Below are 115343 nucleotides of genomic sequence, written 5' to 3' on the forward strand. Positions count from 1 at the left end.
CTATTTTGCAGTGCTATTTTATGAGGGTAGCTGCGGAAAAAGTATATGTCATATCAAATAAACGTTTTAGGATATTCCTACTAAGAGAGTTTCTAAAATTATTTGTGATAACGAAACAGGATTCCTATGTATTTTTTTAAAATAGTACTTCTGCCGGGTTAATTTTTTACAGTTTACATGGATGAAAAGCCTTTAATATAGTGGTCTCCCATTCCGTCATCTTTAGTTAATGATCTTATTGTCCATTTCCTTTTATATTTTTTTACACTAGCGTAAATGGTTTTCTAAGATTAAATTTACAACCTTAGTTAAAATCATTTGATTCACTGGTCTTTAGTCATAAGAAATTGATTAAATAGCGAAAATTTATGTAAATTGCTCTAAAAAAAGCATACCTGCATTAGGTATACTTTTTATCGATCCTCTAATCATGTACTACTTGTATTTATTCATTTTTTTCGACTTTATGGCCGCCAAACTCATTCCGTAAAGCAGCTACAACTTTGCCGTTAAATGTATCATTTTCTTGCGAACGATAACGCATTAATAGAGCCAGTGCCATTACTGGTGTCGAGGCTTGGAGGTCTAAAGCCGTTTCTAGTGCCCATTTTCCTTCACCGGACGAATGCATAACTCCCTTAATTCCTTCCAAACGAGCATCTTTAGCAAAAGCTTGTTCCGTTAATTCCATTAACCAGGAGCGCACAACCGATCCATTATTCCAGACTCTCGCTACTTGTTCATAATCAAAATTAAACTCACTTTTTTCGAGAATCTCAAAACCTTCTCCAATCGCTGCCATCATTCCATACTCAATTCCGTTGTGAACCATTTTTAAATAATGTCCGCTCCCCGAATCACCTGCATATAAATACCCATTTGGTACAGAAGTGGCTGCAAATAATGGCTCAATCACTTTCCATGCCTTTTGATCGCCACCAATCATATAACAAGCCCCATTTCTTGCTCCTTCCATTCCCCCGGAAGTACCGACATCCATAAAATAGATTCCAGCTTCTTTTAATACCCTGCTTCGTCGCATTGATTCCTTATAATTCGAATTTCCCCCATCTATTAAAATATCTCCAGGACTTAATAGCGGAAAAAGCTCTTCTATAACGTTATCAACAACAGTATGTGGTACCATCAGCCATATGACTCTGGGTTGCTCCAGTTTATTCACGATTTCTTTCATATTAAGGCTGCCAATGGCTCCATATTTTTGAATGCTCTCAACCGAAGCTGAATTTACATCATAAGCATGCACCATAATTTGGTGGTCTATTAAATTTTCAGCCAAATTCATCCCCATCTTGCCAAGACCAATCAAACCTACTTTCATCAGGTCTCCTCCTTATTAATATCTTTACTAGTTACATACCGTTATTTCCAACAAATAAACATTTCAACCCATTCCATCTTGTCAAATATTCTAATACTAAACTTTCGAAGCCTAAAATGTGCAGTGAATTTTCCAATTCTTTGCCTAATCAACAAAAATTAGTTAAAATTCTATATAGATAAAGAACGGAGGAGAGAAATAAGATGGCAATTTGCAAAGAATGCTTTGATGGGAATATAGTTGATGAACAACATGAGCAATATGAAAATCTAGATCGTGAGTTAGTTCGCCTTATTGAAGTAAGCCGTTTTTCCTATGACGAAGCCTTTAAAAGGGCAACCAGATTATACCCTGCCATAAAGAAATGTCCTGAGTGCAATGGCAATGGAAAAATATAATAGCTTAATAATCAAATTTTGTAGTAGTCCTTGAACAAACCATCCATCAATCAATCGTGTATATAAAAATGAGGTATTTTTATGGTTAAATTAAAAGATTCTCAGCAGGAAAAACAAGATATAAAGGTATATATCGGTGATCATTATCATTCATTTTTAAATGAGAATCATAGAATTAAAAGATGGAATTTTTTCGGTTTAGTCTTTGGGATGTTCTGGCTTGCGTATCGAAAGAGATATCTGATTGTCGGTATTTTCATCCTGATTGATATTTTGGTATCTATCCTATTCCGCAACCACTTGTTTTATTGGTTAGTTTTTGCTGCATTAATGCACCTTTATATAGGCAGAAGCGGTAATCTTTTATATTTAGCCGGTACGAAAAAACATGTACAACAGATAAGACATAAACATTCTCATCTCAATGAAAAAGAGATGAAACGCTTACTAATAAAAAAAGGGCGAACCAGCTGGTGTCTTATTCTACCATTACTTATCTATTTTGTTCTTATTCATACCTATCTGTTTATCGATGATATTAAAATTATAGTAGCCACCTATTTTTAAATGTTATTTAACAAAAAAATTAGAGTGATTATCAAAATCACTCTAACACTATTGACCTATATTGTTTTCAATTTAAATCAGATGATTCCTATCTTTCAGCAAGTATGCACATGTTTTCCTTCTGGCTATCATAATTAGACACCAAAATTACTTCAAGCGGAAATTCAATAATGAATATCCTTACATAGGTTTATTATTCTTCGTTCTTCTTTTGTTCTTCTTCAGATTAGATAGGAGCGGATTTTCGTCCAAGGGTTCCTCTAATAATGGTTCCTCTTGTTTGTTGTCTAAAAGATTTTCTTCAATAACATCCTCTTTTTCAGCCTCAGGTTGATCATTATATTCCTCATCTACCTCATACCAGTCTTCAGGAATTTCGTAATAAACTCCTGGTTCATCAGTTGTAACTCCGCCTTCAAAATATCCTTCGTCAATCTCTTCTTCTTCCTCAAAATGATAATCTCCAGTATCCGTATAAAACAAGCCTGTTATATCACCCTCCGATAATGGATTGGAAACCCAACCACTGATTAACGAATAAACATCTTTAAGGGGAATGCTAAACCCAATGTATTCATCCTCAATTGATCTCGCTGAATTGATTCCAATTACTTTGCCTGATTTTACAGAGACCAATGGACCGCCACTGCTTCCAGGAGATATCCGAGCAGTCATCTGATAAATATTTTCATAAATACGCTCCCCAATATAAAAACTCCGATTAATCGCTGCAATTGTTCCCAAAGTTGCTGTATTAGTCTTTCCGAGCGGACTCCCCAATGCTATTACTTCCTCACCTCTCGAAGCATACTCGTCGGTTGCTATCCCCAAGGATTGATGATTCGCCAATTCAGGTATCCTGATAATTGCGACATCATGGATATTTGAATACCCAATGACTTTTCCTGTAAAGGATTGACTTGTATAATCTATTGCTGTTATATCAACAGAGCCCTCTACTACATGAGCATTAGTAAGGATATCTCCTTGATTGTTAATGATAAATCCAGTACCTTGATTATCCTCAGTGAAAATAGTATAAACTTTTGCAAGTGATTCCGTTATAATCTCAGAAACTTCTTTTTTGGTATCTACTTTTATATCAGTTACCGGTTTAGGAGTTGTTTTAATTTCCTCTGCTTGATTCTTTTTTCCATTCTCTTTATGTACCAATTTTATTTCTTTTATGCTTCCATATTCGACCCGCTTATGATTATCCGTTTGATTTGCAGCTAATAAATAGATGCTTGCTGAAAGAATAGCGATGATACTAAAAGAAACCAAGACAATTTTTGATCTATTTCTTTTTGGTCCATTCTTCAATTCACCACAATGCAAACAGTACTTACCTCGGGTTTTTATTTCATTCTGACAATAGCGACATTTCATTCCTTACACCTGCTTCTTCATTGACAGCTAAATGACCTTCATCTCTTATTCATTATTTCGTCATTCAAGCCATAAAAATGAAGTATGGTCATAAAATTTTCTATAATTCAACATAGAACAGCCTCAAAAAAGCTAAACTGAAAAAGAAAAGCGATATTCACGGCGTTTCCTATAGCTAATCTCTTATGTTTTGAACGTATATGTTCTATACACGTTACCAGAAACATCGATCCTATCGAAATATGCAAGTACGGATAAAGCCAGACACTATCTTTCACGATAATAAAATAAGCAATTACAATTACAAATGAAGAACTGATAAACTTAAAAACTTTCATATATCCACCCTTTATCTTTTATCCACTAAAATGATTTATTATATATCCATATTTACTATATCAAAATGAATGAACAGCATAAATAAAACAAACAAGGATTGTCAATAAACTGCTTCAGATCAGTTTATTGACAATCCTTTCATTTACCTGCGGGACACTTTAAATATTAGAATTTCTTAATTTTCTATGCTGGAAATTTTTAAACACGATTCCATGGGTAGGTGAGAACAAAAACACGATGGCAAAAATCAAGCCAGACACTAACAGATTTTCTATGATTATATGAAACTGTTACTAATTAATTAAAATAATTATAAATAAAATAATATCTCAGTTTTGGTCATTAAATAAAATATTCCTCTATGTAAAATTTTGGTCAACAATATTTAAATCTCGCTATGGTGAAAATTCAGATAAAATTATATAATTAAATCTTATAGGACAGCATACACATATGTTTCTTATAAAAACTCATGCTAAGAGTAGAAAAATAAATTAGGAGGGAACTTGTATGAAGGTCATTGTGTATAAAAAAGATATCGATCAATTCCTGGCTGATTTTAAATCTATCTCTTCTTATGATGAAGTTGGTAAGAAGTATTACTTTATCTTTGAAGACCATATTAGAGGTGGCCACTGGACCTTAATGTTTTATGATAAAGAAGGAAAATGGACTGCGCATGGTAAGGGAGAGTTTTATAGCGACATAGATGAATTACAGCTTTCAGGTGATCAATTAAAACTTTTCATTTACAAAAACAGAAAATATATTAATAATGTGATTCGACAATTAAAAGTAGCTATTTAATTCTTAGGATCACAGACAATATAAAGAAGCCAGTGTCTAAAACAGAACACTGGCTTCTTTATTAGTTCTCTAGCACCTTAATAAATTCACGCATGTAATCCGGTAAATCCGGTGGGCGTCGACTTGAAACAATATGTCCGTCTACGATAACTGCCTCATCATACCAGGAAGCCCCTGCATTTACCATATCATCTCGTATTCCAGGTGTACTTGTTACCTTTCTTCCCTTTAAAATATCAGCTGATATCAATACCCAGCCTGCATGGCAGATTTGTCCGATTGGTTTTTGCTGTTCATCCATTTTTTGAATAAACGCTAATATTTCTGGAAATCTGCGAAGTTTATCAGGAGCCCAGCCCCCAGGAACTAAAACTGCATCATAATCATCCGGATTTACCTCTGCAAAGCTATACTCACTTTCTGCAGGTACACCATACTTGCCAATATACTTGACTTTTTCCTGTTCACCTGCCAGATGGACTATGGCTCCTTCTTCACGCAGTCGATGAATTGGATACCACAATTCAAGGTCCTCAAATTCATGATGTACAAAACTTAAAATTTTCTTATCCTTTAACCTCATACTGTCACTCCCTATCTATCATTTCTTATGTACCTATTCCCTATTCTTTTAAAACTATTCTTCAAAAGAATATCAATCATTTATGTTTTTACTAAATCTTTTGTATCAATCCACTGCTTAGCGTTTCAAAATAAAACGGAATATTCATATTTTAGACTACACAGACAGCCTGTTTATTTATAAAATTATATTAAAATAACAAAAGGGGGATTCATATGAGAAAGTTAAACACAAGAAAAATAGTCCTTTTATTTGTTTTGGCAGGTATGTTTAGTCTAGGATTAATTACTCAATATTACTTTCAGCATTCTAAAGCTTCCGCAGAGCTGGAACAATTAAATAAAGAGATTAATCTTGCCAAAGAAAACAATAAACAATTGGAAATGGAAATTGTAAATTTACACAAAGAAATCGAAAAATATGCCGAAGAGGAATCATCCAGTACCGATAGTGTTGATTCAAATACAATCTCCACAGATGATAAAACAAACACAGCTGAAACAACGAACGCGGTTGAGGATGATGCAACTAAGATTGCGTCCGATGAAGAAAATGAAGAACAACAGGGCACTTCTGATCTCCAAACCGCTCATGATCAGGCAATCAATCTCGTAAAGGGTCATATTGGTTATACCAATGAATCAAATGTTCATTTTGAAGTGCAAGGGAAGATATCAGGCACTGAGGACTTATCTATACATGTTTATGAAGTAGTAGTTGATGAGGGAGAAAGCCAGCATACCGCAACCTGGGGATGGTATGGAGTAAACGTTACAGCAGGTAAAGTTTACGAAATAAATGGTTAAGCCACAGCGATAAGCAACTCTCCACTATGGATAACGTTCTTGCTTATACAGCAAGAAGTATAAAAGAGATTATTGACACATTTTGGATGAATTCTAATTTAGCACGATAAATAGTTATATAAAATGTGCTATAAAGAGACATTTTACACCTTTTCACTCGCTCATTTGTAACTTTTGTCCTATAATATATATATACAATACGTTTCGTAAAAGGTGGGAGCAACCATGAAATCCTCTTTTGGAAGCAGGTTAAAAGAGTTGCGTAAAGAGAAGCGTTTGTCACAAGAAGAACTAGGAGCTATTATAGGGGTCGCACAATCAACCATGGGATCTTACGAACGGGAAACACGCGAACCAAGTATTGACGGAATATTGGAACTTGCCCATTATTTTGATGTATCTGTCGATTATTTATTGGGTAATTCTAATGAACGAAAAATACCTGAATTAACACATTTACAAGGATCCTATGACTTGCATAAATTCATGCATGAAAATGAGATTGTGCTATATGGCAGAACCTTAACAGAGGATGAAAAACAGCGTCTGTTAGATATCTCATTAGGCCTCTTCTATCGTTAATCATTTACCGGATACAGGCAGCTTGAAAGCTGCCTGTATTTAACTAGTTTCGTATAAATAGTACACTACTGTACCTTTCAGTACCTCAATTTCTTTTTGATTAATAGCAGACACGATAAAATGTAACTCATTTTCCAATTTTGTTTCAAGCTTTGCCTTTAATCTTATTGAATCGTTCAAAAAGACCATGTCGCGAAAACGAATTGTATAATCTTTTATAAATCCCTCCTCATAATAAGGGGTAAACAGTTTTGACAGATTTCCCATTGTCCACATTCCATGTGCTATAATACCCGGAAGCCCTAATCTTTTCGCTTGCTCCTCATCCTTATGGATAGGATTATGATCCCCTGAAGCATTAGCATACGCAACCAGTACTTCTCTAGAAACAGGTTCCAATCTAATTTCTTCCAATTCATCACCAACCTGCATATCAAGCAAACATGTCATGCTTTCAACTCCTTTTGCACAACTTCATTTATAATAATTACAATGGTAGAAGTAAATATCGCGTTTCCTTCTTTATCCTCACCATTGTTTTCAATCCGAAGAATACCCATCTTTCCGTTACTTCCGATTCTCTCTTTATAATCTTTAACTTTTGCAAAACAATAGACTTCTTCATCTACTAATAAAGGTCTCTCATAATGATAGATTTGCTCTCCATGGATTAATCCTTTAGATGGCAAATCCAGACCTTCTAACTCTCCATAATTGAATACTCTTGGGTATGTTGGTGGAGCGATATTATCCCCGTATCTGGATTTCTTGCCATATTCCTGATCAACAAATATAGGATGCTCATCTCCAATTGCTTTGGCAAATTGTATAACACGTTCTCTATCCACTCTATTTAAAACTCGATTGGAGCTCTTGCCTACCGCTTGAGCAAACATTCATTTCACCTCACTTAATTTTTAGGTCCCCCTGCCACATATAAAACCTGGCCATTTACAAACGATGACTTTTCATCTGCAAAAAATGAAACAGCGTTCGCAATATCTTCGGGTTTACCACTGCGTCCAACAGGAATGATTGAAACGCTTGCTTCAATTAACTGTTCAAATGATATCCCGATTCGAGCTGCTGTCTCCTTTGTCATATCCGTTTCGATGAATCCAGGAGCCACTGAGTTGGCCGTAATACCAAACCCACCCAGTTCAACAGCCAATGTTTTAGTAAACCCCTGTAAACCGGCTTTTGCTGCAGAATAATTCACTTGCCCTCTGTTCCCAAGCGCCGAGGTAGAAGAGATATTAATAATGCGCCCATACTTTTGCTTAACCATATATTTTTGCACGGCTCTAGTCATATTAAAGGAGCCCTTCAAGTGAACATCCATTACCAATTGCCAATCTGAATCTGTCATTTTAAAAATAAGGTTATCCCGGATAACTCCTGCATTATTAACCAGAATATCAATAGCACCATAGTGTTCATATACTTCCTTTACAGCTTGTTCCACTTCCTCTGATGAAGTAACATCTGCTACAAGAGTCAAACAATCTAATTCTTTCTGTTTAAAGTGTTCCGCAGTTGCTTGCAGAGCTTCTTGATTTACATCAAAAAGGGCAACCTTAGCTCCTTGTACCGCTAAATTTTCTGCGATTCCTTTCCCTATCCCTCTGCTTCCCCCGGTAATAATGGCCACTCTATTTTCAAATCTCCCAGTCATTCTACGTCCACATCCCTTTCAAATAAGATAAACGTTAACTAATTCTACAAAAATCTTAAAATTCCTTTTATTGGAAGTGAATTCAACTAAATTCTCCAATTTTCACATGACCTTTTATAAGATTACGGGCGATGATCATTCGCTGGATTTCATCAGTTCCGTCATAAATTCTCCAAAGTCTTGCTTCACGGTACCATCGCTCAATCGGTAATTCTCTCGTATAACCCATACCACCATGAATTTGTAAAACGCGATCGACCACCCTATTTCCCATATTGGCTCCATACAATTTTGCAATCGACGCTACATGCCGGTTATCTTCTCCATGATCAAGAGTAAATGCAGCATTTAATGTAAGCCACCTTGCTGCTTCAATCTCAACCGCAGAATCAGCTATCTGCCATTGAATGGCTTGTCGCTCGACGATTGGTTTACCGAATGTGATACGTTCCTTTGCATAATCAATTGCCATCTGCAATAACCGCTCAGCTGCACCAACAGCACGTGCTCCAACAATCCACCTTGCAAAGCCGATCCACTCAAGTCCCAAATTATATCCTTTATGCAATTCACCTAAAATATTTTCCTCAGGAACTCGAACATTATCAAATACTAATCCGGCTGGACCTCCTTCCCCCATCGTTTGGATAAACTCAGAACGCCATCCCATATCACGATCTACAATAAAACAAGTTACTCCTTCGCGACCTCTTGATTCGATATGCCGCTGTTTATCTGTAATTGCCATAGCCATAACAAAATCAGCATCATTTCCTCCCGTAATAAAGGTTTTCTCTCCATTAAGAACCCATTCTGATCCATCCTTAACAGCTGTCATTTTTATATTTTGCGTATCTGATCCTGCACCTGGTTCTGTCATAGCAAAACAGGACTTCTTGTCACCGTTTATTGTAGGGATCAAGTATTTTTTCTTTTGTTCTTCATTTGCATAGTACAGAATATTATCTGCTGAACCGCCAAAGGTGAATGGGACAAATGTTTTGGCTACCTCAATAGCTACAATAGCCATCATCATTTGACCTAAGTCAGCGCCCCCATATTCTGTAGGTGTGTTAATGCCCCAAAATCCAGCTTCCTTTGCTTTTAATTGTAATTCCTTAAGCTTACCGGGAGGGAGGCTTGGTTTCCCTTCTCGTTCATTTCGCAACACTTCATTTTCTAATGGCATTAATTCCTTTTCTACAAATCTACGAATTGTTTTTTGAACCATTTTTTGCTCATCAGTCAAACGTAAATACATACTAATCCTCCTTTTCACTTAAATACTAACCAGTCGGTATGTTTTATTTGCAGATGCTCCATAGAAGCACCTGATTATATTCACTGGATTTATAGAGTCGAGTGTCCTTTCTTAAATCATGCCAACTTCACTTTCAGACGTTCTATAGATCTCTTCAATTTTCTTCCCTCTCGCCCGTGATAGAATATCCATCCTTATTTGAAGCTGCTTTATGGCAAAGTTAACAACCTCTTCAGGGCTTGTCCCAAATGCATCTAAATCTGCATCTGTTAACCCCTCTTCTACAATTGTTAGAGCCAGCGGGGTTAACTCCGCCATCCGTTTCATGACAACACCCTCATATATATGAGGATGTTCACAAATCAAACGCTGAAGCAAGTACGTACCATAACCGATATGGCGAGATTCATCCCTCTTCAAATTGCCAATTCCCTCAAGTAATCCTGGCATTAAATTTGATTTCTCCAGTGATTGATAAAACGAAAAATACCCCGTTTCAGCAAGTACCCCTTCCACAAACATGTTATATACCGTTGAGGCGTCTGCTATCGCCTCAGGTGATTGATCTGTAAGCAGGCGATCCATTGTATTTGGTAATATTACATGGAAAACTTGCTTATACGTATCTGTTAATAAGGGATTTAACTCCCCCTTTTCTCCAATTGCGTCCAGGACGGCTCTAAAGAATTCAGTATGCTTTGCTTCTTCAAACAGGAAGGTAGTCAGGAACATTTCCTCTTCAATCCGTCCATCCTTCGCAATCGCCATCATGAGCGGTAATAAATCGAGTGTGACAGCTTCTTCTCCTGCCTGAAATTGTGAAAGAAGACGAAGAATGCTGTGCCTTTGTCCCGGTGTAGCCTGCTTCCAATCAACAGCATCCTTTGTAAAATCAATATCTGCTGGATTCCATGTTCCCACCCTTTTTGCTTTTTGATACAAACGATAAGGAAAAGAATCTACTAAGAGGCCTCTTGAAGTTGCCGTAATGGTTTCTCTCATATTCATAAAACTCCCTTCATTTTAAAAATTATTTATAGTCTCGTTCTACTATTCTCTCGGATGCGGCAGTTCGGAGATGAGTCTTTAAAATTTTCCCAACACCATTCCGCGGCAATGACTCAAAGAATAATATTTTTCTTGGCGTTTTATTTTTTGCAAGATGTTCCTGGCAATATGCAATCAATTCCTCTTCCTGAACATCTATTTTTGATTCCCTAACAATGCATGCCACCAATTCTTCACCCATACTGGCATCTGGTATTCCTATGACAGCCACTTCAGATACCGCATAATGCTGACTTAATATCTCCTCTACATCACGTGGATAAATATTGAACCCTCCACGGATGACTAAATCTTTTTTTCGGTCGATAATATATAAATAGCCATCTTCGTCGATACGTCCTAAATCCCCTGTATGCAACCAACCGTCTATTAATACGTTGTTTGTTTCACTTTCATTTTGAAAATAACCAGGTGTTACATTATCACCCCTCACTACCACTTCTCCAATCTCTCCGATCGGAAGCTCTAGAGCAGATCTATCCACAATTTTAATTTGTACCCCCGGTATAGGAGGTCCAACAGATCCGGGTTTAACCGGCTGATCCTTTTTATGAGCCGTGACAATAGGTGCTGCCTCAGATAATCCATAACCTTCATAAACCTTCGCCCCAAACTTCTGTTCAAATGCTCTCAGCAATGCAGTGGGTAATGGGGCAGAACCTGAACTTATAGATTCCAAGCTTCGAAGATCGTATTGATTGTAATCGGGGTATGAGACCAAGGCATGAATCATGGCAGGGACACTCGCAAACGATTTAATTCTGTGCTTTTCTATTGCTGCTAATGTTTCTGCAGGGTCAAACCTGGAGAAGATAACGATTGAACTTCCCACTATGTAACATGTATTGGATATGGTTAACCCATAAACGTGAGCAAGCGGAAGAATTCCGAGCGTTGTACCTCTCTCTGTATTAGCATGTTTAGCAGAGTTAACAGCATTTGAATAGAGGTTTAAATGTGTCAGCATAACTCCCTTTGGGTTACCTGTAGTACCTGAGGTATAGAGAATAACAGCAGTATCTTTTGAATCGATATCTTCATAGAATCGCTCATCCAAATCCTCATTGGAATCCATAAATTCATATATATTAATCGCATTACTGACATTATTTTCATCTGTAATTATTATGGTGGGTTTTATGTTTAATAAATCAATTGCTTGTTGGATAGAGTCGAGTATGATGTTAGAGGTGATAATCAGTTTGGCTCCGCAATTTGCGGCAATATAGGCAATTTCCTTCGGATGGAGTGAAAACATAACAGGCACAATGATAGCACCGGCTCTTGTTATCCCTTGATACGCAATTAATACTTCGGGCATATTTGGCATTATGACAAGTATTCTGTCTCCTGGCTGAATTCCTCTATTTCTAAATCCATTGGCCAATCGGTTGGCATATCTCCTTGTCTCCACATTTGTAAATTGCTTGTTTCCGTAGAATAAAAAAGAGTACTCATCAAATGTTTCGATATTCGAATCAAGCAATTGTGATAGCTTCACTTTTTTCTCCTCCAATTCGCGGAATTTTTCACAAAAAATAAATTCCCCTTCTCCAGGTTTGAAGCTTCCTAAAAGAACCTACCATATACCGCTAACGGGTTTATCAAACTAAACATTGCTAAAGCATGCAGTGTTATTCCTTATGTTGATTTAAAACGTTACGACTCTCTCAGATATTTATAAATTTAACAATGGAAATTTGGACGTACCAGATAACCCTACTCATGCATATTAGATAAAAGTAAGCTTATCCGGTCTATTTTATTCCTCATTTAAGCTTCCAGATTAAATACAAATGATTAAACAAAGTCTATTAACCACCTCCTTTATTGTAAGCGTTTTCAAATAAAGCTTTATAAATTCGTTCATTCTGTGCAAAGCTATCTTCTCCATTCATTGAGATTGGATAACTTTCAGATTATGCTTCTTAAATATGTTCTTTACATGACGCTAAAATTCCTACCTAACATTTTAAAATATTCAGAAAAATTATTATATCAATTTATTTGGGAAAAAAATTATGTTTTTGTTGGGGAAATAGCCAGCTTCTTATAAAGATTGATGAACCAAGTGCATGGTTGAAAGTAGAATGAACAGATAAAGGCACTCAGCATAAATGATCTAAACAAAGAAAGCTAGATTAGCAGCTAACTTTTAGGTGCAGTTCATAAACCGAGTGCTTTTATCTATAAATATGTTTCAAATTATTAAATCTATTTTGTTTAGTTTAAGTACTAGTTTTATAGACTGATACAGGTTATATGGACGACGATCTAACTACTTTATAATTATTATGGCGAACGACAGTCCTCGGTGTTTCATAACAAAAATGCTCTGCTACTTCTTCATCTATTTCAACAATACATGATAGCTCACGCACAATTGATACTTTTCCTAAAATAGAAAGACCACGTCGCTCAAATTCAACGATATCTCCTACTTTACCTTTATCTTCTATAGAAACCTCGTTTAGTAGCATATTATCCACTTCTTTTCCTCCTCATCAGACTAATATATGATGTTTTATGCATAATTTAGTAATTAATTCGATAAATCAGTGTAATTTGTGACCATTTACATAGAATTTAACACAAAAAGTATTAAGAATCAATTGAGTTTTCAAAAAAAAGAGTCTATTTTATCATTTTACTCACCAAAATAAATACTATTCTGATTTTTTACCTATTATGATTATTTACGGTGTATTCCTAAATTGTAGAAGCATGTAGTCCGCCTCTCTATTTCACTCGGTAACCTAACAAAAAAGAATCCAGTCTAATGCTGAATTCTTTTTAATCCATCTTATAAGAAACCTTTTTCGAAAATTACGATATCTTCTATTAAACAGCCTTCATGATTTCAAAAAAGAATCATTAAGTGAGACTGAATTTTTCTATTCTATCTTTTAGCTTTAATGCGTTATTATAGCGTTTCATTAGTATGGAAGCTTTACAATTAATGTTTATAGTTGTTTGATTGGAAAGATGTACGTCACACTCTCTACTATCAATCGGGTCGCATCCTCTATAGTGATCTAGTGCTATCCAGGCACATTTTTCATCACGACAGGAATGAGTGGGAAACATATAAATACTGTGCTGGCCGCTAATCTGCAGAGGCAAAATATACCTTCCTCCCAGATATGATTTTGAACTGTTTTTTGCACCTGATAATCAGCTCCGTATCCAATGATACTTTCTTTTAAAATAGTAAGCGGAGATTTTTCCACCATATAAAAAGTATCCTGAAAGTATAGCTGAGTATACAAATAACCTTCCACAAAAACGGGTAATAAAATTTTTGTATCTATCCCAATATACGGTCTATTTTCTACTTTCATATAGCCACCCTTTTCGAATATATTTGCTTTCTATTCAATAATGGGTATACTACTAATATGTTGGTATACCCAGCAACAGATTATTGGGCCCGGTCCCCCAGACTGCAGGCCCAATTTCTGATATCCTCATAATCTCCTTTCCTGGAAATTGATAGGATTTTTATCCTATCCTTAAATAATTATATGTCAACCGACATTCTTCTCCAAATCTTTCCTGCACCAATTTTCGTAAGCTTCTTTCCCTCAAAATCTATCGTTTATTTACATCCGCAAAATTTTATATTATAATAATATATTTTGAATCTTGTATTATAGCAAAATTATAAAAAATACACAGTTTTTACTGTATAATTTTTATGTTTCTCTGAGGAAAACCTCTAAATTCAGAGCAAATTTGCCTTTAAAATTTAATTTTGAATTTTTCACAATAAATTCAAATAAATGCTTTTACACCTATCATGAAAATAAAAAAAAGGATGACTCTACTACTGTCATCCTCCCCTCTTAATCTATCATCCTGTATTACGAAGACCTGCTGCTATACCATTAATCGTATGTAATACCTGAACAACTAATTGGGTATCCACTTCCTTTAAACTTCTTAGTTCTTTAATTAAATGAACTTGAATGAAATTCAATGGGTCTACATAAGGATTTCTAAGACGAACTGAATCTTTAATATTCGGAGTTTGATCCAGTAACTCTTCATCTCCAGTTATCTCAAGTAAAACCGCTTTAGTTTTGTTGTACTCTTCAACTATATCCTCAAATATCCGATCTCCAATTAAAGGATCTTCAACCAGATCAGCATATTCTTTCGCTGTTTTAAGATCTGCTTTCATTAATGCCATTTGCAAATTATCAATTGTAGATCGAAAGAATGGCCAATCCTGATACATTTCCTTCAATGTCTCTATATTGCCTTTTTCTTTATATGCGTATGTTGCAAGGCCAGTGCCGGAAGCATACCAAGCAGGAAATAACTGTCTGCTTTGTGTCCAGGCAAATACCCAGGGAATAGCTCGTAAATTTTCAAATTTATCACTGTTTTTACGCGCCATTGGTCTGGAACCAATATTCAGTTCACCAATTTCTTTTAGAGGTGTGGCTTGATTAAAGTAAGTTAAAAAACCTTCATCCTTAAATACAAGTGACTGATATTTTTCATAAGAGACATCAGAAATACTTTCCATGGCGCGAACCCAGCTATCATCTCTTAGATGGCCCTGTTCTGAAGATTTCGAAACATTAGCGGCTGTTTCCAGCAGCGTTGACGTTGCTTGCTCTAATGAACGATATGCGATGTCTTCTATTAAATAACGAGAAGATAATACTTCTCCTTGCTCTGTTATTTTCACCCCGTCTCCCAGTGTTTCGAGCGGCTGAGAAAGAAGGCTTCTGCTCAAAGGCCCGCCACCACGGCCAAGAGAACCACCACGTCCGTGAAAGAATTTCGTTGAAATATCATATTCCTTTGCCAGCTCATGCAGTTCTATTTGTGCTTTATAAAGCTTCCAATTGGCGGTCAGAGTCCCGCCATCCTTACTGCCATCCGAATACCCCAGCATAATTTCTTGCTGGTTTCTCAGCTTTCTGAGATGCTCTCGATAAACTGGCAGGTCAAACAATGTTTCTAATATAGCAGGTCCATTTGACAAATCTTCTATTGTTTCTAGTAATGGAGCTACATTCAAATCACTTTCAACTGTACCATCTGCATGAAGTTTATATAATCCCGCTTCTTTGGCCAATAATAAAACCTCCAGCAAATCACTTGCCGAACGTGTCATACTAACGATATAGACCCTAATAGATGCTTTTCCAAATTCTTTATGGGCCTTTTTGATTAATTTGAATACCTTAATAATTTCCTGCGTTTCCTTTGTATATTCTTCATTGTCTAGCAATAGCGGCCTTGGATCCATCAGTAATTTTTCCAGTAGTTTTTCTTTTTCCGGCTCAGATAAATCCGTATAACAGTCTGTTATCTTAATTTTTCTCAGGATTTCATCGATGGCACCTGCATGCTCATCACTATGATTGCGAATGTCTAACGTGCCAAGATGGAAGCCAAACAGCTGTACCTGTCTAATTAATTTATGTAAAAGCTTCAACTGTTGCCCTTTTGGATGATGTGTATCTATACTTTGCTTAATCATTAATAAATCCTCAAGCAATTCTTCTGATGATTGGTAACCCCGTTCATCATTAGCCACCATGCGGACACGTTCAACCATAATAGCTAATTTACGACGATACGCTTCATTTTTGACAGGCCATTTTTTATCATCGCTTATATATTCAGATTCTCCCAATTCTATCGATCTCATTATTTCATCGCCAACTCTAATTTGGACTGTTGAATGAGATAAACGCTTCATTAATTCAATCAAAGCCTTTTCATATTTTCTAAGAACCAATGCTCTATGTCTATTTAGAGTTTCCCATGTAACAGCTGGGGTTACATACGGATTGCCATCCCGATCCCCGCCAATCCAGGAACCGAAATGCAGAAAGTTTGGCACACTCCAGGTTTCACTGCTGTAATGGACAGTCAATTTGTCTTCAACTTCCTGATGTATTTCTGGTATGACATCAAAGAATATCTTGTCAAAATAATACAATCCATTTCTAACCTCATCAATGACTGTTGGTTTCCTGTCTCTTAATTCATCAGAATGCCATAAAGTGGTAATCTCATTATAGAGGTCTTCTTTAATATCCTTATATTCATTCTCGGTTAACATAGGATTATTAAGCGTTTTAAGGAGAAGTAATAATCTCTTTTGAATTTCCAAAATAGACCGTTTAGCCGCCTCTGTAGGATGAGCAGTAATAATCAATTCAAGGGATATTCGTTCAAGAACGTGCTGTATAATTTCACCGCTAATATTTTTATCCTTCATTGATTGGATGGCTTTTTCAATTGAACCGGGCTGCTCATCAGAATTGTTTAGTTGATATTCGCGTTTCCGTCGAATTCGATGATTTTGTTCTGCTGCATTTATTAAGTGAAAATAAACGGAAAACGCCTTGATAACTTGCATTCTCGTCTCTGGGCTAAGCATTTCTATTTCCTTTTTTAATGTATGGTACGTCTCATCTTCCACATGTAAACGAAGAGATTTACACATTGTACGGATTTTTTCAACGGTATTAAAAAGCTCTTGTCCACCCTGATAGATGAGAACCTCGCCCAGTATATTGCCTAGCAATTTTACTTCCTTGCGCAACGGCTGATTCGTATCCTGTTTTGTGACCACTCAAAATCCCTCCCACTTCTCTACCCAATAAATACTGCAAATATTTTGAGTATTTCTATTAATTATATATAACTATCTAAATAAATGACATTATTTTACTCAATTTTATTGTAATATTGATAACCAGGTATGAAGTGACATATCTCTTTCGCTTTTTGAAAAGGATTATTCCATTGTTTTAAGTTACCCAGGAAGACACACACCTGTAAGCATGTATATTGTCAAGCCCTATTTGAAAATGTATACTTTGAACATACAACCAGATAGACCAGGGAGGCTTGAAAAATGAGAGTTGATATATGGTTCGATTTTGCTTGCCCTTTCTGTTATATAGGAAAACGGCGTTTAGAAGCAGCCATAGCTGAATTCATATACAAAGATCAGATAGAAGTCCATTTTCACAGCTATCAACTGCAGCCTGATGCTCCAAAGAATTCAAATTCAAATATTCACGAGCTAATCGCTGCTAAATATGGAACTACAGTTGACCATGCCAAAAAAATGAATGAACATATATCTGAACAGGCCCGTGATGAAGGGATTATAATTCGTTTTGATTCTGTAATTCCTACAAATACGACAGATGCTCACCGTCTTACCCATTATGCTAAAAGTTATGGGAAAAGCGAGGAGATGACTGAACGAATACTTAAAGCTTATTTTTCTGAATCACTGCATATCGGAGACCACGAAACCCTCCTGAAGCTTGCTAAAGAAATAGGACTTCCCGGACACGAGGTACTCGATGTACTTAAAACGGGGAAATATAAGCAACAAGTAGATGAGGATAGACAAACAAGCGTACAAATAGGAATCGAGGGAGTCCCTTTATTCGTATTCAATAATAAATATGCCATCTCCGGGGCCCAAAGCACTGAAACACTTAAAGAAGTGCTTCAGGATGTATGGGAAGATGAATATGATATGGCATTAATGACTGCTTCAAACAAACAACACGCAAATGAATTTTGTACAGATGATGGATGCTTCGATTAAAATCGAATAAAACGCGAGAAGGCAATAGATCCTAATAGCCCCTCGCGTTTTTTAATTTTGAACAGATACTTTCCCTCAACTAAAAAGCCCCTTGTCCTATGCATAAGAACAAGGGGCTGATTGACTTGTTAATTAGCGATTCTTCTAAGCTTTGTTTTCAGTTCATGCGCAGGCACAGGCTCTGAATATAAATAACCTTGAACTTCGTCACATCGAACACTTTTAAGAAATGCCATCTGTTTATCCGTCTCCACACCTTCAGCAATTACTTTCAGATTTAGAGAGTGAGACATCGAAATAATAGCAGCGATGATTTTACTATTACTTTCATAATCATCAATAAAGCTTTTATCAATCTTTAAAGTATCAACAGCCAATTGATTTAAATAACTTAACGAACTATATCCGGTACCGAAATCATCAATGCTGACTTGTATCCCCATTTGGCGAAGCTGTTGCAGTAAATGATTATTCTCCTTTTTATCATGCATCATGATGGTTTCTGTCACTTCAATACCAATTTCTTTCCCGGTTAGTCCATATTCTTTTAAAGCTTCTACAAAAAATTCAACAAAATCCTCCTGTGAAAAATGAATAACAGATATATTAATCGAAATAGGTTGAATAAATATTCCTTCCCTTTTCCATACCTTGATTTGCTGGAATACTTGGCGGATAATTAATCTTTCAAGTGGTACAATCAATTTGGCTTCTTCAGCAATCTTTATGAAAACAGCCGGCGATATGAACCCAAAGGTTGGATGCTCCCATCTTGCAAGAGCCTCTGAACCAATAATCTCTCCTTTATATGTATCATACTTCGGTTGATAAAAAACGGTTATTTGACCTATTTCTATCGCTCTCCTCAAATCATTCTCTAATCCCACTTTTGTCAATGTATCCTCTATCATTCCTTGCTTATAAAATGAATAATATTGATTGCTTTTCAGTTTAACAGCGTTGAGAGCAAGATCAGCATATTTTAAAAGTTCCTCAAACTCTTCTGTATTAGTTGGATAGGTTGCAATTCCAATATTCAGGCTCATATGGAATTCCGCATGATCTACAAGCAGCGGATGTTTGAATATTTTCACTATTTTTCCCGCAATTTTTTCCGTGTCATACCAGGCAGGTGATAAAACACCAAATTCATCACCACTTATTCTTGAAACGGTGCAATCTTTTGGCAGGTTATCTACTAATAATTCTCCAATTTGCTTAAGGATTTCATCACCATAGGTATGTCCAAACGTATCATTAATTCGTCTAAATCGATCAAAGTTGATGTATAGGAAAGAAAAATTAATTTGTTCTTTCATTAACCTTAGAGCCTCTTTTTTTAGCAGACGCCTGTTAGGTAGTTTTGTTAATTCATCATGATATGCCAAAAAATGAATCATTTTCGAATTTGATTTTTCATCTGTAGTATCTCTAATAATCCCATATATGCCTATTATTCTATCGTTCACAATCGTCCGAATAGCCGTAATAATGATATCTCGCTCTTCCCCATCCTTTGTCAGCATTTTTGCTTCAATCTCACTTGTAACTCCTTCCTTGATTTGGTTATAGTAAAATTGCATATTCGCTTTATCATTACTTTTACCTAGAAGGTCCCAAAAAGTTGTCGTTTTTAATTCTTTTTTACTGTAGCCTGTCAATATGCTGGCCTGATCATTTACCTCTTTGATATTTCCTTTTAAATCAATCCAGAACACACTGTTCGGGTTGTATTTAAAAAGTGATTTGTATGATTCTGAGTTCTTTCGCATTAATCTTTCTCCAAAAAAATCAGGAAACAGCATCAATCCCAAATTAGCTAAGATCGTAAATGCAAAGGGTATCAAAATGGCATAAGGCTCAGTCGGATTTGAATACATTCTTTCAAAATCAATAAAGGAGGCCAATACAATAAAAGGGATACTGCCAAGGGAAATCCCCCCCATTATCGATCCCCAAAATGCCCACCTATATGTCATTTTATTTGAATCTTCATTCACGATTTGAATGAGGAAACGAGTTAAAGAGAATGATGTACTAATAGTTAACGGAACTGCCATTAAGATAAAAATGGGCTTAGCAGCAACGTATTCATTCAAAACCGTATAAAAACCAATATAATTACTTCCTAAAACACTTACACTCAATACCACACTGGCTAGTAAATATCGTTTAGATTCATATTGCCGAGTTTGAGAAAAGGAGAGAACATACCAGGATGCTCCAAAACTAAATAAAAAATGAATCACTAAACTTTTCAATCCGGAACCAAAAGATACTTCAAGTTGAAAGGAGTTCTCCAAATACACTAATGACATCGTAAACATGATTGCAAGTACAGTTGCATATTTATATATATTCGATAATCTTTGTCTATCTCTTTTTAATATACTGCTAAACTTGAAGACCAGTATGCAGCACACCATACAGATTAGCAATCTTATCAAAATATCACTAAAATTAAAAATATAATAATGACTAAACAAAGATAGCTCACCTCTTTTCATTTCTAGTAGCCTAATCAATAATTTAGTGAATATTAAATAGAATCCCACTCTATTTATCGACCATTCTCGGGTGAAGTTCAATCGACTAATTCATTTTTATCTAATTAATTCATTATCGAATATAAATATGCCATCAATTCTGAGCGGTTATTTACTTTAAACTTTCTGTATAGCTGACTTACATAATTCTTCACTGTACCATTAGATAAAAATAAATATTGGGCTATTTGTTCATTTGTCTGCCCTTCTGATAACAGTTTAATAATGTCGTGTTCCCGATCGTTCAGGTTAATTCCCTGTTGCTCCAGTTTAATTGGTATTGGAGAGGATGGTTCATTTTGTAAATACATAATTAAATTCTTTTGAATAATAGAAGGTAGTACGATATGCCCATTCACGCATTGCCTAATTGAATAAAGAAGATGCTTCGTTTCTACATTTTTTAAAATATACCCGGTTGTTCCCTTCTTGATACTATCGATGATTTTATCTTCATTAGTGTCCGCCGCAAGCATGATTACTTGACTGGATGGATATGCATTTTTAATGATTTCTAAGGCTTCATTGCCTCCATTTGGAGGAAGATTGCTATCAAGAAGTATTACATCCGGTTTTTGCTCAGACATCATTTTTATTAGGCTATCTGTATCTGCAGCACAACCTGTCATTTCAAAGTCATGTTCATTCTTCAGTATCATAAATAATCCATCACGAATAATAGACTGACTCTCTCCTATAAGAATATTTATTTTACTCACACATTCCACATCACTTCTTACCCTTCGTTACTGGACTATTGAAAACTTTTATACATTTTAACAATTTGTATTTTTCGGCAAAACAAGTCTATAGACCTAGTATAATAACAAGATTTGTCGAAGTATATACTTTTTTCCTAGTTATGCCTAGAATTATAAAATTAAACAAAAACCTCATTTCCCTATAAAGGAAATGAGGCTCTTATGAATACCAGAAAAAAATAGTGTTGATTAGTTATTAATGGATGGATTTACGTTGAGGTATGTATCTATGAAGAATATGGATTCCTCCAGAGTGTCTATTTTCTGATGATCTCATATACTCAGCATATAAAACTTGGGCACGTTCTGAATAATATTTCCGATAATCTTCATGCAATTCCGCATTAATATAATTCATAATTTTTATGTACTGTCTCTTTATCCTTTTTGCATCTTTAGATAATTGAATCATCTTCTCAAATTCCATTAGATAACCTTGAACCAAAAGTACATTACCGGCTACATTTAATAAAACATCAAGTTTTTGATCTGGATTATCCATATAGGGTACCTTTGTACTTATTCTACTTCTATTGTTATGTAAACTCTTATCGTGTGAATGAATCAACAAATCTTTCATCCTCTCTGCTTTAGAGTTTTTCCAACTTTATGATACCAAATATCCCGACTTATTTGTATTTTCAGTATAAGTCGTTACCTATGGATATGAAAAGATGCCCAAAGTCATTTTAATATTTAAACAGAGTAAGCACTTTTGCTTATTTATCTGACTAAAAATCATGAAATTTCTCATAGTTCTATAAGAAAATCAGTGTGCAACTGTATGATTGTTGTCTAGCCTAAAAACAAAGAAAAGAATTAGATTTTTAGTTAATCTAATTCTTCATCGCGCTTACTATAATCTTTTTACTATTCTACTATACAGTCGGTTCTTTTTTTATTTGGTTTAAATAGATAGGTTCATGCTGCATATCTTTATTCATAGCTAGTGGAATGGAGCGGAAAGCGAGTGGCTGCAGCCCATTGGAAGGGACTTTTTCTTCCAGCATAACTCTTTAATAAGCAACAAAGTCTAGTAAGATTAATTTAGATATCGTTCGTGTCCAGGATTGTTTATAAGTTATGTCACAGCCTCTTTAACATTTACTATTTATCTATCTTACCTTGTGATTATATATTTGTTTTTGTTTCTGTTTGTTTGCCGGGATACATGATGCAATAAAGATAATTACACCCAACCCATATGCAATGTAAGCAACGCCCTCTGAAGTTTCCTGATTACGTATTCCAATCGCAATGTATGCCCAAACAAAGACAACGGGATATAAATAATCCGATTCCTTCAATTTAAAGATAATCGCCAGTCCTGTACCAACCACAAGCATAATAGCTGTCCATATCTCATCCGATAAACCAAAGCCGTCCCAACCATATTCCTTCAACACATAAGCTACATTAACGATTGTAGCAACACTGATCCATCCAAGATTGATTGAAAATGGTGTAATGTCAAAAAAGCCAGGATTACTATTTTTCATTCGCCTATACAAGATTATCAAACTGATTAAATAAGTAAACATAACAGCTAGACTAGCTATGAAATATTCATAATGCCATGTCAGGATCCACGTACAATTTAATAGCCCGCTTAACATAAAAATAGTGCTTGTATTAGTATAAACCGGCAATTCTCGACGCTCTCTAGGATACTGTCGAATAATCCATATACCTATTAACAGATAAATTAAAGACCAGATTGAAAATGAGTAACCTGCAGGGGTGATTAAAACCTCTATTCGATTTGATATTTCCCCTGTGGTCTGACCGTTGATTGGCAATATGTTAGCCAAAGCATTAATAACCACAATTAAAATGAAGATAAGTGTATTTAATTGCCGTCTAATCATAAACAACCCCTTCTAAGAATAGGATAGTCAATATATTCCTCTATTTACAGATCTTTAACCATTTATAACCATAGTCAGCTTCTCACCAGAACATGGAGAAAGGTTCAATAATCCCAATCCTATACTGTTTAAACAATAAGTAACGGAAAGAAATCTGCCACATATTGTCTAATTTGCTTCACCATGACATCCATTTTATTGGCTGATTTATACTGACCTTCTCTTTAACATATTTTCTTTACTATACTAACCTGACAATGACCTATTCATTTTTGACTAGGTAAACCTACATTATAATTAGGAAATGCAGCCTTTTAACTAAGATTGCTTTTTTATATTTAGGGGTATGATGATTAATGAAGCTTTTTTCACCCATCAAACGTTATACAGTGTAAGAAAGGAGTGCAATAATATTGAAAAGAGGATCAATCATATTACTTGCTGGGGTAGTGGTTATTGGCATTATCATCGCCATGTTTGCTTCGAGCTATAATGGCTTTGTGAACGCAGAAGAGAATGTCGATCAAGCTTATTCCCAAATCGAAAATCAATTACAAAGAAGGATGGACTTAATTCCTAATTTAGTTAATACCGTTAAAGGGTATGCCGAGCATGAAGAAACCGTTATAAATGATGTCTCAACTGCGCGCGCAAATCTTGCCGGTGCCAATACACCACAGGAACAAGCAACGGCCAATGATGAACTTACAGGTGCATTAAATCGACTATTAGTTGTTGTTGAAAACTATCCTGATTTGAAGGCCAATCAAAGTTTCCAGCAATTAATGGATGAACTGGCCGGTACTGAAAATCGGATTGCTGTAGCAAGACAGGATTATAATACGGAGGTATCCACTTATAATAAAAAAGTGAAGCAATTTCCCGGTGCCTTGATTGCCGGATTATTTAATTTTGACAGCAGGGAATATTTTAAAGCTGCTGATGGTGCAGAGCAGGCACCGACAGTAGATTTTAATGGAACTGAATGATGTTTAAAAGAATTCTCCACTCAATGGCAATTCTCTTATTCTTATTGGTCAGCCTGATTGGAAGTCCAGTATCGGCAGCCGTTCCCAAACCACAAGGGGATATTTATGTTCAGGATTTTGCCAATCTGTTGAATGACAGTGAGAAACAAGAATTGATTCAGTTAGGTCGTACATTGGAAGCTCAAACAAAAGCTCAAATTGCTGTGCTAACCGTGAATTCTTTAGAAGACCAGACACCTGAAGAATTCGCCCTGGATGCCTTCCGCGCATATGAGCTTGGAGATAAAGAACTTAATAATGGAGTCCTTTTACTAATAGCGACTAAGGATAGAAAAGCTCGTATAGAAGTTGGATACGGCCTTGAAGGGGCATTGCCTGATGGGAAGGTTGGCAGAATACTGGATACATATACCATTCCATATATGCAATCTAACCAACCTAATGAAGCGGTCATCAATACGTATAAGGAATTATTTAACGTCATCTCACAGGAATATCAACTGAATGAATCAACCGATTCAAAAGCTTATGTCTCTGAAGTAACTAATGAAGGCGGCATGGCGACCTGGAAAAAGCTATTAATAGGAGCTGCACTTGTTATTTTTATTATCATTGATATGACTTTCTTTGGTGGTACATTCACTTATATGCTTCTTCACATTCTATCTGCATTTTCAAGGAACGGTGGAGGACGCGGTGGTGGAAATCGCGGCGGCGGCGGTTCATCTGGCGGCGGCGGGGCATCGAGAGGTTGGTAATCCAAAAAACAAGGCTGGGACAAAAGGTTTCAAAGCAACTAAACAAGCCGAACTATTATTACATGCATTGTTAGCATGTATAATAATTCGGCTTTTTCTATTTAGATATTCAAAACGTCATTTTGCTTTAAATAAAGTAAATTCAGTTACGTTCGAGCCTTATATTTAATTATAATTTTATTATACTCTGTGTTTTGATCGATTGGTAACAAGCTTCAATAACCTTCATATTTTGCACGGTATCCATTGGAGTATAAGCTGGTGTTTGATCGTTAAGTATACATTCTGCAAAATGATCCACTTGCACCATATATTGATCACACATAATCACTTCTTTTCGGGTCTCTCCACCGCTTTTAACCAATAATTCCCCTTGATGCCCAACAAGATCCGGTCGATAAGCATTTCTGCATATTATCTCACCTGCAGTACCAACCACACGGTATTCATTCCGATTGCTCATTTCAAAACTACAATCAAACATCGCTTGCACACCATTATCCATCATCATATGTGCTGTAGTGGTTAAGTCAACACCATAAGGATTATTCAGATCTGCAAAACCCATTATTTCTATTGGTTCAGATCCTAAAATATTCCTGATGGCATGAATATTATAACAACCAACGTCATATAGGGCCCCTCCCCCTTTTTCAGAAGATAAACGGATATTATCCTCATCATCTCTCAATAAAAATGAATGACTGGCATACATATACTTTACTTCGCCAATTTCCCCCGTTTTAATAATATCTTTTACACGTTTATGCTGGGCATGAAATTGGTACATGAACGCTTCCATCATTTTCACACCATAACGCTCACACGTATTCATCATTTCAATCGATTCTGCCTCTGATATAGATGCGGGCTTCTCAACCAACACATGTTTACCGGCTTTTGCCGCTTCCATTGTCCATTTTGCATGCAAATGGTTTGGTAATGGAATATAAACTGCCTGTATTTCAGAATCTGCTAACAATTCTTCGTATGAATCATATGTCCTCGGAATCCCCAAGCTTGAAGCCACATCCTTAGCCTTTTGACTTTGGCTGGCAATGGCTGTAGCCTCTCCATGGACAGAACGTTTAATGGCAGGAATCACTTGAGTTTGCCCAATATCTGCTGTACTTAAAATACCCCATTTTATTTTTGACATTCTTATTCTCCTTTCCAAAGTCCTAAAAAAAACGGATCATTACAATGAATGATCCGTTTCTTAGAAGTTACTTCTATTATAGATAATAATGTACATATTTGGCAATTTTCATCAATATTTTATCTTTCATTTTCAGGTTGTCAAAATAATCTAATTTAATTTCCTTTGAATCCCCGAGATCTACATCTAATTGTTTTTGAACCGTTTGACTAAATGGCGATGATTTCATGAATAAAGTCATTTCATCATTCAACCTAAATGAACGTGAATCAATGTTGACTGTCCCAATCATTAATCTTTGATAATCTACCAGAACAACTTTCCCATGGAAGATTCCTTTATCATATTGGTATACCTTCATTCCATTTTCGAGTGCTTCCCTGACAAAAGGATACGCAGCCTGGGTTAACATTAATCCATCTGAATGTTTCGGCCACATAATGATAACCTCCACATCCCGTTTTCTTGCCCGTGTCAGAGCATCCATGAAATCACGATTATCTGGAATAAAATATGGGGTTGCAATGATAATTTGTTTTTTGGCAGCATCGAATTCTTGAACGAAATCCTCAACCAATCCAAATCCACTTGAATATACCTTCAAATAATGATTGGTTTCTCCTTTTTCCAAGTCAACCTTATGTATGGGTGGTGAGTCACCTGTATTTACCTTCCAATCCTTGCAAAATTGCTGTTCAAAATCCTGAACTCCCTCACCTGTCATGCGGATCTGATAATCATGCCATGTATCTTTGGTATATTTTTGTGCTACATTCAGTCCGCCTGTGTAGCCGATTTTTCCATCTATTACAGCTATTCGGCGATGGTTCCGATGCTGAATGGTGTACCAAATATGAGGAAAATGGGGATCATTGCTATAGGTTATATGAACCCCTGCTTTTTTCATTTCATCAAACCAATCATTCTTACCCTTTAAAGATCCTGCTCGGTCAACCGAATAATAAACATCTACCCCTTCATCCGCCTTTTTCTTCAATAAATTAAAAAATTTCTTGCTTGCTTCACCACTGCCAATTGAAAAATAATGAATATACACATATTCCTTAGCCTCTAATATATCTTTTGAAAACTGGGGATAAAACGTTTTCCAATCCGTGTATAATCCAAAATTACTGTTGCGAATTGGATAGGTATGGGGTTGGCTATTTGCTTCCGCCGCTTCTCTTCCAGCTTTAATATCATAATGAACCCATACTAATAACAAACCTATAAAGGTACTAAACAGTAAAAGACCGTTTATGAAATATATAATTATTTTTTTCAGCATCCTGAATGTCCTTTGATTGGAAAATAAATTATATCTTCCTTTTTGCTTAGTATGTGTTAAAAGAATCCATTTTATTAATGAGTAAATGAATGAAGCCAACTATCAAAAAAGCCACACATCACACCTTTTAATAAAGGAGTAATGTGCGGCTTTCTTAAATTAGCAGCTATGGCTGTGAGAATTATTTTTTACTTTTGAACCAGTTTCTCCACGTAACAAATCTCCATCAGTTGCTTTAATGATTTCATCTGTCACTGTATTAGAGATGACATTAGCTACCATCTGCAGAAGATCATTAACTTCGATCTGCGATTGTTTAAATTCTTGAACAATCGGAATTTCATCCAATTCACGTTCTACCTTCGCTAATTTTTCCTCTGTCTTTTTATAGGCTTCTGTCTTTCCATAATGTTGGAAGTTGACCGACTGCTTTTGTAACCCCTTGATTACTGACATTAACTCAGCTACATTTTTATTTTCATTGATTTGCGCTTCCGCTCGTTTAAAGAAATCAACTTCATTAGTCGTTGAGATCATTTTAGCCAAGTCTTTTGCTTTGTCAATAATTTGTTCTTTCGTGTAGTTCCCCATTTTTAAACTCCCACCTCTACCTCATTTGTTTCTTCCACATACTCACCATCAAGTGACCATGTTTTAGCATTTGTAATTTTCACTTTTACAATTTTACCGATAACAGATTTTGGAGCTCTAAAGTTAACTAATTTATTTTTAGTTGTATATCCTGCCAGTACATCCGGATTGTTTTTACTTTCCCCTTCAACTAAAACATCAAGAATCTGGCCTTTATAGAGTTGATTTTTTTTGTTGGCTGTTTCATTTACCAGTGCATTCAGGCGTTGAAGGCGCTCTTTTTTGACTTCCATCGGAACATTATCCTTCATTTTTGCCGCTGGTGTACCTTCACGCGGAGAATAAATAAATGTATAAGCAAGATCATATCCAACTTCTTTATAAAGAGATATCGTTTCTTCAAACTGTTCATCCGTTTCATTCGGATAGCCGACTATAATATCAGTTGTCAGTGTCACGTTAGGAATCGCTTCCTTGATTTTACGAACCAATTCCAAGTATTGTTCACGTGTATATTTCCGAGCCATGATTTTTAAGACATCATTATTACCAGATTGAACAGGCAAATGAATATGGTCCATCATATTTCCGCCTTTAGCCAGAACTTCAATCAAATGATCATCAAAATCACGGGGATGGCTTGTCGTGAAACGCACACGCGGGATATCGATCTTACGGATTTCTTCCATTAAATCGCCTAAACGATAGTCAATGTCTTCAAAGTCCTTACCGTATGCATTTACGTTTTGCCCAAGCAATGTGATTTCCTGATATCCTTGAGCAGCCAAATTGCGAACCTCCTGAATAATATCTTCAGGTCTGCGGCTCCGTTCCTTTCCGCGTGTAAATGGAACAATACAGTACGTACAGAACTTATCACAGCCATACATAATATTAACCCAAGCCTTGATGTTTCCTTTTCTTACTTTTGGAAGGTTCTCAATAATATCCCCTTCCTTGGACCAAACTTCAATAACCATTTCTTTGGACATATATGCTTCCATCAATATTTCCGGTAAACGATGGATATTATGTGTACCAAATATCATATCTACAAAGGCATGCTTTTGTAAAATTTTATTAACAACAGATTCTTCCTGTGACATACATCCACATACACCAAGCAATAAATCCGGCTTATTTTTTCTCAATGCTTTTAAATGGCCAAGTTCACCGAACACTTTATTTTCAGCATTTTCTCGAATAGCACATGTATTCAATAGAATAACATTGGCATCGTCTACACTGTCAGTTGGCTCATATCCAAGAGCTAAAAAGATACCGGACATAACTTCAGTATCATGCTCATTCATTTGGCAACCGTACGTACGGATATAAAACTTGCGTCCTTCACCCATACCACGGAATTGTTCATTAATATTAAAATCCTTATGATAATTAATCGCTTCTTTTCCGCGTTTCTTAGCATCTTTTAAGGATGGTGGCATGTAAACCGTTTCAAAATACTTGCTATAATCTTTTTCTTGCTTTTTGTCATTTTTAACAGCGGTCGTTGTATCCAAGCGTTGCTGCTCGTTCATATAAATCCCCTTCCATCTATCCACACTTATTAATTAAATCTATATATTATTAAATAGACACCCACTCATAAACACAATTATAAAAGCATTAAACTCAAAAACAACAACTACAAACTGTATTGTAATCATTTTTAAAACTATCGTTGTCACATTCATTTAGTATAATGGTTTTGGGCAAATTTCTCAATATGAAGTGTAAAATAGCCTGTTTTGGGATAAACAAGCAATAAAAATACATACCAGGCATATTAGCAACTTTTCTAATTATTTTATATAGAATTTTGCCGCTTAAAGATTTTTCTCTATCTAAACAATCCCTATACCATCATAATGTCTACAAAAAAATGCTTGTCTGCGTTATATCAAATTATCCTTTGATATAATGCAGACAAACATCCCTCAGTTCTAAACATGTTATTTTGCAAAACCAATATCACTTATAGGCCAAACGCGGAGTTTCACTTCACCAATAATTCGATCCATCGGCACAAAACCAAATATCCTGCTATCTTTACTGTACAAGCGATTATCTCCAAGAACAAACATTTGTCCCTTTGGAACTTTTTGTTTACCTGTCAAATTCTTTAATGTAAAGTCTTCAGTCAGCCGTTCCCTCTTTTGCAAATCCTTCTTAAATTCCTCCAAATAAGGTTCATCACTGGCTTTTCCATTAATATACAGAACATCATCCTTCATTTCAACTGTATCTCCAGGAAGACCAATTACACGTTTTACATAACTATCAGGTGAATCTGTTGCATGAAATACGACCTCATCAAAACGGTTAATCGTTGTCATTTTACTTAAGATAATCCGATTTCCATCCTCGAGACTGGGAAGCATAGATTCTCCCCTAACCGTAGTTGGCGTAAAAACAAACTGACGCATTAAAGTCACAATAATAATCGCCAGTACGACAGATTTAAACACTGACATAGCTTCTTTTCCTATATTTATTTTATCATTCATAAACCGTACTCCTTTAACCTAATTCATGTACACCCGCTCTGTTCTCTTCTTCATTTATTCCCTTACAAAGGGGCATACAAACGTGTTGGATGAATAAGAAGTACTAAGTCACTACACTAACAAGCCTCTATGTTCTATCATTCTTAATAAATTTCCTACACCACACTAATACAGTTGGAGAATACCCATAATATTAAATAGCGTAACAGGACGTAGAAAGAATTAGTCCGCCTAATGAGGGGTATCTAATGGTTCAATAAGGCGTATTCCTCTGCCTTTTCTTCATTTTATTCACCAAATCTACTTTCAGAGATACTGGCCCTCTATAAAGCCACTCAACTAAGTAATTAAACATTAGAAAAGCGGACCCTTTAGAGTAATAATCGCAATTTTCAAATGAATAGTTTTAGGATATAGTTATACTATTAATAAAAAGGAGTTGTGAATATGACCGCGCTTATTGCAGTAGATGTTTTGTTTAACAAGCAAATAATCTAAGGGAGTGTATCTCCGACTGCACCCCTTACTAAAGGGAGAAAAATATGAAACAATTTTTTGATAACTATTTAACAGGTCAAACAGTTTTATTGAAACAAATGGAACCACATCATTTTGAACGCTTTGCTGAAATTGAGAATGAAAATCGTACACTATTACTTGCAAATGATGATATTCCATTTCCATTAACAACTGAAGATCACACAAATTTTTTCAAAACGATTAGTGGAAAAAAAGAAGAGTTTATGTTTGGTATTTTTAAGAAAGAATCAAATGAACTTATTGGATCATGCGGTGTATTCGCCATTAACTGGAAGAACAGCACGTGTTTTGTTGGGATATCCATTGGCAACGAGTGGCACAATAAAGGCTTTGGCACAGATGCCATGAATACATTAACTTCTTTTGTTTTTAATTACATCCATATCCATAAAATCAAACTTCAGGTGTTCAGTTTTAATGCCAATGCAATCCGCTCTTACGAAAAATGCTATTTTCGTAAGGAAGGTATATTACGCAATGAAATTTTTAGATTCGGTTCATTCCATGATGTACATGTATATGGTTTACTGAGGGAAGATTGGAACAAACAACAAGCGAACTAATTAAAAAAGCATTAATTCAGGAAGAGCCTGAATTAATGCTTTTCTGTATTACTATTAACTTGTTAACTTGAGTTATCAATAATTTACTCTACAAAATAGGAATATTCATTTAAATAACTATTTTTAAAGACCTATCTTTATTTAATAATCCCCAGCTCTTTACCTGCCTTTTCAAATGCATTCAAGGCGTTGGCAAGCTCCTCTTTGGAGTGTTCTGCTGTTACAATGGTCCTGACACGTGCATGCCCCTTTGCAACAGTTGGGAATGCAATCCCTTGAGCAAATACTCCATATTCCATTAATTTAGTAGACAGCTGATTTGTCAAAGCCTCATCTCCAACGATAATGGGAGTGATCGGCGTTTCGCTTTTTCCAGTATTGAAACCCATAAATTCCAATCCATCTTTGAAAAACTTCGTATTCTCCCACAAACGCTCAATTAATTCCGGCTCTTCCAATAATACATCAATTGCTTCTATATTAGCCATCGTCACTGCTGGCGGGTGTGATGTACTGAATAAGAAAGGTCTGCCTTTATGAATTAAATAATCAATCAATGTTCGGCTGCTTGCCACATATCCCCCAAGCACCCCTATAGCCTTGCTTAACGTACCTACTTGAATATGAACACGTCCATCCAAACCGAAGTGATTGACGGTTCCACGCCCATTTTGACCAAGTACTCCTGAGGCATGTGCATCGTCCACCATAATAAGTGCATCATATTTTTCCGCTAACTCTACTATCTCGGGCAGCGGTGCGATATTGCCATCCATAGAAAAGACACCATCTGTTACAACTAAACGTTTACGATAGGATTGAGTCTCTTTCAGGACGTCCTCCAAGCTATTCATATCAACATGCTTATAAACACGGCGTGTAGCTTTTGTTAGTCTTATTCCATCGATTATGGAAGCGTGGTTTAATTCATCCGATATGACCACATCTTTCGGCGTAAGAATCGCCGATAAAACTCCTTGATTTGTTGTAAATCCAGATTGAAATACTAAAGCTGCTTCCGTATGTTTAAATTTCGCCAATTTCTCTTCTAACTCCATATGCATATCCAGGGTACCGGCTATCGTACGTACCGAACCTGTTCCCACTCCATATTCTTCAATCGCATCAAGCGCTGCATCCTTTAAACGAGGATGTGAAGTCAATCCAAGATAATTGTTAGATGATAATTGAATCAAATTTTCTCCATTAATCTTAACTTTTGTACCTTGTTCTGATTCCAGAGGAATTAATGGATGGAACAAACCTGTTCCTTTCATTTCGTCTAATTCTGTTTGCAAGTATTCAAACCCCTTCAAATCGCTTCCTCCTCATCCAATTGTTTCCCTTATAATTCCTTCTATTCCCTATATTTTTGCATTATATCCCTCATTCTACACACTTTTACGGGAGTAATACTACTTTTCCACACTCACCTTTAATCATAAGGTCAAAGCCTTTTTCATATTCTTCTAAAGGGAAGTGATGGGTGATTAATGGTTTAACATCAACCTGACCTGATTCGAGCAATCGGGAAACCTGCTGCCACGTTTTGAACATTTGTCTCCCTGTAATTCCTTGAACGGTTACCCCCTTAAAAACGATATCATCAGTAATATTGAGAGGCACAGGCTTAGAAGGTAAGCTTAAAATAGAAAACCTGCCTCCATTCGTAATCATTTTAAATCCTTGATCAATGGCTACAGGATGACCACTCATTTCACAAACAATATCAACCCCATTCCCATCCGTTAAATCATAAACTGCCTGAACAGGATCTGTCTTCGATGAGTTAATCATCACAGTAGCGCCCAATTTACCCGCCAGTTCTAAACGGTAATCATTAAGATCCAACGCAATGACTTGTGAAGCCCCCGCTGCTTTTGCCACTCCAGCTGCCATAATACCAATTGGGCCGCAACCGATAATAGCGACGGTTTTCCCGACCACTTCACCTGACAATACGGTGTGGACCGCATTCCCCATCGGCTCTTGTATAGAAGCCACATCTATAGGCATATCTACAGGATTTTTCCACAGATTAGAGGCCGGTAAGGCTACGTATTCAGCAAAACACCCCTGTGTATCAACCCCAATTATCTTTGTGTTTTTACATATATGATATTGTCCCGTCATACATTGAGGACAGATTCCACAAACCAGATGTGTCTCAGCGGAAACATAATCGCCTATCTGGAAATCCTTCACTTTATTTCCCACTTCAACAATCTCTCCTGAAAATTCATGCCCAAATGCATAAGGAGGATTAACCCTATTTTGAGACCATTCATCCCAAGTATATATATGGACATCCGTTCCGCATATGGACGTCGCCTTTACTTTAATCAACACTTCATCTTCTTTGATAGAAGGAATATCAATCAATTGAAGTTCTGCTCCATAACCCCTTTTATGCTTTACAACCGCTTTCATTTTTCCATCCACCGTATACACACTCCTGTCTAAAAAACCTGGTTAATACCAAAATTTTAAATTTTTAACTTAATTATGTAAATAGGCTATTCCTCGTATGGCGGACAGTTGATTATAAGAAGAATATTTTTTTAAAAAAATATACTAAAGTGTATATTTCTTTAGACTAAGACTACCTACATTGTCATCTAAGAATGAATCCCCATGTATAAGTCGTTATCAATGGTGTCTGCAAATCATAATAAAAACCCCAGATTTATCAAGGGTTTCATTCTTCATCAGATTTCACCATAAAACACTTACCTCACATTACATAAATAAATAATACCGACCGATTACTTGGCCGGTATTTATTCAACTACATAAATTCTGCTGTCAATTTATCAAAATGTTCCTGAGTCAATTTCAAATCAGCAGAAGATAAAGGTTTTTCAGCATAACCCTGAATTAATTCCTGATAGGAAGGCTGAGCAGTATTTTGATAAATTAAGCCGGTAACTAAACCTTTATGCTCCATTAACGTCTGCATCGCTGCTTCTTTATTGGATGGATCGTAACCTTCGATTGATGAAAGCTTTGTTAAATTGCTCTTGAACCAATCATACGTATTCACTTTATTATAGGTCACGCATGGACTGAAAACATTGATTAAAGAAAAACCTTTATGGCGAATACCGGCTTCAATCAGTGCTGTCAAATCTTTTAAGTCGCTGGAAAAGCTTTGCGCCACAAAGGTCGCGCCAACTGACAAGGCCATTTCCATAGGAGATATCGCCTGTTCAATCGAACCTCCAGGCGTAGATTTCGTCTTAAAACCGGCTGCAGAGCGCGGTGATGTCTGCCCCTTCGTTAAACCGTATATTTGATTATCCATAACAATATAGGTAATATCAATATTTCTCCTAATCGCATGTACCGTGTGACCCATGCCAATTGCAAAACCATCACCATCTCCACCAGAGGCAAGCACGGTTAAATCACGATTCGCCATTTTGACACCCTGCGCGATTGGTAAAGAGCGGCCGTGTATACTGTGAAACCCATAGGATTGGATATAACCGGAAATACGGCCAGAACAGCCAATACCGGAAATCACAGCAAGTTGATCCGGTTCCAGACCTACATTAGCTGCTGCCCTCTGGATAGCGGCCTGAACAGAGAAGTCACCACACCCGGGACACCAGTTTGGCTTAACATTATTTCTAAAGTCCTTAAATGTAGCCATTTAAACCAACTCCCTGCATTTTGTAGTCACTTCATACGGCAAAAATGGATTGCCGTCATATTTTAAAAACTTCGTAATCTTCTCGGCATGGCCAATATTCATTTTTAGAATGTTGGCAAGTTGTCCTGTTGCATTATTCTCGATAACAACTACCTTTTTCGCATCCTGGACATAAGGCAGTATCTCATGAGCCGGGAATGGATGAAGAAGCCTTACATGTACATGGTTGACTTTAATCCCGTCATCAGCCAGGTTCTTCATCGTCTCTTCAATAACACCTCTAGTAGAATTAAATCCAACCAATAACAAATCAGGATTCTCATGGACTGCATTTATATGGATGGAATCTTTAAAGCGTACAGAATCAATTTTACGCATTCGTTTATCCATTTGAGCTACACGATTAGAAGCAACCTCTGAGGGTTTGCCCGTCTCATCATGTTCAACACCTGTAACATGATGGATTCCATTTTTCATTCCTGGAAGAGGTCTTGGTGATATCCCATCTTCTGTTACAGCATATCGTTTAAAATAACTTTTATCAGCAGGCTCTGGTAAATCCTCGGAAATTAATTTACCTCTCCTAATCTCAACCCTGCTAAAATCTAAAGGCTCAACGGTTTGTTTACCCAAGGATAATTGTAAATCGGAAAGGATAATAACTGGAACCTGATATTCTTCAGCTAAATTAAATGCTTCTACTGTATCGTAGAATGCTTCCTCCACTGTACTTGGTGCAAGAACAATTTTTGGAATTTCTCCATGAGTTCCATAAATCATTGCCATTAAATCGGATTGTTCCTGTTTTGTAGGCATACCTGTCGAAGGGCCTCCACGTTGAGTATCGACAATTACAAGAGGAGTTTCTGTAATCCCTGATAATCCGATTGCCTCCATCATCAGCGATAAACCTGGACCAGCTGAAGCTGTTAAACTGCGTACACCTGCATAATTTGCGCCAATTGCCATTGTACAAGCAGCAATCTCATCTTCTGTCTGTATGACGGTTCCACCAAACTTTGGCAGTTGCTTAATTAAATACTCCATTATCTCAGAGGCAGGCGTAATCGGATAGGCAGCCATAAAGCGAGTTCCACCAGCCAGAGCACCCATGGCAATCGCATCATTACCAATCATGAATAAACGTTTTTTTCCATCAGCTTCTACTAGCTGCAGCACTCTAGCCTTGTTACCCATTTGTTCCATTAAAAAGTCATAGCCAGCTTGAATCGCTTCTAAATTCTTTTCTACGACAGCGGCTCCTTTTCTTCCGAATATTTCATCAACCACTTCTGTAAAAACCTGAATATTTAAACCAAGTACAGCACTGGAAGCGCCGATAGCTACCATGTTCTTCATTAAAGATGTTCCTAGCTGAGAGGCTATTTCTGTAAATGGGACGGAATAAAGTACAGCTTCGGTATCTAAAGGAGCTTTGGGATCAAACTTGGTGTCAGCCAAAATAATACCGTCTTTATGTAATTCTTTATAATTCACATCAATAGTTTCTTGGTCAAATGCCACTAACACATCCAAATCGTCAGCTATTGATCGAACCTGTGTTGTGCTTACTCGAATTTTATTATTTGTATGGCCTCCTTTGATACGGGAAGAAAAATGGCGATAGCCATACAAGTAATATCCCAGACGATTTAATGCAATAGAAAAAATTTCTCCAGTACTTTCTATGCCTTCACCTTGCTGCCCTCCAACTTTCCATGAAAGTTGTTTAATCATTTCCTTTACACCCCTTCGATTCCCTTATATGAAATATTGGTTTTTCATGTCAGCTATAAAACTATTAACAATAATTTTATTATTTACTAGAATATACCATAATGTCTACACTATTAAGCTTAAGATTCTAAAAAAATACTATAAATAAAGAAATGGCCTATTCAGTCCAAACCCTGCTGGCCATATCTTGATGCAAAATTATCAAATAGGAAGTGCTTTACATCCTCTTCCTTATAATATTTCAGCAGCTCGTTAACCAGATTACTATACTGTTCCACTCTCCTGAGAGAATGTACGCTTGTTGTCGTACCATCAAAATCGGATCCAAATCCGACATGGCGGGTACCGCCAAGTGAACATACATGGTCCAGATGCCTTAATATATCAGTCAAGTTTGCCTGATCTGTACCTGTCAAAAACTCAGGAACAAATGTAAGTCCCACAACCGAATTTTTTTGTATTAAAGCTCTAATTTGATCATCTGTTAAATTTCTTGGATGAGGAACTAGCGCTCGGCAATTTGAGTGAGAAGCAATTGGCCGGTTATGTAACTCCATGCAATCCCAAAATGCTCTCTCCGATAAATGAGATACATCACACCAATTGTTCGTACCATTCAACAACTCAACTACCTTTTTCCCAAAGGTAGTTAGACCGGCTGCGCGTTTTTCCAACGCACCATCCGCGACCAGATTAGCCCAGTTCCAAGTCAACCCGACAACAGTAACACCGAGCCTCAGTAATAGCTTCAGCTTCAACATGTCGTCGCCAATACAGTCACAACCCTCCAACATGAGAATCGCACCTGTTTCTCCCTCTTTAAGTCTGCCAATATCCTTATAGTTTTGAATGAATTTTAACTTCCCTTTGCCAATTATTTGGTCATAAAAAATATCCACCATGGCAAGAGCTGCATCAAAGCGGATAGAAGGATGTACTTTTTCCGGTACATAAATAGCGAAAACTTGTACTTGTATATTAGCTGCTTTCAAACCAAGATTTGTTACCTCTAGCTCCTTGCTATGGTAAAAGTCCAATTGCGGATTACAAAATAGCTTCATCAACACATCACAATGTGCATCAAATATTCTCATTAATGCGAATCCCCCATGTTTTGTTAGCTTCGGTTAACAAAAAGGAGCATCCTCCCAATCGGAGAATACACCTACCGATCCTTAATCAGAGTCAGCTCCAGTTTCATTACTGCAGTTTCATTTTACCGTGGTTCTATAATTAGTTTTATGGCGGTACGTTCCTCACCATCAATTAAGATATCTGTAAAAGCAGGAATGCATATAAGGTCCATCCCGCTGGGTGCGACGAATCCCCTTGCAATCGCTACAGCTTTTACTGCTTGGTTTAATGCACCTGCGCCTATTGCTTGGATTTCTGCTGCTCCTCTTTCTCTAAGTACTCCAGCCAGCGCTCCAGCCACAGAGTTGGGATTAGATTTTGCTGAAACCTTTAATATTTCCATTTCTGGTCCTCCTCATCTTATTCCAGGACATGTCCCCTAGTGAGTATGTTTTTTCTGTTAACTATATTCATGATGAACAAAAGATATACCATACAAAAAAGCCAACCCCTTATAGGTTGGCTACTCTCAATCATTCTTAATAAAAAAATGGATGATCTTCATTAATTAAAATTCTCTCGGTTTTTTTCGCTTTGCCCGTTTTAGGATCCAAATCGATTATTAACCCACTAAGTACCGCTCTACCCTCTTTTGGTACTTCAAATCTCACAGGCAGGCTTGTTAAGAATTTCTTAATGACAGCATCGCGTTCCATTCCCAGAATACCATCATAAGGCCCTGTCATTCCCACGTCAGACATGTAAGCAGTTCCTTTAGGCAGAATTCGGTTATCAGCTGTTTGGACATGTGTATGAGTCCCAACTACCGCTGATACTCGTCCATCCAAATACCATCCCATTGCCTGTTTTTCACTGGTTGCTTCAGCATGCATATCAACAAATATAAATGGCGTTCGCTTACTGGCCTCTTCCACCAATTTATCTGCACATAAAAAAGGATCATCAAGCGCAGGCATAAAAGTTCTGCCCTGCAGGTTAATAACAGCCAATTCAAACTGATTCATCTTAACAAATGAAAGTCCCGTACCCGGGGTCCCCTCTGGGAAATTTCCAGGGCGCACCAGATATTTTGCTTCCCCTATGAATTCAAAAATATCACGATTGTCCCAGGAATGATTACCAAGTGTAATGATATTAGCACCGTACTCAAGCAATTCTTTATAAATTTTTTGTGTAATCCCTCTTCCGGCTGCTGCATTTTCTCCATTAATAATGACAAATTGCGGTCTATATTTTTCCTTTAACTTTCCTAAGTATTCTTTCACCATTGCTCTTCCAGGTGATCCGACAATATCCCCAATAAATAATAACCTCATTTTCGCTTTCCTTTCTTTGAAACTAATCCAAGATTATCTTTGGTATAGTTTAACTTTTTTTCTTAAAAAAGTTCCGATCTCCAAAAAAATAAAGCGGTGACGAACACCGCTTTATTTTGCATATTCAACTGCTCTGGTCTCACGAATAACCGTCACTTTAATATGTCCCGGATAATCCAGTTCATCTTCAATACGTTTTCTGATATCTCTGGCTAAACGGTGTGCCTCTAAATCATCAATACTTTCAGGCTTAACAATAATACGAACTTCTCGTCCAGCCTGGATTGCAAATGATTTTTCAACACCTTCATAGGATTCAGAAATATCCTCGAGTTTTTCAAGGCGACGAATATAGTTTTCAAGCGTTTCACTTCTAGCCCCAGGTCTAGCTGCAGATAATGCATCAGCTGCTGCTACTAGGATGGCAATTATAGATTTTGGTTCCGCGTCTCCATGGTGAGAAGCAATACTATTAATGACAACAGGGTGTTCCTTGTACTTCGTAGCAAGTTCCACTCCTATTTCCACATGGCTTCCTTCTACTTCATGATCAATCGCTTTACCAATATCATGCAATAATCCGGCACGCTTTGCCAATGTAATATCCTGACCAAGCTCTGCTGCCATTAAGCCTGATAAATAAGCTACCTCCATGGAATGTTTAAGCACATTCTGACCATAGCTTGTACGGTATCTTAAACGGCCTAGGATCTTTATTAAATCTGGGTGTAAGCCATGAACCCCAACTTCAAATGTTGTTTGCTCACCGATTTCACGGATATGCTCATCGACTTCCCTTCTTGCTTTATCAACCATTTCTTCAATACGAGCCGGATGGATACGCCCATCCTGAACAAGTTTTTCAAGGGCAAGTCTCGCAGTTTCACGTCTAATTGGGTCAAATCCAGATAAAATGACAGCTTCAGGTGTATCATCAATAATTAAATCGATTCCTGTCAACGTTTCAAGTGTTCGAATATTACGTCCTTCTCGACCGATAATTCGACCTTTCATTTCATCATTTGGAAGATTAACAACAGAAACGGTCGTTTCGGCCACATGATCTGCTGCACAACGTTGAATCGCAAGTGACAAGATTTCACGTGCCTTTTTGTCCGCTTCTTCCTTCGCTCGGTTATCGCTCTCTTTCATCATGATTGCAATATCATGTGATAGCTCTTTCTCAACACGATCAAGGATAATGGCTTTTGCTTCTTCTCTAGTCAGGCTAGAAATACGTTCAAGTTCAGAACTTTGAGCTTGAATTATCTCGTCCACTTTGCTTTCCATCTGTTCAATATGCTGTTGTCTTTGGTTCAGAGAATCTTCTTTCTTCTCCAATAAAGCCTCACGTTTATCTTGAGAGTCTGCTTTACGGTCCAGATTCTCTTCTTTTTGTAGAATTCGATTTTCCTGTCTCTGTAATTCAGTTCGTCGATCACGAACTTCCTTTTCAGCATCAGTCCGAAGCTTATGAATCTCATCCTTTGCTTCAAGAAGGGATTCCTTTTTCAAGGCGTCCGCTTCACGCTTTGCATCCTCAATAATTTTTTCAGCTGCGTTCGTTGCGCCGGATATTTTAGATTCAGCTATAGATCTTCTTAACAAATAGCCAACAACTGCACCAACAATTAGGCCAAGCAAAATGGAGATGATAGCGATTGGATCCATCATTACACCTCCTCTTGCTATTAACTTTTTTAATCTCTTTTACTACATTGTTTTCAATTCTGGCATGTACATCATCTAAAAATATACAGCACAATCGCTTTTAGGCATGTCATAAAAAAAGATATTAATACATTTCTATTGTAAAGTTATGAAAATTTGTTGTCAAGAGCAAGTCCCGACGCTCTTTTAATCGTTTTTAGAAAATACAGACATATAAACAAATTTCGTGAACCTATCCACCTAATTCGTAGATTCCAATTAAGCCTTCCACTTTTACCATAGCTGCTTCCTATTAAGTTGTGTAATAGTACAAAATCTAGAGAAATTTTTAAGTATTTCTCATCCTTGCTAATGAAGTTGCTGAATAATTTCTCTCCAGTAACAACACTTACTGATTGGATTCTTAGCTAGACACTAACTAAATCCTGATTCTCTTCAGAAACAGATGAATTTTATATAAAAGCATGCCCTGATGTCCACCTATAGAAAGGGCAAACCCATAACCAGGTTTGCCCATTACAAACTACTTATTCAGGTAAATCAAATTTATCCATTTCCTCTGCTGGTTCAACCACTTTCGCTTCACCGTTTAATCCATACGCTGAGCGGATTTTAATGGAAATTTCATCACGAACATCTGGATTCTCTTTTAAGAAGAGTTTCGCATTCTCTCTTCCCTGTCCTAAGCGATCACCATTATATGAATACCATGAGCCACTCTTTTCAATAATATCTAACTCAGAGCCAATGTCGATGATTTCGCCTTCTTTGGAAATGCCCTCACCATACATAATATCAAGTTCTGCCACTTTGAACGGTGGAGCCACTTTATTTTTAACAACCTTAACTTTGGTCCTGTTCCCTACAATATCATTTCCCTGTTTCAGTTGTTCAGCACGTCTTACTTCAAGGCGAACCGTAGAATAGAACTTAAGGGCACGACCACCTGGAGTTGTTTCTGGGTTACCAAACATAACACCAATCTTCTCACGGATTTGGTTGATAAAGATTGCTATTGTGTTAGATTTATTAATGGATCCAGAAAGTTTACGAAGAGCCTGGGACATTAAACGGGCTTGTAGACCCATATGAGAATCTCCCATTTCACCTTCGATTTCAGCTTTTGGTACTAAAGCAGCCACTGAGTCAACAACAATAATATCAATTGCACCACTTCGTACAAGTGCCTCAGCAATTTCCAATGCCTGTTCACCTGTATCTGGTTGGGAAAGTAATAATTCATCTATATTTACGCCAAGCTTTTGTGCATATGCCGGATCTAAAGCATGTTCTGCATCAATAAAGGCTGCTTGTCCACCCTTCGCCTGTACTTCAGCAATTGCATGTAAAGCTACTGTCGTTTTACCGGAGCTCTCCGGTCCATAAATCTCGATTATTCTACCTCTTGGATATCCACCCACACCGAGGGCTGAATCAAGAGCAAGCGAACCACTTGGAATGGTAGAAACCTTTCTGTCTGCTCTTTCCCCCAGCTTCATTACTGAACCTTTACCAAATTGCTTTTCAATTTGTTTTAGCGCCATATCGAGCGCAGCTTGACGTTCACTCACAGTTTATTTCCTCCCCATATCTATATAAAAACATTACATGTATAATTTAGAACTTATTTATACTATACCTCATCTGTCCCCATTTAACAAGTAAAAAAGCGAACATTTATTCGTATCATTTTAATGGTAATTTTGCTGATAAATTTAAAGAAACTCTCTAGCAAATAGGATGCTTTTAGCAGTAATTAGTGTAAAACTGAAATTATCTCGATTTTATAAACAATAGAAATCCCCAACCATATAAGTTGGGGTTTTCCATTATGCATATAACTCTCTCAGCTTTCTGATAAGAAAATGACAGCCATACTTCATGCTTCTAACCCGATTAACCTCACGCATACCGCCTAAGTCTAATCTCTTTGCGTACGTTTTCTGACCGGAAATGGCTATACCGATAAAAACAGTTCCTACCGGATGGCCTTCCAATTCATCTGGTCCAGCAACACCAGTAAAGCTAATCCCGATATCAGATTGGAGCATGGCTTTAATATTATCAGCCATTTCCATAGCACATTGCTCACTGACAACCCCATATTGGTCTATCGTTGATTGTTCGACCTTCAGTAGCTTTTTCTTTGCTTCATTGGTATAAACAACAATACCACCCTTAAGGATTAAACCTGCTCCCTGTATATCGGTCATTTTTTCCTGAAACATTCCGCCGGTTAAACTTTCTGCTGCCGATATTGTAAGCTCATTTTCTTTTAAAAGATTGATAAGTTCAGTCATGATGGTCGCATCATCATATCCGTAAAAATATTCTCCCACACGTGAAAGAATTTTTTCTTCTGTCTCTTTTAATAGTTTGTCAGCTTCTTCAATAGATTCATGTTTAGCTGTAATCCGAAGAGTTACCTCTCCATCCGAGGCAAGAGGCGCTATTGTCGGGTTACTTTGCTGATCCAGCAAATCTTCTATTTCTGTTTCAAGCTGTGATTCCCCAATACCGAAGAAACGGAGGACTCGTGAATCTATCCGCTCCACCCTGTCCATTAATCTCAACAGATAAGGAACTGCAAAATTTTGGTGCATTGGCTGCATTTCACTTGGAGGTCCAGGCAGTAAAATATGAAGAATATCTCCATGAGACACCGCCATTCCGGGTGCCATCCCATTTTGATTAGGGAATACTTCTGATCCTCCAATAATCAACGCTTGCTTCCGGTTGTTTTCTGTCATCACACGTTTTATTTTCTTGAAGTACTCCTCAATATTTTCCATGGCTTTTTGATCTGATATTAATGTTTTACCGATATGGTCGGCTACAACTTCTTTTGTTATATCATCCTTTGTAGGTCCCAAACCACCAGTGTATATAATAAGATCAGCTCGGGATTCTGCAATTTCGATAGCCTTTTTTAATCGTACAGGATTATCCCCAACTACTGTATGGTAATATACATTAATACCTATCTCTGCCAGGCTTTTTGATATAAACTGAGCATTGGTATTTGCAATCTGTCCAAGTAATAACTCAGAGCCTACCGCTATTAATTCTGCATTCATTCTGTCACCCGCCAATTTAACAAGTTATAGTAAGAATGATACCCTTATTTAGAATTTAAAAACGCGTCTTTATTCTTAGCAAAGTAATCCCAGCCAGACCATATAGTAAAGAATAAAGCTACATAAAGAGCTATATCAGCAAACGGAAAATTAATCCACGCAAATGGTAGATTGTGCAATAGTAACGCAGATATAGCGATGATTTGAGTCCAGGTTTTAATTTTGCCCAATTGATTCGCTGCAACAACTTCCCCTTCACCAGCCAGAACCAGGCGAAGGCCTGTTACCGCAAATTCACGGCTGATAATTAAAATAACAATCCAAGCAGGCGCTAACTCGTATCCTACAAGTATAATTAATGCAGCAGATACAAGAAGTTTATCTGCCAACGGATCAAGAAACTTTCCAAGGGTTGTGACCAGATTATGTTTTCTAGCATAGTATCCATCAATCCAATCAGTTGTAGAAGCAATGATAAAAATAAGAGCTCCAACAAAATGAGAGACAGGCAGCTCCACATCGTTAATCATCCAGGTTCCCCAATCAATAGATGGAAGCATGATAATCATAAACACAGGGATCATGCAAATTCTAGAAATTGTTATCTTGTTCGGTAAATTCACTTGATGTTCCTCACTTTACTTTTAAATTTTATTTATAAAAGGATAGACGAGAGAAGGCCATCCATTGATGACCTTCCAATCTTACTCCTTCGTGTAATCAATCGTTATGTTTTGGACAATCAGTTCACTTTCATACTCCAGTTTTTCATCATTAACATAAATTTCAGTATCTGGAGTTTTCCCTATATTCATGACAATTTGATTATCATCTGAAAGATCAAAATCCTGGCTTTCTCCATTTTGAATCACGCCATTGAAGAGATTTTCTCCCTTGGAATTTTTAACAGATACCCATGTCTCGCCGGTAGATTTTACTGATACCTTAAATTCATCTGTATTACTTAATTCATATATTGTATTTTTTCCATTAGCAGAAGTCACTTTCAACTCAGCAGAACCTGCTTCTTCCGGTTCTTTAGAATCTTCCTCAGCATTCTCTGGATTACTTTCTTTTTCTGTTTCTGTTTCTTCTTTCTCTTTGGTATTTTCTTCTTGGTTTGTGGATTCACCCTGTTCAAGTCTTACAGGATCACCGTTTTGATTAACTGTTCCTGTGTCTTCATTATTACCAATCGCTTTTGCAACAAAGTAATAAATAATAGCCACTACTGCAACAAGGAACACAGCTATCAAAATTTTAGGAAGTACTTCCATCCACTTGGAATGCTGTACTGGCAAAGTTTTTTTCGATTGCACTCTAGATAGTTTTTGAGGAAGCTCCTCCTGCTGAACTGCCGCAGGAATATCCGTTTGATGCTCCGCAAAAAGCCGTTCAGGATCTAATCCAACTGCTTCAGCATATTGTTTAATAAACGCTCTGACATAGAATTTGCCCGGCATCATTTCATAATTGCCTTCTTCTATACCAACAAGATAACGCTTTTGTATTTTGGTTATTTGTTGAAGGTCATCCAGAGTTAATCCTTTAGACTCTCTGGCTTCCTTTAATACTTTACCTAATTCCGTCATATAAACACCTTCTAATCACTAAAAATCAAACGATCCAAATTCGGATCCTCCAAATAAAGAGGACTGTTGGTCTACTGCTTCATATGTGATCTCTTCGTTCGGGTCATTACGTAGTTCAATAATATAATCAAAATCGTTCATTGTATACTCTGAATTTTGTACAAACACGTCAGGATGTTCAACAACTTTAATCGAATCAAGTCTCATGATTTCACATACAAGCTGCCAGTGCCTTTCATTGGCTCTGCGAGTTGAAACAATCCCATCCAGAATAAATAAGTTATCTTCATTGTATTCATCTTCAATTAATTGATTTCGAACAGTTTGTTTTAATAAGGTGGAAGAAACAAATAACCAACGCTTATTCGCACAAACACTTGCAGCAACAATCGATTCTGTTTTACCAACACGAGGCATACCCCTGATTCCAATTAGTTTATGGCCTTCCTGTTTAAAAAGCTCGGCCATAAAATCAACCAGAAGTCCAAGATCTTCTCTTACAAATCGGAATGTTTTTCGATCATCTGCATCTCTTTGTATGTAACGACCATGTCTGACTGCTAACCGATCTCTTAATTTCGGCTCTCTAAGTTTAGTTACTTTTATCGTATCCATTGTTTGCAGAATTGATTCCAGGCGTTCAATTTGACGATTATCCTTCGCCAAAAGAAGCATACCTCTTCTTCCCTCATCCACACCATTGATGGTTACGATATTTATGGAGAGCATTCCTAACAAAGAAGAAATATCCCCTAACAACCCGGGACGGTTAATTTTAATTTCATATTCAAAATACCATTCCTTCTTGTCCATTCCGTTCCCCCTAAGAGAAATATTTGACAAATTCCTTCAATATTTTCCCTATGTCCTATCATATCTGATTTCCAGACGAGTGAAAAGCAAAATACATAGTGTAGCAGTAAATACCTATGTATTCCATCCGCCATTTACACTGATAATCTGTCCGGTTATATAACTGGAGTCTTCTGAGAGGACAAAGGAAACTACTCCAGAGATATCCTTCGGAAGCCCCAGCCGCCCCATTGGGATTTCATCTTCCAAGTCTTTAAGCTCTTCAGAATCGAATCGATCGAGCATAGGTGTAGAAATTACACCAGGCGATACAGCATTTACTCGAATTCCAGAAGGTGCAAGCTCCTTCGCAAGTGCCTTGATAAAAGAATTCTGTCCACCTTTTACCATTGAATAAAGGACTTCACAGGAAGCACCCACTTCTCCCCAAATAGAAGTAATAGCAATGATGCTGCCAGCTTTTTTTTGTATTAACTTAGGAACAAGCCCCTTAGTTAATAAAAAGGGAGAGGTAATATGTAATGAAATCATCTGTTTGGCTCGGTCATCGGTTATATCTGTTATAAGACCAAAATGACTGTCACCGCTATTTAGTATAATCGTATCAATTTGATTAATTTCGTCAATAATTACTTGATGTCCGTCATCTTTACTTAGATCAGCCTGAATTACTTTAACCTGTATTTGATATGGCTTTAACTGATCCAAAAGCGAATTAATTCCGCTAAGATTACGGTTATAATGGAGATATAGATTCCAGCCCTCCTCAGCCAAACGCAATGCAATAGCTTGGCCAATTCCTCCGCTAGCACCCGTAATGAGTGCATATTTTCCATTCATGATAAAAACCCCTTGCCGTAAATAACACTTACAATACTTTTCATTATAAAGCTTGAAGATGAAAAGTAAAACCACCAATTGAAAATAGTCAATAGTTTCTAATAAAAGCTTCTTAAATCCTATTAAATACTTATCGTAAAACAGTGAATCAGTTACAGCTGGATAATTGTCCGTTTTGCTTGCATATAAAGAAATTTCTATATAAAAAGAGCCAAAACCATTCCGGCTTGGCTCTTACCCATTCAGGATGGAAGTATTTGAAATACTGACATTCTATCCTCATCTATTAATTCTTGTACGGCTTTATTCACTTCATCATAAGTCAAAGATTCTAATACAGTCACAACATCAAACAGCTTCATGTTATTAAAAGCATATCGTGTAAATTGATTGGCTATTGATTCAGGTGAATTCAATGACCTGAGGAAGGCACCAATCTTTTTCTTACGAATTGAATTCAGTTTTTCCTCTGTTACAATTTTTCCGTCCCGGGCCGCAAAAAGAATATTTTTTAATTCTTCCTCTAAACGATCCGGCTTATCTGTGTCACTGCCGACCATTCCAAAGCCAAATCCATATTCCTGTGTATAATCGTAGAAGAATGAATGGTCAATTAACCCTTCAGAATATAGTTTTTCATAATACTCGGAGCTTTTTCCAAACGTCATATCCAGAAAGAGGTTGATAGATAGCTCTTGTTTTAATAAATCTATCCCTTGGAGAGTTGGATTATTTGCCTTTAATCCAACCACACACTTAGGCGTTTGGACATGCATATTGGCTGATCGTTTTTTTGTGGCCACATTAGCCGGCTCTGCATCAAATTTCCGTTCGATTTCCCCACGGCTATCGAAGTTTTTCTTAGCCTGATTATCACGAACTTGCTGCATGATTGTTTCAGGATCTAATGGCCCTGTAATAAACAGAAGCATGTTGCTTGGATGATAAAATGCATTATAGCACTGATAGAGCAGTTCTTTTGTTATTCCTGAAATCGACTCAATGGTACCAGCTATATCAATTTTCACAGGATGATTATGATATAGATTTTCAATAATACCGAAATATAATCTCCAATCAGCATTATCATCATACATGGTAATTTCCTGGCCAATAATCCCTTTTTCTTTTTCCACACTTTTATCCGAGAAATATGGTTCCTGGACAAAATCAATCAGTGTTTCTAAATTTTTCTCTACATCCGTTGTACTGGAAAAAAGGTACGCTGTTCGTGTAAAAGATGTAAAAGCATTAGCCGCTGCACCTTGCTTACTGAACTGCTGGAATACATCACCATCTTCTTTTTCGAACAATTTATGTTCCAGGAAGTGGGCAATGCCGTCCGGAACTCTGGAATATTCATCTGCACCAGGCTCTTTAAAATGATTATCGATGGATCCATATTTAGTTGTAAAAGTGGCATAGGTTTTATTAAATCCTTTTTTAGGGAGGATATATACAGACAAACCATTATCCATTTTTTCGAAATATAATTCTTCCTGAAGCTGGTCAAATAGTAGTTTCTCCATTACTCACTCACCTCATCTCCGCTTAAAAAATAGATCGTATCCATTTGAATTTTTTCTCCACAGGCCACTATTTCATCCTTTGTTACCCTATCAATCGAAGACAACCAATCATCAAGTGGCGTATCAACAGCGGCAACCACATTATGATAGAGAACTTCTGTCAGACCACGGGAGGTGTCAATCGTTTCGAGCAATTGATTTTTAATAATTGCTTTTGTTTGTTCCATTTCCTGATCCGAAAATTCGCCCTTTTTCATAGCTTCCATTTGTTCTTTTATAATCGTTACTGCCTGATCATAATTTTTATTATCAATGCCGGACATAACCATTAAAAGACCTTTATGACTTTCAAGGCGTGATGCGGCATAATACGCCAAGCTTGCTTTTTCACGAACATTTATGAAAAGTTTAGAGTGTGAAAACCCACCAAATATCCCATTAAACATTTGGAGAGCAAAATAATCTCGATCGCCATAAGTGATATTTGTACGGTAGCCAATATTCAGCTTACCCTGTTTGATATCCTGCGTTTCTTTCAGTTCTTTCACTTCAACAATATCATGTTTATTATGCAGAACTCGTTCCGGTTTTCTCTCCGTGAACTGAAAGTATTCACTAGACATTTGCGTTACCCTGTCTTCATCCAAATCTCCAATCACATAGAGGTCCAATTCATCTTCGGCAAATGCTTTTTTATAATAATTGTATAAGGATTCAGGAGTGATTTCATCGACTTCGCTTAAAATCCCGTTTGCTTCCAGCCGATAATTTTCTTCCATACACATTTCCTGAGTTAAGCGTAATGAAGAATAACGCATTTTGTCATCATATACAGCCTGAAGCCTTTGTTTTAGAGCACGTTTTTCCTTTGTAACTGTCTCCGAATCAAAAGCATTTCCCTTTACATTAGGATTAATTAAAACATCATGTAAAAGCTTAAATGCTTGTTCCAACAGCGGCTCAGGCTGGGATAAAAATCGTTCATTTACCATTTCCATTTGAAAACTCATAATATGATATTCGCCTTTTTTACTAACATCTGTAAAAAGACTAGCTCCATATAATTGATCTAGATGGGAGCGGAAAGCTGTAGATGTGGGATATGCAGCTGTATTACTTTGCAGGACATTGGGCAACAAAGCTCTATATGTAACGGTTTCTTCCTTTAAAGGTGCTTTCATCTTCCAAACAAGCGTCGTTGTTTTAAATTTCTTAGTTGGTACAAAATGAATAGTAATGCCAGCTTGTTTTAGTTTAATCTCATCAATAACTGCCATATTTTTGACCTCCCTTTACTCAATGTTATGCAGGTTCTTATCCATATTGTTCGTCTCAAGGATTTTTTTTAAACCTTTAGTTTGAATATACAGGTTAAATGGAAGGTAAATCAAGGATCTGACCCTGACCTTCTTTCATTCTCTCTTCTACTTTCAAGCTAAATAAAATTGACACCGATTAGATCAGAAATAAAAAAGACAAGGACTGCTCGTATAATAGAACAGCACTTGTCTTTGTTTAAATCATGAATGAGTTTAGCTTTTAACGTTTTCCTTTGATATACGGCGTACCGGATGCTTTCGGGGCATCTGCACGTCCAATAAATCCTGTTAAAGCCAGAATTGTTAATACATATGGCAAAATTAACATATATACATTCGGAATGTCACTAAAGAATGGAAGCATTGAGCTTACGATACTTAAACATTGCGCAAATCCAAAGAATAATGCTGCGCCCATTGCACCAATTGGATGCCATTTACCGAATATCATAGCTGCAAGTGCCATAAAACCTTGTCCGGATATGGTCGCATGAGTAAAGTCTAGAGCAATAGTCGAAGCATAAATAGCTCCACCCAAAGCTCCCAAGATTCCACTTAAAATAACACCAATATAACGCATTTTATTAACGTTTATTCCCATTGTGTCAGCGGCCATTGGATGTTCACCAACTGAACGAAGGCGTAACCCAAACGGTGTTTTATAAATGGCATACCAGCAAATCACAGCTATCACGATCGCCAGGATCGAGGTTAAATAAACATCTGAGAATAAAATTTTACCCAATACAGGTATATCACTTAAACCAGGTATATCAAAACTGTAAAATGGTTCAGCAATTTTATCAGTTTGTCCTTTTCCGTATACTAATTTCACAAGGAACATACAAGCTCCAAGTGCCAACATATTAATGGCTACCCCACTGACTGTTTGGTCAGCCCTGAATGTGATTGAAGCAACTGCATGCAATAGTGAGAAAATCCCACCAACTACCATAGCTACAACTAATGAAATCCAAGGAGTCCATTCATGAAATGTATCCGCAAATGATAAGTTAAATACAATGCTTGTAAAAGCACCAACTACCATTAAACCTTCTAATCCAATATTTACTACACCAGAACGCTCAGAAAATACACCACCGAGGGCTGTCAGAATAAGTGGAGAGGCGTAAACAAGTGTAGAAGGAACAAGTATCGCTAGTATCTCTAAAAAACTCACTTATTCCACCCCCTTTTTCTTGCTAAACTTTCTCAGCATGAGACGAATAATATAACTGGATGCAACGAAGAATATGATTAAAGCTATGACTACATCAATGATTTCAGTTGGTATTCCAGTTTCCATTGGCATATTCAATGAACCATATTTCAATCCACCGAATAATAAAGCAGCAAGCACAACTCCAATCGCTGTATTGGCACCTAGTAATGCAACTGCGATTCCGTCAAAACCTACTCCTGTATGTGCTCCTTTTACACCAATATACTCGAATGTTCCAAGACCTTCCATAGCACCGGCAAGTCCTGCAAAAGCACCAGAGATCAGCATGGCATATACAATATTGCGATCTACACTGATACCTGCGTATTTAGATGCATGCTGGTTAAAACCAACAGCTTTTAATTCGTAGCCTCTTGTTGTTTTTTCTAATAAAAACCACATAATAATTGCTCCAAGAATTGCTATCGCAAATCCCCAGTGTAATCTGGAGTTAATTGTCATTTCGGCTAAAAAGTCAGAACGTAAAGATGCTGATGGAGCAATCTTTTCTGTTTTGTCCATGTTATCTGTTAAAACGTAAGAGATGATATAATTGACTACATGAAGAGAAATGTAGTTCATCATAATGGTTGTTATAACTTCATGCACCCTGAATTTAGCTTTTAAGAGACCAGGGATGAAAGCCCATAAAGCACCTGCTAAAGCAGCAACAATGACTGCAAGCGGCAAATGGATGATTTTAGGAAGGTCAGTAAATAACGTTCCGATCCATACAGCACCTAACCATCCCATTAAAAACTGGCCCTCAACACCAATATTAAAAAGTCCTGTCCTAAATGCAAAGGCAACGGCTAAACCTGCAAGAATATAAGGGCTAACCTGACGAATTGTCTCACCTATTGCATAGGAATCATAGAATATACCATCCCATAAAGCACCATAACCAGCTATCGGATCATAACCGCTGACCCACATCACAATAGCACCTGCGATTAAACCGAGCAAGACAGCTATAACAGGGATTAATAAGTTCGATAATCTTTTATACATTAGCTTCGTTCCCCGCTTCCTTAACCTTACTTCCTGCCATTAATAATCCGAGCTCCTGTTCTGTCGTTTTCTTAGGATCAACAATAGCCACAATGGAACCTTCATATATAACAGCAATACGGTCACTGACATTTAAAATCTCATCCAGCTCAAAGGAAACAAGCAATACTGCTTTCCCATGATCCCGTTGCTCAATCAAACGTTTGTGAATGAACTCAATGGCTCCTACATCAAGACCGCGTGTTGGCTGAGCAGCAATTAACAAATCAGGATTACGATCTATTTCACGAGCAATGATCGCCTTTTGCTGGTTTCCTCCAGACAAAGCTCTTGCCGGAGTATACTCACTTGGAGTACGAACATCAAACTCTTTAATTAATGTACGAGCTTTATTAAAGATATTTTTATAATTTAAGATTCCCCATTTTGAAAGTGGTTGTTGATAATATGTTTGGAGAACCATATTTTCGCCAATTGAATAGTCCAATACAAGACCATATTTATGTCGATCCTGTGGAATATGCCCAAGTCCTGTTTCTGTGATTTTCCTTGGACTTTTCTTCTGAATTTCAGTCCCGTTTATGGAAATAGTACCGGATTCTGGTTTTTTCAGGCCAGTGATCGCTTCTATCAGCTCAGATTGTCCATTTCCATCGACACCTGCAATCCCCAGTATTTCTCCTGCACGGACGGATAGGTTAAGGCTTCGAATTGCTTCAACACCACGGGAATCCTTTACGACAAGATCTTGTATATTCAATACCTCTCCACTTGGTTTTGCATCCTTCTTCACAGTTGTAAAAACGACTTCGCGCCCTACCATCAAACTCGCTAATTCATTAGGATTCGTTTCACTGACATTTACAGTACCGATTCCTTTTCCTTTACGAATAACAGTACAACGGTCACAGACTTCCATAATCTCTTTCAGTTTGTGAGTAATCAGTATGATGGATTTACCTTCAGTGATCAAATTTTGCATAATCTGTATTAACTCTTTAATTTCCTGTGGTGTTAATACGGCTGTTGGTTCATCAAAAATAAGAATGTCAGCTCCGCGATACAGAGTTTTTAGAATTTCAACCCTTTGCTGCATACCAACAGAGATATCAGAAATCTTGGCATCCGGATCAATTTTCAATCCATATCTTTCTGATAACTGCCTAACTTCCTGGGCAGCCTCTTTTAAATCAATTTTTCCACCTTTGGTGGGCTCCTTACCAAGAATAATGTTTTCTGTTACTGTGAACGTATCAACAAGCATGAAATGCTGATGCACCATTCCTATGCCCAAGTCATTTGCAATATTTGGGCTTGTAATTTTTACTTCTTTACCATTTACACGGATTTCCCCTTGTTCTGGCTGGTAAAGACCGAACAAGACATTCATTAACGTGGATTTTCCTGCACCATTTTCTCCTAACAAAGCATGAATCTCACCTTTTTTTAATTGTAAGGTGATATCATCATTTGCGACGATGCCAGGGAACTCTTTACGGATGTGCAACATCTCAATAACATAGTCCACAGTTTTTTCACTCCTTTTTCCAGAGAAGATTCATAAGTAAGATGACAAAAGAAAAGTTGCCAATCTTGTTTTAGCAACCTTTCCTTTACCATATTGCTTAAAGGTCTGATGTCAGACTGACATAAGCCAAGGTAATCGTAAGGGATAAGGAACACATCCTCATCCCTTACTAGGATGTGCTTATTTTTTTAAGAATGTTTCTAAATCTTCACGAGTAGATGGTACTTTAATTTCTCCACTCTTAATCTTTTCTTTGTATTCTGCAACTTTAGTTTTGATATCATCTGACAAGTTTTCTTGTGAAGGTGCGATATCAACCGCATCATTTTCTAAACCAAATTCAACATTTTCTCCGCCTGGGAATTTGCCTTCCTTAGCAAGATTGGATACTTCCATAACTGCCAAATCAACTCGTTTAATCATAGATGTTAATGTGACATTTTTGTCTGTACCAGGTACATCACCTAATGCTGCTTGGTCAGAGTCAACCCCAATAACCCAGATTTCTTTGCTTGGATCATTTTTAGTTATGTTAACTGCTTCTGTAAATACGCCTTTACCTGTTCCGCCGGCTGCATGGTAGATAATATCAATACCGGATTTATACATTGCTTGTGCTGTAGCTTTACCAATATCAGCTTTATTAAAATCACCTGCATATTTCACCTGAACATCTGCCTCAGGTTTAACTGATTTAACACCTGCTATAAATCCGCTCTCAAATTTTTTAATAAGTTCACTTTCTACTCCACCAATAAATCCAATTTTATTAGATTTAGTTTGCATCGCGGCTACTACACCTACCAGGAAGGATCCTTCATGCTCTTTAAATGTAATACTTGCCACGTTATCAACATCTACAACAGAATCAATTAACGCGAATTGGCTCTTAGGATTTTGCTCAGCAACTTCTGTAATGGAATCAGACAATAAGAAACCTACCCCATAAATAAGGTCAAATTTTTGTCGTACCAGCTGATTTAAGTTAGTAGTGTAATCAGCATCAGATTTGGACTGAAGGTAATCATAGCCGTTTTTGCCTTTTTCAAGATTGTTATCTTTACCAAACTGTTGTATACCTACCCAAGCAGATTGGTTAAAGGATTTGTCATCAACTCCGCCTGTATCTGTTACCATAGCAACTGTGAAATTGTCCTTACCTTCTGTTTCACTGCTGTTGCCTTTCTCTTCTTTGTTTCCACAAGCACCTAAAATTGTGCCCGCAGCCAGAACTAGTGACAATGCTATTCCAAATTTGCGTTTCTTCAAGGTCTTAACCCCCTATATTTTTTTTGGCAGTAGTTCCCTTATTTTGCGCATAAATTATGTTCTTTTGCGCAAAATATGAAAGCGAAATGTATCCGCTTTAAAGAAGTTGGCCGAGTATAGATATGGTTTGTCCTTACTATCATAGTGAGTTTGTTTTAGTAAAAGCAGAGCAGTGTCTAACTTGCAATTTAAAATAGGCGAAATCTTTTCGTGATAGCCATGTGGTTCGATATCAGCCACAGCGTATGTAATTTGTATACCGGCAGTTCTTTCCAAGACATGAAGTAATGATTCCTCTTGATAAAGAGATGGATCCGGTAACACACGAACAGGTATCTTGTCCAAGCAATAAACGACAGGTTCCCCATTAGCAGTTCTGACTCGCTCGATTACTAAAAACTTATCTTCAATTTGACAGTCGAACCTTCGCATATCTTCTTCTGTTGCACCCTCTATGAATGAGTTTAAAAAAATTGTTCCTGGTTTCATGTTTGCTTCGCGAATCATGTCTGTCACACTCTTTAATTGTTCAATTCCAGATGAGAATAAAGGAGTGGAATTCACAAAAGTACCTACCCCATGCCTGCGTATAATCACATTATCCTCTTCCAGTATTCTGAGTGCTTCTCTTAATGTCGCTCTACTCACACCGAGTATTTTGGCCCATTCAGACTCAGATGGCAATTTTTCATGCTCCTTATAGATACCGGTTCTTATGTCCTGTCTAATCTTGTCGATTACTTGCAGATATAATTGCCGGTTGTCGTGTCTGATAGACATACTCTTTTCCCCCAGGAAATTTCCCACTCTCATTCTATTGATGTTATCTACTAACCACTCATAATTTATCATGTATTACCAAAGAAAGAAATAGCTATTCACAAAAATATCATATTTTGGAAGCGTTACCTTATCCGTTTTTTTCCACAAAAATGTTGAAAAAACCACGGTATACCTGAGTTTTATTCATATAAGTCTTTTTTCCTACTAAAAAAGTTTATATATTATAAATATTCTGTTAAAGCATAAACTGACAAAAAATTTAAAAACTACCCAATTTCCACCTAATCGTCAATCTGACCGTTTGTACATGTATCTGACTTTTACTATTTTACTAAAATACCATTCATATTCTTCTTGTCTAATTAAGAAAGACAGGCTTTCATGGTCCATCCAGAAAACTATTAGCCCTTTGCTAAGCTCCTAATACTAATAGGTCCTTTAGAGATAAAGGGATAAGGACCCAAGGCCCTTATCCCTTTATCTTATTTTAAAAATGCATCAAGTTCTTTTTGAGTAGATGGTACTTTTATGTCACCGTTCTTAATTTTCTCTTTATATTCATCAACTGTTTTAAGTATATCGTCAGATAAGTTATCTTTAGTCGGTGCAATATCAACACCGTTATTTCCAAGACCAAACTCTACGTTTTTTCCTCCTGGGAAGGATTCTTCCATCGCTTGTTTTGAAACTTCTTGTACAGCTAAGTCAACACGCTTAACCATGGAAGTGAGCGTTACGTTCATGTCTGTGCCGCTGATTTCACCTTCATCAGCTTGGTCTTTATCTACACCAATTACCCATATATCCTTTTCAGGATTACTTTTCTTAATGTTTTTTGCCTCAGTGAAGACTCCTTTACCACCATTTCCTGCCGCGTGATAAATGACATCAATACCTGATTTATACATAGCTGATGCTGTTGCTTTACCAAGAGACGCATCACTGAAACTTCCTGTATATTTCACTTGTACTTCAGCATTAGGATTTACTGTTTTAACACCAGCAATAAAGCCCTTTTCAAATTTTTGAATTAGCGGGTTCTCTATTCCACCTACAAAGCCAACTTTATTGGATTTTGTTTGCATACCAGCAATAACACCTACGATAAATGAACCTTCTTGCTCCTTGAATGTGATACTTGCAACGTTATCAGCTTCAACCACTGAGTCGATAATAGCAAATTTCCCATCCGGATTTTGATCAGCTGCTTCTTTAATCGCATCCTCCATTGTGAATCCAACACCATATATTAAATTATACTTTTGGCGTACAAGCTGGTTTAAGTTTGTGGTGTAATCAGCATCTGATTCAGATTGCAGGTAGGTATAGCCGTTTTTACCTTCTTTTAATCCATTCTCTTTACCAAAAGCTTGAATACCTTCCCATGCAGATTGATTGAAGGATTTGTCGTCAATACCACCTGTGTCACTAACCATTGCGACAGTGAAATTATTTTTCTCGTTGGCCGTGCCGCCTTCATTGCTCTCCTCTTTGTTTCCACAAGCACCAAGAATGGTACTAGCAGCTAACACAAGAGACAAAGCCAGTCCAAATTTACTCTTTTTCAACATAACAACCTCCAAAATAATTAGTCGGTGCTCCATATAGTATGAGCTTTTCACTATCCTTTTACACATAACATCGTTTTAGATGAATCTGTTAAATGATTATAGAAAATACATACTTAAATGGTGCATTGTGTAGATGGGTACAATTTTTCGCTTTTGTATTATACAAATATGTACAATAAATCTTCTTATCCGGAAAAATTATTTCCTGATAATTATATATATGTTTCTAATTCAATTTTAATTTAACATGAATTTAAGTAAAAATAAATAAATTATCCTAATATAAAATTATTAATAACTTTTTGAAAAAAAACTCACTTATAAACTTTCTTTACAGTTTAAAATTCATTTATTAACATACAAAAAAAACCCAAAAGTTAGTTTTTAATCTAACTTTCGGGTTTGGTACCTATACTGCTCTTTTTATGAATTACTAGCCTGATCGAAGTCCTTAGGAACAAGCACAGTTCTTGGTTTGCTTCCTTCATACGGACCAACGACACCGCGAGCTTCCATCTCATCGATCAAACGTGCAGCCCTTGTATATCCAATCCTGAATCGTCTTTGGAGCATCGAAACAGAGGCGGTTTGCATATCAGCAATTAATTTGACGGCTTCATCATATAAGTCATCTGTTGATTCACTTACTGTTTCCTGAACTTCATCCGGGATCATATTCTCTTGATATTGGGCTCTTTGCTGAGAAATCACGAAGTCAACTACATCTTCCACTTCCTGATCTGATAAAAACGCACCTTGTACCCGTACCGGCTTTGACGCACCTACAGGCAGGAATAACATATCCCCGCGACCGAGAAGTTTTTCTGCCCCGCCCATATCTAATATGGTTCTCGAATCAATTTGGGAGGAGACACTAAAAGCAATCCGTGAAGGGATGTTGGCTTTTATAACTCCTGTAATAACATCTACAGATGGCCGCTGGGTTGCAATAATCAAATGTATGCCTGCAGCCCTTGCCATTTGTGCAAGCCTTGTTATTGCATCCTCCACCTCACTGGACGCAACCATCATAAGGTCTGCCAACTCATCCACAATGACAATAATATATGGCAATAAAGGATTTTTTTCGCCTTCTTCTAAATTTTGTCTCGTCACTAAGTCATTGTACCCCTCAATATTTCGAGTTCCTGAATGAGAAAACAACTCATAACGCCTTTCCATTTCCATAACAACTTTCTTTAATGCCTGAGCTGCTTTTTTTGGATCTGTTACAACTGGAGCCAATAAATGAGGGATTCCATTATAAACATTTAACTCCACCATTTTTGGATCAATCATCATCATTTTAACTTCATGTGGTTTTGCTCTCATGAGTACACTAGTAATGATTCCGTTAATACAGACACTTTTCCCGCTTCCGGTTGCTCCGGCTACGAGTAAGTGAGGCATTTTATTCAGTTCAGCAGAAACTGCTTCACCTGATATATCTCTACCTAAAGCAATTAATAGTTTTGAACCGCTTTTTTCAGAAGGCTGTACCTCGAGAACCTCTCTTAATGACACTACCGCCACATCTGAATTAGGCACTTCTATCCCAATCGCTGATTTACCTGGGATTGGTGCTTCAATACGTATATCCTTGGCAGCGAGCGCCAATGCCAAATCATCTGATAATGACACAATCTTACTAACCTTTACACCTACATCAGGATGCACCTCATATTTCGTAACTGCAGGTCCCAGATGAACTTGAGTGACCCTCGCTTTAACTCCAAAGCTTTTAAAGGTACTCTCTAATTTCTCAGCATTTGTATGTATTAATTCATATTCTCCACTTTGATCTGCTTTTTTTGGTGACTTCAATAGCGATAATTTTGGCAGTTTATAGTCCACATTTTCAACTTCTGTAAAAGTCATATGTGGCACAGATTCAGCAGGAGCTTCAGTACTATCATTTGGTTTACTGATCTGATCATCAGTTTTCTTTTCATCAATTTCCTCATCCAAATAGGCACGATCAGCAAAATTCGAAATAATTCTTTCTTCAAGTGTATCTTCTTTTTCTGGATTATTTCTCTCATCTTCCAGTACTGGAGATGCAGCTTGTACAGATTCACTTTTACTTTTCATCTTTTGATTTTTGTTTTTATTCTTTGTTGTTTTAGGCTCTCGAAGTTCTGCCATAAACGATTTCCACTGGCTGACGATAAATCTTCCAATCGCACCAAGTACTTTGCCAATTGAATCACTTAAGCCTTTACCTGTTATAAGAATTAAACCTGCAACAATCAATAAAAATGAAATAAATTTACTGCCGGCATCTGCAAATAAAAAATGGAAGACGGCATAAAGGATGGCACCAATCATCCCGCCGCCAAGATCAATGGTACTCGCAGTTCCCTGTAATTCCATCCAAAAGATTTCCCAGGTATTTAAAATGACACTTGGCTGGGTAAATCCATTATTAGAAGACAAATTCTCAAATAAAATAATATGTGAAGAGAGTAAGATTGCTAAAATAATGAAGTATATACCGACCAGCTGGCGTTTAAAAAAGAATGGAACCTCTCTTTTCCACATTAGGAACACACCGAAGGCCATTAAGCCAAGCAGAAGTAAAATATACCACTCCCCCATAAAGAACCTAGAAAGAAACACGAATGAAGTTCCTACTGCCCCAAGCTTTGCCATTGCAATCGCAGAAAACCCAAATATAGAAAGTCCCGATATTTCATATTTTAAGGTTGACTTTATTTGGTCACCTTTTTTGGAACGAGATTTCTTTTTTTTCTTACTCATTCGACCACCCGTATTTCATATAGAATTAAAAACGAAAAGAAAGCAGCCAACCTGGCTGCCTTTACCCCGTTCACCTTTATTATAGCATAAATAATACACACTGACCGCTATTACAGGTTGTTAATTACCGCTCCTGGCGCAAGTGTCTCAGATAAGTAATCATTTGGATCTGTACTGATAATCCGGTTAACCTTTACTGCTCCATTAGGTAATCTCTCTCCAATAAACGGGATACCATCCTTCTTAAACATTTCATGACTGGCTTGATATAATTCTTCATACATCAAAGTATCCAAAGGCATAATTGTATAAAAAGTCATACTTAATCTCCTTTCGAAGAGTCACTTTTTTCTCTTATCATTTCGTTAAGCTTGGCAATTGCAGCACCGATACCGCCAACCTCATCAATTAAGCCTGTTTTCACAGCATCTTCCCCCACTACATTTGTTCCAATATCTCTCGCAAGATTTCCTCTCGCAAACATCAAATCCTTAAAGGTGTCTTCATTGATGGCTGAGTGCTTGACCACAAAATTCACGACCCGGTCCTGCATTTTATCAAGATATTCAAATGATTGGGGTACTCCGATCACAAGTCCGGTAAGACGAATAGGATGGATTGTCATGGTAGCTGTTTCTGCAATGAAAGAATAATCACAGCTAGTTGCTATAGGGACACCGATACTATGACCTCCTCCTAAAACGATAGATACAGTTGGCTTTGATAGAGAAGCAATCATTTCAGACATAGCAAGCCCAGCTTCCACATCACCTCCAACGGTATTTAAGATAACCAATAACCCTTTAATATCAGGATTTTGTTCGATTGCCACCAACTGTGGAATAACATGTTCATATTTTGTTGTTTTGTTTTGCGGTGGCAATTGTACATGACCTTCTATTTGTCCTATAATCGTTAAACAATGTATGGTTGAATCTTTTGGTAACTGCGGTACATTGGTTTGTCCCAAAGCTTGTATCTTATCTACAAGAGCACTGGCAGCTCCCTTAGTATCATCCACTGTCTTTTCCTCATGAGGTACCTCTGACTTTTTATCCACTCTTAATCCCCCTCTACAAAAACACTCTCCCCTTTAGTATGTACAGTGGAATCTTTTCCATTCAATTTACGGGGCACTAATACATTCTAAAAAACCAAAAAAAAGAATCCTATTTTTAGGATTCTTCAGGAGAAACAATCGTTTAACACCTTAGGAGACTCAACCATGCATCAGCTGATTAAAACTTTATTACTGCCCGGTACTTCTGGTTCAAACTTTTTCAGCTGAAGTGTGTTAGTTCCGCATTATAAAGGTTTCTTTACACCTTTTACGTTACCTTAAAAACACACTGCATATTCAATTTTTATTGGTTACTCATACCCGATTTTCTATTTCGATCAATCCTGATTATGTGGAACAAAACAACCATTCCACTCTTATCCAATTGTGACCATCACCTTGCCTTTTTTTGGTTTTTCATTGGTAAGACTCCTACTATTAACTCCACCCTTTTGAAATATATCCGGTGAAAGGCTTTTGGTTAAACATATCTGGACTTTTTTATACTGAAAACTGTTTACTATCAGCATAAATCGGTCTTTCAATCCTTCCCCATTTGAGTTAATTTCTTTTAGAAGTTACCTTTAGAATTAAACCACATTATCACATTTGTTTAAGATTCACATAATCTTGTTAGAAATAGTTTCGATCATATATCGTTCACTCTTAATACTTAAGCTTCCTTCTACGGAACGAACACTATATGATTGAGTCACCTGAAGTGTTAAACTTTTTTGTTTCCTCCTTTCTTATTTATATAATACCCATTTTCAAAAGAATAAACCGCTTTCATTTAATTTTTTTTATTTTTTTTGATTGGTGTAATTACTTCATCAGTCTTAAATGTGAGCAGAAAATAAAACAAGGCGGCTTTTCAATGACAAGCCGCCTGTAACATTAACACTAAACAAGATACTTTTCATAACGTACCCTATCTTCCCCATTACTTGTATCTTGTTCACTGGCTGTATACCCATTTCTTTCCCAAAATGATTTGACTCTGTTGTCTTCACTGCTCACATTCAATCTGATTTTCTTTAATCCATGCTTGATAAACTGATCTTCCAATTCAAAGTAAGCTGTTGTACCATAACCAAATCCCTGGTAATCTGCATGAATGATTATCAGATTAATCGTAACGAACTGCTCCACTTTATGCTCCCTAAAAGCAGTTAGTCCAATATACGTATCATCAGCTTTAATCAAAAAATTACCTTGTTTTAGAGACAATGATTCTAATATTTCCTCCCTATTTTGCGATATACCGTACTCCTTAAAATAGGAAGAATTAGAATCCATCATTTCTTTTGCTATATATAAATTCTCTTCTGTTACTTGTTCAAATGTAATCACTATATATCACTCTCATTCTTTTTTAATTCAACCAAATAACGCTGGATTAGATTTGATATTCTTTAAGCTACATCTATCATCATTTCCAACTGATACTTAGCTGGATAAGAAAAATGGCTATCCGCTGGATAGCCATTTACGTCCTATTTATACTTCCATAATAATTGGTAAAATCATTGGGCGTCTTTTTGTTTTATCAAACAAATAATGATTTAAACTATCACGGACTTCCTGTTTCATTCCGGCCCAGTCAAAATGGTCTTTAGAAGTATTTTTAATCACAATCTCACGTACAATATTTGTTGATTGTTCCATTAATGATTCTGATTCTCGAACATACACAAATCCACGTGAAATGATTTCAGGACCTGCTACTATACTCTTATCCGCCCGGCTTAAAGTCACAACAACAATTAGAATACCGTCCTGAGATAGTAATCGTCGGTCACGCAAGACAATATTTCCTACATCACCAACGCCGCTTCCATCTATCAAAACATTCCCAGCAGTTACTTTACCAGCGCTTTCGATTGAGTCATTTGTTATTTCAATAACCTCACCATTTTCCGGTATATGAATTTGATTTTGGTTAAAGCCAATCGATTTCGCAATGCGCATATGGGCAATTAGCATTTTATAATCACCTTGGATAGGAATAAAATACTTTGGTTTCATAAGATTAAGCATCATTTTTAGCTCTTCCTGGCTTCCATGGCCCGATACATGGATTTGGTTTTTACCAGCTACTACCTTTGCACCTGCTCTAAATAACAAATCGATAGTCCTGGACATAAGCAGTTCTCCGCCATGGACAGGGTTAGCTGCCAATAATACCGTATCACCCTGCTTAATATTAACTTGTTTATGACCATGCTTGGCCATTTTTTGCAACGCTTCAAATGGCTCTCCCTGCAATCCAGTAGCAAGGATAATAATTTCACGATCTTCATATTGGTCGATTTCAGTTATCGGAATCAACACATCCTCATGGACATCCAAATAATTAAATTCCAAGGCAATTTCCATTACTTTTTCCATAGATTTGCCGACAACTGCTACTTTTTTATGATTATCAAACGCGGCATTGAACACTTGCTGAAGACCGTTAAGATTAGATGCATAGCATGCTACAATAATTCTGCCTTTTGCATTGTAAAATTCATCAGACATATTTCTTGCAACAAGGGATTCAGAAGGAGTAAATCCAATCCGTTCTGCTCCTGAACTATCTGATAATAGACAGAGAACTCCTGACTCACCGATTGCTGCCATTTTGCCAATTTCCGCTTTGTAAAGTCCTTGGGCAGCCTGATCAAATTTAAAATCCCCCGTATAAACTATTGCACCATCTTTTGTTTCAATACAGATTCCAACAGAATCAGGAATGCTGTGATTCGTTTTGAAAAATGTAATTCTTGCAGAAGAAAAACGCAGGGATGTGTTTGAATCTATTACTTCAAAGTCAACATTTAAATTTTCGTTAATTTCTGCGATTTTGGATTTTGTTAATTCTATGCTCAATCTTGTACCATAAACCGGTGCATCCAATTCCTCAATAATATAAGGTAGTGCACCAATATGATCCTCATGACCATGGGATAGAAAAATTCCCTGAATTCTTTCTTTATTTTCGATAAGGTAAGAGATATCCGGAATGACTACATCAATTCCAAGCATTTCGGTTTCCGGAAACATTAACCCGGCATCAAGTACAAAAATATCTTCGTCTACTTCAACGAGATACATATTTTTTCCGATCTCTCCTGCTCCGCCTAATGCAATTACTTTGATCTTCTGTCTAATTTGTTTAACCAATTTATTGTTCCTCCTGTTATCAACTACTCGTCCATTTTCCAGTTGAATCCATTATAACCGATAGTGTATCGGCATGCCACTGACATCATCTTTTTAGATTTATCTATGAATTCTGACTATCGTTCTTTAAGCTTTTCTTTAGGTTCATAATGTATATATACGCTATTTGTTTCCCATATGTATGACAAACAAGCAGATATCTTCAATGCTAACTAAAACATGATATATAAAAAATGAATATGTATAAAATAGTGCTAAAAAGATAGATAAGCCAATCGCATTGGATTGGCTTATCCTCAGGCAGACTCTAAAAATAGACATACTTTAATTAAGCATTATTTTAATGTATTTAATAGATTTATCAATGTGTTCCGTTCAACTTCATTCATAGGCACAAGAGGCAAACGAACAGACCCAACGCTCATTCCCTTGATTTGCAAGGCAGTTTTTAAAGGCGCTGGGCTTGGTGCCATAAATAACCCCTCAATAACTGGCAGTAATCTCTGATGCATTTGGGCTGCCTCAGCCATTTCACCAGCATAGAAATGTTCTATCATTTTTTGGATGTCACGTCCGATTATATGGGATGCCACCGAAACCACACCTGCCCCTCCAATTGAAAGTACAGGCAGAGTTAAACCATCATCTCCACTGTATAAATCGAAATCATCCGGTGTATTGGCAATAATTTTTGTCATTGCATTTAAATTACCGCTGGCCTCTTTTACAGCAACAATATTCGGAATCTCTGACAGGCGAATAACGGTTTCCGGATGAATATTCGTTGCCGTTCTGCCTGGTATATTATAAATCATGCACGGCAGAGTAGTAGCCTCCGCCACAGATTTAAAATGTTGATAAAGACCCTCTTGATTCGGTTTATTATAATAAGGCGCTACAAGCATAATTGCATCTACACCGGCCGCTTCCGCCTTCTTTGTTAAATGGATGGACGCATACGTATTATTTGAGCCAGTTCCCGCTATCACAGGTATACGTTTGTTTACAATTTTCACGACATATTCAAACAATGCCACTTTTTCTTCTGTAGATAAGGTTGGAGATTCACCAGTAGTTCCTGATACCACCAGTGAATCTGTGCCTGTTTCAATTAAGTAATCTATGAGTTTTGCTGTCTTTCCAAAATCAATATTTCCTTTATTATCAAAAGGTGTAACCATCGCGGTGGACACGCGCCCAAAAAGACCCATATTTCCACTTCCAATCTTCTATTTTTTTATTCCGCAAGTTCTTCCCATTCATACAGATTATCATCCATTAAATGGAGATTAAAGGCATTATGAAGAGCATTTACAGCCTTCACCAAATCTTCTTCTTTAACTAATACCCATATTGTTGTGTGGCTATCTGCAGATTGCAGAATCTGTATGCCTCGTTCTGATAATGGAGTGACAATTTTTGCTGTTACTCCTGGCACTCCAGTAATCCCAGCTCCAACGACAGACACTTTGGCACAGTTTGATTGGATACGAGGTTCATATCCTAATTCACGTAATACCGAAATTGCCTTATTGGCATCGTTGTTGGAGACTGTATACACAGCACCATTTGGATAAATATTAATAAAATCAACGCTTATGCCTGAATTGGCCATTGCAGTAAAGACTTCCGCCTGCAGATCATACTGATCTTCCTTAGCCTTTACTTTTATCTGAGTGATATTGCTTACATGGGCAATACCAGTAACAAGACGTTCCTGTATATCACTGCCTCGACGGTGTTTCGGATGACCTGTAACCAGCGTTCCCTCACCTTCAGCATAGGTTGAACGGATTCGCATCGGCACCTTTGCCTGCATCGCAATTTCAACAGCACGGGGATGAATGACCTTAGCCCCCTGGTAGGCCATATTACATACCTCTGTATAGGTTACTACTGACAGCGGTCTGGCTTGTTCCGCAATACGGGGATCAGCTGTCATAATTCCTTCTACATCCGTAAAAATGTCAACATACTCCGCCTTTAGTGCCGCTCCGAGGGCTGCAGCAGATGTATCACTGCCGCCGCGCCCTATCGTTGTTATATCACCGTTTTCAGCAACACCCTGAAAACCGGTCACAACGATAACGTCTGATTTTTCTAGCTCATCAATCAGTCTATCGGTCTTCATTTCCATTATTTTCGCATTTGTATAGTCATTATTTGTCCTGAAACCGGCCTGTCCGCCAGTTAAAGCAGTCGCACGAATTCCTTTTTCTAAGAGCATATTGGTAAATACAACCGCTGAAATTATCTCTCCACAAGATAATAGCAAGTCCTGCTCTCGTTCACCCAAGTACATTCCTTTTTCATTAACAAGTGAAAGTAAGGAATCCGTTGCATATGGATCACCTTTTCTGCCCATTGCAGATACTACAACTACTATTTTGTACCCTTTATCTATCCCTCTTTTTATATGTTGAAACGCATACTCTCTGCTTTCTGCATCCTTTACAGAGGTACCGCCGAACTTTTGAATGATGATCTTCACTTTTTACACCCCAAAATGAGCCTTCCTACTTTAAAGAAAATAAGAAGGCCAAGATATCTATCATTTCAATAATTATACTAGACCTAATCGAATAAGACTCTCTGCAATTTGAACAGAATTCCAGGCGGCCCCTTTTAATAGGTTATCGGAAACAACCCACATATGGAACCCAGTATCTTCGTCCAAATCTTTCCTTACTCTCCCAACAAAGACTTCATTCTTCCCAACGCAATCTGCAGGCATTGGATAGACTTGATTGGCGGGATCATCCTGAAGGACAATTCCAGGAGCATTTAGTAATAATTCTTTTACTTGCTCAGCACTGACACCATTATTTTCAATTTCAATATACACAGATTCTGAATGGCCTACTGCGATTGGAAGGCGAACACACGTTGCTGCTACCTGCAGTGACGGCAAATGCATAATTTTCTTCGTTTCATTTACCATTTTCATTTCTTCAAATGTATACCCATTCTCACCAAAAACATCAATCTGAGGAATAGCATTAAAAGCTATCTGATAATGTTTTTCCGCACCTTTAACAGGTAATATAGATGGATTAACCGTTTTACCGGCTAAAATATCGCTTGCTTGCGTATTTAATTCCTCAACAGCTGCTGCACCCGCTCCAGAAACAGCCTGATAGGTGGAAACAATAATTTTTTTAAGTCCATAGGCTTTTCTGATTGGTTCAAGCGCTGCAACCATTTGGATTGTCGAACAATTAGGGTTAGCTATGATTCCCTGATGCTTATGAAGATCATCCTCATTCACCTCAGGAACTACAAGCGGAACATTTTCGTCCATACGAAAGGCACTCGTATTATCTACAACGATAGCACCCCTTTTAACAGCCTCAGGAGCTAATGCTTTAGATATACTGCCGCCAGCACTAAACAGGGCAATGTCTACCCCTTCAAAGCTCTCTGGCTTTGCTTCCTGTACTGTTATGGTCTCTCCATTAAATTCGATTTGTTTACCTGCTGAACGAGAAGAGGATAACAGGCTTATCTTCCCAATAGGGAATTTCCTTTTTTGAAGAGTGTCAATCATTTGCTGTCCAACAGCACCAGTAGCCCCGACTACAGCTACGTGTAATTTTTTTTCATTCATGTTTGTTACCCCTTCCTATAAAATTAGGTATTTATTTTCATGTAAACTACTAGAAATAATAAGATATGCTGTCATAGCTATTTATATATTTTTTATAAAAGGAGCAACCTTCTTTTCAGAACAATGAATATATTCTTCTATAAAATATATCATAAGATATCTTTTTTTTAAATCATGCACTTTAATCTCTGTATTTTTCAATGACAATAGGCTGGATTTGTTTTGCCTCTAACGCATATTCCACCGTTTCCACCAGACTTTCCATTCTGGCTACCATAGAGTTTGGTTTTTTTTCAGGATCATCCTGGCCAAATGGAATGAAGTATATATCCTTAGTGCTTAGGAGTCTCATTAAATTTACACCATTTAAACCTAGGGCATCATTTGTCGAGATACCGAGAACAACTGGGCGATGATTCCGAAGTGTGGCTTTTGCAGCCATTAAAACAGGGGAATCATTTTGTGCATTTGCGAATTTACTCATCGAAACACCTGTCAGGGGTGCAATCACCATGCAATCCAACGGATACTTAGGACCCAGGGGCTCTGCATCGACGATGGTATCAATCGCTTTTCGGTTTGTCAGTTTTTCTATTTTAGCTATCCAATCCTCTCCCTTGCCAAATCTGGTGTCGGTATTTTTAACTGTATAACTGACAACAGGGACAACCTCGGCTCCTGCAAGTACCAGCTTTTCAATTTCTGGATATACTTCATCATACGTACAGTGCGATCCTGTTAATCCAAACCCTATTCGCAATCCCTTAACATCCATCATGGTGTCTCCTTTCCATTTCCTAAATCGTCCAGCAGTAATTGCCCCAACACATTTGCTATAATCTGTCCGGCTGTCTTAGGCGCCACTATCCCAGGTAACCCGGGCGCTAATATTGCTTTAACCCCACGTTTTTCTGCATATCTGAAATCTGTTCCTCCCGGTTTCGATGCTAAATCAATAATCAATGTTCGGGACGGCATCCTTGAAATAATTCCTGCGGTAATGATTTTGTGAGGAACTGTATTAATACAAATATCCACATTTTCAACCACAGATTCCAAAGCGGATAAATGGAAAGGAGTTAACCCCATTTCCTCTATTCTGGCTATATGTTCTGATTTACGGGCACCTACAAGGACTTTGGCTCCCAGCCCATGGAAAGCACGCGCCACACTCATTCCCACTCTGCCTAAACCAAGAACGACCACATTTGATCCGTGTATCGTAAAATCTGTATGCTGAATGGCCATCATAATGGTACCTTCTACCGTGGGAATGGAATTATAAATCGCTACATCATCTCGTTCAAATAATTGGACTAGTTTACGGTTTGCCTGTTTCGTTATATTTATTAAATACTCATTGCTTATACCGGAATAGATTGTACAATGTGCCGGTGTCTCCTTTAAAAAAGCTTCCGTCAGGATGACTTGCATATTTGAAAAAATGGTATCCAGCTTACCTTCCATATTTGTGCCAGCAACAGGCAAAATAATCGCATCCAGCTCTTTTACCGGCAAATCTTCCAGTTTTTCCTTTACTGCTCCCGTGTATGCATGTGCTAACTGTTCAAACCCTGTCAAATATACCTTTGCGTCTAACTCCGTTAATTTCCGAATCACTTCAAGCTGTCTGGCATCTCCACCAAGAACGGCAACATTCATTCCTGTGAGCATGGAAGATTTTCACCTTCTTTATTTTTTAAAGATCAATTTATACAACTCATAGTATGAAATGCCGGAACTATCCGTGATAAAAACGAGGTAAACAAAAAAACGCCCTGCGGCGTTTTTTACGGTTCCTTTATTGAATTTCCATCAGGGATATCAATGATGACCATATCCGTACCAATCTTTTTTATTTGACTCCATGGCACACGGACCTCATTACCATTCTTTCTAAAACCAAACCATTTTCCAGATGGAATTAAAAGTGCGGTTATTTGTCCGGTTAACTCATCGATCTCAAGGTCTGTTTGGCCTAGGACCCCTAACCGTTCTGCTTTTTTCACATCCACAATTTCTTTGCCACTTAATTCGCTCAGCTTCATTTGAGGACACCCCTATCACATTCTGCTTAATCTCACTATATGAATGGGTGACATCATTTTAGAAGAAAAAGTTGTTCCAAATAAACAAAAAACAAGCCGGCGCAAGATCCAATGGATGTTCACGCCAGCTCGCCAGAGATTTATTTTTTAATCTAAGTTCCACTTATCTTGCGGACCCAATAAAGCTGCTGCATAGGAGTCTGTAAAGATATCTTCTATACACTCATTTACGCTGTTAAGTGAAACAGCATCAATTAATTCAACTATATCATCAAGAGTTCGATGTCTACCCAATAACAGCTCATTTTTACCGTTACGGCTCATTCGGCTGTTTGTGCTTTCTAAGCTTAGCATCAAACTTCCTTTCAGCTGCTCTTTACAATTATCAAGCTCTTTGGCAGTAATGCCATCATTACGCAATTCAGCAAGAGTTTCCTGTATCGTATCATAAAGCTGATGAACTTGATTTGCCCCTGTTCCACCATAAATAACCACCATACCATTATCCTGATAGGAGGTATGATAGGAATAGACACTGTAAGCAAGCCCTTTTTCTTCTCGAACATTTTGGAATAGACGGCTGCTCATAGAGCCTCCCAGTACATTGTTCAGAGTGATTAAGCTATAAATATTTTCATTGCCTATATCATAACCGTTATACCCAAGACAAAGATGGGCTTGCTCGGTATCTTTTTTTCTGACAATCTTATTGGTATGGAAAGTTGGTTTTTCCAATTCAGGGCGCGCTGTACCGCCTTCATAGCTTCCAAATAAACCTTCAACCTGCTTGATAAAACTCTCATCCACATTTCCTGCAATCGAGATTACCACTTTATCAGGAGTATAGTGATTATAAACATATTGTTTTAATGTCTCTGAATTGATGGTATCAAGAATTTTATCCGTACCTAAAATTGGGTAACCAAGCGGATGTTTTTCGTAAACAGCCTGGCTTAGAATATCATGAACAATATCATCAGGTGTGTCTTCATACATCTTAATCTCTTCGCAAACTACATTTTTTTCTTTTTTCAATTCCTCTTCAGCAAATGTAGAATTAAAGAACATATCACCAAGAACATCCAGTGCATAAGGTGCGTGATCGTCCAATACTTTGGCATAGTAGCACGTATATTCTTTTGAGGTGAAAGCATTTACCTGACCGCCAATCCGATCAAATGATTCAGCTATTTCTTTGGCAGACCTTGTTGTGGTACCTTTAAAAAACATATGCTCCAGGAAATGCGAAATACCATTATTTAAGGAATCTTCATTTCGGGAACCGGTTTTAATCCAAATACCAATCGCCACTGACCGAACAGTAGGGATTGTTTCCAATACGATACGGACCCCATTTTGACATGTATATTTTTTTATCAACAAATGTTCCTCCTATTCATGATGCCCCTCTTTATTACCATACCCAATATGTATACATTTTTATAGCATAGAGAAACTTTCCCGCCAAAATAAAGGCAGGAAAGTCTTCAGGGACTTATACGTTCTTCTTTGAATGCCTCACTGACAGGTACAATTTTATATTCTTTCTCAATGTTCTTGATTAATATATCCATTGATTTTGATGTTGATTCTGTTGGGTGCATAAGAATAAGTGCACCTTTATGTATATGGTCAAGGACCCTTTTTGTTAAAACTTCCGGTGTCGGTTTTTTCCAATCCACTGTATCAACTGTCCATAATATTGTTTCCATTCCAAGACTTGCTGCAACCTTAACTGTACGATCATTAAAACTTCCACTTGGAGGTCCAAACAGCTGAGGAGTATGGCCCGTTACCTCCTGAATGACCCGGTTTGTTTCGCTGATTTCTTTCTCGACAGCCGCAGCTGATAATTGTTGCATATTCGGATGAGTATATGAATGATTCCCTAGTTCATGGCCGGCTGCTGCGATCCGCTTGGCTAGATCCGGATTATTCTTTACCCAGCGTCCTTCCAATACAAATGTAGCATGTATCTTATGTTTCTTTAAAGTATCCAACATTCCTTCGATATACACATTACCCCAGGCTACATTAATAATAAATGATACAACGGGTTTATTTGGATTCGCACGGTATATTGGCGATGGAGACAGGTCTTGTAAATGGACTTCAGGGCTGATTTCTTTAAAAATGAGTTGAGATTCCTGGAATTTACCCTTAGTTTTCATCTTTTTATAAGATTTTTCAATGTCGACCTGAATGCCATTGTATCCAGGTGTTTTCTTCCACACCCTATCAATAACAGCGTCTACAGGCTCTTGATTATACGTTTTAGCGGCTTCTTCAATTTGTTGGTACAATTCATCATTTGTATTTGTAACATAAGCGACCGTTCCATTGGGAATACCTTTTACATATTGATCCATAAATGAGCTTTGCACCAACACCCATGATATAACGCAAATGGTACAAAATGCAAGAAATTGCAACAATTTTTTATCCATCTCTTCTCCTCCTCACACAAAATGTATGAGCGGGTAGGACAGGTTAGAACCGCTAGGCTCCATAATTAGAATTGAACATTATTAAAAGACTAGGAAACCAATGTCTCCTAGCCGACCAAGTTATGTTTATTTCTGTTCTGCTTTTTCTTTTTGTTCTTTTAGAACCGCTTTACGAGAAAGGTTGACTCTTCCTTGTCTGTCTATTTCAGTTACCTTAACAAGGATCTCATCACCAATTTTCACTACATCCTCTACTTTACCAACACGTTCTTCTGCCAGTTCAGAAATGTGGACAAGACCATCTTTTCCTTTGAAGATTTCAACGAAGCAACCAAATTTTTCAATACGTTTAACTGTACCAAGGTAAATTTGACCAACTTCAACTTCGCGTACCAAATCTTCAATAATCGTTTTAGCCTTTTCATTCATTTCCTGATTAGTGGAAGCGATGTAGATTGTACCATCCTGTTCGATATCAATTTTTACACCGGTTTCTTCAATAATTTTATTGATTTGTTTTCCGCTTGGTCCAATAACGTCTCTGATTTTATCAGGTTTAATAGCCATTGTTAAAATCTTAGGCGCATATTGTGAAAGTTCTTCTCTTGGTTGCTCCAATGTGCTTGTTAGGTGATTCAGAATATGATTCCGTCCTTTTTGAGCTTGCATCAATGCTTCCTCTAAGATTTCACGAGTCAAGCCTGCAATTTTTATGTCCATTTGAAGTGCAGTTACACCTTTTGCTGTACCTGCCACTTTAAAGTCCATATCTCCCAAGTGGTCTTCCATTCCTTGAATATCAGAAAGAACTGTATAATGTTCTCCCTTTTTAATGAGACCCATTGCAATTCCTGCTACCGGTGCTTTAATTGGAACACCCGCATCCATTAATGCCAATGTGCTTGCACAAATACTTGCCTGAGACGTAGAGCCATTAGATTCAAGTACTTCTGATACAAGACGAATCGTATATGGAAAATCATTTTCATTTGGAATAACCGGCTCAAGCGCTCTCTCACCTAATGCACCATGTCCGATTTCACGTCTGCCCGGTCCTCTGATAGGTCCAGTTTCACCAACGCTGAAATGTGGGAAATTATAATGATGCATGAAACGTTTAGATTCTTCAAGGCCAAGCCCGTCCAATATCTGAACATCTCCTAATGCACCCAGTGTAGCAATAGAAAGGGCTTGAGTTTGTCCACGAGTAAATAATCCGGAACCATGAGTACGAGGCAATAAGCCAACTTCAGAGGATAAAGGACGAATTTCTTCAGGGCTTCTTCCATCAGGACGGATTTTCTCTTCCGTAATTAAACGGCGGACTTCATCCTTCACCAATTTACTCAAGATTTCATTTACTTGCTTAAGCTTCTCTTCATCAGCTTCTTTTTCTTCAAAGACAGCAATAACTTTTTCTCTTACTGCTTTAATTGCATCTTCACGAGCATGCTTTTCTTGAACTTGCACAGCAGTGTTCATTTCTTCTAAACACATACCTTTAACTTCTTCGATTAATTCTGCATCTAGCTCATAAAGAGTTATTTCACGTTTTTCTTTACCAACTGCAGCCACAATTTCATTTTGGAATGCAATTAGTTTCTTGATTTCATCATGTCCAAACATAATTGCTTCGAGCATGGTTTCCTCAGGCACTTCCTGTGCTCCTGCTTCAACCATGTTGATAGCATCCATTGTTCCTGCAACAGTTAAATGAATATCACTGTTTTCAAGTTGTTCGATCGTTGGGTTAATGACAAACTTACCATCAACACGGCCAACAATAACACCGGCAATCGGTCCTTCAAACGGGATATCAGAAACACAAAGTGCCAATGAGGATCCGAACATAGCTGCCATTTCAGTTGGGCAGTTTTGATCTACACTAAGAACCATACTGACTACTTGTACATCATTACGGAATCCATCTGCGAACAACGGGCGAATTGGACGGTCAATTAGACGACTTGTAAGTACCGCTTTTTCACTTGGTCTTCCCTCACGTTTAATGAATCCTCCAGGGATTTTACCTACTGCGTATAATTTTTCTTCATAGCTTACTGTTAATGGGAAGAAATCTAAATTCTTCGGTTCCTTTGAAGCTACAGCTGTACTTAATACGGCTGAATCGCCATAACGAATCAAAGCAGCACCATTAGCCTGCTTTGCTAATTGGCCGATTTCAACCGTTAATGGACGTCCTGCCCAATCTAAAGAAAATGTGCGTTTTGTTTGCTCCATTTCTTCATTGCTCCTCTCTACTTACAATAATCTTACAAAATTTATCCTGTTTCTCATCATTTTGACAAGATCTGTTGGATTTCAATCAAATTAATATTAGTATACTCCATAGTTGTCGAGTTAAAAAGCGACATTACCCTTTAACTTTCCTCTTTCTCCTCTATGTATAACAAAAAAGCGGGAAAAATCCCGCTTTTTCTGAGTAGTTTATCGACGTAAACCAAGCTTGTTGATTAATTCGCGATAACGAGTAACGTCTTTATTACGCAGGTAAGTAAGTAAGTTACGACGTTTACCTACCATTTTCAAAAGACCGCGACGTGAGTGGTGATCTTTCTTGTGAGTGCGTAAGTGTTCGTTAAGTGTGTTGATTTGTTCAGTAAGGACAGCGATCTGAACTTCTGGAGAACCAGTGTCGCTCTCATGAGTTTTGTACTCATTAATGATCTCATTTTTACGCTCTTGCGTTAATGCCATCCTAATTCACCTCCTAAAATTTTCAAATCCCCTATTCCTGAGCGAACGTTGGTGATGCGCTTAGCCAAGGAAAGGTTCTTTTCATACGATATTAAGAATACTACTTCTCGGTTAAAAAAGCAAGTACTTAATTCACTCCAAAATATTCTATTGCGAATTGTTTATCCTTTTCAAGCTGAGTAACCAAATGTTCCACAGAACTGAATTTCTGTTCACTCCGTATGCGTTTATGCCACTCAACTACGACTCTCTCTTGATAGATATCAGCCTCAAAATCTAATAGATGTACTTCTATAGTGGGAATCTCTTCTTTTTCCGTATGAAAAGTAGGTTTATAGCCTACATTACATATACCATTATACCAATTACCGCGTACTTTCATACGTACGCAATAAACTCCGGTACCAGGAAGATAATAATCGGGGTCCACTTCTATATTGGCAGTAGGAAACCCTAATAACCTCCCGCGTTTCTCTCCATCTACAATACATCCTTTAACAGTGAAATACCTGCTTAATAATTGATTAATTGTTTCAGTATGGCCGTTAATTAATTCCTCTCGAATACGAGTTGAACTAATTTTTTCCTCTCCAAGATCCTGCTTTGACACGGTTGTTACATCAAACATACCCTTTGCATGATGCGGAAGAGTTTCCATAGTTCCTTTTCCGTATTGTCCATATGAATAATCAAAGCCGGCAACCACATGCTGAATATGCAATGAAATCAAATAATCATCCACAAATTTTTGTGGTGAAAGACTTGAAAAATCAGGTGTGAATTGGACAATAAAAAGATAATCCAACCCCATGTTCTTCATTAATTCAATTTTATCCTGCAATGGTGTTAAGAGCCTCACGTGCTTTATATGTTTATTCAAAATGACAGATGGGTGAGGATCAAATGTCATCACCGCTGTGGCCAGCCCTTTTTCTTCACCAATTTGTTTTACCGTTTCAATAACCTTTTGATGGCCAATATGAACGCCATCAAAATAACCAAGAGCTACTGCTATTGGCGGAAAGTCCCCCCGCTTATAGTCATGGGGATGTGCAATATTGATTATTTTCATCTCTATTCCCCTCTAATTTCAATCTCCATCCATATCATACTATATAAATGGAATAACTTTAACCGGTTTACACAATCCTTTTTTCTCTGGATGATGCTGATAAATTGCCATTAGTTCTTCCTGATCATTAAAAATAGCAAAAGGACTCTCCGTATTTTCGGCAGATAGGTTGTCAGAGGTTAGTACAGCACCATTACGGACTTTTTCTGCAATTTCACTGGAAACTTTAATAATTGGCAGATTTGGAACCCCTTCTTCTATAGGCTTCAGTACGTCGCTTACAGTGCCCTTCTCCGCAAGTAAAGCCAGCTCTTCAAGTGTAATTGCCTCTTGAAGGGTGAAAGCCGCTGAACGTGACCTGATGAGCTTAGACATATGGGCTGGATAGCCTAATTGGTCTCCGATCATACAGGAGAGCGTTCTGATATACGTTCCTTTCCCACATGAGACACGAAAAGAAAACGAAATCGATTCACCCTCAAAGAGTTCTCTATCGTCTAAAAGCTCGATTTCATAAATATTCACCTTACGCGAGGGGATGTCTACCTTTTCTCCCTTCAATGCGTACTCATACAGCCGCTTTCCATTTACTTTAACAGCTGAGTAGATTGGAGGTGTTTGAACAATCGTTCCTGTGAGTGAGTTCAAAATCTCGATAATTTCAGCACGCTTGATCGGCTTCTCAATTATCTTCTTATCCACTAATTCGCCCGAAGCATCTTCTGTAGTTGTGGACCAGCCAATAGTTACTTCACCTATGTATTCTTTACCAGCATCCGTTATGTACTCCGCAACCCTGGTTGCTTTTCCTAGACATATAGGCAGTACACCTGTGACATCCGGATCCAACGTTCCTGTATGTCCGACTTTTTTCATCCTCAGTATTTTTCTGACTTTCATAATACAGTCATGAGAAGTAAATCCTGCCGGTTTATTGAGAATCAGGATTCCATTTAACTCTTCCATCACTATCACCCTGTTCTCCTAAATTTTTATATAAAAAGGGGATAGACATAACGTCTATCCTAGTCCTTATTCATTGGGTTCTTTATTTTCCTGATGAATTTGATGCAATAGATTTTCAATTCTGTTTCCATAGTCAATCGACTCATCAAATTCAAAAATAATTTCCGGAGTTTTTCGCAATCGAATACGCTGGCCCAGCTCAGAACGAATAAATCCAGTTGCTTTAGCAAGACCTTTAAGTGTATCTTCTCTTTTTTCGGCATCGCCGAGAACAGATATATAGACTTTGGCTTGCTGAAGATCACCAGAAACTTCGACATCTGTGACAGTCACAAATCCAACTCGTGGATCTTTGATTTTTCTGCCAAGTATTTCACTGAGTTCTTTTTTCATTTGCTCTCCCACACGGGTAGCTCTAAGGCTCATATTTTTCACCTCTTTTAAAGCCATTCTATATTTGTCGCAATTCTCTCCAATTCAGGAAAAGAATCGAGGTAGGATAATGCTTTTTGCAATTCCCTTTCAGAACTGGTTCTGGACGATGAGACAACCACGATTGTGATAACCGTGCGTTGCCACATGTCCTGATAGTCAACCTCTGCAACAGAAACATTAAATTTTTGTTTTAATCGCGTCATAACGCGCTGCAGAACCGCTCTTTTTTCCTTTAAGGATTGAGCATTAGGAATCAAACATTCACATTCTGCCGCAGCAATCATGCTCTTTTAATTTCTTCCATTACATATGCTTCAATAACATCGCCTTCTTTAATATCATTAAAGTTTTTGATCGTTATTCCACATTCATAGCCTTGAGCTACTTCTTTCACGTCATCTTTGAAGCGTTTAAGTGTATCCAGTTCACCTTCAAAGATTACGATGCCTTCACGGATCAGACGGATTCCACTGTTACGTGTAATCTTACCATCTGTTACATAGCTTCCGGCAATTGTTCCAACTTTGGAAATTTTAATCGTTTGACGAACTTCAGCCTGACCGATGACTTTCTCCTCATACTCAGGATCAAGCATCCCTTTCATCGCTGCTTCGATTTCTTCAATTGCTTTATAAATAATTCTGTGCAGACGTACATCTACTTTTTCAGCTTCAGCAGCACGTTTAGCATTTACATCCGGACGCACGTTGAAACCAATTACAATCGCATTAGAGGCAGTTGCTAAAATAATATCGGATTCAGTAATAGCACCAACACCCGCGTGAATAATTTTAACTTTTACGCCTTCAACCTCAATTTTTTGCAAGGAAGCAGCTACCGCTTCAACAGAACCTTGAACATCACCTTTTACAATGATATTAATTTCTTTTACTTCCCCTTGTTTTAATTGATCAAACAGGTTTTCAAGTGTTACACGGGAGCTTTCATTACGTGAAGCTAAGATATGTTTTTGAGCACGAGCTTCCCCAACCTGACGTGCTGTTTTTTCATCTTCAAATACAACGAAGCGATCGCCTGCCTGAGGCACCTCGTTTAATCCGGTAATTTCAATCGGAGTGGATGGACCCGCTTCTTTAACACGGCGGCCTAAATCATTTACCATCGCACGTACTTTACCGAAAGTATCTCCAACAACAATTGGATCTCCTATGCGCAATGTTCCGTTTTGGACAAGTAAAGTAGCGACAGATCCACGTCCTTTATCCAATTCTGCTTCAATAACAGTACCAATTGCTTTACGTTTAGGATTTGCCTTATATTCATTTACTTCACTTACAAGTAAAATCATTTCAAGCAATGTCTCAATGCCTTCCCCTTTTTTCGCAGACATTGGTACAAAAATAGTATCCCCGCCCCACTCTTCTGGTACTAGGCCATTTTCAACCAATTCCTGTTTTACGCGATCAGGGTTAGCTCCTTCTTTATCCATCTTGTTAACTGCTACAATAATTGGTACCTCTGCAGCTTTAGCATGGTTAATCGCTTCAACTGTTTGTGGCATTACTCCATCGTCAGCAGCTACAACGATAATCGTAATATCCGTTACTTGAGCACCACGCGCACGCATCGTTGTGAAGGCGGCATGTCCCGGTGTATCAAGGAACGTGATTTTCTTACCATCAACCTCAACTTGATAAGCTCCGATATGCTGCGTAATTCCGCCTGCTTCGCCTTCAGTAACTTTTGTATTTCTGATTGCATCCAACAATGTTGTTTTACCATGGTCAACGTGACCCATAATCGTAACTACTGCTGGTCTTTCCACTGTATTTTCATCTGGATTTTCATCATCCGCAATGACAGCTTCAAGATCTGTTACATCAATTTTAATAATTTCTTCTACTTCTACGCCATAATCAGCACAAATAAGTTCAATTGCATCTTTATCTAATTCTGCATTAATGTTTGCCATGACTCCAAGCATAAATAGTTTTTTGATGATTTCACTTGGTTCACGATAAATCTTTTTACTTAACTCCTGCACAGACAGAGATTCGGTGAATGTAATTTTCTCCGGTAATTCTCTTTCTTTTCTAGGTGTTGGTTGATATGTTGACTTACTTTGATGACGTTGGTTATTTTTTTTATTTCGATTATTTCTGAAGTTACCTCTTTTTTGATTATCTTGCACGCTTTTTTTCCCTTCATTACCCTTAGATGCCGGTTTATTCTTTGTATTTTGATTAGTTCCCTGGTTATTCCTCGTTGCTGTTACACCAGGATTAGGTCTTGTAGAACTTTGAGATTGCCTTGAAGCTTGCTGGCCACCTCTTTGCTGGTTATTATTTGGTTGCTGTTTTTGTTGTTGCCCGTTTATATTTCCTCGGTTTTGGTTCTGGTTCTGATTTTGACTAGTTCTAGTTTGGTTAGTATTTTGAGGTTTTTCGGTGTTTATCTTTTCCGATTTAGGATTAAACAGTTTTTCTAATTTTTCTACTGCCTGATCCTCTAGAGCCGTCATATGATTATTGACGTCAATCCCCATATCTTTAAGTTTATTAATTACCACTTTACTAGAAACATTGTTCTTCTTCGCATATTCATATACACGTACTTTACCCATTCCTTCACCCCCGAATTAGTTAATCGAGCAAGGAGATTAATTTCTTTGCAAATCCATCATCCAGTACAGCGACTACCACTCTTGAATCCTTGCCTATTGCTTGACCAAGCACGGTTCGGTTTTCAACTCGGCAAATCGGTACTTTGTAAAAATGACATTTGTCGGTGATTTTCTTTTCCGTATTTAAAGAAGCATCCTTTGATAATAAAACTATTTTCGCTCGACGAGAGCGTATTTCTTTTATAACCAATTCTTCCCCGGAAATAACTTTTCTCGCTCGATATGCGAGTCCCAATAGGGACATCCATTGTTTTTGCATCATGGTCGTGACTTGTTCTCCTTAGCAGCCAGCTTTAAAAGTTCTTCGTATATAGAAGAATCTACATCTGCCTCCAGATGATTAGATAGGCTATTCTTCTTTTTGGCAGCGTTAATGGCTTCCTCAGATAGGCTTAAATAGGCCCCGCGGCCAGATTTCTTGCCGGTCGGATCTATAGAAACCTCTCCTTCCTTGGAGCGAACAATCCGGATCATTTCTTTTTTTGGTTTCATTTCACCGGTGCCGATACATTTTCTCAGCGGTACTTTCTTTCGGTTGTTCACCATTTTCACCTCACCAATAGGATCATTCTTCTGTTTCATCATCAAGTCCGAATGTAAAACCTTTAAATTCGAGCTCGTCTTCATCACTTTCTTCAGTCAGGCGATTAACAGGATAGATTCCCGCTTCACGCGCATCTGTTTCACTCTTAATATCTATCTTCCATCCAGTAAGCTTTGCAGCAAGGCGAGCATTTTGCCCACGTTTACCAATTGCCAGGGAAAGTTGATAGTCAGGTACAATAACTGTTGTTGCTTTCTCTTCTTCATTCACAATGACTTCAAGTACTTTTGAAGGACTTAAAGCATTAGCTACGAAAACAACAGGGTCATCTGACCATTTTACGATATCAATTTTTTCACCTTTTAGTTCGTTAACAATCGCTTGAACACGTTGGCCTTTAGGACCTACACAAGCACCTACCGGATCCACCTCATGATTATCGGTATGAACTGATATTTTAGAGCGGTCTCCTGCTTCACGGGCAACAGATTTAATTTCAACTGTGCCGTCAAAAATCTCAGGCACTTCAAGCTCAAATAATCTCTTTAAAAGGCCTGGATGCGTACGTGAAACGAAAATTTGTGGACCTTTTGAGGTTTTTTCCACTTTAGTTAAGTATACTTTGTAACGTTCATGCGGTTGGTAGGATTCATTCGGCATCTGCTCACTAGCTGGCAGCAATGCTTCTGTTTTACCGAGAGCTACATATATATATTTAGAATCACGGCGTTGGACAATACCAGTCATAATGTCTTCTTCACGGTCAATAAACTCATTGTATACGATGCCTCTTTCAGCTTCACGAACCCGTTGAGTTACAACTTGCTTAGCTGTTTGAGCTGCGATACGACCAAAGTTTTTTGGCGTAACTTCAAGCTCTAGAACATCTTCTACTTCATAGTTTGGATTGATGCTTTTTGCTTCTTCCAAAGAGATCTCAAGGCGGGAATCAAAAACTTCATCAACAATTTCTTTACGAGCAAATACACGCATGGATCCATTCACCAAATTAAAATCCACACGGACATTTTGAGCCTGGTTAAAATTTCTCTTATAGGCTGATACAAGAGCGGCTTCAATCGCCTCAACGAGCACATCCCTTGAAATTCCTTTTTCCTTTTCTAAAATGGTCAGTGCATCGAGTAATTCATTACTCATTTTACTAATCCCCTCCTTACAATCTTAAACCCTTATGAAAAACTTATCGCTAATCTTGCCTTGGCAATCTTATCATAAGGAATAGTTATTTCCTTTTTACGTGTTTTAATTTTAATTTCGATTATAACGGTGTCACCATTAAAATCTTTTAAGATACCTTCAAACTCTTTTTCGTTATCAATCGGTTCATATGTTTTAATATGTACATTTTTACCGACTGCCTTCATAAAATCGCTATCTTTTTTTAATGGGCGTTCAGCACCCGGAGAAGAAACCTCCAGGAAATAATTATTGGAAATTGGATCTTTTTCATCGAGCTTTTCGCTCAATCTTTCAGAAACAATACCGCATTCTTCAATGTCCACACCGTTTTCCTTATCGATATACACTCTAAGAAACCAGTTTCTGCCCTCTTTTACATACTCTACTTCAACGAGCTCGAGGTTTAATTCTTCGAGGATCGGGGCAGCCATTTCCTCGACAATCTCAGTGACTTTCTTGCTCATGCTTTCACTCCTTTACGTCTATGTAAACGACTGAATATCATCCTAATACAAACGAAAGAGTGGGTTTCCCCACTCTTTAGCACATACGTATCAGCAGTAATTCTTACTTGAATATAACATAAAGAGTTGGTTTTTGCAAACAAGCGATTCTGTATCAGAATAAAGAAAGTTGGTTTTGATCAGGCATATCGCCCAAGCAACCGTGATTATCCAAGTATTCTAATATAGTTTTGGAAACTTTACCTCTTTGCTGCAAATCTTCTTTAGATAAAAATTCGCCGTTTTCTCTAGCTTTTACAATATTGAAAGCTGCATTCGTTCCAAGTCCTGGGATTGCATTGAACGGTGGAATTAAAGTATTTCCATCAATAATAAATTCATTTGCACTGGATCGATATAAATCAACTTTTTGGAAGCTGTATCCACGCTCACACATTTCAAGCGCTATTTCGAGAACGGTCATCAAGTTTTTCTCTTTAGTAGAGGCTTCAAGACCCTTTTGATTGATTTCATCAATGCGGGAACGAATCATTTCTGATCCTTTCACCATCGCATCAAGATCAAAATCATCTGCACGAACCGTAAAATAAGCTGCATAATACAAGAGTGCATGATGCACTTTAAAATAAGCAATTCGGACAGCCATTAATACATATGCTGCCGCATGGGCTTTCGGGAACATATATTTAATCTTTTTACATGAGCCAATATACCATCCAGGTACATTGTTCTTTAGCATTTCTTCTTCCATATCCTCGGAGAGTCCTTTCCCCTTACGGACAGACTCCATAATTTTGAAGGCAAGTGATGGATCTAGGCCCTGATAAATTAAATACACCATAATATCATCACGGCAGCCAATTACCTGGCTTAGATTACAGATATTATCCTGAATCAATTCCTGGGCATTTCCAAGCCACACATCCGTACCATGTGAGAGTCCGGATATTTGAACAAGCTCTGCGAAAGTGTTTGGCTTAGTATCCTCAAGCATTTGCCTTACAAAACGAGTACCAAATTCCGGTACACCCAGTGTGCCTGTTTTACAATTGATTTGTTCTGCAGTAACACCAAGCACTTCCGGTGTACTGAAAATCTTCATCACTTCAGGATCATCTGTAGGAATCGTTTTTGGGTCAATTCCGCTTAAATCCTGCAGCATCCGGATTACGGTTGGATCATCATGACCCAGAATATCAAGCTTCAAAATATTATCATGGATGGAATGGAAGTCGAAGTGAGTCGTTTTCCATTCAGAGTCACTCGCATCAGCCGGGAACTGGATAGGCGAGAAATCATAAATATCCATATAATCAGGAACTACAATAATTCCGCCCGGATGCTGTCCGGTTGTACGCTTAACACCGGTACATCCGCTTACTAAACGATCTGTTTCTGCTGAACGGAAATGAAGATTGTTTTCCTGAGCATATCCTCTAACATATCCATATGCCGTTTTTTCAGCTACCGTACCAATCGTTCCTGCTCGATATACATAATCTTCACCAAACAGAACTTTTGTGTAATTATGAGCCTGCGGCTGATATTCACCTGAGAAGTTTAAGTCGATATCTGGAACTTTGTCCCCCTTGAAGCCAAGGAATGTTTCAAACGGAATATCATGTCCGTCTTTCACATAGCTTACTGCACAGTCCGGACAATCCTTATCAGGGAGGTCAAAACCTGATCCGACAGATCCATCATTAAAGAACTCAGATTTCTTGCACTTAGGACATACATAATGAGGAGGTAATGGATTTACTTCCGTTATTTCAGTCATCGTTGCCACAAAGGACGAACCGACGGAACCACGGGACCCAACCAAGTATCCATCATCAAGTGACTTCTTAACTAACTTATGCGAAATTAAATAAATAACCGCAAATCCATGTCCAATGATACTCTTCAGTTCTTTTTCAAGACGAGCTTCCACAATCTCCGGCAAATTTTCACCGTAAATCATCCGTGCTCTTGTATAGCTCATTTCCCGGATATCCTCTTCGGCACCCTCTATTTTTGGTGTATATAAATCATCTTTAATCGGTTTGATTTCATCAATTAAATCGGCAATTTTATTTGTGTTTGTTACAACAATTTCTTTTGCTTTTTCTTGCCCAAGGAACGAGAAGCAATTCATCATCTCATCTGTTGTACGGAAATGTACATCGGGTAAGCTGTGGCGATTCAGAGGGTTTGCTCCCCCCTGTGAGTTGATCAATATTTTTCGATAGATTTTATCATTCGGATTCAGGTAATGAACATTGCCTGTCGCCACGACTGGTTTGTTTAATTTCTCTCCCAGCTTTACAATATTGGCGATTATCGATTCAAGAGCCTTATCGCTTTGAACCAGTTCCATTTCAATGAGAGGAGCGTAAACTTCTTTTGGATGCACTTCAAGATAATCATAGAATTCAGCGACATCCTCTGCCTCTTCAAATGATTTTTGCATCATATTTTCAAATACTTCGCCGCGATCACAGCCGGAACCAACCAAAATCCCTTCACGATATTGCATTAGGACGGATCTTGGAATCCTTGGGACACGGTAAAAATAATCAATATGAGCAATGGAAACAAGCTTAAATAAATTCTTTAAGCCTTCCTGTGTTTGCGCGAGCAAGGTACAATGATATGGACGCGCTCTCTGGAATGCCTTTCCTTTTCCCATATTGTCATTTAATTGATTATGATTCTTAATACCTTTTTCATCGGCATCCTTTAACATTTTCATTAACAGATGACCAGTTGTTTCAGCATCATAAATCGCACGGTGATGCTGAACAAGCTCAACATCAAATTTTTTCGCCAAATTGTTCAGGCGATGATTTTTCATATCCGGATAGAGGAAACGAGCCAGCTCCAATGTATCTATGACCGGGTTGGTAGCTTTACCAAACCCAAGCTTTTTATAACCCATATTCAAGAAGCCCATATCAAAGCTCGCGTTATGCGCAACAAAAATTGCATCCTCAGACCAATCCCTGAACTTCGTCAAAACTTCATCGACTTCAGGAGCATTCTCTACAAGGTCATCGGTAATCCCTGTCAAATTAATGGTTGTCGATGATAATTTATGATGCGGATTAGCAAAAGACTCAAAGCGGTCTATAATCTCACCATTCTTCATCTTAACTGCCGCAAGCTCAATAATGGTGTCATATATGGCAGAAAGCCCCGTTGTTTCCACGTCAAATACAACATATGTGCTTTCTTCCAAATTTAAATCTGCTGTATTGTAAGCAATCGGCACACCATCATCCACTAAATTTACTTCTACGCCATATAACACTTTAATATTATTTTTCTTTCCGGCAGCGTATGCCTCAGGGAATGACTGTGCGACCGCATGATCTGTTATAGCAATCGCTTTATGTCCCCACTTAGCTGCCTGGGACACTAATGTAGAGACAGGTGTAACAGCGTCCATTTGGCTCATTGGTGTATGCAAATGTAATTCAACACGCTTTTCATCTTCAGGCGCTGTATCCTTACGATTTTTACCTGCTATTTCATTAATATCATTTGCAATCATTACTAAGTCACGGACGAATGTATCATTTTGTACACTTCCCTGTACACGTACCCACATACCTTTTTTCACACGTGCCAATTGGCTTGCATCTTCTCTGTCGCGTGAAAACATTTTAACAAGAATGCTATTTGTATAATCCGTAATTTTAAAGGTTAATAAGGTACGTCCGCTCTTTAACTCTCTTGTTTCAGCATCAAAGACATATCCTTCAACCGCAATTCGGCGTTCTTCTTCAACAATCTCATCGAGTGTCTTAAAGTCAGCATCTGGCTTGATTTTGTACCCAATCACCAATGGGCCTTCAGGTACTCCGCCATCATCTTTAGCCTCCGCAGCCCTCTTCATATCCTGAACTGCCTGCAGAGCTTTTTCTTCATCCTCTATTTGCTTTTGCTTTTTGAATGTCTCCATTGCCTCACTATATGCATCCTTATCCACAATGGCATCAAGCTGCAATGGCGGAAAACCAAAACGCTGATAAACTTCCGAAATTAAGCCGGTATATTTCCGTTTAAGCTGGCCAGCCTCTGCATCGTTACGAGCAGTTACAATCAGCTTATTTCCTTCCACTTTTGGAGCTTGTCCATGCAATAACCCGAGGATCGCCGGAGAAATTCCATCAATTTCGCTAATACAGTTTTTCCAGTAATCCATAATCAGTTCATTCGTGATGATTGGATTCCTGACCTCAATCGAATAACCGACAGTCGCGATTGGAGAAAAGACCTGCATTAATTGTGTCGTGAATCTGGTCCAAATACTGCAAGGAATTATATGTTCAAATTTGAAAAAGAAATGCCATTTGCGGGCAACTTTTTCAATGACTACTTTATCGATTTCCGCATTGGAAAAATGCACAACAACCGCATCTTCCGTCAGCTGAAGTTGCTGGAGCAACGTTCTGAATTTATCTTGTTTAATACGAGAATTCTCTTCCATTTCTATCTCTCCCAAACGTCATTCTCCTTTTCCGTCTTGTAATTATAACACAACTCTTTTTTATTCAAATCCCTTCTTGCAAAGATTAATGCTTTTATCAATTCAGAAAACACCTTTCAGCCATACCTTTTAAAGACTGTAAAAAGGAAGTAAAAAGCATTAACAAAATTTCAAACAGCTTGTCAGGAAAATTTGTCACGTAAAAAACAAGCTCTCCCCATTGCAAAAGGGAGAGCTTGTACTTTTATCATTTACAGGATTTCTTTTAATCGATCAGCAAGTTCAGCAACAGGTACTTCAAAACTTTCGCCTGTCCGTCTCACTTTAACTTCTACGATTCCATCAGCAGCTTTTTTACCAACTGTTACTCGAACTGGAAGACCAATTAAATCAGAATCAGCAAATTTTACACCAGCACGTTCATTACGATCATCCATTAATACATCATATCCAGCTTGCATAAGCTCGTCATATAATTTCTCACCAAGATTCCGTTGACTTTCGTCCTTCATATTAACCGGGATAATATGCACTTGATATGGAGCTATATTAACAGGCCACATCAAGCCTTTTTCATCATTAAATTGCTCAGCAATCGCCGCGACTGTTCTGGATACCCCTATTCCATAGCAACCCATAATCATCGGCTGACTGCGACCATTTTCATCCAAGTACGTACCGTTCATTGCTTCACTGTAACGTGTCCCCAATTTAAATACATGGCCCACTTCTATACCTTTAGCAAATTGAATGGTCCCTTCACCGTCTGGAGAAGCGTCGCCTTCCTGTATAAAACGAAGATCCTCATATTTCACATTCTTGAAATCGCGCTCAGGATTTACATGAATATAATGTACCCCTTCTTCGTTAGCTCCACAAACTGCATTTTCCAAGACCTCAACCGCGGAATCAGCAATAATCGTTACACGGTCTCCATCCACTCCAATTGGTCCAATTGAACCAACGGCACAATTCAATACATCTTTAGTCTCTTCCGGACTAGCAGGTTCAACGATTGCGGCATTAAAGATATTTTTCAGTTTAATATCATTTAATTCATGGTCCCCTCTAACCATTACAAGCACGAACTGACCATCCACTTTCCATAGCAGCGATTTAATACACTTATCCGCAGATGTATTTAAATAGCTTGAAACTTCTTCGATTGTTTTTTGATCTGGTGTTGATACTTTAGTCAATTCTTTAAGCTCTTCGCCTGTTTTTACAGCCTTGTTAATAACTGGTGCCATTTCAATATTAGCTGCAAAGTCAGATGAGTCCGAATAAGCGATTGTGTCCTCACCTATATCAGAAAGCACCATAAATTCATGTGTATCTTTCCCACCCATGGCTCCTGAATCTGCAATGACCGCTCTAAAATCAAGGCCACAGCGTGAAAAAATATTAGAGTATGCAGTGAAGATACGATCATACACTTCATCCAGGCTTTCCTGGCTGGAATGGAATGAATACGCATCCTTCATAATAAATTCACGTCCGCGGAGCAAGCCAAAACGAGGACGCTTTTCATCGCGGAATTTTGTTTGAATCTGATAAAGAGTTAATGGCAAACGTTTATATGATTTAACCTCATCACGAAGTAAGCTTGTAATTACTTCTTCATGAGTTGGTCCCATTGCAAACTCACGATTATGGCGGTCTTTCATTCTCATCATTTCAGGACCATAGGAATACCATCTGCCGGATTCCTGCCAAAGCTCAGCCTGTTGTAGTGCTGGCATTAATAATTCTACCGCTCCAGCGCGTTCCATTTCTTCTCGAATGATTTTTTCAACGTTTTGGATTACTTTTAAACCAAGTGGAAGATAACTATATATTCCACTCGCGTTTTGGCGCATAAATCCGGCACGAAGCAATAATTGATGACTTTTTACTTCAGCGTCTGACGGCACCTCTCTTAATGTTGGAATCATCGTCATACTTTGTCTCATATCTATTCACCTTTCTATCCTTATCACTTTACTATATGTATAGCAGGAGCTTATTACCTTTTTAGCCCCTGCTATGGTTGAATCCTATTTTAAAAGAAAAATCGCTGTATATCATTCCAGGTGACGACGATCATTAATAGCATCAATAAGGCGAATCCAATAAAATGGAACATACCTTCCTTCTGCTTATCAACCGGTTTACCTCTAATTGCTTCAATTGCAAAGAATAACAGCCTTCCTCCATCCAATGCGGGCAGCGGCAATAAGTTCATGATCCCAAGGTTAATACTTAAGACCCCAGCCCATTTTATCAAGTAAAAAATACCCGATTTTGCCACTTCTTCCGTGGAAACATATATACCCACAGGACCTGATAGCGCATCAATGGAGAATCCTCCTGTGATTAAATCACCGAGTACAATGAAAATTTGTTTAGTCCATAAATACGTTTCCGTAAATCCATATCCGATCGCTTTGATAAAGGATTTTTCCGTCGGAGCATAGACCCCTATGATTCCCCGTTTGCCGGCTGAATCATCCACCAATTTAGGTGTGACACTTATCTCCTTTTTCTGGCCATCACGTTCAACCTCAAAAGTCAGTTCATTATTGGCATTCTTTTGAATGGTTGATTGAATATCACTCCATGAATCAACTTTTTCACCATTAATGGAGTGTACGACATCTCCCGCCTTAAGTCCAGAGCTAATAGCAGGTCCATCTTCTGTCAGTTTGCCAAGCTTCGGCTCATCGACCACAACACCTTGGGCAATTCCAATAATCATGAATAACACAGCTGCTAAAACAAAATTCATCATCGGTCCGGCAAAGATGGCCATCGCTCTTTGCGGTAATGTTTTTGAATTAAACTGGCGGTCATATGGTGCAATTTGAAGTTCAAGGCCATCCTCTACCATTACCGCTTTTGGATGAACCTTAAAGGTTTGGATTGTTTCATCATTTCCATCTTCATATCCACGAATGATTAACTGATGATCCAGATCTGCTTGTTCCACCTCAATAATTCTTGCTTCAGGATATTTATCCTTGTTCGTGACAATGATTTTGTTAATTTCCTGATTTTCATTAAACAGTACCCCTATACGATAGCCTGGTTTTAACTCTACTGTTTCTGCGTCTTCACCAGCCATCCGCACAAAGCCTCCAAGCGGAAGTAAGCGAATGGTATAGACCGTTTCATTCTTTTTTATGGTGAAGATTTTCGGACCCATTCCGATGGCAAACTCTCGACAGAGTATACCAGCTCTTTTTGCAAAGATTAAGTGGCCTAATTCATGAAAAAACACTAATCCTCCAAAAATAAGTATAAACGCTAATATTGTTTCCACTTAATCGACCATCCCTTTTAATATAGTGACTCGATATACCTTCTTGTCTCCTGATCGACTTCCTGTATAGTCTCGAGTTCAGGTTTTTTGATTAACTGATGACGCTCCATAGCTTTTTCCACCAGTGCCTCAATTTCCAAGAATGGAATCTTGCCCTGTAAGAACAATTCAACCGCCACTTCATTGGCTGCATTTAAAACAGTCGGCATCGATCCGCCAATTCTTCCAGCATTATAAGCGTATTGTAAACATGGATAGCGGTCAAAGTCCATCTTTTTAAAATGTAAAGTTGCCGCTTCTGCTAAATTAAGTCTCTTTGAAGAGATAAGCGGTAACCGATCCGGATATGAAAGAGCATATTGGATAGGCACACGCATATCCGGGGTACCAAGCTGTGCCATCACACTTGAATCGTGAAATTCCACCATGGAATGGATAATGCTTTCCTGGTGCAATAGGACATCAATTTGTTCATATGGCAAATTAAACAGCCAATGGGCTTCAATCACTTCAAGTCCCTTATTCATCATTGTGGCAGAATCTATGGTTATTTTTGCGCCCATGGACCAATTTGGATGATTAAGTGCATCTTCTACCGTAACATTCTTTAACTCATCTCTTGTTCGGTCTCTGAAGCTTCCTCCGGATGCTGTGATAATCAAGCGTTCTATATTTTTAGCCTTTTCACCCTGTAATGCCTGGAATATAGCAGAATGCTCACTGTCAACCGGCAGTATAGGTGTTTGATACTTCTTTGCAGCCTCCATAACTAAATGTCCAGCTGTCACCAATGTTTCCTTATTAGCAAGGGCAATTTGTTTACCGGCTTCCATCGCCTGCATAGTGGGAATTAAGCCAATGCTTCCCATAACAGCATTCACTACAATATCTCCGTTTACATAAGTAGCTGCTTCTATTAAGCCGTCATGTCCGTATACAATTTTCCTACCCGGATATTCCGTCTTCAGTCTTTCCGCATCTTCTTTTAACTGTACACAAATCAGTTCGGGCTGGAATTCCTGAATAATTTTTCGAATTCCATCCACATTTCTTCCGCCTGAAACGGCAGTTAATTTAAATTCCTCTGGATGATTGCGTACAATATCTATCGTTTGCATACCGATAGACCCTGTAGCCCCTAATAAATTGATACTTTTCAAGCTAAAGCTCCTCCCCTGGCAGTTGTATAGTTACGTTTAAAAAATGAAGAAGTGCAAAATGGGAAGAATAAAAATAAAACTATCAAATCTGTCCAAAATTCCTCCATGTCCCGGTAAGATATTTCCGGAATCCTTAACACCATAATGCCTTTTATATGCAGATTGTACAAGATCACCCAACTGCCCGAAAATCGAAATTAATAATGCCATTATAATCAGCTTACTTATATTGTAGTCCAAATTAGAGAGAAAATAGAACAGAATTGCAACAACTAATGCACTTCCAACTCCACCAAGGAATCCTTCTATTGTTTTATTTGGGCTGATTTCCGGCCAAAGCTTTCGTTTTCCTATAGATCGCCCTACAAAATAGGCACCTGAATCAGTAACCCATATCGTAATTAACACAAATAGTATCGTTAAAAGGCCATTCTCACCATCTCTTGTCCCAAAAAAGTAATAAAAAGATATACCTATGTATAGAGAAGACAACAGCAGAAAAGCCGCATCATCAAACGTAAAAGCATTTTTGGAGATCACCGTAATAATCAATAACAAAAATGCAATGATAATCACTATATCCATTTTATCGTATTGAATCATATCAAAAAAATGGCTGTATCGATCCGGTATCAATAGAATCCATACTAATAAAAACGATAGTAATGTGGATATCGTCATTAGTGGCATTTTCTTCATCTTAATTAGTTCAAATAATCCAATTGTCGCCATCGCATAGATTAAAATAAGAAATGGAATATTTCCATAAATTAATATCGGTAAAAATAATGCAATTGCGACTATCGCAGTAATGATTCTTTGTTTCATTCTAAAATCCCTGCCTTCCTCATTATACGCCGCCGTATCTTCTCGATCTGCCTTGGAATTCTTCAATCGCATTGAGCAATTCATGATCATTAAAGTCCGGCCACAATACATCTGTAAAATAAAACTCCGTATAGGCTAATTGCCATAACATAAAGTTGCTCAGTCGAATTTCACCGCTCGTTCGGATTAATAAATCCGGATCCATCAGCTGATTGGTCATCAAATACTCAGAGAATCGTTCTTCTGTCAAATCGCTTTCTTCGAGGCGACCATCTTTCATATCAGCTGCGGCTTTTTTTACACCTTCGAGGATTTCTGCGCGGCTGCCATAATTAAGGGCAAAATTTAAAATAAGACCATCATTATCTTTAGTTTGGTCTAATGCTGTAGTAACTGCATTGACAGTATGTAAAGGCAGTCTCTTTTGATCACCCATAATTTGTACCTTAACGTTTTCTTCCATCAATTCAGGCAAAAACGTCCCTAGAAATTCTTCGGGTAATTTTAACAAATAATCTACTTCATCCTTGGGACGTTTCCAATTCTCAGTTGAAAAGGCATAAACCGTTAACACCTTCACTCCTAATTCATTAGCTAATTTCGTCGTTTTACGTACCACCTTCATACCTTCATGATGTCCCGCTACTCTTGGCAATGCCCTTTTTCTCGCCCACCGGCCATTCCCATCCATAATAATCGCTATATGTTCTGGTATTTTATTTTGTTTTACCTTTTCTATTCTTTCTGGTATAGAGTACTGTTTTCCTTTTTTCTTAACTATTTTCCATCCAAACATTGTTTTTCCTCCAAAAGGAATTAATCTTCCCTGCTTATGTATATTTAATTATTTAGCTTTTGTACAAATTCCATAACCTATCATACCACATTTAATTGTCACAAACATTTCTGTTTGTATGTTTGTTTCCCTGGCAGTTCTATGGATTTCTAACAGTTAATCTTTTTAGACGCATTGTATGATTTTGTTAATATATAATTTCGTCACCTAAATACATACTGGGGCGTAACAAAAAAGCCCCTTTAGATAAAAGGGGCTTTATGATATAAAAATCAAACTTCCATGATTTCCTTTTCTTTATCTTTAGCAAGAGCATCGATTTTCGCGATATGATCGTCCGTCATTTTTTGAACGTCATCAGAATATCCACGAAGTGCATCCTCTGTAATTTCCCCGTTTTTCTCTAGCTTTTTAAGGTCATCATTACCATCACGGCGAACATTACGAATCGCAACTTTTGCTTCTTCAGCTTCCTTCTTCACTTGTTTAACAAGGTCACGACGACGTTCTTCAGTTAGTGCAGGAACACTTAAACGAATAATATTACCATCGTTCACTGGGTTTAGACCAAGATCAGACTTCAGAATTGCTTTTTCAATATCACCAAGAATGGTTTTGTCATAAGGTGTAATAACCAGCATACGAGCTTCCGGAACACTGATTGATCCAAGCTGATTTACAGGTGTAGGTGCCCCATAATAATTAACAGTCAATCTGTCTAAAAGGGATGCACTAGCACGACCTGCACGGATAGAGGCTAATTCTCTGGAGAATGCCTGAATCCCTTTATTCATCTTTTCCTTCGTATTTTCTATAACTTGTTTTGCCATTATTCTTTCCCCCTAACAATAGTACCTATAGTTTCACCCATAACGGCACGTTTAATATTTCCTTCTTCCATTATTGAGAAGACAATTAGTGGAATGTCGTTATCCATACATAAAGATGATGCTGTGGAGTCCATTACGGATAAACCATCCTTAATTAAATCTAGATAAGAAAGTTTATCATATTTTACAGCACTGCTATCTAATACAGGATCTGCACTATAGACACCATCAACATTATTTTTACCCATAAGAATGACATCTGCTTCTATTTCGGCAGCCCGTAAAGCTGCTGTCGTATCTGTAGAGAAATACGGATTTCCAGTACCTGCAGCAAAGATAACCACACGTGTTTTCTCTAAATGGCGGATTGCTCTGCGACGGATATAAGGCTCAGCCACTTGTCTCATTTCGATAGATGTTTGGACACGTGTCTCAATCCCTTGTTGTTCCAAACTATCCTGAAGAGCAAGTGAATTCATAACTGTTGCAAGCATTCCCATATAATCGGCAGTTGCACGGTCCATTCCTAGTTCACTGCCTGTTTTGCCACGCCAAATATTTCCGCCGCCAACCACTACTGCGACTTCAACACCAAGCTCCGCAACTTCTTTCACTTGTTTAGCAACTGAAAAAATGATGGTAGGGTCAATTCCAAAACCCTGAGTACCGGCAAGTGCCTCTCCACTTAACTTTAATACAACTCTTTTATACTTTACGCTGCTCATAGTAACCTCCACCGTCATTAGTTATCGATCTATTGCAAGCTTTAATAGTCGATATCCTCATCTAATAATCTGTTTATTTTAAGGAAATGTATTCTTGAAAAATAGGGAACACAACGTGTCCCCTATTTTTATGCTATACACATGTAATTAGATTAGTCTTTTTTAATTTGGCTCATTACTTCTTCAGCGAAGTTATCTTGTTTCTTCTCGATACCTTCTCCTACTTCGTAACGTACGAACTCAACGATTGTAGCGCCGTTAGCTTGTACAAATTGACCAACTTTTTGATCTGGATTTTTAACGAAAGTTTGGTCCATTACACAAATTTCTTCAAAGTATTTTCCTAGACGGCCTTCAACCATTTTTGCAACGATTTTTTCAGGTTTTCCTTCGTTCAATGCTTGTTGTGTTAGAACTTGACGCTCATGTTCAACTTCTTCAGCAGTAACTTGGTCACGTGATACGTATTTAGGGTTTAAAGCAGCGATGTGCATAGAAACGTCTTTCGCAACCGCTTCATCAGTTGTACCTTCAACAATTGTTAATACGCTGATACGTCCGCCTTGGTGGATGTAAGCTCCGAAAGCTCCGTTTTCAGGTTTTGCTTTGATTTCAAAACGACGAAGAGTGATGCGCTCACCAATTTTTGCAATTGCAGCATTGATGTGGTCAGCAACAGTTGCACCGTTAGTCATTGTTTGAGTTAAAGCTTCCTCAACATTTGCAGGTGCGTTTGCTAAAAGATGTGCAGCCAATTCTTTTACAAGAGTTTGGAAAGCTTCGTTTTTAGCAACGAAATCTGTTTCAGCATTTACTTCAAGGATAACTGCTTTATCGCCTTCAACAACGATAGAAGTTAAACCTTCAGCAGCAATACGATCGCCTTTTTTAGCCGCTTTCGCGATACCTTTTTCACGAAGGTAATCAATTGCTTTATCCATGTCACCGCTTGTTTCTTGTAGTGCTTTTTTGCAGTCCATCATACCTGCACCAGTTTTTTCACGTAATTCTTTAACCATTTGAGCAGTAATAGCCATTTGGTCTTCCTCCTTTATATCATCCGATAAAATCAGTATGTAGCAGTGTGTGATTCCGTATACACCACTCTATTTTATTTCAAAAAAAGGTGATAAAAGGCACTGTCCTCTTATCACCTTTAAAAAATCAATTAAGCATTTTCAACTGTAGTTGCTTCTTCTGCCTCAACAGTTTCTTCTACTACTGTTTCTTCTGCAACTGGAGCTGTTTCTTCACCTTGTTTACCTTCAAGGATAGCGTCAGCCATTTTACCAGTAAGCAATTTAACAGCACGGATTGCATCATCGTTTGCAGGGATTACATAATCGATTTCATCCGGATCACAGTTTGTATCAACGATACCTACGATTGGAATATTCAATTTATGAGCTTCCGCAACAGCGATACGCTCTTTACGTGGGTCAATGATGAACAATGCATCAGGGATTTGTTTCATATCCTTGATACCGCCCAAGAATTTTTCAAGACGTTCTTGTTCTTTTTTCAATTGAATAACTTCTTTTTTAGGAAGAACTTCGAATGTTCCGTTTTCTTCCATTTTTTCGATTTCTTTAAGACGTGCAATACGTTTTTGAATTGTCACGAAGTTTGTTAATGTACCACCTAACCAACGTTGGTTAACATAGTACATACCAGCACGGCCAGCTTCTTCTTTTACAGAATCTTGAGCTTGCTTTTTAGTACCAACGAAAAGCATAGTACCGCCATCAGCAGCCAAGTCTCTTACGAAGTTGTAAGCTTCTTCTACTTTTTTAACCGTTTTTTGAAGGTCAATAATGTAGATACCATTACGCTCCGTGAAGATATATTTTTTCATTTTTGGGTTCCAACGACGAGTTTGGTGCCCGAAGTGTACACCTGCTTCAAGCAGTTGTTTCATTGAAATTACAGACATGTTTGTTCCTCCTATGTTTTGTTTTTCCTCCGCTCAAATCATTTTCAGGCTGAAACTGTAGGTTTACAGCACGATCAGTCCAAATCCTCAAGCGTGTGTATTAACACCATGTCATAATATAGCATAATCTAAGCATACAATCAAGCCTTTTTACTTTACTTTTGATTTAATTTAAATAAAAGGTGAATTTCTGTTTTGCCACGGCCCATTTTTTTTGCAATTTCCTCAATTGTTCTCCCTTGGTTCTTCATTTTCTGGGCCTCGGCCAATATAGAGATTTGATCTAACTCCCGGTCGATAACATCTGATTCTATTTTTTCTTCCTTCAGATAATCCATAACGGATTGCCGGCTCGTATTTTCGTAAGCATTCAGTGCATGCTTCTGCTTATAGCCATTTGTTACCCCTGTTCTATTTAGATTCATTTTCTCTTCTTCATCAGACAGCTTGCGAGGTCCATCAGCTCCATCAGCACTTTGGATCTTACGACTATTATCCACAAACAACTGTTTAATTTCATCGTTTTCTTCCTTCATTTCGATTATAAACGTATGGATTAGTTCCTCAACTTCTTTTTGATATTCTTTACATTCCTTCTCGAATTGAATAAGACGATTCTGCCTCAAATAAAGGATAACAATTGCTAAAACAGCCACCATATTGACCATGATGCTTACTATGAGTATAAATGTCATTTTGTCTCCTCTTATCCCGAAAAATCTATTCTCTTTCCCTTATAAGGATGGGTTTCTGCTTGCGAAAAGGCAGAATGATTTTTAGTAGATTCATCATTCTGCCGCCGTTTTTCCTGCTGCCGGCCCTTGGAATGATTATTCCAATCAACCGAGCTATTCTTTTCTTGCCTAAGTACTGTTTCATTTTTTGCTCTTGTACTCTTTTTTTCCTGTTCTGATGCATGCTCAACCAGTTGTTGACCACGATTCTGCAATAGCTCCTGGATTTTACCTGCATCCTGCGTTCTGGGTAGTGCAACTTGCAATTCAATCGCTTTTAAACTCATGATTTATTGCCCCCTTTTAGAGCGGATAAACAGATATCTCGTTTCCCTTATCAGTAAATCTCACTGACTGGTAAATTTGATTCAATGGCATACTATATTTACCCATTTTTATATAAAGATTAGGGTAGCATGAACCGTTAATAATTAACTCATCATCGACTTGCAGCTCATACTCTAACATCAATCTCTCTTGCTTAAGTTTTTTCATTTCATCTACTAAGAAATCTTTTGTTTTTCTTTGCTTTTCCAGCAAAAGAGCATCTTTTTTGTCATTCGATAACCTTGTTTTTTCTTCAAGCTTCACAGCTATATACGAAAGTTTCGAGAGTGTTTTTTGCATTTTTTGATATCGTGAATCCAAATCCTGCTTAATCATTTCAATTGCATCATTATTGCCGATATGTATTTCAGTACGTGTATAATGCAAATTTCCCGCATCCATTAGTTCCACTCTCTTGCCAGCCCTTAAAACACCGCCTATTAGATGTCCTTTTTTACAGACAACAGATTTCATGGAAGTTACAAAACTATGGAGAATTGCATGTTGAATAATAATATTTCCGCTTGATATGACATTTGAATAATTTATGTATAAGGCGTATAGATCTCCGCCTGTTCGAATACTGCAATTTTTTTCTCCAGTAATCCCGCCCTTGACAACAACCGAGCCGCCAACAGTAATGTCTGATCCTTCAATGATACCGGAGACTTTTAAATCGCCACCGCACGAAACCGTATAACCAACGGGTATATTCCCTTCAATATACACATTTCCAACAAAATCAATATTGCCTACCTCCAGGCTCAAATCTCCTTTCACTTGAAAAACCGGATTAACCTGTATAGTATGGCCTACTATACTGATTTGTCCGTCAATCGTTGAATATAGACTTGATTCATGTTCAATAACATTGGGTCCCAGTTTATAGACGGCTCTTTTGCCTGGTTTCGGCTTGATTTTATTTCCTAAGAGATCCATTCCAAAATGACCAAAAGTTGGTTGAGATGCAACCGCAATTTTATCTCCTGTAGAGACGGAAGGAATATCCATTACATTTCTGAAGTTAAACGGTTGCTCTTCTGTGTCTATTCCCTTTGTATATTCGAGCTTTATTTCTCCATCCTGGCCGTTTTCAGGTAATTTTCCTTCAGCAATCAATAAAGGAAAAACAACCTGCTCCGTATTCAGTAAATGTACTTTTGTTTCCTTTTTTATACCAAAGATAATCGGTAAAGAAACGAGCCATTCATCTATTTGTCTATCAGAAACCGATTGTACCTCATTCCCTATAGGTAAGATCCAGGCCTTCATTTTATCTTGGGATATTTCCAGTTTATATGGAAAGTCCATTTTCCCACTCCCAAACCAATAGCTTTAGCGATATATTGTTTTTGCTAATAGCTCTTTTAATTTAAAAAGAGCACGTGAATGTATTTGTGAAATTCTCGAAGTCGATAGCTTCAGAATGTATCCAATCTCTGTAAGAGTCAACTCCTGCCGATAGAATAAGTCCAACACTAGTTGTTCTTTTTCACTTAGCCTATGAATAAGGTCTACCATCTCTTTGAGCAATTCTTTTTTAACAAGAGCTTCTTCAGGAGATGGCACGCGCTCATCTTTCACTGTATACGATTGTGCTTCCTGATCCGAGTGAGTATCATGCGGCTGTTCATCCATTGATAATATATTGGAAAAGAAATTCTCATTCGTGATTTTGACAACCTCATCCTCTGTAATCCCTAATTCTTCGGCAATTTCAACAGGTGTGATATTACGCATATTCTTCTGTTCTAATGCTTCTATAGTCGAATCGATTAATTTGGCTTTTTCTCTCGTACTTCTTGGCAACCAATCTTCTTTACGCAATCCATCTATAATGGCTCCCCTAATTCGAAAGGACGCATAGGTCTCAAACTTTAAATCACGAGATGGGTCGAATTTTTCTAAGGCATCAAATAGACCCATATTCGCTAAACTTCTTATATCATCTCTATTCACATTTTTAGGCAGGTTCACTGAAATCCGTTGTACATGATAACTGACCAATGGCAAGTATTTTTTTGCCAATATGTCTCCAGCCTGCGCGTCCCGGCCTTCAAGCCATTTATGCCAATACGTCTGTTCTTCACCGGTATTCACTTGAGACATTTTGACCCTCCCTTTAGTTGGTTTATTATGGTAATTAAATTATAACAAAAAACAACAGATGTACATCCGACAAATTTCCCTTAATTTTGCTCTATACCGAATGAAAACTTAAATAGAGCAGCAACCCTGATTAACCGTACGAATGTGCAATATACATGTAATCGGATTAAATTCAATTGTTCTTCCACTGTTTCCACCAACATCTTCAGCAATTACCTGGATATGATTTTCCATAAGCTGAATTTTCACAGCGTCTACATTTCGCGGTCCGATTCTCATCAAATCACTTCCTGAACTGAATTGAAACATTTGCGCTCCACCTGCAAGTTTTGCCTTGAGCAATTGACTCTTTATTCCCTTATTCTTGAATCGTTTAATAAGCTCTGGTATTGCAGTATCTGCATATTTTGCTTTATTAAATGTTTTCCCTCGGGCAAGTGAGGAATCCGGCAGCATAACATGAACCATTCCTGCTATCTGTTGAGATGGGCAGTAAAGGACAACACCAACACATGATCCAAGACCGGCTGTTCTAATAATGGAACTCTTATAGGCAAAATTCATATCTGCAATTCCAACGCGGATAATTTCCTGTTCGTGATAAGGATTCATTCCATATTCACTCCCAATGTGGAAAAGATTGTATCAAATGATCCAGGATCAGGCAGTAAGAAAAAGTGCCCATTTACATCTTTTTCTTCCTTACTATCAGACTCGGTAAAATCCGTATCAATGATAATCGCATAATCGCCAACTTGAGAAAATTCCAGTAATCCATACCCCAGCAAGGCTCCCACCATATCAATTCCCAGTACAGGAACAGAAGGATATATTTTCATACCAGTAAAATCAGATAAGGCAGATAAATACGAGCCAGATAGAATATTGCCCATTTCTGTCAGGGCAGACAAAGAGATTTCATCATCCAACGAATGATCAAAGGAAAATTGATCGGAACCGGTCATTTGGTTGATAAATCTGGTTGCCTGCGATAAAGAAAGGATAAAATACATATTGCCGGTGATGTCTCCTTCTATTCTCATATAAACACTGGCCACAACATTATCCGCTCCTCCTGCAAGCTCCATTGTTTCATCAAATGTTGCAATTTGTACGGAAGGGACACTCATCATAACAGGTTTGTTCACTAATAGAGATAAAGCAGTCGCGGCATTACCCGCGCCGATATTACCAATTTCCTTTAAGGTATCTAGTTGGAGATGTGTTATGGAGTCGAGATATGACATACCTGCCCGCCTTCTTCCTATATAGGTTGTGTTGTTCCAATTACTTGTAAAATTCGTTCGAGTTTAATTAATATCAACAAACGTTTATCAACCTTCACAACCCCATTTATAAAATCAATCTCCTGCATACCAATAACCTTAGGCTGCGGCTCAATTAAATCAGCTGGAAACTCTAAAACATCCCTGGCTGAATCAACAATCAATCCCACTTCAAACTCATTAAAGGAAATAATGATAATCCTTGATGACTCATCATATTCTTTTCGTTCTAGGCCAAACCGCATTCGAAGGTCAATAATCGGTGTGATCGTCCCTTTAAGATTAATCACTCCCATCACAAAGGGTTCTACACCCGGAACTCTTGTAATAGTTGATACTTTTTCAATAGACATCACATACTCCACAGGTATTGCATATTCTTTATCCACTAACTCAAAGACTATAACTTTCTGCATCTGTCTAGTATCATTGTCAGCCATATAAACTCCTCCTTATCTTACAACCCTGTTTACTTAACAAGAGAATTGCAATCAATAATCAAGGCAACTTGTCCATCCCCGAGAATCGTAGCTCCTGATACAGCGAAGACAGAATTTAAGTAATTACCCAATGATTTTAAAACGATTTCCTGCTGACCAATGAATGAATTGACAACTAACCCGGCCATCTTATCTCCATTGCGCACAATTACTAATGACAAAAAGTCTTCCTCCTCCCGACAAACAGGGATAGAAAGAATCGAATGCAGATACACGAGCGGGATAATCTTACCTCTAAAGTCAATGACATCTTGATTATGCGATCTTAATATATCTTCTTTTTGGACGATATACGTTTCAATTATGGAAGATAGCGGAATCGCGTACTTTTCATCCTGAACTTCAACTAGCATGACTGATATGATTGATAAGGTAAGTGGTAATTTCACAGAAAAAATAGATCCATATCCGAGGCGTGAATTAATAGATACACTTCCGCCAAGAGATTCGATGGTATTTTTCACAACATCCAAGCCAACCCCCCTGCCTGATATATCCGAAATTTCCTTAGCTGTGGAAAAACCCGAAGCGAAAAGAAGCTCGTTTTTTTGTCGTTCTGTCATGATTTCAGCTTGTTCTTCAGTAATAATTCCTTTATCCACTGCTTTTGTTACAACAACATCTGTGTTAATACCAGCGCCATCATCTTCTATTTCTATAAAAACGTGGTTTCCACTATGATAAGCCTTCAGGATGACTGTACCCTCTTTAGGCTTGCCCTTTTCCCGTCTTGCTTCCGGTGTTTCAATACCATGGTCCAGAGCGTTTCGTAAAAGATGCAGCAGAGGATCACCAATTTCGTCAATAACAGTCCGGTCTAGCTCCGTTTCCGCACCAATAATTTCAAGGCGGATGTGTTTATTTAGATTGCGTGCAAGCTGCCTGACCATACGCGGAAAGCGATTAAAAACTGTTTCTACTGGTACCATCCTCATATTTAGGATTATGGTTTGCATATCACCGGAAATTCTTGTCATACGTTCAACTGTTTCAAACAGCTCTGCATTTTTTAAATCCTTCGAAATTTGTTCGAGTCTTCCGCGGTCAATCACTAACTCTTCAAATAGATTCATTAATATGTCAAGGCGCTCAATATTGACCCGTATCGTCTTGCCAGGAGCCGCCGCAGTAGTAACAGAAGAAGCTTTTTCTTCTTCCTTACCCTTTATTACCTGCTTTGCTGAATTCACCTGTAGCTGATTCCCATCTTCCATATCCTTCGCGACTTTATATTCCTGATCCGCAGATGTCTTATTCGGTACCGGCGAAACTCGTACAGATTCAATCTCTGATACTTTTAATATTCTCTGTTCGATATCTATTGCAGATTGTTTTGATAGAATCGTTGCCGTAAACTCCTGCCCAAAATCTTCTTCCTCAAGAACATCAACGGAAGGAACCGATTTAATTACTTCTCCCAGTTCGGCAAAAATTTCATAAACCATAAAAACACGGACTGCCTTTAAGATACAATCATCATTTAAAATCACCTTAACAGAGTAAGCTTTAAAGCCTTGGTCGACTGATTGTTCCATAACCGCCCATTCGTATTCGTCATAAAATCCCGAGCTGGCTTCAATTTCTGCGGGAGCACCGGAATGTTCTTTATCTGCAGAACTTTTCATAACAATTTGACCTGCTACGATGTTTTCTAACTTCTCTATTGTTAAAGAGACATCTCTTTTTCCATTTCCACCTTCTGCTATCGATAAAACCATTGCTTCCAAATCATCAACAGCTAAAAATACAATGTCTAAAATGTCGGCATTAACGTTTATTCGCTGATTTCGAATCTCATCCAACACATTTTCCATTTGATGAGTTAATCGTGCTAAATCATCAAAACCCATCGTCGCAGACATTCCTTTTAATGTATGGGCTGACCTAAAAATTTCTTGCACAATCATGAGATCATCAGGATTTTTTTCGAGCTCCAATAGTTGTTCATTACAAGCTTGTAAGTGTTCCTTGCTTTCTTCTATAAAAACCTCTAAATATTGATCTAAATCCATGCTCATTCCTCTTCACCTCTCACCCTTACAAATTTCATTCAATGCTCCAGCTATATGATCTAGAAGAATGATTTCATCCACCAATCCTGTTGCGATTGCCGCTTTTGGCATACCATAGACCACACAAGTTTCTTCAGATTCAGCAATCACTCTGGATTTTTTAAACTTTCTTAAATTCATAATTCCCTTTGTACCATCTGATCCCATACCCGTCATAATAACAGCTATACATTCGTATATAGGGGGCAGTTCGGAAACCGAATCAAACAAGACATCCACTGATGGGCGATGGCCATTAACGGTTTGAGTTTTATCCAATTTGGCAATCAACACACCAGCTTGAATTGAAGCTTTCAAATGAAATCCCCCAGGTGCAATATAGGCGGTTCCATCACATAAATTTTCTCCCTCTTCAGCTTCCTTCACAGTTATCTCTGACAACTCATTTAGTCTCTCAGCCAGGTGTTTTGTAAATCCTTCCGGCATATGTTGTACAATGAGAATAGGTGCCTTAACCTCTTTATTAAGTAATGGCAATACGGTATACAGGGCTCGCGGTCCTCCAGTCGAGGTACCGATACAAATAATTTTTTTTAAGGAAACATCCGGTTTACTTCCATTAACATTTTCAGTCAGATTCAGTTCCCGTGAATTTTCAGCTAAGGTCGGCACATTCATCAGGCGATTATTTTGGTCAAACACGCCCATATTTACCTTGGCAGCTTCCTTCACTTTCTGGATCATTTGACTCTTAATTCTGTGTAAATCCTGTGAAAATGAACCAGAGGGCTTTTCGATAAAATTGACTGCACCAAGCTTCATGCTTTCCATAATCATATCTACACCTGATCTGTTAGTACCCGAAAGCATAACCACGGGCATTGGACTTTTTTCCATGATTACCTGCAATGTCGTTATACCGTCCATTACAGGCATTTCTATATCCAGTGTAATGACATCAGGTTTCAGCTTTTCCATTTTCAAAAGCCCATCTGCTCCATTTCTAGCAATGCCCACCACTTCAATTTGTTCATCTTCTTGTAAAAATTCAGTTATCAACTTTCTCATAAAAGGTGAATCTTCAATGATTAAAACTTTAATAGTAGCCAAATCTTAAGCCTGCCTTTCGAAAAGAAAATTCTTCATCTTTTTCATAAACGAAGCAGGTGAATTGCCCTCTTTACCCACGCTTCCCATATACTGAGCAATGATTTTTTTTAGTGCTTCACTAGATGGAGCCCGAGAATTCAAGAGGATAAATGGAATTTGTCTTATGACTGCTTTTTGTACCGTTTTATCATCTGGCAAAATCCCAAGCGCCAAGACGTCTTTATGTAAAAACTGTTGCGCAGCTCTCGTTAAACGTAAAATGACCTCATTGCCTTCTTTCCGGCTTGAAGCCCGGTTACAGAGAAGATAGAACGGTGCATCTGTTCTGCTAACAAGATATTTCATCATGGAATAAGCATCCGTTATTGCCGTTGGCTCTGGTGTTGTAATATAAATCAATTCATTTGCGGAAACGATAAATTGCAAGGATTGTTCTGATATTCCCGCACCCATATCCAAAATAATATAATCATATTCTTCCAGAATGCTTTGAAATTGCTGGCTAAAGTGAGCAAATTGTTTTTGATCCAATTTAAAAAAATCTGTTAAACCTGTACCCCCGGGAATATAATGGATTCCTTCAGGCCCAGCAGAAATAGCCATCCTTAGAGGGATCCCCTCATTAAAATGATCTGCTATTGTATATCTGCCCGTTTGACCAATTAAGATATTGATGTTTCCCATCCCTACATCAATGTCTATGATTAATACTTTTTTATTTTGTCTAGCTAGTCCAATTGAAAAATTTAATGAAAAATTGGATTTACCGACCCCGCCTTTTCCACTTACAACTGCAATTACTTTGGCAGATGGCTCTTCTTTTTTATTTTGTATTCTTTGTCGGAGCAGTTCCGCTTGGTCATGCATACAAATGACCTCCACATACCATTTTGACAATTTTGTCCGGGGTGGCAGCAATAATATCATCAGGAACATCCTGTCCATTTGTCATATAACTAACAGGAACATGATGTTTAAGAATAAAATTCACAATGGAGCCATGATAGGCAGTTTCATCTAATTTGGTAAATATAGCTCCGTGTATGGGTATAATGGAAAACTGGTTATAGATTGCTGTCATATCAATCTCTTTGGATGTAGCGGAAAGGACAAGATATGTCTCCATATCGATATCAAAATCAATTAGCCCTTTAAGTTCCTCAACAAATTCCTGATTTCGAAAGTTTCTGCCTGCTGTATCGATAAACACATGATCGTAATGAGCAAAACGCTCAGCAGCTTGTTTAAAATCCTCACTGTTATACGCCACTTCAACTGGCACTCTCAATATCTCTGCATATGTTTTCAATTGTTCAATAGCTGCGATTCGATAGGTATCTGTCGTGATGAACGCAATTTTTTTATTATGCTTAATCACATATTCAGCTGCAATTTTTGCAATTGTAGTGGTTTTCCCAACTCCAGTTGGACCCACAATATTTATATATTTTCTCTTAAATAATTGCTCACCATTAACGGCAAAATTCTTTAATTGTTCAAGTAAGTAGATATGAACCAACTCTGATAGGTCTGCTTTAGTCATTTCAGCAGACCTTTGATTAGTTCTCCATTTTCCCAAAAGATAATCCATCAGTTTTTCGATTATATGCTTATCCAACTCCATTACAACAAGCTGCTGATGTAATTCTCTTAATGGATCTGGAAAGTGATTGTATTTGGATTCTAGTGATAACATTTGTTTCATATCGTGTAATTCTTTAAGTATTTCACTAGATGGGTTTCCGATATCTTTTTTTGTTGAATTAGCAAATTGAACAGGTTGTTCGGTCGGTTCTTTTTTTATAGATGGAATCGTTTCTTTATTTACCTTCGTGAATATTGTTTTTTTACTATCCACTGAATCGCTATCCATTGCGGCAATCACTTCAAATGTTTTCTTTTTAAATAAACCAAGAAAACCATTGCTATTAACTACTTTTGAATTTAATATAACAGCATCATTTCCAAATTCCGCACGTATTTTACTCATCACTTCTTGCATGGATATCCCTGTAAACTTCTTCACATTCATTCAGCATTCACCACCCCTACACTTTGTACCTCTACATTTGCTTCCAATTCGTTATACGATAAAACCGGAAGCTGCGGGAAATATCTCTCTGTCAGCTGGCGCACATACATCCTTACAGCTGGTGAACATAACAATACAGGTGCTTGATCAAGCAAGGCATGTTCCTCCAGCTTTCCAGCTACTGATTCAAGAATTTTTTGTGAGTCAGTCGGATCTAGTGATAGATAATTACCTTGTTCCGTCTGTTGAACACTGTCGGCAATGATTTTTTCAACTCTTCCAGAAAGAGTTAACACTTTTAAATTATCACCCGTGACATATTGGTTCGTGATTTGACGGGCAAGTGCCTGTCTGACATATTCCGCTAATATGTCAGTATCATTTGTCATCCTCCCAAAATCGGCTAATGTTTCAAAAATAACTGGTAAATTCCTAATGGAGACTTTTTCTCTCAATAATTTAGCCAGTACCTTTTGTATATCACCCACTGATAAAGGATTAGGCGTAACTTCTTCTATTAAAATTGGAGCAGACTCTCTGAGATGCTCAATTAATTGTTTTGTTTCCTGACGTCCAATCAAATCAGCTGCATTTGTTTTAATGACTTCAGTAATATGAGTGGAAACAACTGATGGTGGATCCACAACGGTATAGCCTAGCATCTCAGCATATTCCTTCGTCTCTTCCGTAATCCACTTGGCCGGCAAGCCGAAGGATGGTTCTATCGTATCGATTCCTTCAATAGAATCATCATCCATCCCTGGAGCCATCGCTAAATAGTGATCTAACAAAAGCTCACCCCTGGCCATTTCAGCACCTTTAATTTTCAGCCTGTATTCATTAGGCTTAAGCTGTATATTATCTCTTATTCTCACTACAGGTATAACAAGCCCCAATTCAATAGCGAGCTGCCTGCGAATCATAACCACCCTGTCCAAAAGGTCTCCGCCCTGATTAGCATCCGCCAATGGAATTAACCCATAACCGAATTCAAACTCAATCGGGTCAATACTGAGAAGACTAATGACGCTCTCAGGACTTTTCATTTCTTCCGCTTCTACGGTATCATCTGGTTCCAGTGCAGAAACAATAGTTTCTTTCTGCTGAATAGAAGTAGCCTTATAAGCCCCTAAAGCTAATAAGCCAGAAATAAATAATGTTAGAAAATTATTGATCGGTGTAAAAAGCCCTAATAACAGAATAGTTCCGGCAGCAATATACAGCATTTGTGGATAAGCAAAAAGCTGAGATGTAATATCAGAAGCAAGATTGCCATCTGATGCAGCTCTAGTCACGATAATACCTGTCGCAGTTGAGATCAGTAAGGCTGGCACCTGACTGACAATCCCGTCCCCTACAGATAAAAGTGAAAATTTCACAGCCGCTTCACCAAATGATAAATCCATTTGCATAACACCGATAATCATTCCGAATATCAGGTTAATTAAGACAATGATAATACTGGCTATGGCATCACCTTTAACAAATTTGCTGGCACCATCCATCGAACCAAAAAAATCAGCTTCTCTCGATACCTTATCACGTCTGGTTCTTGCCTCTTGCTCAGAAATCATTCCGGCATTTAAATCAGCATCAATACTCATTTGTTTACCCGGCATTGCATCAAGAGTAAATCGGGCTGCCACCTCTGCTACACGTTCAGCCCCTTTTGTGATGACAATGAATTGAATAATGATTAAGATCAGGAAAACGACCAACCCAACGATAACTTGACCGCCAACTACAAAGTCACCGAATACATGAACGACTCCACCGGCATCACCGTGTGTCAGGATTGCTCTAGTAGTAGAAATATTAAGGCCGAGTCTAAATAACGTGAGGAGCAACAGTAAGGAAGGGAAAATAGAAAATTGCAAAGGTTCCTGTGTATTCATTGAAGTCAACAATACTAATAAGGCAAGAGATATATTGACCATGATTAAAAAACTTATTAACCATGTTGGTATAGGGATAATTAACATGGCTACAATCATTATGACGGCTATTAAAACTGATAAATCTCTTGCTCGCATACTACTTCTCTCCTAACGGGTAATTAAATAGAACGTGAATCTATCAATATCTTAGATTAATTATGTTAACGATAACCAAAGGCAATAAATGAGATCAGCGTTTTTACTATGACTTGCCTTTCAGTTTATAGACATACGCAAGAATCTCAGCCACCCCTTTGTAAAACTCTTCAGGGATTGCCTGTCCGATATCTGCCTGGTTATACAATGCTCTTGCTAATGGTCTGTTTTCCATCATCGGAATATCATTTTCTTTAGCGACAAGCTTTATTTTCTGAGCAACAAAATCCAGCCCTTTTCCAACTACATATGGTGCGTCCAGCTGATTTTCGTCATATTTTAAAGCAATCGCATAGTGGGTCGGATTCGTAATGACTACATCAGCTTTTGGTATTTCCTGCATCATTCTCGACATGGCCATTTCTCTTTGTTTTTGCTTGATTCGAGACTTTATTATCGGATCTCCTTCGATTGTTTTATACTCTTGTTTAATTTCCTGTTTGGACATTCGAATGCTCTTTTCAAAATCGAACCGTTGATAAAGATAATCTAACAGGGCTAAAAACAATAAAGCTCCCGAAGCAAACAAACCGGTTTTGACTGTAATATCTGCAAGTGTAATTAAGGATGCCCCCATCGTTTTAGTTGAAAGCATCATAATTTCATCCAACCGCGACCAAATAGCATAAAAGGTTACGACTCCAATAACCGTAATCTTTAATATAGATTTGAGCATTTCAACAAGTGCTCTCATCGAAAAAATCCGCTTAAACCCTTTTATTGGATCAATTTTTTCAAGCTTAAATTGGATGGTTTCAGTTGAAAACATCGCTCCTACCTGCGCAAAATTAGCGATGATTCCTGCTATAAAAGCCGCTATCATAATAGGTCCCAAGATAATTGCCATTTGTTTAAGAAGTTCAATAAACATTAAATATAAATCCGCTTCTGAATATGAGAAGGTAGCAGATAGATTGATTGGATACTTAAAAATAGCTAGTAATCTATCTTTTAAAAAACCACCTGCTATATATAAAATGAGAAATACCCCTAACAAAACAACTGCTGTATTGATATCCTGACTTTTGGCAACCTGCCCTTTTTTCCTCGCATCCTGTTTCTTTTTAGGAGTTGCCTTCTCTGTTTTCTCCCCCGAAAAAAATTGCAAATCAAGTTTTAGTAGGCCCATTCTAACTTCCTCCAAGCAGATGCATAAGCGAACGCATTCCATCCAATGTTGTATTCAAAAGTCCTTTTACCAGAAGTAAGATGGTTCCCATCGTAATGGTTAACAAAATTAAACTGACAAATATTTTGATTGGAAAGCCAATAACAAATATATTCATTTGCGGCACCGTTCTCGCTACAATACCTAGTGCTATATCTACCAAAAACAAACTTCCGACAATCGGGATTGACATTTGAAAAGCAATGATAAATGATTGTGTAAAAAATTGAATCATCAATGTCAGGATTTGCTCGTTTCCAAATGGAAGAAAATCTGTTGACAACGGGATGAATTCATAGCTGTAAAAAATTCCGTCCAATAACAAATGGTGTCCGTCAATCGCCAGCAAAAAAAGAAGTGCAAATGTATATAGATATTGACCCATTAGTGGACTTTGAACCCCTGTCTGCGGATCAATGACATTAGCCATTGAAAAGCCCATTTGAAAATCAATGAATCCTCCTGCTGTTTGAACAGCTGAGAACATCATATACGCAAAAAAGCCAATCATTAATCCGACTAGGGCTTCTTTTAACACTAATAAAAGATATAGGCTGTCAATTTCAAAGCCTGGAGAAGATACCGTATAATACATAATCCAGGCAAGCAGCGCACTGATCCCCAGGCGATGCTGAGCAGGAATAGTTCTATATGAAAAGATAGGCATTGTAATAAAAAATGATGCGAGACGTACAAAAATCAATAAGTATACACTAAATTTGGGAACAATCTCTTCCATACCCTATCCTACAAACTTCGTTAAATTATTAAAAATGTCAGCCGTGTAAGAAAGCATTTTACTCAGCATCCATGGCCCAAAAAATACAATGCCCAACAAAACAGCGACTATTTTCGGAATAAAAGCCAAAGTTTGCTCCTGAATTTGTGTAGTCGCCTGAAAAATACTGACAATTAAACCGATCCCAAGAGCTAGAATCAGTAAGGGAGCACTTATGATCAATACGGCATAAATCCCCTTTTCCGCCAACGAAATTACTGCTTCTGATGTCATCTTTCTCTCACCTGCCTAAAAACTTTGTAATAAAGATTTAACAACTAAATACCAACCATCGACCATCACAAACAGTAAGATTTTAAAGGGTAATGAGATCATGACCGGCGGTAGCATCATCATACCCATGGACATTAGAACACTCGCCACAATCATGTCTATCACCAGAAATGGGATAAAAATCATGAAGCCAATTTGAAAGGCTGTTTTCATTTCACTGATCGCGAATGCAGGTACCAGCGTAGTTAACGGAATATCTTCAATAGATTCAGGTGTATCTGCCTTGGAATATTCCAGGAATAGCTGTAAATCCTTTTGCCTTGTATGTTTACTCATAAACTCCTTAAAGGGTCCTGCGGCCTTTTCATATGCCTCTTCCAGCTTTATTTCGTCCTTAAAAAGCGGTTGAAGCGCCTCATCATTCACTTCAGATAAAACCGGTGCCATTACAAAAAATGTAATGAACAGCGATAATCCGATTAACACTTGGGTAGGGGGCATTTGCTGGGTCGATAAAGCCGTCCTTACAAAGCCCAAAACAATAACAATTCTTGTAAAACAGGTCATTAAGATTAAAATGCTTGGTGCAAGAGAAAGAACCGTTAATAACAGGAGCAGCTTAACTGATGTTGAAACGGTATCGGCATCCCCGCTGCTAAAGAGGGTCATTAAGTCATTCATCCCGGTGTGTTCCTTTCTTGCTCATTTCTTTTGTAATCTGTTTGCGCTCTTCCTTTAAATGATCCAGTTGTTCCTTAAATTGACTTTTGAACGACATATCCGTTTGCCTGGAAGTTTTTATTTTCCATTTATCAATAAGCTTGCCTGCAAGATCCATGGTAATCTGAGTCTCTAATTTCTGATTATGCTCTTCAATTAGCTTGGTGTATTCTTCCTCATCATCAATCACATTGAGTAATTGAACCGAGTCACCAACACCTACAATGTAGATTTTCTCCCCAATCCTTACCAACTGGACAGAGCGATTTCCACCTAACGGAGTCCCTCCCAGGTTTTCAATAGTTTGGCCGTGCTGATATCCACGATTCTTTTTATTGATGACTCGTAAAAGTACATACAATAATCCAGCAACAAATAGCAAGGCAAATACCATTCGAAAGATATCTCCAATTGTAATTCCAACGTCATTTGTCTCATTTTCATCTGGATCAGAGATACTGTTATTATTCGTTTGGTCAATATTCCCTGTTTCCGTCTTACGATCTTTAGTATTGTAATAACTGTCTACACTTTGGCTGCCATTGTCTGGAGCTGCGTTTACCGCAATTTCTGTAAATGGTGTAGCAATGGAAAAACTCAAAATGAAGAAAAGAATAATTTTTATATAGCTTGGCATTCGTTGCACGTTTACTTCCCCTCTTTACGATAATGCTTTGCTGATTGCCTCCAAAACTCGGTCAGCTGCAAAAGGTTTTACAATAAAATCCTTTGCACCTGCTTGAATAGCATCAATAACCATTGCCTGCTGGCCCATTGCCGAACACATAATAACCTTGGCATTTGGATTGCTTTTGCGTATTTCTTTTAATGCTGTAATCCCGTCCATCTCCGGCATTGTAATATCCATTGTGACTAAATCAGGATTTGTTTCTTTGTACAGCTCAATCGCCTGATGACCATCCGCTCCTTCTCCTACAACCTCATATCCATTCTTTACCAGAATATCTTTGATCATCATTCTCATAAATGCAGCATCATCGACTACTAAAATTTTGTGTGACATTCTATTTCCCCCAGCTTACTTTAATTTTTTCAGACGGTCTGTTCGGCTAATAATATCTGTAACCCGAACACCAAAATTTTCATCAATTACAACTACTTCTCCTTTGGCAATCAAACGCTTATTCACCAAAATATCGACCGGTTCACCGGCTAATTTATCCAATTCAATAATAGATCCTGATGAAAGCTCAAGAATTTCTTTGACGGACCGATTCGTTCTTCCCAGTTCTACGGTTACCTGCAAAGGAATATCCAATAACATATTGAGGTTATTAGCCTCTTTTTCATCTAACCGCTGCGGGTGTTCAAATTCAGAAAACGTGGCAGGCTGTACCTGAACCAGCTGGCTATAGGGAGCAGAATTCGTCCCCAGATATTGATTGCTTTGCATATTAATCTCTGTTTTACCTCCCAACAGTGCGTACTCGTTATTGTGCTCTTCTTGATACGATTGATCAGATACTGTTCCCGCCACTCTCTCATCACTTGACATCATAGTTGGTTCCACTCCACTCATGGAATAAGCAGGTGGTTGATTCTGTTGTATTTTTTCTCCCATATCAGGAGACGTATTCTTCATCAATTCATCTACTAAACTTCTGGCGAAATGCGCAGGCAATAATTGCATGATATAGGAATCTATTAAGTTCCCTATCGTTAATCTAAAAGATACTTTCACAAGCAAGTCATCTTTGGGAAAAACATCATGTCCAGACCCTTCCATTAAATCTATAAGCTCTATGGATGGAGGCGAGATATCTACACGCTTATTAAAAACAGTCGACATTGAGGTTGCAGCAGAGCCCATCATTTGATTCATCGCTTCCTGTACAGCGCTTAGATGAATCTCTGATAAATCTTCAGCTGGAGAATGCCCATCTCCTCCCAGCATTAAATCGGCAATAATAGCAGCATCGGACTGCTTAATGACCAACAAATTAGAACCAATAAAACCTTCTGTATATTCCACCTGAATGGCTACATATGGCTGTGGAAATTCCTCCACTAATTTTTCACTGGCAACTATCGAAATACAAGGTGTCGTTATATCCACTTTATAATTTAAAAGTATGGATAAGGCCGTTGCTGAGCTTCCAAATGATATATTGCCAATTTCACCAAGAGCATCCTGCTCTATTGATGAAAAATAATCTCCTATCACTGGTGAAGTGGGAAACACATCCTGATTAGAACTATCTAATAAAGCATCAATTTCTTCCTGAGTAAGTCTTTCATTATTCATCATTCTAAGTCTCCCCCTTTCAAGTTCTCCAATATTTGAATGCCTATCTTCTTATTTACCTTCCCTGCCTGTCCAAGGAATTTAGGTACATCTCCTATGGACAGCACGATTGGGCTGTCTATTGGCTGACCTAATTCAATAACATCCCCCACAGTTAGGTTTAAGAAGTCCTGGATTAAAATATCAGCAGTTCCCAATTGAGCAATCAGAGGTAACTCTGCTGTTCGAACTTGTTGTTCTATCGCTTGTATTTCAATCGGTTCTCTTTTCTTTTTGTTTGTATGCATCCAATAGTGTACAGATAATTTAGGAATAATAGGCTCTAACACTACATGCGGGATACATATATTTATCATTCCGCTAACTTCACCGATTGTAATATTTAATGAAATTACAACCACCGTATCATTAGGGGAAACCATCTGTAAGAATTGTGGATTAACCTCAAACTCTGATAGCTCCGGGTTTATATCGGCTATGTTAGCCCACGCTTCCTTTAGATTCTCAAATGCACGCTCAAATAGATTGGACATAATTTTGGTTTCTATCTCTGTGAGGCTCTCAACTTTATTAAGACTCGAACCTCTGCCGCCTAATACGCGATCAAGCATGGTATAAGCGATAACCGGATTAACTTCCATCAAGATTCTTCCATCCAAAGGGGGAACCTCAAAAACATTCATAATCGTCATTTTAGGAATTGAACGTATAAATTCTTCATACGGAAGCTGATCAGCTGTCGCAACATTGATATTGACATACGTGCGTAACTGGGC

108 protein-coding genes (1 of these 108 cut by a window edge) are annotated in these 115343 nt (G+C 37.8%); 9 read left to right on the plus strand and 99 right to left on the minus strand.

Features of this window, described 5'->3' with window-relative positions; translation table 11 throughout:
* Nucleotides 1-445: 445 nt before the first annotated feature.
* Nucleotides 446-1342 (minus strand): phosphogluconate dehydrogenase (NAD(+)-dependent, decarboxylating), encoded by an 897-nt coding sequence (gene gnd, locus AC4D4A_RS10080; RefSeq protein WP_490995788.1) that lies wholly within the window; start codon nucleotides 1340-1342, stop codon nucleotides 446-448.
* Between the two features lie 203 nt (nucleotides 1343-1545).
* Between gnd and AC4D4A_RS10085 the strand changes: the two genes are divergently transcribed.
* The gene (locus tag AC4D4A_RS10085; RefSeq protein WP_490995789.1) at nucleotides 1546-1740 is read left to right on the plus strand and encodes a hypothetical protein; all 195 of its coding nucleotides are present in this window, start codon (nucleotides 1546-1548) and stop codon (nucleotides 1738-1740) included.
* Nucleotides 1741-1821: 81 nt separating this feature from the next.
* Nucleotides 1822-2307: a hypothetical protein gene (locus tag AC4D4A_RS10090; protein ID WP_490995790.1), complete on the plus strand. Its 486-nt coding sequence runs from the start codon at nucleotides 1822-1824 to the stop codon at nucleotides 2305-2307.
* A 180-nt stretch (nucleotides 2308-2487) separates the two neighbouring features.
* Here the strand turns inward: AC4D4A_RS10090 and AC4D4A_RS10095 are convergent, their stop codons facing one another.
* A complete protein-coding gene (locus tag AC4D4A_RS10095; protein WP_490995791.1) occupies nucleotides 2488-3696 on the minus strand; it encodes a S1C family serine protease in 1209 nt (402 codons plus the stop codon).
* A gap of 849 nt (nucleotides 3697-4545) precedes the next feature.
* On the opposite strand from AC4D4A_RS10095, the gene AC4D4A_RS10100 reads away from it, so the two are divergent.
* Complete coding sequence (locus AC4D4A_RS10100; RefSeq protein ID WP_490995792.1) at nucleotides 4546-4842, plus strand: hypothetical protein; 297 nt, start codon at nucleotides 4546-4548, stop codon at nucleotides 4840-4842.
* A gap of 61 nt (nucleotides 4843-4903) precedes the next feature.
* Here AC4D4A_RS10100 and AC4D4A_RS10105 read toward each other — a convergent pair whose 3' ends face one another.
* Complete coding sequence (locus tag AC4D4A_RS10105; RefSeq protein WP_490995793.1) at nucleotides 4904-5425, minus strand: type 1 glutamine amidotransferase domain-containing protein; 522 nt, start codon at nucleotides 5423-5425, stop codon at nucleotides 4904-4906.
* 215 nt (nucleotides 5426-5640) lie between these two features.
* On the opposite strand from AC4D4A_RS10105, the gene AC4D4A_RS10110 reads away from it, so the two are divergent.
* Together AC4D4A_RS10110 and AC4D4A_RS10115 are read left to right on the plus strand one after the other, a co-directional pair.
* Nucleotides 5641-6231, plus strand: coding sequence for a hypothetical protein (locus AC4D4A_RS10110; protein WP_490995794.1), 591 nt, complete (start codon nucleotides 5641-5643; stop codon nucleotides 6229-6231).
* Between the two features lie 225 nt (nucleotides 6232-6456).
* A complete protein-coding gene (locus tag AC4D4A_RS10115) occupies nucleotides 6457-6813 on the plus strand; it encodes a helix-turn-helix domain-containing protein (RefSeq protein WP_490995795.1) in 357 nt (118 codons plus the stop codon).
* A 39-nt stretch (nucleotides 6814-6852) separates the two neighbouring features.
* Here the strand turns inward: AC4D4A_RS10115 and AC4D4A_RS10120 are convergent, their stop codons facing one another.
* From AC4D4A_RS10120 to ppc, 10 genes are all read right to left on the minus strand, one after another.
* Nucleotides 6853-7263, minus strand: coding sequence for a MaoC/PaaZ C-terminal domain-containing protein (locus AC4D4A_RS10120; protein ID WP_490995796.1), 411 nt, complete (start codon nucleotides 7261-7263; stop codon nucleotides 6853-6855).
* Nucleotides 7260-7709 (minus strand): MaoC family dehydratase N-terminal domain-containing protein, encoded by a 450-nt coding sequence (locus AC4D4A_RS10125; RefSeq protein WP_490995797.1) that lies wholly within the window; start codon nucleotides 7707-7709, stop codon nucleotides 7260-7262. Before AC4D4A_RS10125 ends, AC4D4A_RS10120 begins: the two co-directional genes overlap by 4 nt.
* A gap of 14 nt (nucleotides 7710-7723) precedes the next feature.
* Nucleotides 7724-8488 carry a beta-ketoacyl-ACP reductase gene (locus AC4D4A_RS10130; protein WP_490995798.1) on the minus strand — a complete coding sequence of 255 codons (765 nt, stop codon included), beginning with the start codon at nucleotides 8486-8488 and terminating at the stop codon, nucleotides 7724-7726.
* Nucleotides 8489-8570: 82 nt separating this feature from the next.
* The gene (locus AC4D4A_RS10135) at nucleotides 8571-9749 is read right to left on the minus strand and encodes an acyl-CoA dehydrogenase family protein (protein WP_490995799.1); all 1179 of its coding nucleotides are present in this window, start codon (nucleotides 9747-9749) and stop codon (nucleotides 8571-8573) included.
* 111 nt (nucleotides 9750-9860) lie between these two features.
* Nucleotides 9861-10757, minus strand: a complete 897-nt coding sequence (locus tag AC4D4A_RS10140) for a R2-like ligand-binding oxidase (RefSeq protein ID WP_490995800.1) — start codon at nucleotides 10755-10757, stop codon at nucleotides 9861-9863.
* A gap of 22 nt (nucleotides 10758-10779) precedes the next feature.
* Nucleotides 10780-12318 carry a class I adenylate-forming enzyme family protein gene (locus AC4D4A_RS10145; RefSeq protein WP_490995801.1) on the minus strand — a complete coding sequence of 513 codons (1539 nt, stop codon included), beginning with the start codon at nucleotides 12316-12318 and terminating at the stop codon, nucleotides 10780-10782.
* A 757-nt stretch (nucleotides 12319-13075) separates the two neighbouring features.
* Nucleotides 13076-13297, minus strand: coding sequence for a DUF2187 family protein (locus AC4D4A_RS10150; protein WP_490996020.1), 222 nt, complete (start codon nucleotides 13295-13297; stop codon nucleotides 13076-13078).
* Between the two features lie 394 nt (nucleotides 13298-13691).
* Nucleotides 13692-13940, minus strand: a complete 249-nt coding sequence (locus AC4D4A_RS10155) for a competence protein ComK (RefSeq protein WP_490995802.1) — start codon at nucleotides 13938-13940, stop codon at nucleotides 13692-13694.
* Entirely contained in the window at nucleotides 13859-14158 is a 300-nt protein-coding gene (locus AC4D4A_RS10160) for a hypothetical protein (RefSeq protein ID WP_490996028.1), read from the minus strand. Before AC4D4A_RS10160 ends, AC4D4A_RS10155 begins: the two co-directional genes overlap by 82 nt.
* 512 nt (nucleotides 14159-14670) lie before the next feature.
* Nucleotides 14671-17421, minus strand: a complete 2751-nt coding sequence (ppc, locus tag AC4D4A_RS10165) for a phosphoenolpyruvate carboxylase (RefSeq protein ID WP_490995803.1) — start codon at nucleotides 17419-17421, stop codon at nucleotides 14671-14673.
* Nucleotides 17422-17706: 285 nt separating this feature from the next.
* On the opposite strand from ppc, the gene AC4D4A_RS10170 reads away from it, so the two are divergent.
* The gene (locus AC4D4A_RS10170; protein WP_490995804.1) at nucleotides 17707-18417 is read left to right on the plus strand and encodes a DsbA family oxidoreductase; all 711 of its coding nucleotides are present in this window, start codon (nucleotides 17707-17709) and stop codon (nucleotides 18415-18417) included.
* A gap of 128 nt (nucleotides 18418-18545) precedes the next feature.
* On the opposite strand, the gene AC4D4A_RS10175 is transcribed toward AC4D4A_RS10170, so the two are convergent.
* From AC4D4A_RS10175 to AC4D4A_RS10195, 5 genes are all read right to left on the minus strand, one after another.
* Nucleotides 18546-20903 carry a putative bifunctional diguanylate cyclase/phosphodiesterase gene (locus AC4D4A_RS10175; protein WP_490995805.1) on the minus strand — a complete coding sequence of 786 codons (2358 nt, stop codon included), beginning with the start codon at nucleotides 20901-20903 and terminating at the stop codon, nucleotides 18546-18548.
* 125 nt (nucleotides 20904-21028) lie between these two features.
* A complete protein-coding gene (locus tag AC4D4A_RS10180; protein ID WP_490995806.1) occupies nucleotides 21029-21682 on the minus strand; it encodes a response regulator in 654 nt (217 codons plus the stop codon).
* 238 nt (nucleotides 21683-21920) lie between these two features.
* A complete protein-coding gene (locus AC4D4A_RS10185; protein ID WP_490995807.1) occupies nucleotides 21921-22226 on the minus strand; it encodes a hypothetical protein in 306 nt (101 codons plus the stop codon).
* Nucleotides 22227-22602: 376 nt separating this feature from the next.
* Nucleotides 22603-22734, minus strand: coding sequence for a hypothetical protein (locus AC4D4A_RS10190; RefSeq protein WP_490995808.1), 132 nt, complete (start codon nucleotides 22732-22734; stop codon nucleotides 22603-22605).
* A gap of 105 nt (nucleotides 22735-22839) precedes the next feature.
* Nucleotides 22840-23592, minus strand: coding sequence for a TspO/MBR family protein (locus AC4D4A_RS10195; protein ID WP_490995809.1), 753 nt, complete (start codon nucleotides 23590-23592; stop codon nucleotides 22840-22842).
* A gap of 413 nt (nucleotides 23593-24005) precedes the next feature.
* Between AC4D4A_RS10195 and AC4D4A_RS10200 the strand changes: the two genes are divergently transcribed.
* Together AC4D4A_RS10200 and AC4D4A_RS10205 are read left to right on the plus strand one after the other, a co-directional pair.
* Nucleotides 24006-24581, plus strand: a complete 576-nt coding sequence (locus tag AC4D4A_RS10200) for a LemA family protein (RefSeq protein WP_490995810.1) — start codon at nucleotides 24006-24008, stop codon at nucleotides 24579-24581.
* Entirely contained in the window at nucleotides 24581-25339 is a 759-nt protein-coding gene (locus tag AC4D4A_RS10205; protein WP_490995811.1) for a TPM domain-containing protein, read from the plus strand. Before AC4D4A_RS10200 ends, AC4D4A_RS10205 begins: the two co-directional genes overlap by 1 nt.
* Before the next feature lie 169 nt (nucleotides 25340-25508).
* On the opposite strand, the gene AC4D4A_RS10210 is transcribed toward AC4D4A_RS10205, so the two are convergent.
* From AC4D4A_RS10210 to lepB, 5 genes are all read right to left on the minus strand, one after another.
* Entirely contained in the window at nucleotides 25509-26498 is a 990-nt protein-coding gene (locus AC4D4A_RS10210) for a Gfo/Idh/MocA family protein (protein WP_490995812.1), read from the minus strand.
* A 76-nt stretch (nucleotides 26499-26574) separates the two neighbouring features.
* A complete protein-coding gene (locus AC4D4A_RS10215) occupies nucleotides 26575-27786 on the minus strand; it encodes a phospholipase D-like domain-containing protein (RefSeq protein ID WP_490995813.1) in 1212 nt (403 codons plus the stop codon).
* Between the two features lie 159 nt (nucleotides 27787-27945).
* Nucleotides 27946-28377 (minus strand): YlbF/YmcA family competence regulator, encoded by a 432-nt coding sequence (locus AC4D4A_RS10220; protein ID WP_490995814.1) that lies wholly within the window; start codon nucleotides 28375-28377, stop codon nucleotides 27946-27948.
* A 2-nt stretch (nucleotides 28378-28379) separates the two neighbouring features.
* The gene (gene miaB, locus AC4D4A_RS10225) at nucleotides 28380-29918 is read right to left on the minus strand and encodes a tRNA (N6-isopentenyl adenosine(37)-C2)-methylthiotransferase MiaB (RefSeq protein WP_490995815.1); all 1539 of its coding nucleotides are present in this window, start codon (nucleotides 29916-29918) and stop codon (nucleotides 28380-28382) included.
* Between the two features lie 414 nt (nucleotides 29919-30332).
* The gene (gene lepB / locus AC4D4A_RS10230; RefSeq protein WP_490995816.1) at nucleotides 30333-30887 is read right to left on the minus strand and encodes a signal peptidase I; all 555 of its coding nucleotides are present in this window, start codon (nucleotides 30885-30887) and stop codon (nucleotides 30333-30335) included.
* A 542-nt stretch (nucleotides 30888-31429) separates the two neighbouring features.
* On the opposite strand from lepB, the gene AC4D4A_RS10235 reads away from it, so the two are divergent.
* Entirely contained in the window at nucleotides 31430-31990 is a 561-nt protein-coding gene (locus tag AC4D4A_RS10235) for a GNAT family N-acetyltransferase (RefSeq protein WP_490995817.1), read from the plus strand.
* A gap of 137 nt (nucleotides 31991-32127) precedes the next feature.
* Here AC4D4A_RS10235 and AC4D4A_RS10240 read toward each other — a convergent pair whose 3' ends face one another.
* The 76 genes from AC4D4A_RS10240 to fliM form a co-directional block, all read right to left on the minus strand.
* Complete coding sequence (locus tag AC4D4A_RS10240; RefSeq protein WP_490995818.1) at nucleotides 32128-33306, minus strand: glycine C-acetyltransferase; 1179 nt, start codon at nucleotides 33304-33306, stop codon at nucleotides 32128-32130.
* A gap of 85 nt (nucleotides 33307-33391) precedes the next feature.
* Complete coding sequence (tdh, locus tag AC4D4A_RS10245; protein ID WP_490995819.1) at nucleotides 33392-34432, minus strand: L-threonine 3-dehydrogenase; 1041 nt, start codon at nucleotides 34430-34432, stop codon at nucleotides 33392-33394.
* A gap of 346 nt (nucleotides 34433-34778) precedes the next feature.
* A complete protein-coding gene (locus AC4D4A_RS10250) occupies nucleotides 34779-35645 on the minus strand; it encodes a 2-oxoacid:ferredoxin oxidoreductase subunit beta (protein ID WP_490995820.1) in 867 nt (288 codons plus the stop codon).
* Nucleotides 35646-37382, minus strand: a complete 1737-nt coding sequence (locus tag AC4D4A_RS10255; protein ID WP_490995821.1) for a 2-oxoacid:acceptor oxidoreductase subunit alpha — start codon at nucleotides 37380-37382, stop codon at nucleotides 35646-35648.
* Between the two features lie 161 nt (nucleotides 37383-37543).
* Nucleotides 37544-38476, minus strand: a complete 933-nt coding sequence (locus AC4D4A_RS10260) for a dipeptidase (protein ID WP_490995822.1) — start codon at nucleotides 38474-38476, stop codon at nucleotides 37544-37546.
* A gap of 122 nt (nucleotides 38477-38598) precedes the next feature.
* Nucleotides 38599-38859, minus strand: a complete 261-nt coding sequence (spoVS, locus tag AC4D4A_RS10265; protein WP_066100252.1) for a stage V sporulation protein SpoVS — start codon at nucleotides 38857-38859, stop codon at nucleotides 38599-38601.
* Between the two features lie 136 nt (nucleotides 38860-38995).
* A complete protein-coding gene (locus tag AC4D4A_RS10270; RefSeq protein WP_066100255.1) occupies nucleotides 38996-39793 on the minus strand; it encodes a TIGR00282 family metallophosphoesterase in 798 nt (265 codons plus the stop codon).
* A gap of 111 nt (nucleotides 39794-39904) precedes the next feature.
* Entirely contained in the window at nucleotides 39905-41464 is a 1560-nt protein-coding gene (gene rny, locus AC4D4A_RS10275; RefSeq protein ID WP_066100258.1) for a ribonuclease Y, read from the minus strand.
* Nucleotides 41465-41991: 527 nt separating this feature from the next.
* Complete coding sequence (recA, locus tag AC4D4A_RS10280; protein ID WP_490995823.1) at nucleotides 41992-43035, minus strand: recombinase RecA; 1044 nt, start codon at nucleotides 43033-43035, stop codon at nucleotides 41992-41994.
* Nucleotides 43036-43293: 258 nt separating this feature from the next.
* The gene (locus AC4D4A_RS10285) at nucleotides 43294-44541 is read right to left on the minus strand and encodes a competence/damage-inducible protein A (protein WP_490995824.1); all 1248 of its coding nucleotides are present in this window, start codon (nucleotides 44539-44541) and stop codon (nucleotides 43294-43296) included.
* 44 nt (nucleotides 44542-44585) lie between these two features.
* Nucleotides 44586-45164, minus strand: coding sequence for a CDP-diacylglycerol--glycerol-3-phosphate 3-phosphatidyltransferase (gene pgsA / locus AC4D4A_RS10290; protein ID WP_490995825.1), 579 nt, complete (start codon nucleotides 45162-45164; stop codon nucleotides 44586-44588).
* A gap of 81 nt (nucleotides 45165-45245) precedes the next feature.
* Entirely contained in the window at nucleotides 45246-46133 is an 888-nt protein-coding gene (locus AC4D4A_RS10295) for a helix-turn-helix domain-containing protein (RefSeq protein ID WP_490995826.1), read from the minus strand.
* Nucleotides 46134-46151: 18 nt separating this feature from the next.
* Nucleotides 46152-46946 (minus strand): DUF3388 domain-containing protein, encoded by a 795-nt coding sequence (locus AC4D4A_RS10300; protein ID WP_490995827.1) that lies wholly within the window; start codon nucleotides 46944-46946, stop codon nucleotides 46152-46154.
* Nucleotides 46947-47060: 114 nt separating this feature from the next.
* Nucleotides 47061-47786, minus strand: coding sequence for an elongation factor P 5-aminopentanone reductase (gene ymfI, locus AC4D4A_RS10305; protein ID WP_490995828.1), 726 nt, complete (start codon nucleotides 47784-47786; stop codon nucleotides 47061-47063).
* Nucleotides 47787-48028: 242 nt separating this feature from the next.
* Nucleotides 48029-49315 (minus strand): EF-P 5-aminopentanol modification-associated protein YfmH, encoded by a 1287-nt coding sequence (gene yfmH, locus AC4D4A_RS10310; protein WP_490995829.1) that lies wholly within the window; start codon nucleotides 49313-49315, stop codon nucleotides 48029-48031.
* Nucleotides 49315-50592: an EF-P 5-aminopentanol modification-associated protein YfmF gene (gene yfmF, locus AC4D4A_RS10315; RefSeq protein ID WP_490995830.1), complete on the minus strand. Its 1278-nt coding sequence runs from the start codon at nucleotides 50590-50592 to the stop codon at nucleotides 49315-49317. Before yfmF ends, yfmH begins: the two co-directional genes overlap by 1 nt.
* A 262-nt stretch (nucleotides 50593-50854) precedes the next feature.
* Entirely contained in the window at nucleotides 50855-51814 is a 960-nt protein-coding gene (locus AC4D4A_RS10320) for an ABC transporter permease (RefSeq protein WP_490995831.1), read from the minus strand.
* Nucleotides 51815-52867, minus strand: a complete 1053-nt coding sequence (locus AC4D4A_RS10325; RefSeq protein ID WP_490995832.1) for an ABC transporter permease — start codon at nucleotides 52865-52867, stop codon at nucleotides 51815-51817.
* The gene (locus AC4D4A_RS10330; RefSeq protein ID WP_490995833.1) at nucleotides 52860-54395 is read right to left on the minus strand and encodes an ABC transporter ATP-binding protein; all 1536 of its coding nucleotides are present in this window, start codon (nucleotides 54393-54395) and stop codon (nucleotides 52860-52862) included. Before AC4D4A_RS10330 ends, AC4D4A_RS10325 begins: the two co-directional genes overlap by 8 nt.
* A gap of 180 nt (nucleotides 54396-54575) precedes the next feature.
* Nucleotides 54576-55664, minus strand: a complete 1089-nt coding sequence (locus AC4D4A_RS10335) for a BMP family lipoprotein (RefSeq protein ID WP_490995834.1) — start codon at nucleotides 55662-55664, stop codon at nucleotides 54576-54578.
* A 54-nt stretch (nucleotides 55665-55718) separates the two neighbouring features.
* Complete coding sequence (locus AC4D4A_RS10340; RefSeq protein WP_490995835.1) at nucleotides 55719-56444, minus strand: GntR family transcriptional regulator; 726 nt, start codon at nucleotides 56442-56444, stop codon at nucleotides 55719-55721.
* A 485-nt stretch (nucleotides 56445-56929) separates the two neighbouring features.
* The gene (locus AC4D4A_RS10345) at nucleotides 56930-58015 is read right to left on the minus strand and encodes a BMP family lipoprotein (protein WP_490995836.1); all 1086 of its coding nucleotides are present in this window, start codon (nucleotides 58013-58015) and stop codon (nucleotides 56930-56932) included.
* A 426-nt stretch (nucleotides 58016-58441) separates the two neighbouring features.
* Nucleotides 58442-60778, minus strand: a complete 2337-nt coding sequence (locus AC4D4A_RS10350; RefSeq protein ID WP_490995837.1) for a DNA translocase FtsK — start codon at nucleotides 60776-60778, stop codon at nucleotides 58442-58444.
* A gap of 110 nt (nucleotides 60779-60888) precedes the next feature.
* Nucleotides 60889-61098: a YlzJ-like family protein gene (locus AC4D4A_RS10355; protein WP_139891216.1), complete on the minus strand. Its 210-nt coding sequence runs from the start codon at nucleotides 61096-61098 to the stop codon at nucleotides 60889-60891.
* A 2-nt stretch (nucleotides 61099-61100) separates the two neighbouring features.
* Nucleotides 61101-61799: a ClpP family protease gene (locus AC4D4A_RS10360; RefSeq protein WP_490996021.1), complete on the minus strand. Its 699-nt coding sequence runs from the start codon at nucleotides 61797-61799 to the stop codon at nucleotides 61101-61103.
* Nucleotides 61800-62741: 942 nt separating this feature from the next.
* A complete protein-coding gene (locus AC4D4A_RS10365) occupies nucleotides 62742-63191 on the minus strand; it encodes a GNAT family N-acetyltransferase (RefSeq protein ID WP_490995838.1) in 450 nt (149 codons plus the stop codon).
* Nucleotides 63192-63338: 147 nt separating this feature from the next.
* Complete coding sequence (locus tag AC4D4A_RS10370; protein WP_490995839.1) at nucleotides 63339-65006, minus strand: ribonuclease J; 1668 nt, start codon at nucleotides 65004-65006, stop codon at nucleotides 63339-63341.
* A gap of 335 nt (nucleotides 65007-65341) precedes the next feature.
* A complete protein-coding gene (gene dapA, locus AC4D4A_RS10375) occupies nucleotides 65342-66217 on the minus strand; it encodes a 4-hydroxy-tetrahydrodipicolinate synthase (protein ID WP_490995840.1) in 876 nt (291 codons plus the stop codon).
* 26 nt (nucleotides 66218-66243) lie between these two features.
* Nucleotides 66244-67497, minus strand: coding sequence for an aspartate kinase (gene dapG, locus AC4D4A_RS10380; protein ID WP_490995841.1), 1254 nt, complete (start codon nucleotides 67495-67497; stop codon nucleotides 66244-66246).
* Nucleotides 67498-67569: 72 nt separating this feature from the next.
* A complete protein-coding gene (gene asd / locus AC4D4A_RS10385; RefSeq protein ID WP_490995842.1) occupies nucleotides 67570-68613 on the minus strand; it encodes an aspartate-semialdehyde dehydrogenase in 1044 nt (347 codons plus the stop codon).
* Nucleotides 68614-68794: 181 nt separating this feature from the next.
* Nucleotides 68795-69388, minus strand: coding sequence for a dipicolinate synthase subunit B (locus AC4D4A_RS10390; RefSeq protein WP_490995843.1), 594 nt, complete (start codon nucleotides 69386-69388; stop codon nucleotides 68795-68797).
* Nucleotides 69388-70287, minus strand: a complete 900-nt coding sequence (dpaA, locus tag AC4D4A_RS10395) for a dipicolinic acid synthetase subunit A (RefSeq protein WP_490995844.1) — start codon at nucleotides 70285-70287, stop codon at nucleotides 69388-69390. The genes AC4D4A_RS10390 and dpaA overlap by 1 nt, the downstream gene beginning before the upstream one ends.
* 116 nt (nucleotides 70288-70403) lie before the next feature.
* Nucleotides 70404-70661: a YlmC/YmxH family sporulation protein gene (locus AC4D4A_RS10400; protein WP_490995845.1), complete on the minus strand. Its 258-nt coding sequence runs from the start codon at nucleotides 70659-70661 to the stop codon at nucleotides 70404-70406.
* Nucleotides 70662-70808: 147 nt separating this feature from the next.
* On the minus strand, nucleotides 70809-72041 hold the full coding sequence (locus tag AC4D4A_RS10405) for a M16 family metallopeptidase (RefSeq protein WP_490995846.1): 1233 nt from the start codon (nucleotides 72039-72041) through the stop codon (nucleotides 70809-70811).
* Nucleotides 72042-72148: 107 nt separating this feature from the next.
* Nucleotides 72149-73108 (minus strand): polysaccharide deacetylase family protein, encoded by a 960-nt coding sequence (locus AC4D4A_RS10410; protein ID WP_490995847.1) that lies wholly within the window; start codon nucleotides 73106-73108, stop codon nucleotides 72149-72151.
* Nucleotides 73109-73234: 126 nt separating this feature from the next.
* Nucleotides 73235-75349, minus strand: coding sequence for a polyribonucleotide nucleotidyltransferase (gene pnp, locus AC4D4A_RS10415; protein ID WP_490995848.1), 2115 nt, complete (start codon nucleotides 75347-75349; stop codon nucleotides 73235-73237).
* A 207-nt stretch (nucleotides 75350-75556) separates the two neighbouring features.
* The gene (gene rpsO, locus AC4D4A_RS10420) at nucleotides 75557-75826 is read right to left on the minus strand and encodes a 30S ribosomal protein S15 (protein WP_066100335.1); all 270 of its coding nucleotides are present in this window, start codon (nucleotides 75824-75826) and stop codon (nucleotides 75557-75559) included.
* 127 nt (nucleotides 75827-75953) lie between these two features.
* Nucleotides 75954-76898 carry a bifunctional riboflavin kinase/FAD synthetase gene (gene ribF / locus AC4D4A_RS10425; protein ID WP_490995849.1) on the minus strand — a complete coding sequence of 315 codons (945 nt, stop codon included), beginning with the start codon at nucleotides 76896-76898 and terminating at the stop codon, nucleotides 75954-75956.
* A gap of 39 nt (nucleotides 76899-76937) precedes the next feature.
* Nucleotides 76938-77864, minus strand: coding sequence for a tRNA pseudouridine(55) synthase TruB (truB, locus tag AC4D4A_RS10430; RefSeq protein ID WP_490996022.1), 927 nt, complete (start codon nucleotides 77862-77864; stop codon nucleotides 76938-76940).
* A 66-nt stretch (nucleotides 77865-77930) separates the two neighbouring features.
* Entirely contained in the window at nucleotides 77931-78290 is a 360-nt protein-coding gene (gene rbfA / locus AC4D4A_RS10435; protein WP_490558275.1) for a 30S ribosome-binding factor RbfA, read from the minus strand.
* A 14-nt stretch (nucleotides 78291-78304) separates the two neighbouring features.
* Nucleotides 78305-78583 (minus strand): DUF503 domain-containing protein, encoded by a 279-nt coding sequence (locus AC4D4A_RS10440; RefSeq protein WP_490995850.1) that lies wholly within the window; start codon nucleotides 78581-78583, stop codon nucleotides 78305-78307.
* Nucleotides 78580-80883 (minus strand): translation initiation factor IF-2, encoded by a 2304-nt coding sequence (gene infB / locus AC4D4A_RS10445; protein WP_490995851.1) that lies wholly within the window; start codon nucleotides 80881-80883, stop codon nucleotides 78580-78582. Before infB ends, AC4D4A_RS10440 begins: the two co-directional genes overlap by 4 nt.
* 19 nt (nucleotides 80884-80902) lie before the next feature.
* On the minus strand, nucleotides 80903-81205 hold the full coding sequence (locus AC4D4A_RS10450; protein WP_139891224.1) for a YlxQ family RNA-binding protein: 303 nt from the start codon (nucleotides 81203-81205) through the stop codon (nucleotides 80903-80905).
* Nucleotides 81202-81489 carry an RNase P modulator RnpM gene (rnpM, locus tag AC4D4A_RS10455; RefSeq protein ID WP_066102270.1) on the minus strand — a complete coding sequence of 96 codons (288 nt, stop codon included), beginning with the start codon at nucleotides 81487-81489 and terminating at the stop codon, nucleotides 81202-81204. The genes AC4D4A_RS10450 and rnpM overlap by 4 nt, the downstream gene beginning before the upstream one ends.
* Nucleotides 81490-81508: 19 nt before the next feature.
* Complete coding sequence (gene nusA, locus AC4D4A_RS10460; protein ID WP_490995852.1) at nucleotides 81509-82645, minus strand: transcription termination factor NusA; 1137 nt, start codon at nucleotides 82643-82645, stop codon at nucleotides 81509-81511.
* Nucleotides 82646-82677: 32 nt separating this feature from the next.
* Nucleotides 82678-83151, minus strand: coding sequence for a ribosome maturation factor RimP (gene rimP, locus AC4D4A_RS10465; protein WP_490995853.1), 474 nt, complete (start codon nucleotides 83149-83151; stop codon nucleotides 82678-82680).
* Between the two features lie 154 nt (nucleotides 83152-83305).
* On the minus strand, nucleotides 83306-87625 hold the full coding sequence (locus AC4D4A_RS10470; RefSeq protein ID WP_490996023.1) for a PolC-type DNA polymerase III: 4320 nt from the start codon (nucleotides 87623-87625) through the stop codon (nucleotides 83306-83308).
* A 251-nt stretch (nucleotides 87626-87876) separates the two neighbouring features.
* Nucleotides 87877-89577 (minus strand): proline--tRNA ligase, encoded by a 1701-nt coding sequence (locus tag AC4D4A_RS10475; protein WP_490995854.1) that lies wholly within the window; start codon nucleotides 89575-89577, stop codon nucleotides 87877-87879.
* A gap of 89 nt (nucleotides 89578-89666) precedes the next feature.
* Nucleotides 89667-90926, minus strand: a complete 1260-nt coding sequence (gene rseP / locus AC4D4A_RS10480) for an RIP metalloprotease RseP (protein WP_490995855.1) — start codon at nucleotides 90924-90926, stop codon at nucleotides 89667-89669.
* A 17-nt stretch (nucleotides 90927-90943) separates the two neighbouring features.
* Nucleotides 90944-92086, minus strand: coding sequence for a 1-deoxy-D-xylulose-5-phosphate reductoisomerase (gene dxr, locus AC4D4A_RS10485; RefSeq protein WP_490995856.1), 1143 nt, complete (start codon nucleotides 92084-92086; stop codon nucleotides 90944-90946).
* Nucleotides 92087-92122: 36 nt separating this feature from the next.
* Nucleotides 92123-92914, minus strand: coding sequence for a phosphatidate cytidylyltransferase (locus AC4D4A_RS10490; protein WP_490995857.1), 792 nt, complete (start codon nucleotides 92912-92914; stop codon nucleotides 92123-92125).
* A 22-nt stretch (nucleotides 92915-92936) separates the two neighbouring features.
* Entirely contained in the window at nucleotides 92937-93710 is a 774-nt protein-coding gene (gene uppS / locus AC4D4A_RS10495; protein ID WP_490995858.1) for an undecaprenyl pyrophosphate synthase, read from the minus strand.
* A gap of 272 nt (nucleotides 93711-93982) precedes the next feature.
* The gene (frr, locus tag AC4D4A_RS10500; protein WP_490995859.1) at nucleotides 93983-94540 is read right to left on the minus strand and encodes a ribosome recycling factor; all 558 of its coding nucleotides are present in this window, start codon (nucleotides 94538-94540) and stop codon (nucleotides 93983-93985) included.
* Nucleotides 94540-95265: a UMP kinase gene (pyrH, locus tag AC4D4A_RS10505; RefSeq protein WP_490995860.1), complete on the minus strand. Its 726-nt coding sequence runs from the start codon at nucleotides 95263-95265 to the stop codon at nucleotides 94540-94542. The genes frr and pyrH overlap by 1 nt, the downstream gene beginning before the upstream one ends.
* A 152-nt stretch (nucleotides 95266-95417) precedes the next feature.
* Complete coding sequence (gene tsf, locus AC4D4A_RS10510; RefSeq protein WP_490995861.1) at nucleotides 95418-96302, minus strand: translation elongation factor Ts; 885 nt, start codon at nucleotides 96300-96302, stop codon at nucleotides 95418-95420.
* Nucleotides 96303-96433: 131 nt separating this feature from the next.
* A complete protein-coding gene (rpsB, locus tag AC4D4A_RS10515) occupies nucleotides 96434-97198 on the minus strand; it encodes a 30S ribosomal protein S2 (protein WP_066100370.1) in 765 nt (254 codons plus the stop codon).
* Between the two features lie 155 nt (nucleotides 97199-97353).
* The gene (locus AC4D4A_RS10520; protein ID WP_490995862.1) at nucleotides 97354-97893 is read right to left on the minus strand and encodes a hypothetical protein; all 540 of its coding nucleotides are present in this window, start codon (nucleotides 97891-97893) and stop codon (nucleotides 97354-97356) included.
* Between the two features lie 11 nt (nucleotides 97894-97904).
* Nucleotides 97905-98219, minus strand: a complete 315-nt coding sequence (locus AC4D4A_RS10525; RefSeq protein WP_490995863.1) for a hypothetical protein — start codon at nucleotides 98217-98219, stop codon at nucleotides 97905-97907.
* Between the two features lie 16 nt (nucleotides 98220-98235).
* Nucleotides 98236-99570, minus strand: coding sequence for a flagellar assembly protein A (locus tag AC4D4A_RS10530; RefSeq protein ID WP_490995864.1), 1335 nt, complete (start codon nucleotides 99568-99570; stop codon nucleotides 98236-98238).
* Between the two features lie 24 nt (nucleotides 99571-99594).
* Nucleotides 99595-100368 carry a FliA/WhiG family RNA polymerase sigma factor gene (locus AC4D4A_RS10535; protein WP_490995865.1) on the minus strand — a complete coding sequence of 258 codons (774 nt, stop codon included), beginning with the start codon at nucleotides 100366-100368 and terminating at the stop codon, nucleotides 99595-99597.
* Nucleotides 100369-100476: 108 nt separating this feature from the next.
* Nucleotides 100477-100980 (minus strand): chemotaxis protein CheD, encoded by a 504-nt coding sequence (locus tag AC4D4A_RS10540; RefSeq protein WP_490995866.1) that lies wholly within the window; start codon nucleotides 100978-100980, stop codon nucleotides 100477-100479.
* Entirely contained in the window at nucleotides 100977-101615 is a 639-nt protein-coding gene (locus AC4D4A_RS10545) for a chemotaxis protein CheC (protein WP_490995867.1), read from the minus strand. The genes AC4D4A_RS10540 and AC4D4A_RS10545 overlap by 4 nt, the downstream gene beginning before the upstream one ends.
* A gap of 17 nt (nucleotides 101616-101632) precedes the next feature.
* Nucleotides 101633-102094: a chemotaxis protein CheW gene (locus AC4D4A_RS10550; RefSeq protein WP_490995868.1), complete on the minus strand. Its 462-nt coding sequence runs from the start codon at nucleotides 102092-102094 to the stop codon at nucleotides 101633-101635.
* A gap of 29 nt (nucleotides 102095-102123) precedes the next feature.
* Nucleotides 102124-104166 (minus strand): chemotaxis protein CheW, encoded by a 2043-nt coding sequence (locus AC4D4A_RS10555; RefSeq protein ID WP_490995869.1) that lies wholly within the window; start codon nucleotides 104164-104166, stop codon nucleotides 102124-102126.
* A gap of 12 nt (nucleotides 104167-104178) precedes the next feature.
* Complete coding sequence (locus AC4D4A_RS10560) at nucleotides 104179-105276, minus strand: protein-glutamate methylesterase/protein-glutamine glutaminase (RefSeq protein WP_490995870.1); 1098 nt, start codon at nucleotides 105274-105276, stop codon at nucleotides 104179-104181.
* Nucleotides 105277-105279: 3 nt separating this feature from the next.
* A complete protein-coding gene (locus tag AC4D4A_RS10565) occupies nucleotides 105280-106143 on the minus strand; it encodes a MinD/ParA family protein (RefSeq protein WP_490995871.1) in 864 nt (287 codons plus the stop codon).
* Nucleotides 106136-107308, minus strand: a complete 1173-nt coding sequence (flhF, locus tag AC4D4A_RS10570; RefSeq protein ID WP_490995872.1) for a flagellar biosynthesis GTPase FlhF — start codon at nucleotides 107306-107308, stop codon at nucleotides 106136-106138. The genes AC4D4A_RS10565 and flhF overlap by 8 nt, the downstream gene beginning before the upstream one ends.
* A complete protein-coding gene (flhA, locus tag AC4D4A_RS10575; RefSeq protein ID WP_490995873.1) occupies nucleotides 107305-109341 on the minus strand; it encodes a flagellar biosynthesis protein FlhA in 2037 nt (678 codons plus the stop codon). Before flhA ends, flhF begins: the two co-directional genes overlap by 4 nt.
* A 106-nt stretch (nucleotides 109342-109447) precedes the next feature.
* Nucleotides 109448-110530 carry a flagellar biosynthesis protein FlhB gene (gene flhB / locus AC4D4A_RS10580; RefSeq protein WP_490995874.1) on the minus strand — a complete coding sequence of 361 codons (1083 nt, stop codon included), beginning with the start codon at nucleotides 110528-110530 and terminating at the stop codon, nucleotides 109448-109450.
* A 1-nt stretch (nucleotide 110531) separates the two neighbouring features.
* Nucleotides 110532-111308, minus strand: a complete 777-nt coding sequence (fliR, locus tag AC4D4A_RS10585; RefSeq protein WP_490995875.1) for a flagellar biosynthetic protein FliR — start codon at nucleotides 111306-111308, stop codon at nucleotides 110532-110534.
* 3 nt (nucleotides 111309-111311) lie between these two features.
* The gene (gene fliQ / locus AC4D4A_RS10590) at nucleotides 111312-111581 is read right to left on the minus strand and encodes a flagellar biosynthesis protein FliQ (protein WP_490995876.1); all 270 of its coding nucleotides are present in this window, start codon (nucleotides 111579-111581) and stop codon (nucleotides 111312-111314) included.
* Between the two features lie 15 nt (nucleotides 111582-111596).
* Nucleotides 111597-112262 (minus strand): flagellar type III secretion system pore protein FliP, encoded by a 666-nt coding sequence (gene fliP, locus AC4D4A_RS10595; RefSeq protein WP_490995877.1) that lies wholly within the window; start codon nucleotides 112260-112262, stop codon nucleotides 111597-111599.
* Nucleotides 112255-112938, minus strand: coding sequence for a flagellar biosynthetic protein FliO (locus AC4D4A_RS10600; RefSeq protein ID WP_490996024.1), 684 nt, complete (start codon nucleotides 112936-112938; stop codon nucleotides 112255-112257). The genes fliP and AC4D4A_RS10600 overlap by 8 nt, the downstream gene beginning before the upstream one ends.
* Nucleotides 112939-112962: 24 nt before the next feature.
* The gene (locus AC4D4A_RS10605) at nucleotides 112963-113325 is read right to left on the minus strand and encodes a response regulator (RefSeq protein ID WP_490995878.1); all 363 of its coding nucleotides are present in this window, start codon (nucleotides 113323-113325) and stop codon (nucleotides 112963-112965) included.
* Nucleotides 113326-113340: 15 nt separating this feature from the next.
* Nucleotides 113341-114570: a flagellar motor switch phosphatase FliY gene (fliY, locus tag AC4D4A_RS10610; protein ID WP_490995879.1), complete on the minus strand. Its 1230-nt coding sequence runs from the start codon at nucleotides 114568-114570 to the stop codon at nucleotides 113341-113343.
* On the minus strand, nucleotides 114567-115343 hold the 3' portion of the coding sequence (gene fliM, locus AC4D4A_RS10615; RefSeq protein ID WP_490995880.1) for a flagellar motor switch protein FliM. 216 nt of this gene lie beyond the right edge of the window; the window shows 777 of its 993 coding nt (coding positions 217-993); its start codon lies off the right edge, out of view; it ends in the stop codon at nucleotides 114567-114569. Before fliM ends, fliY begins: the two co-directional genes overlap by 4 nt.

Source organism: Pradoshia sp. Z5_111 (assembly GCF_058267535.1).

Bases quoted from the DNA above. Each gene is read 5' to 3' on its own strand.
- dapA (WP_490995840.1), bottom strand. From the start codon at position 66,217: ATGGGTCTTTTTGGGCGCGTGTCCACCGCGATGGTTACACCTTTTGAT.
- AC4D4A_RS10355 (WP_139891216.1), bottom strand. From the start codon at position 61,098: ATGACTTTTTATACAATTATGCCTTTGGATACTTTGATGTATGAAGAA.
- AC4D4A_RS10545 (WP_490995867.1), bottom strand. From the start codon at position 101,615: ATGTCATATCTCGACTCCATAACACATCTCCAACTAGATACCTTAAAG.
- AC4D4A_RS10100 (WP_490995792.1), top strand. From the start codon at position 4,546: ATGAAGGTCATTGTGTATAAAAAAGATATCGATCAATTCCTGGCTGAT.
- AC4D4A_RS10450 (WP_139891224.1), bottom strand. From the start codon at position 81,205: ATGATGCAAAAACAATGGATGTCCCTATTGGGACTCGCATATCGAGCG.
- AC4D4A_RS10540 (WP_490995866.1), bottom strand. From the start codon at position 100,980: ATGAATCCTTATCACGAACAGGAAATTATCCGCGTTGGAATTGCAGAT.
- AC4D4A_RS10095 (WP_490995791.1), bottom strand. From the start codon at position 3,696: ATGAAATGTCGCTATTGTCAGAATGAAATAAAAACCCGAGGTAAGTAC.
- AC4D4A_RS10410 (WP_490995847.1), bottom strand. From the start codon at position 73,108: ATGGATAAAAAATTGTTGCAATTTCTTGCATTTTGTACCATTTGCGTT.
- AC4D4A_RS10270 (WP_066100255.1), bottom strand. From the start codon at position 39,793: ATGAGGTTATTATTTATTGGGGATATTGTCGGATCACCTGGAAGAGCA.
- AC4D4A_RS10150 (WP_490996020.1), bottom strand. From the start codon at position 13,297: ATGCTACTAAACGAGGTTTCTATAGAAGATAAAGGTAAAGTAGGAGAT.
- AC4D4A_RS10090 (WP_490995790.1), top strand. From the start codon at position 1,822: ATGGTTAAATTAAAAGATTCTCAGCAGGAAAAACAAGATATAAAGGTA.
- AC4D4A_RS10350 (WP_490995837.1), bottom strand. From the start codon at position 60,778: ATGAGTAAGAAAAAAAAGAAATCTCGTTCCAAAAAAGGTGACCAAATA.
- AC4D4A_RS10400 (WP_490995845.1), bottom strand. From the start codon at position 70,661: ATGAAGCTGAGCGAATTAAGTGGCAAAGAAATTGTGGATGTGAAAAAA.
- AC4D4A_RS10190 (WP_490995808.1), bottom strand. From the start codon at position 22,734: ATGCTGGAAGAAAAAGTCCCTTCCAATGGGCTGCAGCCACTCGCTTTC.
- AC4D4A_RS10105 (WP_490995793.1), bottom strand. From the start codon at position 5,425: ATGAGGTTAAAGGATAAGAAAATTTTAAGTTTTGTACATCATGAATTT.
- infB (WP_490995851.1), bottom strand. From the start codon at position 80,883: ATGGGTAAAGTACGTGTATATGAATATGCGAAGAAGAACAATGTTTCT.
- AC4D4A_RS10470 (WP_490996023.1), bottom strand. From the start codon at position 87,625: ATGGAAGAGAATTCTCGTATTAAACAAGATAAATTCAGAACGTTGCTC.
- uppS (WP_490995858.1), bottom strand. From the start codon at position 93,710: ATGTTTGGATGGAAAATAGTTAAGAAAAAAGGAAAACAGTACTCTATA.
- AC4D4A_RS10490 (WP_490995857.1), bottom strand. From the start codon at position 92,914: ATGAAACAAAGAATCATTACTGCGATAGTCGCAATTGCATTATTTTTA.
- rbfA (WP_490558275.1), bottom strand. From the start codon at position 78,290: ATGAGCCTTAGAGCTACCCGTGTGGGAGAGCAAATGAAAAAAGAACTC.
- gnd (WP_490995788.1), bottom strand. From the start codon at position 1,342: ATGAAAGTAGGTTTGATTGGTCTTGGCAAGATGGGGATGAATTTGGCT.
- tsf (WP_490995861.1), bottom strand. From the start codon at position 96,302: ATGGCTATTACTGCTCAAATGGTTAAAGAATTACGTGAAAAAACTGGT.
- AC4D4A_RS10325 (WP_490995832.1), bottom strand. From the start codon at position 52,867: ATGTATAAAAGATTATCGAACTTATTAATCCCTGTTATAGCTGTCTTG.
- AC4D4A_RS10555 (WP_490995869.1), bottom strand. From the start codon at position 104,166: ATGGATTTAGATCAATATTTAGAGGTTTTTATAGAAGAAAGCAAGGAA.
- AC4D4A_RS10550 (WP_490995868.1), bottom strand. From the start codon at position 102,094: ATGGCTGACAATGATACTAGACAGATGCAGAAAGTTATAGTCTTTGAG.
- truB (WP_490996022.1), bottom strand. From the start codon at position 77,864: ATGGAAGAGTTAAATGGAATCCTGATTCTCAATAAACCGGCAGGATTT.
- pyrH (WP_490995860.1), bottom strand. From the start codon at position 95,265: ATGAGCAGCGTAAAGTATAAAAGAGTTGTATTAAAGTTAAGTGGAGAG.
- rimP (WP_490995853.1), bottom strand. From the start codon at position 83,151: ATGAGCAAGAAAGTCACTGAGATTGTCGAGGAAATGGCTGCCCCGATC.
- AC4D4A_RS10220 (WP_490995814.1), bottom strand. From the start codon at position 28,377: ATGGGGAACTACACGAAAGAACAAATTATTGACAAAGCAAAAGACTTG.
- AC4D4A_RS10295 (WP_490995826.1), bottom strand. From the start codon at position 46,133: ATGACGGAATTAGGTAAAGTATTAAAGGAAGCCAGAGAGTCTAAAGGA.
- AC4D4A_RS10605 (WP_490995878.1), bottom strand. From the start codon at position 113,325: ATGTCACACAAAATTTTAGTAGTCGATGATGCTGCATTTATGAGAATG.
- AC4D4A_RS10160 (WP_490996028.1), bottom strand. From the start codon at position 14,158: ATGAAAGTAGAAAATAGACCGTATATTGGGATAGATACAAAAATTTTA.
- AC4D4A_RS10340 (WP_490995835.1), bottom strand. From the start codon at position 56,444: ATGTCTATCAGACACGACAACCGGCAATTATATCTGCAAGTAATCGAC.
- AC4D4A_RS10600 (WP_490996024.1), bottom strand. From the start codon at position 112,938: ATGCCAAGCTATATAAAAATTATTCTTTTCTTCATTTTGAGTTTTTCC.
- AC4D4A_RS10300 (WP_490995827.1), bottom strand. From the start codon at position 46,946: ATGGACAAGAAGGAATGGTATTTTGAATATGAAATTAAAATTAACCGT.
- AC4D4A_RS10130 (WP_490995798.1), bottom strand. From the start codon at position 8,488: ATGACTGGGAGATTTGAAAATAGAGTGGCCATTATTACCGGGGGAAGC.
- AC4D4A_RS10530 (WP_490995864.1), bottom strand. From the start codon at position 99,570: ATGGACTTTCCATATAAACTGGAAATATCCCAAGATAAAATGAAGGCC.
- yfmH (WP_490995829.1), bottom strand. From the start codon at position 49,315: ATGGAGAAACTACTATTTGACCAGCTTCAGGAAGAATTATATTTCGAA.
- yfmF (WP_490995830.1), bottom strand. From the start codon at position 50,592: ATGGCAGTTATTGATGAGATTAAACTAAAACAAGCTGGCATTACTATT.
- rny (WP_066100258.1), bottom strand. From the start codon at position 41,464: ATGGATCCAATCGCTATCATCTCCATTTTGCTTGGCCTAATTGTTGGT.
- AC4D4A_RS10140 (WP_490995800.1), bottom strand. From the start codon at position 10,757: ATGAATATGAGAGAAACCATTACGGCAACTTCAAGAGGCCTCTTAGTA.
- ribF (WP_490995849.1), bottom strand. From the start codon at position 76,898: ATGAAAATAATCAATATTGCACATCCCCATGACTATAAGCGGGGGGAC.
- AC4D4A_RS10185 (WP_490995807.1), bottom strand. From the start codon at position 22,226: ATGGATAATCCAGATCAAAAACTTGATGTTTTATTAAATGTAGCCGGT.
- AC4D4A_RS10215 (WP_490995813.1), bottom strand. From the start codon at position 27,786: ATGCTGAAAAAAATAATTATATATTTCATAAACGGTCTTTTACTGTTT.
- AC4D4A_RS10125 (WP_490995797.1), bottom strand. From the start codon at position 7,709: ATGTTTGCTCAAGCGGTAGGCAAGAGCTCCAATCGAGTTTTAAATAGA.
- AC4D4A_RS10195 (WP_490995809.1), bottom strand. From the start codon at position 23,592: ATGATTAGACGGCAATTAAATACACTTATCTTCATTTTAATTGTGGTT.
- fliP (WP_490995877.1), bottom strand. From the start codon at position 112,262: ATGAATGACTTAATGACCCTCTTTAGCAGCGGGGATGCCGATACCGTT.
- AC4D4A_RS10565 (WP_490995871.1), bottom strand. From the start codon at position 106,143: ATGCATGACCAAGCGGAACTGCTCCGACAAAGAATACAAAATAAAAAA.
- flhF (WP_490995872.1), bottom strand. From the start codon at position 107,308: ATGAATGTGAAGAAGTTTACAGGGATATCCATGCAAGAAGTGATGAGT.
- AC4D4A_RS10525 (WP_490995863.1), bottom strand. From the start codon at position 98,219: ATGAGTTTAAAAGCGATTGAATTGCAAGTTGCACTACCCAGAACGCAG.
- AC4D4A_RS10260 (WP_490995822.1), bottom strand. From the start codon at position 38,476: ATGAGAATATTTGATGCACATTGTGATGTGTTGATGAAGCTATTTTGT.
- AC4D4A_RS10210 (WP_490995812.1), bottom strand. From the start codon at position 26,498: ATGTCAAAAATAAAATGGGGTATTTTAAGTACAGCAGATATTGGGCAA.
- AC4D4A_RS10285 (WP_490995824.1), bottom strand. From the start codon at position 44,541: ATGAATGCAGAATTAATAGCGGTAGGCTCTGAGTTATTACTTGGACAG.
- flhB (WP_490995874.1), bottom strand. From the start codon at position 110,530: ATGGGCCTACTAAAACTTGATTTGCAATTTTTTTCGGGGGAGAAAACA.
- AC4D4A_RS10085 (WP_490995789.1), top strand. From the start codon at position 1,546: ATGGCAATTTGCAAAGAATGCTTTGATGGGAATATAGTTGATGAACAA.
- rpsO (WP_066100335.1), bottom strand. From the start codon at position 75,826: ATGGCATTAACGCAAGAGCGTAAAAATGAGATCATTAATGAGTACAAA.
- AC4D4A_RS10250 (WP_490995820.1), bottom strand. From the start codon at position 35,645: ATGGCTACATTTAAGGACTTTAGAAATAATGTTAAGCCAAACTGGTGT.
- pnp (WP_490995848.1), bottom strand. From the start codon at position 75,349: ATGGAGCAAACAAAACGCACATTTTCTTTAGATTGGGCAGGACGTCCA.
- AC4D4A_RS10135 (WP_490995799.1), bottom strand. From the start codon at position 9,749: ATGTATTTACGTTTGACTGATGAGCAAAAAATGGTTCAAAAAACAATT.
- AC4D4A_RS10235 (WP_490995817.1), top strand. From the start codon at position 31,430: ATGAAACAATTTTTTGATAACTATTTAACAGGTCAAACAGTTTTATTG.
- AC4D4A_RS10115 (WP_490995795.1), top strand. From the start codon at position 6,457: ATGAAATCCTCTTTTGGAAGCAGGTTAAAAGAGTTGCGTAAAGAGAAG.
- flhA (WP_490995873.1), bottom strand. From the start codon at position 109,341: ATGCGAGCAAGAGATTTATCAGTTTTAATAGCCGTCATAATGATTGTA.
- nusA (WP_490995852.1), bottom strand. From the start codon at position 82,645: ATGAGTAATGAATTACTCGATGCACTGACCATTTTAGAAAAGGAAAAA.
- AC4D4A_RS10390 (WP_490995843.1), bottom strand. From the start codon at position 69,388: ATGGATGTTAAGGGATTGCGAATAGGGTTTGGATTAACAGGATCGCAC.
- fliY (WP_490995879.1), bottom strand. From the start codon at position 114,570: ATGATGAATAATGAAAGACTTACTCAGGAAGAAATTGATGCTTTATTA.
- AC4D4A_RS10475 (WP_490995854.1), bottom strand. From the start codon at position 89,577: ATGAGACAAAGTATGACGATGATTCCAACATTAAGAGAGGTGCCGTCA.
- AC4D4A_RS10120 (WP_490995796.1), bottom strand. From the start codon at position 7,263: ATGACATGTTTGCTTGATATGCAGGTTGGTGATGAATTGGAAGAAATT.
- frr (WP_490995859.1), bottom strand. From the start codon at position 94,540: ATGGCAAAACAAGTTATAGAAAATACGAAGGAAAAGATGAATAAAGGG.
- ymfI (WP_490995828.1), bottom strand. From the start codon at position 47,786: ATGAATGGAAAATATGCACTCATTACGGGTGCTAGCGGAGGAATTGGC.
- dpaA (WP_490995844.1), bottom strand. From the start codon at position 70,287: ATGCTCACAGGAATGAATGTTGCCGTTCTTGGTGGAGATGCCAGACAG.
- AC4D4A_RS10205 (WP_490995811.1), top strand. From the start codon at position 24,581: ATGTTTAAAAGAATTCTCCACTCAATGGCAATTCTCTTATTCTTATTG.
- spoVS (WP_066100252.1), bottom strand. From the start codon at position 38,859: ATGGAAATATTAAAGGTTTCAGCAAAATCTAATCCCAACTCTGTGGCT.
- asd (WP_490995842.1), bottom strand. From the start codon at position 68,613: ATGAATGAAAAAAAATTACACGTAGCTGTAGTCGGGGCTACTGGTGCT.
- fliR (WP_490995875.1), bottom strand. From the start codon at position 111,308: ATGGAAGAGATTGTTCCCAAATTTAGTGTATACTTATTGATTTTTGTA.
- rpsB (WP_066100370.1), bottom strand. From the start codon at position 97,198: ATGTCTGTAATTTCAATGAAACAACTGCTTGAAGCAGGTGTACACTTC.
- fliQ (WP_490995876.1), bottom strand. From the start codon at position 111,581: ATGACATCAGAAGCAGTAATTTCGTTGGCGGAAAAGGGGATTTATGCC.
- AC4D4A_RS10170 (WP_490995804.1), top strand. From the start codon at position 17,707: ATGAGAGTTGATATATGGTTCGATTTTGCTTGCCCTTTCTGTTATATA.
- AC4D4A_RS10520 (WP_490995862.1), bottom strand. From the start codon at position 97,893: ATGACATTTATACTCATAGTAAGCATCATGGTCAATATGGTGGCTGTT.
- AC4D4A_RS10110 (WP_490995794.1), top strand. From the start codon at position 5,641: ATGAGAAAGTTAAACACAAGAAAAATAGTCCTTTTATTTGTTTTGGCA.
- rnpM (WP_066102270.1), bottom strand. From the start codon at position 81,489: ATGGTGAACAACCGAAAGAAAGTACCGCTGAGAAAATGTATCGGCACC.
- AC4D4A_RS10255 (WP_490995821.1), bottom strand. From the start codon at position 37,382: ATGATTAAACAACTTTCATGGAAAGTTGGAGGGCAGCAAGGTGAAGGC.
- AC4D4A_RS10535 (WP_490995865.1), bottom strand. From the start codon at position 100,368: ATGTCTCAAGTGAATACCGGTGAAGAACAGACGTATTGGCATAAATGG.
- lepB (WP_490995816.1), bottom strand. From the start codon at position 30,887: ATGAATGATAAAATAAATATAGGAAAAGAAGCTATGTCAGTGTTTAAA.
- AC4D4A_RS10440 (WP_490995850.1), bottom strand. From the start codon at position 78,583: ATGATTGCTGCGGCAGAATGTGAATGTTTGATTCCTAATGCTCAATCC.
- miaB (WP_490995815.1), bottom strand. From the start codon at position 29,918: ATGAACGAGCAGCAACGCTTGGATACAACGACCGCTGTTAAAAATGAC.